Raw genomic sequence first — 115,343 nt, 5'->3', positions numbered from 1 at the left:
CGATGAAGTCCTTGCGGATTTCGCCAGTTGCGGCGATCTGGCTGGCCTTGCCGGCATCCATGATCGACTTCCAGGCGCCTGCTGCCATGCCGTCCTGCACGACGACACCGTTGACGTCAGGATAGGTCGCGAGGATGTTCTGCATGGCCTGCTGGCCCTGCGCCTGGTCCCAGTTGGCGTTGACCTCGTTGACCACCTGGATATCCGGATAGTCCTTGAAGACGCTCTTGTATCCGGCAACGCGCATCTCGTTTGCCGGATGGCCCGCAACACCGTTGATGGCAACGACCTTGCCCTTGCCGCCGAGCGTTTCGGCCAGCCACTTGGCACCGGAAGCACCCCAGGCCGTCTGGTCGATGCCGACATAGGTGGCATCCGGCGACGAAACTTCGGCGTCGGTGGCGATCACCAGGATGCCCGCTTCCTTCGCCTGCGCGAAGATCGGGTCGAAGGCCGTCGGGCTGTTCGGGTTGATGATAATGGCGTTGACGCCCTCGGCAATGAAGTTGCGCACATGGGCGATCTGCCCGGGCACGTCGACATTGGCGCTCTGGACGGTGACTTCGACGTCAACGCCCTTTTCCTTCCATTTTTCCGCAGCCGCCTTGGCCTCGTCGATCATTTGCGTGCGCCACTCGCTGCCGACCCAACCATTGGACAAGCCAATCTTGAAGGTCTCGGCATTGGCGAGCGAAGCGGAGATGGCGATGGATGCGACGGTGCCGAGTGCTACGGCGATAAGCTTCTTCATAAGATCCTCCCAAAATCTTGCGAGGACCATCAAGCCAGAAAATGTAATCGATTTCAATGGGGGTTTTCAGCGATTTTCGGTGAGTTTTCCAGGATTCTGGCCCTGAAACCGCAGGTGAGCGGATTTGGCTTCGCCGATCGGCCCGATTGCTGGGGAAAGCGGTTGTGTTTCAGGCTTCTGGTCCGGGCTTGGTCGAATGCGCCCTTGGCCACGGCGGCGGCGCATGCCAAAGCCAGAGCAGGCGAAAACCCGATTCGCATCCGCACGGCGCCAATGCAGGACTGCAACCATGAAATGACAGACAGGACGCGCGGCTTTTTCAAAGGCCGCCTTCAGCTCAGCGGCTGTTGCTGGAACTGCAACACTTCGTTGCTCGCCGACCGGCTAGCCGGAATTTGTCCTCAGCCCATAGTGTGAAATCTGGGCAAAGAACAACAACTGGTCCCCAACCAGAGGAGAACATCATGACCGGAAAACCCGGAGCCGCCACGGGCGGGCTCTATCTGCACGTCCTTGTGCTTGCGATCGTCATCGTCTGCGAGCTGATCGGCATTCAACGCCTGTCGATCGGCCTCGGAACCGTGATCTTCCTGCCGATCCTTTACGCCTTCGCGCTCGGCATCCTGCTCAATCCCGCCATTTTCAAGGCCAGCGCCAAATTCCTTTCCAAGGATGCGGTCAAGCTTTCCGGCGCCATGATCACCGTTGCGATCATGCCGTTCATCGCCAAGTTCGGCACGACGGTCGGGCCGCAGATCTCCAAGATCATCGAGGCCGGGCCGGCACTCGTCCTGCAGGAGCTGGGCAATCTCGGCACCATTCTCGTCGCTTTCCCGGTCGCCGTCTTCCTGCTCAAGATGGGCCGCGAAGCGGTCGGCGCCACCTACTCGATCGACCGCGAGCCCAACCTGGCGCTGATCGCCGATAAATACGGCCTCAACTCGCCGGAAGGTGCTGGCGCCATGGGCGTCTATGCCACCGGAACGCTGATCGGCACCTTCGTCTTCGCCATCATGCCGCCGCTCGTGCACGGCCTCGGCATTTTCGACGTGCGGGCGCTTGCCATGTCCTGCGGCGTCGGCTCCGGCTCGATGCTGGCTGCCTGCACCGGCGGTCTCGTCGCCGTCGTTCCCGACCAGAAGGACATCATCCTGGCGCTCGCCGCAGCCAGCAACATCCTGACCTACGCGACCGGCCTTTACGTCGGCATGTTCGTCGCCCTGCCGCTGACGGAATGGCTTTACAACAAGGCCCGTCCGTCCGACCGCAAAACAGCCTGATCGGGGAGACAGGAACAATGGCCAATCAAACCAACACCACCGCAAATCTTGCAGACGACCTGCCGCTTAACGCAGAAGACGAGCGCAAGATCGATGTCGTCAAGCATTCCGGGCTGCTGCTGATCGCCTGTGCCATCGGCCTCATCGCCAACTGGGTCGGCACCGGCACGTCGCCACTCGTCGCCCTGCCCGGCATGGCGGTCCTTTACGTCGCCTGCATCATCGGCCTCGGCTTCGCGCGCTTCGTGCCCTTCTACCTGCCGAGCGTCGCCTGGGTCTCGCTGATCGCGATCCTGATCACCATCCCGGGCGTGCCGGGTGCTGCCTGGGTCAGCGAGCAGGTCGAGCACCTGAACTTCCTGGCGCTCGCCACGCCTGCGCTCGCCTATGGCGGTCTTGCGCTGACAGCCAGCGAATTTGCGATCGCCCGCCGATCCGGCTGGAAGATCGTCATTGTCGCGATCTGCGTGATGATCGGCACCTATATGGGCTCCGTCGTCGTCGCCGACCTGTTCCTGCGGCTCGGCCAGTAGGATAGAAACGAGGCCGGCTGCCTTGGCGGCCGGCCTTCCATTTGCAAAAACAGGATGAACGAGATGAGCCGCCACGACATCAGCCCCGACCGTATCGCGGAAACGATCGCCTGGCGCCATCACCTGCACGCCCATCCGGAACTCGCTTTCGAGGAACGCGAAACCTCGGCCTTCATCGCCGCCAAGCTTGCCGAATGGGGCGTTAACGTCAAAGGCGGCTATGGCGGCACGGGCCTCGTCGGCACGCTGTCGCGCGGCACCTCCCCCCGCACCATCGCCATCCGCGCCGACATGGATGCACTGCCGATCGTCGAGGCCAGCGGCGTTGCCTACGCGTCGAAAACTGCGGGCAAGATGCATGCCTGCGGTCATGACGGCCATGTCTCGATGCTGCTCGCCGCTGCGCGACAGGCGTCAGAGATGGAATTCGACGGCACCGTCCACTTCCTTTTCCAGCCGGCCGAAGAAGCCGAAGGCGGCGCCCGCGCCATGGTCGCCGACGGCCTATTCCGGGATTTTCCGACTGACGCCGTCTACGCGCTGCATAACTGGCCGGCGCTGGACGTCGGCACCTGCGTTGCCCGCGACGACGCGATGATGGCCGCATTCGGCGTGTTCGAGATCCGCGTCACCGGCCGGGGCGCCCACGGCGCCATGCCGCATGAGGGCGCCGATCCCCTGGTTGCCGCAGCCCAGATCGTCACTGCGCTGCAGACGATTGCCAGCCGCAACGTCTCGCCGCTCGATGCCGCCGTGCTCTCCGTGACCCAGATCCATGGCGGCGACGCCTGGAACGTCATCCCGCAGGAGGCCATCATCCGCGGCACAACCCGTTGGTTCGCAAAGGACGTGGGCGACATTCTTGAAAAGCGCATGCGGACGCTGGTCGAAGCCGTTGCAGAAGGCCTCGGCTGTTCGGCCGATCTCGACTATCAACGCCGTTATCCCGCGACGATCAACGATGCCGCGTCCGCCGCCTTCGCGCGTTCCGTCGCAGCACAGGACGGCGCCCTTGTCGTCGTCGATGCCGCTCCGAGCATGGCCGCGGAGGATTTCGCCTTCATGCTGGAGGAACGTCCCGGTTGCTACATCTGGCTCGGTGCGCGCCGCGACGGCAGCAATCCCGGCCTTCATTCGCCGCACTACGATTTCAACGACGCGATCATTGCGCAAGGCGTTGACCTCTGGACAAGGCTGATCGCCTCGTCTCTTGGTCGTTGACCTCAAGCGGTTTCCGTCGCATCCATGACCACCATGGACGTGCTCGACGCGAAAGCGCTCAAGATTTTTATGGCGGTCGCCCGCATCGGCTCGATCCGGGGTGCTGCGGAACATATGGGGCTGGCGCCTTCGGTCGTCAGCCGCCAGATCGCCGACACCGAACGCGAGATCGGCCTTGCCCTGTTCGAACGCACTGCGCGCGGCACCGTCTTGACCGATGCCGGCGAACTGGTCCTCGAACATGGCAAACGTGTCCTTGAGGACAACGGCCTGTTGGCCGAGCAACTCGATCAGATCCGCGGCGTGCAGCAGACCCGCATCCGCATTCGTTGCGGAGAAGGGTTCATGGCAGACCTCGTCGAGCACGGGCTGTCGTCGTTCTCGAAGGCGCATTCCTACGTGCGCTACATCGTCGAACTCGGCAGCACCGAGGATGTGGTCGATGCCATCGCCAACAGCGACGCCGATATCGGCATCGCCTACACGCCGTTGACCGATCCGCGCATCCGGGCGCTGGCAATCGCGCGCCAGCCGCTCTGCGTCATCGTTCCGAACGGGCATGCGCTTTCCACCCGCACCGAGCTGAAGCTGGCAGACTGTCTGGCCTCGCCCTGCGCCCTGCTCGGCAAGGGCAATGGCGTCACCCAGCTCGTCGCCCGTGTGGCGGCCGATGCCGGCATGGCGCTGGCGCCGCTGCTCGAAACACACTCGATCGAAGTGCTACGCCGCTTCGTCGCCTCGGGTCTCGGCATCACCTTCCTGCCGCGTGCCGCCGTCTCCGGCGAAATTGCCCGTGGCGCCATGCAGGCGGTCGATCTTGAAGATCCACTGCTGCGCGAGGCAAGCGCCCATCTGATGGTGCGCGCCCATCGGCGCCTACCGCTGTCGGTGGAAAAACTCGGCCAGCACCTGGCGCTGGAGATGCAGTCTTTTCGGGCCTAACATCGACCAGGCAACCCCGTTCAGATCATTGCCTTGGGCAGGGCCGCTGCCAGAGCATCGACTGCCAGGCGAACCTTCAGCGGCAGATGCGGTGTTCGCAGCCACAGGGCATAGTTGTCGAACACGTATCCCTGCTCATCCTGCAACACTTCGACAAGAACACCGGCCCTGATGCGCTGACGAACGAGCCACGACGGTAGCCACGCCAGTCCCATTCCAGCAGATGCGGCATCGGCCACTGCCTCGAGATCGTCGAGCCGCAACCGATTGGCGGGCGTCACCTCCAGCGCCGAGCGACCATCACGCGGGAACAGCCAGGGATGCACCCATCCCGGGCGGTTGTAGATGACGGCATGGTGGCCGCTGAGGTCGTCGATCTGTCGCGGGGCGCCGTGGCGCTCGACGTAAGACGGCGAAGCGCAAACGATCATGCCGTGGCTGGCAAGCCGGCGGGAGATCAGGCCTGCCCTGTCCTCCAGAGCGCCGGTGCGGATGGCGAGATCGTAGCGATCCTCGACAAGATCGACGATGCGATCGCCAAACGACAGCTCCAGTTCGAGCCCCGGATATTTGCGGGCAAATTCCATGAGGATCGGTGCGACGCACCGCCGGCCGAGCAGCGCAGGCATGGTGACCCGCAGCCGGCCGCGCGGCTCGCCAAGCTGGTCGGCCGCAAGCGCGTCCGCGGCTTCCGCCTCCGCAAGGATGACGCGGCAGCGATCATAATAGGCGCGGCCGAATTCAGTCAGGCTCTGCCGGCGCGTGGTTCTGTTGATCAGCCGCACGCCGAGCCGTTCCTCGAGAAATCGAACATGCTTGCCGACCATCGGCCCGGAGAGATCGAGGTCCTCCGCGGCGGCTGCAAACGAGCCGAGATCCACCGCTTTGACAAACACCGTCATGCTTGTGAGGCGATCCATAATTCGAAACTCCTGGTTTCTACTGTTCTGCGTAACCGATGATTTATCCAAATCAAACGGAAAGGCATAGCTTATTCAGTTCAGTCATTATGGAGTTAGAGCATGGCTCGCGTCGTTCGTTTTCATGAGCATGGTGGTCCCGAAGTCCTGCGCATCGAGAGTCACGATGTCGCCTTGCCCGCTGTCGGCGAGGTCCGCATCTGCGTCAAGGCCCTGGGGCTCAATCGCGCCGAGGCGCTGTTGCGCTCGGGCCGGTATATAGAAACGCCGATGCTGCCGTCCGGTCTCGGCCTCGAGGCCGCCGGCGTGATCGAGGCCATCGGCGACAAGGTAGAAGGATTTGTGCCGGGCGATGCCGTCAGTGTCATTCCGCCGATATCGATGGTCCGTTGGCCCGCCTATGGCGAGCTTGTCACCTTCCCCGCCTCGCAAGTCGTCAAGCACCCTTCGTCGCTCAGCTGGGAAGCGGCCGCATCCGTGTGGATGCAATATCTGACCGCCTATGGCTCGTTGCTCGACATCGCCAGGTTGGGCAAAGACGATACGGTGGTGATCACCGCTGCCTCAAGCAGTGTCGGGTTGGCAGCGATCCAGATCGCCAACCTCGTCGGCGCAACGCCAATTGCCGTCACGCGGACCTCCGCCAAGAGACAGGCTCTGCTTAACGCGGGCGCCGCGCATGTCATTGCCTCCGCGGAGGAAGACCTCGGGGGCCGGCTGAAGGAGATCAACGGGGTTGAGGGCATCCGGGTGGTGTTCGACCCGATCGGCGGACCGATCTTCGAACCGCTGACGGCAGCGATGGCGCGCGGCGGCATTCTCATCGAATATGGCGGCCTCAGCCCCGAGCCGACACCTTTTCCGCTGTTTCCCGTCCTCAGCAAATCGCTGACCCTGCGCGGCTACCTCGTCCACGAAATTATCGGCGATCGCCGGCGACTGGAAGCGGCCAAGGCCTTCATCCTCGACGGCCTGGCATCGGGTTCGCTCAAGCCGGTAATCGCGAAAACCTTTCCGTTCGAAGAGATCGTCGAGGCGCATCGCTATCTGGAGGCGAACGAGCAGTTCGGCAAGATCGTCGTCACCGTCTGACGATCGGAGGCAGGCCCTCAGCAGTCGCCTGCCCCTTCGCATGCCGACGTTGCAGGGTCAGCAACGCAGTGTACCGGCAGCGCCGTCTACCGGCCCCAGAGACCCCGTGCCACCTTCTCAGCACCAAAACAAACGCTGAGGGTGAAACCGGATATGACGACGAAAGACACAGCCATAGGCGTGGTCGGGCTTGGAGCCATGGGGCTCGGGATGGCGACCACGCTCGCAAGCAACGGCTTTGCAGTAAAGGGTTTCGACCTTTCCGACAGCAGGCGGAATCTCGCCGCCGAAGGCGGGGTGACGCCGTGCGAAACGCTGGCCGACGTCTTTGCCGGCACTGAATTCATCGTCTTCTCACTGCCGACCGCCAAGGATGTCGCGGCTGTCGTCGAAGCTAATCTCGACGCCCTCAAGGCTGCCAGCGGTCGTGTCGTCATCATCGACACATCCACGTCGGAGCCGGACGTTTCGCGCGATCTTGCCGCCGGCCTGAACGCGCTCGGCCACGGCTTCCTCGACGCGCCCGTCTCCGGTGGCCCGGCGGGCGCGGCAAGCGGCAAGCTGACGATGATGATCGGCGGCAGTGACGCCGATGTTGCCCGCGCAGCGCCCGCTATCGACGCGATGGCGGCGAAGGCGCTGCATGTCGGCCCAAGCGGTGCGGGCAACGTCGCCAAGCTCGTCAACAACCTGCTCGCCGCCGCCCATATGGTGACGACGGGCGAAGGGCTGAAGCTGGCGCTTTCCGCTGGGCTCGAGCCCGAACAGGCGTTGAAGGTGCTGAACGCTGCTTCCGGAAAATCGATGATCAGCGACGTGCATTTCCCGACCTGGGTGATGAACGATCGCTTCGACAGCGGCTTCACCATGGGCCTGATGCGCAAGGACGTCAGGCTTGCAAGCGAACTCGCCGGCCGCACCGGTGCCGCGCTGCCGCTCTCAGTGGAAGTTGCCCGGCTCTGGGCTGAAAGTCCGCTCGACAATGCCGATGATTTCACCCGCATGGGCGCTTTCCGCGCTGCGGCCAACGACAACCGATAAGACCAGGGGAAGACGATGAACGACATGACCATGCCGGCCGCAAAGGCCGAGCGTATCGGCGAACTCTTCCACGGCTTCCTGCCCGGAGCCGAGATCGGCAGCTATGTCGACGGTACGCTGGTGACAGGCTCAGGGCCTGAACAGGACCTGACCGACCCGGCAACCGGCGCCGTTTTCGCGACGTTCAAGGACGCCGATGCCGCCGTCATCGATGCGGCGATGGACGCGGCCTCGCGCGCCCAGCGCGAATGGATGGCCTTGACGGCATCCGCCCGCGGCCGGGTGATGAACGAGATCGGACGCAAGATCCGCGAGCGCGCACCGGAACTCGCCGAGCTTGAAAGCCGGTCCGCCGGCCGGCCGATCCGCGACATCCGCGGCGAAGCGCTGCGTGTCGCCGAAATGTTCGAATACTATGCCGGCTGGTGCGACAAGCTGCATGGCGAGGTCATCCCGGTGCCAACGTCGCACCTGAACTATGTCAGGCACGAACCGGTCGGCGTCGTCGCCCAGATCACGCCGTGGAACGCGCCGCTCTTTACCGGCGGCTGGCAGATCGCCCCGGCGATCTGCGCCGGCAACGGCGTCGTCATCAAACCGTCGGAACTGACGCCGCTCAGCACGCTCGTGCTCGGCGCGCTTTGCGAGGCAGGCGGCGCGCCGCGCGGCCTCGTCAACGTCATCGCCGGGGCGGGCCTGACGGCCGGCGCCGCCATGGTCGCCCACCCGAAGACCGCGCTCGTCGTCTTCGTCGGCTCGGCTCAGGCCGGATCTGCCATTGCGGCTGCGGCTGCGAAAAACGTCGTGCCGTGCATTCTCGAGCTCGGCGGCAAATCCGGCAACATCGTCTTTGCCGATGCCGATCTCGACCGCGCCATCGTCGGCGCACAGTCGGCGATCTTCTCCGGTGCGGGCCAGAGCTGCGTTGCCGGCTCTCGTCTCCTGATCCACCGCTCGGTGCATCAACAGTTCGTCGAGCGGTACGCCCGCGCCGCCGAGCGCATTCCCGTCGGCGATCCCTATCTCGACGCCACCCAGATCGGCCCGATCAACAATGCCCGCCAATGGGCAAAGATCGACGAAATGGTGCGGCAGGGCGTGGCCGAGGGTGCTACCCTTGCGACCGGCGGCAGCAAGCCGGCGGCACTCTCGTCCTCCGGCGGTTTCTTCTTCGCCCCGACCATCCTCGACAACGTCAAGCCCGACATGACGATAGCGCGTGAGGAAGTCTTCGGCCCGGTGGTCGCCGTCACCGTCTTCGACGATGAAGACGAGGCCGTCGCGCTTGCCAACGACAATCCCTACGGCCTTGCCGGCGCGGTCTGGACAAAAGACGTCGGTCGCGCCCACCGCATGGCCGCACGTGTGCGGGCCGGCACGTTCTGGATCAATGGCTACAAGACGATCAGCGTCATGTCGCCCTTCGGCGGTTTCGGCCGCTCGGGCTATGGCCGCTCCAGCGGCCGCGACGCGCTGCTTGCCTATACCCAGACCAAGAGCGTCTGGGTCGAGACCGCCGAGAATCCCGCGGTGGTCTTCGGCTATTCGCCGGAAGCGTAACGCAGCCGGACGACGAAATGACAGAAGGGCCGGCAATTGATTGCCGGCCCTTCTCTTTTGCTTTCGCTCGCCTTGCGTCAGGCAGCGCGGCTCCAGCTCTCGCGTGTTGCCGCACCTTCGAGCTTGAACTTCGCCAGCATCGTGCGCAGTTGACGGCTTTCCTCAGCAAGCGTTCCGCTCGCCGCAGTCGTTTCCTCGACCATCGCCGCGTTCTGCTGGGTCATCTGGTCCATGTGGTTGACCGAAGTGTTGATCTCCTGCAGCGCAGTTGCCTGTTCGCGTGCGGCCGTGGCGATCGTGTTGACGTGGCCGCTGACATTGTTGACCAGGGTCTCGATCTCCAGCAGCGCCTCGCCAGTCGAACGCACCAGCGACACGCCGTTTTCGACTTCGCTTGCCGAGCTGTTGATCAAGGTCTTGATCTCCTTGGCGGCGTTGGCCGAACGCTGCGCCAGTTCGCGCACCTCCTGGGCAACAACGGCAAAGCCTCGTCCCGCCTCGCCGGCACGCGCCGCCTCGACGCCAGCATTCAGCGCCAGCAGGTTGGTCTGGAACGCGATCTCGTCGATCACCGAAATGATCTGGTTGATCCGGTTGGACGAATCCTCGATCCGACCCATCGCGTCGATCGCGCTGCGCACGATCGCGCCGGAACGGCCGGCACTGTCCTTGGTGGCGCGCACCATCTCATGGGCCTCGTTGGCGCGCTGCGAAGCGGTGCGGACCGTCGAGGTGATTTCGTCGAGCGCCGCCGCCGTCTCTTCAAGAGCCGCCGCCTGCTGCTCGGTGCGCTTGGACAGATCGTTGGCCGCCGAGCTCAGTTCGACGGAGTTGTCGTTGATCGTTCCGGCCGCCGTGCGCACGTTCTGCATGGTCGAGCGCAGCGTCACCATCGTCGCGTTGACATTGGTCTGAAGCTCGGCGAAGGCGCCGTGGAATTCGCCGCGCATGTTCTGCGTCAGGTCGGCGTCGGCAAGCGCCGCCACCACACGGCGGACTTCGTTGACCGTCAGATCGACACTCGACACCAGCTCGTTGACGCTGGCGGCGAAGCGATTGAGATCTTCGTTATCGTAGTCCTTGGTGATGCGGCCGGTGAAATCGCCGGCAACGGCGGAGGCGACCACGATGCTGATGTTGGACTGGAGATCGCTGCTGCGGGCGTGCAGCACCGCCTCCTGGGCCTTCATGTCGCGCATGCTGATGGCGTTCCTGCGGAAGACCTCGACCGCACGGGCCATCTCGCCGATCTCGTCACGGCGCTGCACGTCAGCGCCATCGCCATCCAGCTTGCCGTCGGCAAGTTCGCTCATGATCGCGGTTAACGACTGCACCGGAACCACAATGCCGCGGCGGGCGACGACGAGGCTGGCCCCCATACCGAACACGATACAGGCGCCAGCCGCCGCCAGAAGGATCGTCATCGCAACGGAGGAGGAAGACAGCGCCTCGGCACGGGCCGTTGCAAGCGCCTCGCCGGAATAGGTGGTATAGGCCTTGACCGTGGAGGTGACTATCTTCTGAGCGTCGAGCGCCTTGTCGAGTGCTGCCTTGACGGCGGCGGCGTCCGCGCCATTGGAGCCGGCAACGGCGACCATCGCCCGGATTTCGTCGAAGTAACTGTTGAGCGTCGTGCGGATGTCGTTGAGGAGCTTGTCCTCGGCATCGTCGGCAACCGCCTCGATCTTGGTGACGCGAGCGAGCATTTCGGTGGCGCGCGTTTCGGTCTCGGCGCCGAACTCGGAAGCCTTCGCGGGCGTTGCTGCCAGCTGATAGGTCATGCGGCTGATGGCGATGATGTCGACCCTGAGGTCCATCGCCTCGCGGGCGGCTTCCTCGCGGGCGCCGACTTCGACGATCGTCGTTCCGAGCGAAGACAGCCCGCGGGCGCCGGCAAGCGCGATCAGGGTTGAGGATAGGCCCATGACCACGACCACGAGGCCGACCTTGGTCAATATCGATAAATTCTTGAACGCCACTGCCGTGACTCCTGTGATGTCGCGATCGCGCTGGTTTGCTGGACATGGTCGGCCAAACCGGTGGGAGGAGACCCGGAATGTTGCGCGCGCTCCGTGGGAGGAGGCGGAGATCATTGGCGCACCGACCAAGCTATCCTTAGTAATTGCGAATTTAAATTAACGTTAAAACAGCAATACCAGGATCGGCTCGACCGGCACGGGCATGCGCCGAGCGCCGTCGCCAACGCAAAGCGGGCGGGCGATCGCTCGCCCGCCCGCAGACCACCGCAGCAGTCTTGGGAGATCAGTTCTTGCCGTAGCCGCCGCCCGTCGGCGTAACCACGGTAAAGGCCTCGCCGGCTTCCAGAACGGTGTGGGCGCAGCCCGACAGCTCCTCGGTACGGCCGTCGTTGCGGCGCACGAGGTTCTGGCCGAGATTACCCGCCTCACCGCCCTTGATGCCGAAGGGGGCAACGCGGCGGTGACCCGAGAGGATGGCGAAATCGAGCTTTTCCCGCGCACGGATCGTGCGCTTGGTGCCGTCGCCGGCCGACCATTTGCCCTTGCCGCCGGAGCCGCGGCGAATGTGGAAATCCTCCAGTACGACAGGGAAACGGGTCTCGAGGATCTCGGGATCGGTGAGGCGCGAGTTGGTCATGTGGGTGTGGACCGCATCGGCACCGTTGTAGCCTGGCCCGGCGGACGCACCCGAGCAGATGGTCTCATAATACTGGTAATGCGCGTTGCCGAAGGTCAGGTTGTTCATCGTGCCTTGGGCACCCGCCTGACTCTGAACCGCACCGAACAGGCAGTTGGTGACGGCCTGGCTGACCTCGACGTTGCCGGCAACGACGGCGGCCGGATAGCTCGGGGTCAGCATCGTGCCTTCCGGGATGACAATGCGGATCGGCCTGAGGCAGCCGGCATTCATCGGGATGTCGGCTTCGACGAGCACGCGGAAAACATAGAGAACGGCCGCACGGGTGACCGGTGCCGGCGCGTTGAAGTTGTCGCCGCGCTGCTCCGACGTGCCGGTGAAGTCGACGGTCGCCTCGCGCTTGTCGCGATCGACGGTGATCTTCACGAAGATCTTGCAACCCTGGTCCATCTCATAGGAGAACTCGCCGTCGGGCAGCTGGTCGAGCACGCGGCGCACGCTTTCGGCGGCATTGTCCTGGACGTGGCCCATATAGGCCTCCACGACATCTTCGCCGAACTGCGCGATCATCTTCTTCAGTTCCGCCACGCCCTTTTCGTTGGCGGCGACCTGGGCCTTCAGGTCGTTGACGTTCTGGACGATGTTGCGCACGGGATAACGCGCACCGTTGAGCAGCGTCTCAAGCTCGGCTTCGCAGAACCGGCCGGCATCGATGAGCTTGAAGTTGTCGATATAGACGCCTTCCTCCTCGATGTTGGTCGCAAGCGGCGACATCGATCCTGGGGAAATACCACCGATATCGGCATGGTGGCCGCGGCTGGCGACCCAGAAACGGATCTCTCTGCCCTCATCGTCGAAGACGGGCGTGCAGACCGTCAGGTCGGGCAGATGCGTGCCGCCGTTATAGGGCGCATTGATCAGGAAGACGTCGCCGGGATGAATGACCGGGTTCTCGCGGATCGCGGTTGCGACCGAGGCGTCCATGGAGCCGAGATGAACCGGCATGTGCGGCGCGTTGGCAACCAGATTGCCCTTGGTGTCGAAGACCGCGCAGGAGAAGTCGAGCCGCTCCTTGATGTTGACGGAATAGGCGGTGTTCTGCAACGTCACGCCCATCTGCTCGGCGATCGACATGAAGAGATTGTTGAAGATCTCGAGCATGACCGGATCGGCCTTGGTGCCGATCGCGCTGCGTTCGGGCAGCGCCTTGACGCGGCGAAGCACGATATGGTCCTTGGCGGTCAGTTCGGCCTGCCAGCCGTCCTCGACGATGACAGTTTGGTTCGGTTCGATGATGATCGCCGGGCCGTCGAGGCGCTGGCCGGGCTTGATGTCGGAGCGAAGCGCCACCGGCGCCTCGTGGAACTGGCCCTGGGAATAGAAGCGGGTGCTGCGGCTGAGCATTGGCGCGCCATCCGTCGTCGCCATGCCTTCGCCTTCCATCTGGGCAGCGCCGCCGCCGACGGTTTCGACTTCGACCGCGTCGATCACCAGCGCCTTGTTGTCGGCGACGAAGCCGAAGCGGCGCTTGTGCAAGGTTTCGAATTCGGCACGCAGGCGGGCGATATCGTCATGCTCAGGGAAGGTCGCATCGACAGCCAGAACCGTATCGGTACCGGCGTAACGGATATGGGCGCGAAGATGGGTGCGGATCTCATCGCGGGCGATCCCCTGCGCTTCGAGTTCACCCAGGCATTCGACCTGCAGGTCTGCGCCAAGCGTTGCAAGCGCTGCCGGCGCGTTGTCGTCGAGCGCGACGCCGAGCGCCTTCTGGCGGGTGGCGCGGATATCGGCAAGGCCCATGCCATAGGCAGACAGCAAGCCCGACATCGGATGCACCAGAATGCTCTTCATCCCAAGCGAATCGGCAACGAGGCAGGCGTGCTGGCCGCCGGCGCCGCCGAAGCAGCTAAGTGCGTAGCGCGTCACGTCGTAACCGCGCTGGACGGAAATCTTCTTGATCGCTTCGACCATGTTGGCGACCGCGATGCGGATGAAGCCGTCGGCCACGTCCTCAGGGGTGCGGCCATCGCCGATCTCGGCGGCCATCGCTGCGAAACGCTGGCGCACCGTCTCGACGTCGAGCCGTTCGTTCTGCTCCGGGCCGAACAGCGCCGGGAAGAACTCCGGCATCAGCTTGCCGAGCATGACGTTGGCGTCGGTGACCGCCAGCGGCCCGCCGTTGCGATAGCAGGCGGGGCCGGGATTGGCGCCGGCCGAATCCGGGCCAACGCGGAAGCGCTCGCCGTCGAAGTGCAGGATCGAGCCGCCACCGGCGGCAACAGTGTGGATCAGCATCATCGGCGCACGCACGCGCACGCCGGCGACTTCGGTCTCGAAGGCGCGTTCATACTCGCCATCGAAATGCGCGACGTCGGTGGAGGTGCCGCCCATGTCAAAGCCGATGACGCGGTCGAAACCGGCAGCTTCCCCTGTCTTGGCGAGGCCGACGACGCCGCCTGCCGGGCCGGAGAGGATCGCGTCCTTGCCCTGGAACATGTCGGCGGCCGTGAGGCCCCCCGACGACATCATGAACATGACGCGGGCGCCGGAGCGCGCGACGTCGAGCTCGCTCGACACCTGTGCCACGTAGCGGCGCAGGACCGGCGAGAGATAGGCGTCGATGACCGTGGTGTCGCCGCGGCCGACATATTTGATCAGCGGCGAGACTTCGTGGCTGACCGAGACCTGTTCGAAGCCCATTTCGCGGGCGAGCCGGGCGACGAGCGCCTCGTGTTCCGGGTACTTGTAGGCATGCATGAAGACGATCGCGACGGTGTTGTAGCCCTGCTCGCGCAATGCGGTCAGGGCCTGGCGCGCCTCGGCCTCGTCGAGCGCCTGCTCCACCGTACCGTCGGCGAGCACCCGTTCGCCGAGTTCGACGATGTCCTTATAGAGCGCTTCCGGCTTGATGATCTCGGTCGCAAAGATGTTCTTGCGTTCCTGGTAACCGATGCGAAGCGCATCGCGGAAGCCGCGCGTCGTCACCAGCGCCAGCGGTTCGCCCTTGCGCTCGAGCAGCGCATTGGTCGCAACCGTCGTGCCCATGCGCACTTCGCTGATGAGGCCAGCCGGGATAGGCGCACCGGTCGGCAGGCCCAGATGCAGGCGGATGCCTTGCACGGCCGCATCGCGGTAAGCTTCCGGATTCTCCGACAGCACCTTGCGCGCATGCAGCACGCCTTGCGGGTCCCTGCCGATCACGTCGGTGAAGGTGCCGCCACGGTCGATCCAGAAGTCCCAGCTGCCGGTTTCGCGTGCGCTCATCGTCCATCCCTCTCACTCGTATGCCGCCAGCTCGGGTCGGCTCCGAAATTCATCAAAGCAGTTCGTTGACAAAATGTCGATAAAATGATGACATAAAATCGTCAAGATGAGGAAGTGCTGAATGACGAAGAAGTCTGAGGAGAGCTTTGACGGCAGGGAGTGGGCGCAGGACGCTCTGCCCGGCCATATGAAGCCCGTGGCGGCCATCGGGCCGATCGTCTCCTCTGCACATCTGGCCGAAGGGGGGTCCCCTGGTCTCTCGGAAGTCGAGTACGGTCTGATTCTCGCCTCGCACGCGTTTCACCGCTGGATGGTGCGCTGCATGGCGGCCGCCGGCGTGCCCGGCCTTTCATCCACAGAAATCTTGATCCTGCATACGATCCGCCACCGCGACCGCGGCAAGAAGCTCGCCGATATCTGCCTCGTGCTCGATATCGAAGACACGCATGTGGCGACCTACGCCATCCGCAAGCTGGAGGCGGCCGGCCTTGTCACGACAGGCAAGGAAGGCAAGGAAAAGACCATTCAGATCTCCGACAAGGGTGCGGAGGCCTGCACCCGTTATGCACAGATCCGCGAGCGCCTGCTCGTGACGTCGACGGCCAATGCACGGCCCTCTGAGGACACGCTCTCGGAAATCGCCGCCGTGCTGCGCTTCATGTCGGGTGCCTATGAACAGTCCGCGCGCGCCGCGACCACATTGTGACAAGGAAGATCGCGTGACTGCTGATACGACACCCCCGCTGCTGGCGGTCGAGAACCTATCCGTCGCCTTCAATGGCAATGCCGTCGTCGAAGACCTGAGCTTTTCGGTCACCGCCGGACGCACGCTCGCAATCGTGGGCGAATCCGGCTCCGGAAAATCGGTGACGTCGCTGTCAATCATGCGGCTTGCCGACATGATGGGCGGAAAGTTCCCGACCGGAAAGATCCTGTTCCAGGGCAAGAACGGCGCGGTGAACCTGACGGTCGAACCGCAGAAGGCGATGCGCAGCATTCGCGGCAAGGAGATCGCCATGATCTTCCAGGAGCCGATGACGTCGCTCAATCCGGTGTTCACGATCGGCGACCAGATCGCCGAAGTGCTGATGCTGCACGAGAAGATGACGAAGCAGCAGGCGCTCACCGAGACATGCCGGCTGCTCGACATGGTGCGCCTGCCCGATTCGGCCGAACTCGTCGGCCGTTATCCGCACCAGCTGTCCGGCGGCATGCGCCAGCGCGTGATGATCGCCATGGCGCTTGCCTGTCGCCCCAAGCTGCTGATCGCCGACGAGCCGACGACGGCGCTCGATGTGACCATCCAGGCGCAGATCCTCACCATCATCCGCGACCTCCAGAAGGAGCTCGGCATGGCGGTGATCTTCATCACCCATGACATGGGCGTCGTGGCCGAAATGGCCGACGACGTCGTCGTCATGTGGAAGGGCCGCAAGGTCGAGGAAGGCCCGGTCGCCGAGATCTTCGCCAACCCGAAGCACCCCTATACCCAGACGCTTTTGTCCGCCGTGCCGAAGCTCGGCAGCATGACCGGCGAGGACTTTCCCAAGCGCATGCCGCTGACGATGATGATCGACGGCGCGCCGACGCTGGTCGGCGAAGAGCATATCCAGCGCACCGCGCGCTATGACGCAGCACCGATCCTGTCGGTGCGCGATCTCGTCACCCGCTTCGACGTCAAGAAGAACCTGTTTGGCAAGACAACGCACCGCGTGCACGCCATCGAAAATGTCAGCTTCGACATATTCCCGGGCGAAACGCTGGCGCTCGTCGGCGAGAGCGGTTCCGGCAAATCGACGATCGGCCGCACGATCCAGCAACTTCAGAACGCCACGTCAGGCGAAATCCTCTTTGGCGGACGCCCGGTGTCCTCCATGAGCTTTGCCGAGCGCCAGCGGCTGAAGCAGGAAATCCAGTACATCTTCCAGGATCCGTTCGCCTCGCTCGACCCGCGCAAAACCGTCGGCTTCTCGATTGCCGAACCGATCCGCACCCATGGACTGATCCTCGGCGAAAAGGCGATTGCAAAGCGTGTCGACGAGCTGCTCGAGCGTGTGGGGCTGACCTCCGCCCATGCCCAGCGTTACCCGCACGAGTTCTCCGGCGGCCAGCGTCAGCGCGTCTGCATCGCCCGCGCGCTCGCGTCCCGGCCGAAACTGATCATCGCCGACGAAGCGCTGTCGGCGCTCGACGTATCGATCCAGGCCCAGATCATCAACCTGTTCATGGAACTGCAGGAGCAGGAAGGCCTCGCCTATCTCTTCATCAGCCATGACATGGCCGTGGTCGAGCGCATGAGCCACCGCGTCGCCGTGCTCTATCTCGGCCAGGTGATGGAGTTCGGCAGCCGCCGCCAGGTGTTCGAGACCCCAGGTCATCCCTATACCCGCCGGCTGCTTTCGGCCGTCCCGGTCGCCGATCCCGGCAAGGGTCGTGACCGCGGCATGATCGAGGGCGAGATCCCGAGCCCGATCCGGCGTGTCGGACAAGAACCCGCGGTGCTACCGCGCAAGGAGATCGCGCCAGGCCATTTCGTGGCCCTGGACGCGTAAAGCCGCTTTCTCTCTTCCAAGGGAAGGCAGTCGAAACAGGAGTGAGTAAAAAATGATCAACAAAAAGGGGATCCACGCCGCCTTCATCGCGCTTGCGCTGACTGGCAGCCTTCTGACGACCGGGCCGGCCTTTGCCGCTGGCACATTGACGGTTTCGTCGCCGCAGGATCCGGGCAGCTGGGATCCGGTCGACACCTTCCTCGTCAACTGGGCGTCCGTCTCCACCAACATTTTCGACGGCCTGACCTATCGCGGCCCTGACCGCAAGCTGGTCCCCGGCCTTGCAACCGCCTGGGAAGAGCTCGATGGCGGCAAGCGCCTGCGCTTCACGCTGCGCGAAGGCGTCAAGTTCCACAACGGCGAACCCTTCAACGCCGAAGCCGTGAAGTACACCTTTGACCGCCTGCTCGGCGAAGAGGGCTCCAAGGGCCCGCAGAAGTCGAACTATGCCGCGATCGAAAAAGTCGAGATCATCGATGAGAAGACCGTCGATCTGCACCTGAAGGCGCCGGATCCGGTCCTGCTGACCAAGCTCGCCGGCTACGGCGCGATGATCGTTCCGCCGAAGTACATCCAGGAAAAGGGCGAGGATTACTTCAACACCCATCCGGTCGGCACCGGCCCGTTCAAGTTCGTCTCCTATGAGCCGAAGGTCGCGATCAAGCTCGAAGCCTTCGCCGACCATTGGGGCGGCGCGCCGAAGCTGTCCAACCTCGATTTCCGCTTCATCGCCGAACCGGCGACCGCAGTTGCCGAACTGCAGGCGGGCCGCGTCGACCTCGTCATCCCGCCGACCATTCCGATCGGCATGATCCCGACGATCCAGGGTGACGACAAGCTCGAGATCGTCTCGACCCCCGGCCCGACGGTCTATGCGCTGCGCTTCAACACCCGCGACGGCATCACCAAGGATCCGAAGGTTCGCAAGGCGCTGATCCTCGGCGTCGACCGCGACACCATCATCCAGTCGATCCTCGGCGGCCAGGCTGCTCCGATCGCCAGTTTCCAGGGTGAACTGTCGTTCGGCTTCGACGCCACGATGAAGCCGCTGCCCTACGATCCCGAACAGGCGAAGGCTCTGCTGAAGGAAGCTGGCGTCGCACCGGGCGCCTCCGTCCAGATCGACGTGCGCGGCAACGACGCGACGTTCAACGAAGTGGTGCAGGCCGTCGCCAGCTATCTGCAGCTCGTCGGCATCAACGCGACGATCAAGCCCTACGAGACCAACGTTCTGCTGAACGACATCATCCCCGCCGGCAAGACCGGTGCGATGTTCCAGCAGGCCTGGGGCGGCTGGACGCTCGACTACGACAACACTGCCTACTCGATGTACCACTCGGGCGAAAAGTGGAACCCCTACGACAAAGACGCCGATCTCGACAAGCTGCTGGAATCCCAGCGCTCGATCATCGATCAGCCCAAGCGTGAGGAAATCCTCAAGCAGATCGCCAACTACGCCGCCGACCGCGCGCTGGAAATGCCGCTCTACAACCTCAACGCCATCTACGGCGTGAGCAAGCGCGTCAAGAACTTCACGCCCGTTCCCGACAGCCGCCTGCGGCTGACGGACGTCACGGTAGAATAACAATCAGATCCGCCGCCCGCTTTGGCGGGCGGCGGATCGTCTTCATGAAGGGCGGGTAAGTTGGCCGGATTTTTGATCAAACGTGTTCTGCAGGCGGTGTTCGTCGTTTTCGTCGTGACGCTCACCGTCTCCTTTGCCATCCGCCTGACCGGCGACCCGGCACTGATGCTCGCTCAAGGCGCTGGCAGCATCACCGAAGAAGACCTTGCGCGCATCCGCGAGGCGCTCGGGCTCAACCAGCCGTTCCTGGCGCAGTATTTCGCCTTCATCAAAGGCCTCTTCGTCTTCGATTTCGGGCGCTCTTTCATGGGCGGGACCCCTGTTTCGCAGCTGATTGCCGCCGCCCTGCCCGCCACGATGATGCTCGCCTTCGCATCGCTCATCGTTTCGATCATCATTTCGATCCCGCTCGGCATCAAGGCAGCGGTTGCCCGCGGCAAATGGGCCGACCAGGCAATCCGCATCCTCTCGCTCGTCGGCCTGTCGTTCCCGAACTTCTGGCTGGCGATCATGCTGGTGCTGCTGTTTTCGATCACGCTGAAATGGCTGCCGCCGAGCGGCATGGACGGCTTTGCAAGCTTCATCATGCCTGCTGTCACCATGGGCATCATCCTGACGGCGACCAATGTGCGCCTGGTGCGCACGGCGATGCTCGAAACGCTGCAGTCGCAATACATCATGGTCGCGCGCGCCAAGGGCCTCAGCGAAAGCAAGGTGCTCTACAAGCACGCCCTTCGTAACTGCGCCATCCCGCTCATCACCTATTTCGGCCTCCAGTTCGGCGGCCTGCTCGGCGGCATCGTCGTGGTCGAGCGCGTGTTCAATTGGCCGGGCATGGGCACGCTCGCCTTCGACGCCGTCGGCGCGCGTGACTATCCCGTGCTGCAGGCCGTCATCACCGTGCTCTCGCTGATGATCGTCGGCGTCAACCTCATCGTCGACATCGCCTATGGCCTCGTTGACCCGCGCATCCGGACGGAGTGAGCCGATGACCACCAAGGCCGCAAACAGCCGATTCGCCCGTTTCCGCAACCTCGAATTCATCCTCGGCGCGCTGCTTGCCGGCGGCATGTGCCTTGCCGTCTTGTTCTCCGGCGTGCTCTTCCCTGGTGGCGCCGACAAGATCGATCTGATGGCGCGGCTGACACCGCCCTTCGTCAACTGGGCGCACCCGTTCGGAACCGACCCGCTCGGCCGTGACGTGCTGGCGCGCGTTGTCGCTGGCGGCAAGATTTCACTGCTGGTCGGCTTCACCTCCGTTGCCGGCGCCGTCATCGTCGGCGTGGTGATGGGCCTGGTGTCCGGCTACTACCGTGGCTTCTGGGACATGGTGGTCATGCGTTTTGCCGACGTGCAGCTGGCGCTGCCCTTCATCTTGCTTGCCATCACCTTCATCGCCATTGTCGGTGGCGGATTGACCAACACCATCATCCTCCTGATCGTGTCACAGTGGGTGCAGTATGCCCGCCTGGTGCGTGGCTCGGTGCTGTCGCTGCGCGAGCGCGAGTTCATCCAGTCGGCCCGCGCCATCGGCGTGCGCGACTACAAGATCTTGTTCCAGCACCTGCTGCCGAACCTGATCGGCCCGGTCATCGTGTTGATGACGCTGAACGTCGCCAACAACATCCTGCTCGAAAGCAGCCTGACCTTCCTCGGCCTCGGCGTCGACCCGCTGATCCCGAGCTGGGGTGGCATGCTGGCCGACGGCCGCACCTACCTGCAGAATGCCTGGTGGGTCAGTGTCTTCCCGGGCCTTGCAATCCTTCTCACCGTCCTTGGCCTCAACCTTCTCGGCGACTGGCTGCGCGACAGTCTCGACCCAACAGGCAGAACTTCACGATGACCACGATATTCGAAGGGACCTTCGAGCGCACGCTCGATACCATGCTCGCAACCTACGGCAAGGAGGCTGCCCGCGGCACCCGGCTGGAGGCATGGCTCTTCGATGACCGCAAAAGCCGAGAGGCGGCCGAGCAGAAGCTCGCCGTCTTCGGGGTCGAGGCGAAGTTCAGGAGTGCCTACAAACCGCTCCTGCATTTCTTCCTCGAGGAAGTCGACCTCAAGGCGCTGAAGTGCGTCGATATCCGATATCCGCAGCCGGAAGGTTGCCCCGCGAACCGCTTCCTGCTCGAGGCCTATCCGCTGGCAGCGCTGGTCGGCGATGCCGAGATCACCTTCGTCGGCGGTAGCGACCAGGCGCTGACCTACGACGTCGCGCTGACTTTTGCTGACGGCCGCCTGGAAACCCACGCGGTGTTTGCACCCAACCGCCAGCACACCGATTTCATCGGCGAAACGCTGCTTTCCCCGACAGGCTGGGTGCGTCTTGACGACACCAGCAGCAAGCGGCGCGAATGCCATCTCGAAACCGACTATGAGCGGCTGTTTACAGGCGCGATGCGGGCGATCGCCGAACATGGTTGGGGCGACAGCGAACCCTATTTCGACGAACTCAACATCCGCGCGACGCTGCCGATCAACGACCTGCGGCTGCCTGTTGGCGAAGAGGTCGTCAGCCTGCGCGAGGCGCTGCACGAGGATTTCTATTTCTCGCTGCTCGAAGTCTTCCAGAAGAAGTCCGGCCGCCCACTCGGCGATCGTGGGCTGAAGCCCGGCCAGATCGTGCCGGAAATCGTGTTTGCCGACGGCAAGCCCACGATCCGCGTCGAGACCAGAGTGCTCGCTACGGCAGACGCCGAGGGCGAGGTCCAGCCTCTCGACACCGCGGAGGCACCGCTCGCCGTCGCGCAGATCCATGCCGAGTTGGAAAAGATCGACGGCCAGCCTTTCGAGGCGGTTTCGCGTGCCGGTCGCCCGGTCAAGGCGCGTTATCACAAGGGCACCGATGCTGCTGTGATGATCAGCGGCGGCCAGCATCCCAACGAGACCACCGGTATCGTCGGTGCGCTCAGGGCCGCCCAGACGCTCGCTGAGCTCCCCGGCACGCACTTCACGATCTCGCCGCTCGAAAACCCCGACGGTTACGCCGTTCACCAGCGCCTGCGCGCTGACAACCCGCTGCACATGCATCACGCCGCCCGCTACACGGCGCTTGGCGACGATCTCGAATACCGCACCGGCACGGCCCTCAACGAGCGGGCGATCCGCAACGAGGCGGATGCGCTCTCGGGTGCCGAACTCCACGTCAACCTGCACGGCTACCCCTCGCACGAGTGGACGCGGCCGCTGTCGGGATACGTGCCGCGCGGCTTTGCCATGTGGACCTTGCCGAAGGGCTTCTTCCTGATCATGCGCCATCATGCCGATTGGGAGGCGCGCGCCGAACAGCTGATTGAGGCGGTGACGGCCAGGCTCGCCGCCGTCCCCGGTCTTCTCGCGTACAATGACCGGCAGATCGCGCTTTACGAAACTCATGCGGGGGAAACCGGCTTCCGCATCATCAACGGCTTCCCCTGCATGATCTCCGTCGACGATCGCCACAAGGCGCCGCTGACGCTGATCACGGAATATCCAGACGAAACCATCTATGGCGACGCCTTCGTGGCCGGCCATGACGCGCAACGCGAGACGGTTCTGGCTGCCTATGAGGCGTTCCAATCGATGATGGCAATCGCCTAGGCTTTCGCTCGGCGCGACCTTCGCCGATGAGACGACGGCCCTTCGAGGCCGTCGCATCTGCCTGGATCAGCGGCACTCTCAACCGCTACCGTCATGGCCAACGGTGGACGTTCGGCACCGCACCGTTCCACGTACGGCAGCGCGCAAAGGCTGTGCGACCCGCTGAAGGGTTGGACGCGGCTCCAGGCCCCGCCCCATTCTCCGGCGGTGAACGTGTTGGGGTCGAGGGTCGCGTTCGAGTTCGAGTTCGATCGGCGGCAAAAGCCACCGCGGGAAGATCAAATCTGTTTGCGTCGATTGGGAATGGGGAACCTTTCGCAACGTGCAAAGTTGAATCCAAAAGTGCATGTGATCTCGCAGCGATACGGAGATGCAGATGAAACTGGAGAAGATTGGCCGAGCGAGGTTGAAGCTGCGCCTGCCTCTCTATCGGCATGTTCTGTCTGACTTGAAAAGCCCTTCTTTGAGCGAGATTTTCGTCGCCTATGCCGAAGCCTCGATGCAACTTGATGCCCTGCGGTCGAGTGATCACCCCGATCAGTCTTTGATTGAGGAATACGAGCGAGCTTGCAGGGAGATCGAAAACAGCATCGAGCCGTACCTGCGCATGTTTCGGCCACCCCTGACAATGGGTGGTCGCTAAGGAGAGCGCGGAGAAGGACGACACTCCTGTGCGACCGTTCCGGCGGCCCTGCCGGACCGTTATCATGTCCCAGCTTGGCCAGAGCGAACCTGAAGCGGGACAAGAAAGTGCCTAACCGATGGAACTCGAACGCCTCATGGGCGTTACTCCACCGGAGGTGCAGTCATGTCCAAACATACCCCTGAGCAACGGCTGAATACGCAACCGCCCAAACCGGTGTTCGATGTCGTAGAACACTGCGTCCGGCACAGCATAAACAGCAAGGAACAGGGAAAACTCCTTTCCCTGTTGGGAAGGTTCGCGAGCAGACATGAACTCGAAACCAACGCCCCGCTAAAACCCCCGCGCTTCCGCTGAGCGATGCGCTGAAACGGTCAGGAAGTACACGTGAGCCAAAGAGGCTGCGTTGTACCGGCTGATGCGCGGATGTGCGTCCCGGGGCGACCGGAGTTGCGCTAATTCACTGACGATCAGGCGTTCGCCGCTTTTAGCACCGCCACGCCACCGGCGCCGCGTCGCTTCACGGCTTCGATATCACGATATCCATCTGCAGGGTGAGTGATCGGCAGATAGGGACCTTCGCCGAAGAGTTTCTCGCGCAACGTGCCCGGCCTGTAGGTCGTGGGATAGGCTCCGCGCTTTTGCAGTTCTGGCACGATATGCGCGACGACATCCTCGAAACTGTCTGGCGTCACCGCATAGGCAATGTTGAAGCCGTCAACATCCGTGTCGTCCACCCACTCCTGCAGGATATCGGAGATACGTGTCGGCGAACCGACGAAGACCGGCCCCATACCGCCGATGCCCCCGAACTGGGCAAGCTCGTCGATGGTCCAGGATTTGTCGCCACCAGCGATATGCTCGACGAACGAGTGGATCGCATTCGTCTCGATCTTTTCGACGACGTCGGTCGGGGCATACTGGCCGAAATCGATCCCGCTCCAGCCCGACATGAACGTCAGTGAACCGTCGTAGGAAACGTAGCTCTTGTAATCCTCGAACTTGCGCTGCGCCTTCTCTTCTGTCTCGTCGGTGATGATCGTGATCAACGTGTAGATATAGACCTTCTTCGGGTCGCGGCCGGCGTCGGCGATGCGTTGTCGGATATCGGCGACATAGGCCTTCAGCACGGACTTCGTCGGCGCCGCCACGAAGATGCATTCCGCATGGGCTGCGGCAAAGGTCTTTCCGGGGCCAGATGCACCAGCCTGGTAGAGGACTGGCGTGCGTTGCGGCGACGGCTCCGTCAGGCCGTAGCCCGGAACCTCGAAGAACTTGCCCTTGTGGGCGATTTCATGGACCTTTTCCGGATGGGTGAAAATGCGCTTGTTGCCGTCGCGCACCACAGCACCCTCTTCCCACGATCCTTCGAGCAGTTTGTAGAGCACCTCGACATACTCGGCGGCGACCTCGTAGCGGTTGTCGTGCTTGCGCAAGCCACCCTGCCCGACATTCTTCGCACCGCTTTCCAGATAGGACGTGACGATGTTCCAGCCCAGGCGGCCCTTGGAGTGGTGATCGGCCGTGGCCAGGCGCCGGGCGAACGTATAGGGGTGCTCGAACGAGGTGGACGCGGTGAGGCCGATGCCGAGATGCTCGGTGGCAAGGGCGATGGGCGCGACAAGCTGCAGCGGATCATTGACCGGGATCTGCGCCGCCTGGTGAATGGCATGGTAGTTCGAGCCCTTGTAGACGTCGTAGTAGCCGATGACGTCAGCGATGAAGATGCCGTCGAAAACGCCGCGCTCCAGTGTACGGGCAAGATCCTGCCAGTAATCAAGATCCTTGTATTTCGAGGACTTGTCGCGCGGATGCGCCCAGAGGCCGGGCGACTGATGGCCGACACAGTTCATATCGAAGGCGTTGAAACGGATGTGGCGTGCCATGGCAATCTCCAGCTCATTGACGGGATGCCAGCTGGCATCATTTCTACAACGGTAACGCGCTTAACAGCCTGATCCTTTTACGCTTTCTCGTTGGCGCATACGGGTTCCGGCTCTTTGGCGTGGTCGAACACTGCCAGCACACTGCCACCGAGAGACCGGTGATCGATGCCGACGTTCAAGGCAAAATCGCGCAGCAAGACCCTAAGTCCTTGCAGCCGCCTTGCGGTTGGCAAAGCCAATCGCAAGAACCGAGAAAATGAGAAGCCCCGTGCCGACCTGCTGCCAGTAGAAGTTCAGGCCGGAGAGAAGCAAACCATTGGCGACGATGCTGAGCAAAAGCACGCCGAGCACCGTGCCGGGAATGTTCGGCCGGCCATGCGGGCTCAGCGTCGTGCCGATGAAGGTGGCGCCAATGGCGTTGAGCAGGAAGGCGTTGCCCGACGATGGAATATAGACGGTCACCGTCGAGGTGAGGATCAAGCCGACAATGGCCGCGATGCCCGACACGAGGATGTAGGTCGCGGCCGTGTAGCGCCGCAGCGCAATGCCCGAATAGCGCACAACGCTGGCCTGAATGCCGCTTGCAAGCACCACGCGACCGAACCTTGTGCGCGAAAGGACAAGCCAGGCGCCCGCGACCACCAGGGCAGCAACGACGAGCGGAACCGGAATGCCCACGATGGTTCCGTGGCCGAGAAATCGGAAGGCGTCCGGTACGCCCGTTGGCGGCAGATAGACCGGATTGCCGCCATTGGTCAGCAACTGTTGCACACTGCGACCGACGAAGAGCGTGCCAAGCGTGGCAAGAAACGGTGAAATGCCGATACCCGCAATCAGCACCGCATTGAAAAGGCCGACGACAACACCGCCGACAAGTCCGCCAAGTGCGGCAATCGGGATAGGCTGCCCAGCGAGGACGAGGGAGACAAAGGCAAAGCTCGCGAAATCGATGGCGGTGCCGACCGAGAGGTCAATGCCGCCGGCGGAGACGGCGAATGTCATGGCAATCGCGACAATGGCGAGAAGCGCGAAATTGTTGACCAGAACGCTGAGCAAGTTGGCCCCGGAAAGGAATGCAGGCGCAAGCCATGCGAAGAGAACGAAGACCGCTGCAAGTGCTGCAATGAGCGCGTGGCGCCCGATGCTGCGGGCGACTGTCGGGATGGAAACGGAAAGCTGTCGAGCCGACATGTTAGACATTCTCCTGGCGACGCAGCAGCGTCGTTGCGGACACCACAAGCAGGATGAGCAGGCCCTGAACACCGCTAACCAGCGTGCTCGAGATGTTGAGAAGCTGGAAACCGTTGATCAGGAAACCGACGAACAGCGTCGAGAGCAGCGTTCCCGTGATCGTCGGCACCAGCCGGCGCGAAAACACCGAGCCGAGCAACGCCGTGACGACGACCGGGAGCAGCATATCGCCCGCCCCCGTCGTGCTGCCGCTCAGAAAGGACACGGAGAGGATCCCGGCAAACCCGCCACACAGCCCACTTGCGAGGAAGGACCCGGCGACGAAAGACTTGACGGGCAGCCCGGCGGCACGCGCAGCCTCGGGAAACTCGCCGACCGCATAGAGCCTCAGCCCCAATGGCGTAAACTGCACGACGGCGGCAACGAGCAGTGTGAAGCCAAGCAGAACATAGGCGAGCACGGGGATGCCGAACGGCCCGCTTGCCGACAGGGCGAGAAGAAGTTCCGTCGAAGCCGGTACCACCGTATTGTTCGTCAGTACCAACTCAAGGCCGGCGACAACGTTCATCACCGCCAGTGTCGCCAGTAGCGGCACGATGCCGGCGAGTGTGATCGCAGCCGCGTTGACGGCACCAATGGCGAGCCCCGTCCCCAGCGCGGCGATGACTGCCACGGGGTCTCCGTACCCCGCCTGCACGAGCGTCGCATAGACGGCCGCACTCAGCCCCATGTTTGCGGCAAGCGAAAGATCGATGCCACCCGTCACGACGTTGGAACCGCCGCCGATCACGACGATCGTCAGGCCGATCGCAAGAACGCCGGCGATGGCGGATTGTCCAAGCACGTTACCGACATTGCCGATCGTCAGGAAGAACGGCGCTGTCACGGAGAAGAACACGAGGACGCCGATAAAGACGGCCAGCGAGCCGCCGCGCAGCGCAAGTGCCGCCACCCGCTGCCCGTATGCGGGTCCGCTAGCTTGCGGATCCTGCGGATTGCTTGGAGCCGGTTCGGCCAAGGAGCCGGGAATATAGTATGGGGCGTCAACCAACATTGCTCAGCGTCTCGTAGGCACCGGTCACTTCCGAAAGGATCTGATCGGGGCTCGTTTGGGAGGAGATGAATTCCCGCGTGACCTGGCCGCGGAAGAATACGAGGATGCGGTCGGTAACCCCGAGCAATTCCTCAATATCGGACGAAAGCACGATCACGCCCGCGCCGCGTTGGGCAAGCTCGCCGATCAGCGTGTAGATCTCGACCTTAGCTGCGATATCGACGCCGACTGTCGGCTCGTCGAGCAGGTAGATCTCGGACTGGCGGCTGAGCCATTTGGCGATCGCCACCTTCTGCTGGTTGCCACCGGACAGCGTCTTGACCAGCGCGTCGATGCCATCAGTCTTGACCTGCAGCCGTTTGACGAGCTCTTCGGTCGCACGCCTTTCGGCGCCAAGATCGAGCACGCCCTTGGAAAAACGGTCGAGGCTGGCAAGCGTCGTGTTTTCCGTGACGGAAAGATCGAGCGCCACGCCGTCCCGCCGGCGGTCTTCCGGCACAAGTGCGAGACTTTTGGCGGTAGCCTTCGCCGGACTTGCGGTGAAGATCGTCTCGCCCTTGACCGCCACCGAACCGGCGGTGGCTGTTTCCAGACCGAAGAGCGTGCGGAGGGTTTCCTTTGCACCCGAACCCAAGAGCCCCGTCAGCCCCAGTACTTCCCCCTTGTGCAGGGTGAAGGATACGTTGGCGTAGCGGTTGGACAGGCTGAGGTCATCCACCGCAAGCAGCGCCTCGCCGGCAACGACCTGCGGCTTCGGATACAGATCGCCAATCTCGCGATTGACCATCAGCGCGCCGATTTCGGCAGCCGAGGTCTCCTTGAGCGGTAGCGTGGCGACATCGCGGCCGTTGCGCAGAACCGTCACCGTGTCGCAAAGTGCTGCGATTTCGCCGAGGTAATGCGAGATGTAGATAATCGTGACGCCATCGTCCCGAAGGCGCCGGATGAGCTGGAACAGCAGATCCGCCTCACGCCGGACGAGCGCTGCCGTCGGCTCGTCAAAGACGAGGACGTTCGGATTATTGAGCAGCGCCCGCGTGATCTGGACGATCTGCTTTTCGGCAGCCGAAAGATCCGCAATCAGCGCCGAATGCGGCAGCCTAAGGCCGAAGTAGCGATCAAGGATTTCCGCAGACCGGCGACGCATCAGTGCACGGTCAAGGAAGGGTGTGCCTGCAATGCGCGGCTCGCGGCCGAGGAACAGCGCTTCACCGACGGTAAAGGTTGGAACCAGCAACCGATCCTGATGGATGAAGTGGATGCCGAGGTCCTCGACCAGATGCGGCGTCAGCCGGTCGTAGACCTTGCCATTGATCTCGATCCTGCCCTCGTCTGCTTCATGAAGACCGGCGAGCAGCTTGATCAACGTCGACTTTCCAGCGCCGTTCTGGCCGACGAGGCCGTGCACCGTACCGCGCCTGACGACGAGCGATGCTCCGGAGAGCGCCTGCGCGCCTCCGAACCGCTTCACGATGGCATCAAGGCGAATGATATCGCCGCCGTCGCCCCTCACTGCCTCGACCATTGCTGTTCGCTCCTTGCCTCGTCAAAACGGATGGATCGCAGCCATCCGTCGCTGTCCGTTGTCGACGTGGTGTCAGCCGATGCCGAGCTTCCTGGAGATTTCGCCGACATTCTGCTTGTTGGCGAGCAGAGCGGGCACATAGGTTTCCCGCGCCAGCGCCTCGCCGGCGAGGTATCTCGCAACGTTCTGGATCGCGACGCGACCAAGCTCCGCCGGCTGTTGGGCGACGTCGGCAGCAGCCGGCGAATTCGCGTCGGCAACGAGCTGGAGCACTTCCGGGCTACCGTCGACGCCATAGGTCTTGATCTCGGTGCGGCCAGCTGCGGTCAGGGCCTGCGTCGCCCCGAGCTGCGGGATGTCCCAGGCAGACCAGATCGCCTTGATCGAGCCCTTCTCCGGGTACTTGTTTAGGATTGCGGTAATCTGGGTGAAGGCGTCCTGCACCGTGTTCGGGATCACGTCACGCAGCTCCGGCTGCACGATCTGCACCTTCGGGAAGTACTTGATGACGTTGACGAGCTGGTCGTAGCGGATCGCGCATGGCGTAACGCCGTAAAATCCGTTGAAGACGACGATATTGCCCTCTCCCCCGATATCGGAAACGAGCTGGAGAGCGAGGTCCTTGCCGATACCCCAGTTGTCCGATGTGGAGTTGTTGATCGAATTCACCGAACCGACATCGATCGTGAAGACCGGAATATCCGCATCGCGCGCCTTCTTCAGCCACGGATCGATCACGCTCAGCGTGCCGAGAAGCTGGACGATCGCATCCGGCTTCTGCGCAATGAGGGTTTGAAGCTGGGAGACGAGCTTGCCGTCGTTGCGCCCGGCATCGACAGCGATCGGTTCGCCGCCGAGGCGCTTCACCTCTTCGACCTGGGCATTGTAGGCCTGCAGATCGAAGAAATGGTCCGTGCCGGCGGTGCTGATGCCGATGCGCTTGCCCTTGAGCGAGAGCTTGCCTTGAGCGAAGGCGGCACGACTTGTCAGAAGCCCCGACCCCGCGACGATGCCGGCTGCGGCCGTAAGCTTCAGAATGTTGCGGCGGTTGACGCCGGTGCGGGTCTCTTCCGTCATGCTGGTTCTCATCCTCTGGATTAAAGATATAATCCATAAATTAAGTGAACTATTGTTGCGAAACAGAGAGAATTTTCCAATTCCCGACCGGAGACGGAAATATTAGCGCTGTCGCCGGCGCCTCTCGCGCCGCCGGCCCGACCTTCAACCGCGACGATCGAGGCGGGAGACGAGCCGATCGCCGAGCCACTGGATGCCGCAGACGAGCACGATAAGAACGGCGACGACGGCAACCATGACGGCGGTTTCGAAGCGCTGGTAGCCGTAGCGGATGGCAAGGTCGCCGAGCCCGCCGGCGCCGATCGCACCGGCCATGGCGGAGGCGCCGATGAGAGTGACCAACGTGACGGTGAAACCGGCGACGATGCCCGGCATTGCTTCCGGGATCAGCACTTCGCGAATGATTGTCCAGCGATTGCCGCCCATGGCACGCACGGCCTCGATCAACCCGCGCTCGACCTCGCGCAGCGATACTTCGGCGATGCGGGCGTAATAGGGCGTCGCGGCGATCGCCAGGGGCACGATGGCCGCCCAGGTGCCGATCGACGTGCCGACGATCAGGCGCGTCACGGGAATAAGCGCGACCAGCAGGATGATGAAAGGCACGGAGCGAAAGCCGTTGATCACCGCACCGAGCGCGCGGTTGACTGCGAGATTTTCCGCAATCCCTCCGCGCGCGGTCGCCACCAGTGCAAGCCCGAGCGGCAGACCGAAGACGAGCGAGATGAAGCCGGAGGCGGCCGTCATCACGATGGTTTCCCAGAGCGAGCGGAAGAGCAGTTCAAGCATGATCGGCGACATGGCCGAGGACCTCCACCTGTGCGCCAAGGCGCTCGACAAAAGAAACAAGGCCGGCCGTCGAGGCTGCCGGCAGGGCGATGAAAAAGCGCCCTACGGGCTGTTTCTGGATATGGTCGACGCCGCCATGGATCAGGCGGTAGCCAACCGGGAATGCCTTCGAAAGATCCTGGAACAGCGGGCCGGTGGCGGCTGGACCGGCGATGTCGATGCTGAGCACCACGTCACCCGACCCCTCCGAGGAAAGCGTCCGGGCGATATGGTCGGGGAGTTGGGGGCGTATGCCGCTCAGCAGGCTCCTGGTCGTTTCCGTCTGCGGCGTTGCAAACACCTGCCAGACCGGCCCTTCCTCGACGATGCGACCCGCATCGATGACGGTCACGCGGTCTGCGATGTTGCGCACCACCTCCATCTCATGGGTGATGAGGAGGATCGTCAGGCCGAGCTTGATGTTGATGTCCTTGAGAAGCGCCAGGATCGAACGTGTCGTCTCGGGGTCGAGCGCCGACGTTGCCTCATCGGACAACAGCAGAGCGGGGCTTGCGGCCAGCGCCCGGGCGATGCCAACGCGCTGCTTCTGGCCGCCGGAAAGGGCCGACGGATAGGCCTTCGCCTTGTCGGACAGACCGACCAGCTCCAGAAGTTCCGCCGCCCGCGCCAGCCGCTTTGCCTTCGGCCACCCCTCGATTTTCAGCGGCAGCGCCACGTTTTCCTCGACCGTCTTGGCCGACAGCAGGTTGAAGTGCTGGAAAATCATGCCGATGCGGCGCCGGAGCGGCTGCAACTCGGCCTCGCCAAGGCCGGTAATCTCTCGACCCTCGATCTTGATACTGCCGCGATCTGGTCGCTCGAGACCGTTGAGGCAGCGGATGAGCGTGGATTTGCCCGCACCGCTTCGCCCGATGATGCCAAGGATTTCGCCGCGTCTGACGCCGAGCGAGACCCCGTCGAGGGCAGCCGTCTCGCCAAAGCGACGGCGAACGTCGGCAAGCCGGATGACGTCGCCGCTATCGGCGGCCGTTTCGGCCGGCGTCCAGGACACATGTCTGTTCATTCTGGTTCCCTTCCGGAAACGGCGAGACAGCCCGCGATGGACCAGGGCCATGGCGGGCTGTCTCGGCTGATCTTCACATGCCTCAGTAGGCGCTGATGCCCGTGCCCTTGTAGACACGCTCGAACTCGGCCTTCACGACGTCGTTCTGATAGGATTCGACCAGTGGCTTCACCCAGGGCTGGTCCTTCGATTCCTCGCGCACGGCGATGAAATTGCGGTAAGGATTGTCAGCGACCGGCTCCTGCGCGATGCGGTTGTCCGGCGTCAGGCCGCTTTTCAGCGCCCAGTCGGTGTTGACAACGGCGGCATCGAGGTCATCGACCGAGCGGCCGACGATACCGGCGTCAAGTTCCTTGATCGCGACATTCTTCGGGTTCTCGACGATATCGGCGATCGTCGCGAGGATGCCTGTGCCCTCCTTGAGCTTGATCACGCCCTCGTTCTGCAGGACGCGAAGGGCGCGGCCCTCGTTGGACGGATCGTTCGGCACGCCGATGACGGCGCCTTCCGGCAGATCGGCGATCTTGGTGTGCTTCTTCGAATAGAGGCCGATCGGCCAGACGCCGGTGTAGCCCACCGGGACGATCTTGTAGCCGTGCGCCTTGATCTGGTTTTCGAGGTATGGAAGGTGCTGAAAGGCGTTGGCATCGACCTCGCCACGGGCGAGCGCCTCGTTCGGCTGGGTGTAATCGTTGAAGACGACGGTTTCGATGGTCAGGCCCTTCTTGGCGGCTTCCGCCGTCACGGCGCGCCAGACGTCCTCGTCTTCGCCCGAGATGATACCGACCTTGAGTTCCTTCTTGTCTTCAGCGACCGCCGGTGCAGGCGCGGCCAGGCTGACGGCAGTGACCGCCGCCACTGCGAAAGCGGCAAATGCGGCGCGCCGTGAGAGGAGAATGGTTTCCAGGAGGTTTGTGCGGATCTTCGACATGGTGATCTTGCTTTCGCGATTGGGAGGATCAACTTCGAAACACGATTGTTTCTGCCTCAAAAATCGCAAATGCCGCTTTTGTGAACAACGAATGGCGATTTATGGAAGCTCGGGAACGGGAACTTTCCCTATCGCAATCACACACGTCGGAAGAATATATTTTCTACTGAATTTATCGACTAATGAGATTTTTGGCGAGGTCGAACCGAGTTGCGTGCTTCTGCAGTTGGATTTTCGGAATGACCGACACAGTCCCGCGATCGATGAGAAAGGCGCTGAGGGCGTTGCGTCATAGGCCGCGCGTCGGCAGCGAATGAGCGCGCGGACGGCAATCATGCCAGCAGGCTTGCGGAAACGGAACCACAGGGCGCGGACACCGGGCTTACTTCAAGCGCGATGGGAAGGTCGCGACCTTCGGCAACCGCATGGATTTTTTCGATCTGCCGCTGCCAAACGTCACTAATGCATATTATCCATATACTATAGTCTTTTAGTGGATTGTAGATTCACCCTTTGAGCGCCTCACCCCGCAGTCGCTATCCCAATGATCAACTGTTCATCTTTTGCTGCCGTGGAATATTGGCATTCGACGTCGCCGCAGCGCTCAGGCCGCCCTCGAGAGGCGAAAGACGCTCCAGGAACATTTCCGGCAAATTCGAGACGAACAGGAGACGACGATGAACGAGGTCCGAGTTCCCAGGCCCGGCCATCAGGCCGAAGCATCGGAAGGCAAGGTGCGCCGTTCCCAGGCAAAGCTCCACTACGATCGGGACCGGCCCCTTCAGGACTACGTCCGCCAGCATGCACGCGCCGCGCCCGCGGCAACGGCCATCGTCTTCGATGATCGGTCGGTGAGCTATGGGGAGCTTGACCGGCTGTCCGATGCTCTTGCTGCCTACCTCGCGGCAGAAGGCGTCGGTAAGGGCGATATCGTCTGCCTCTTCGTGCCCCGCTCGCTCGACAGCGTAATAGCGATGCTTGCCATATTGAAAACGGGTGGCGCTTATCTGCCGCTCGATACGACGTTTCCCGTCGAACACCTGAACTATGTCATCGGCGAATGCGCGCCGACGATGATATTCGTCGACAGGTGCACGTCGGGAACAATGCAGCTGGTGGCGGGCACGCACGGCAGGACCGCCGATCTCAAGGCCGCGATCGAAGGTCTTGCAGTTTCGGAGACCGGACAAGCGCCCACCGTCGACGTCGGCGGAGACGATCTCGCCTATGTCATGTACACCTCAGGCTCGACGGGCCGACCCAAGGGCGTCGCGATACCGCATCGCGGCATTGCCCGTCTGGCGCTCGACCAGAGCTATGTGGAAATCAGCAGCGCTGACGTCGTGCTGCACGCAGCAACCATCGCTTTCGATGCCTCTACCTTCGAAATCTGGACCGCACTGACCAATGGCGCTTCGATCGCGGGCTTGCCGGACGGCACGTTTTCGATTGGTCGTCTGCGCGACCTTATCCGCGACAGTGCCGTCACGGTGTCGCTGATCACGACGGGTCTGTTCAATCTGCTGGCCGATTTCGCATCCGGCCCGCTGCCGTCGCTGCGGCATATGCTGTTTGGTGGAGAGGTCGCTTCGGCTGAACATGTCAAACGGTTCCAAACCGCCCACCCCCATTGCCGATTGACCAACTGCTATGGCCCGACGGAAATTACGGTTCTTGCAAGTACCTTCGACATACCAGCCGGATTCGACGGCAAGGACGTGGCGATCGGCGGTGCCGTGAACCACACCGGCATCCTGATCGTCGACGACGATCACAAGCCTGTGGTCAAGGGCGTCGAGGGAGAGCTGTTGCTGATCGGCGATGGCGTCGCAATCGGCTATTTCAAGCGCCCGGAACTGACGGCGGAACGCTTCGTCACTGTCGAGACGGAGGGCGGCACTGCGCGCGGTTATCTCACCGGCGACCTGGCCGTCCTCGACGAGCACGGTGTCGTGATTTTCAAGGGGCGCAGGGACAGGCAGATCAAACTCAACGGCAAGAGGATAGAGCTCGACGAGATCGAGGCTGCACTGCGGCGCGATCCGCGCCTCGCCGATGGCGTGGTGATCTGCCAGGATCTCAGCCCTCAGAACAAGCGTATTGTCGGCTATCTGTGCCCATGCGAAGGCATCACCATTGCCCGTTCCGAGCTCAAACGCGGCGTCATGGAAAGGCTGCGCAGCACCTTGCCGGCCTACATGATCCCAAGCGTGGTGATGGTTCTTGATCAGCTTCCGCTGCATCAGTCCGGCAAGGTCGATCGGAGCAGGCTGCCCTTGCCCGCGGATACGGCTGCGGTCGATCACATACCGGTCGCGAACCGGACCGAAGGGCTGCTTGCCGAATTGTGGCGTAACATCTTGGGCATCCAGGCGGTGGAACCGGATCGCAATTTCTTTGATCTCGGCGGGACATCGCTTCAGCTCATGCGGGTGCAGGCGGCGTTGGAGATGAGCCTCGGCCGCACGATCGACGTGATCGCGCTGTTCCAGTATCCGACGATCCGGGACCTCGCGCGCTACATCGACGGCAAAGCAATGATAGGCGCCCGGGCGATAGCGGCAGCCGAGCGGGCAGCCTTGCGGCGCAGGACATTGTGGCACCTTCGCAGGGCCGAACCATGAGGGAAGCCAAGTCGCCTGCCACCGGTCCTCTCAGTCCCTTGCCACCACGGACATTCTTCGTCGGATACACTGAGCGACCGGGTTTTCCCGTCCCAACTGACCGCATACTCAATCCCGGCGCCGACGCCGATTGATATCAAACACCGATACAGACTTGCCGGCGGCCGCACGATCCTGTCCCGACGTGGCGTCGCATCAAATCCATTTCTGTTCATGGAAAGCAAAATTTAACCATACTTGTTCATTCTTTGTCGATCGGTCGTCAAGAAGGGACAATCCGGGAAATCGCGCAGCGTGTTCGCTCGGGGGCCTAAAGGCCTTTTGCGGGATCTACTGGCTTGAATTGCGTTGTGAGTAAGGTCGTTCGTCCAAAGCCTTTGCACCGTTTGCTACGTCCACTGCTGTTCACCTGCTGCGGCCTCGCCTTGGCCGGCGTGGCCGTGGGGTCGGTGGCTGGCATGGTCGCGATGGGCAGCGTTTTTGCCTTCGGTTCGGGCCAGATCCTGCCGAAGCCGCAGCTCTATGTGGTCCATCGAAAAGAAGAGCGCTCTTGGGTCAAGCAGGCACGGGTCGAACAGACGCCGAGGCTGATCGCTGCCGTCGCCAAGCCGGCCCCCCTGGCAAGCATCGCCGGCGCCGAAGGGAAACTCCCCCGCAGTGCCGATATCTTTGGAGATGCGGCGACCAGTGGCAAGGCTGCGCGCCTTGCCACCGACGTGGAACAGGCCGCATTGACATCCGAGCAGATCGTCCGCCACTTCAAGGCTTCTCATTCCATCACGCCGCGCAGCGCGGTTGCCAGCATTGACTTGCCCGCATCGGAACGGTTTGGGCCGCCGTTCAATGGCGTAACCGACACCCCCCTCGTCTCGCTGGCCTATGCGCCCCCCTCACAGAGCGCATCGGAAAACACTGTGTTCTCGGCGTTGCTGACGGTCCCATTGGAGGACGACATCGCCGCCTCGCAGGACCCGAACGCCGAAGATGAAGCCGTTGCTCTGCCAGACTATGAGGATACGCCGTCCTCGGGACCGATGCCGCAATTCCGTCCCGGCGGCGACCGAGCCCAAAAGCCTGTCTCTGAAACGGAAAAACCGGAAACCCGGCGGGCCATAGCCGACGCAGAACCGAAGGCCAATGAGCGCGAAACGCCCAAGCAGCAAGAGCTTGCCTTTGTGCGACCGAACAATCCGGCAGACAATAAGTCGGGTGGCGGCCTCAGGGCGCTGCGGGACCTGTTCGGTGGTGGGACCCGGGCCGGAAATGGCGTCGCCGTCTACGACATCAGCGCCGCCAAGGTCTACATGCCGGACGGCAGCGTCCTCGAGGCCCATTCCGGCATCGGCAAGATGGCCGACAACCCGCGTTATGTGACTGTCAAGATGACCGGACCGACCCCACCGCACACCTACAATCTCAAGATGCGCGAGACGCGCTTCCACGGCGTCGAAGCAATCCGCATGTTGCCGATCGACGGCAGAAACAAGCACGGCCGCGACGGCTTCCTGACCCACAGTTACCTGCTGCGCGGCAACCGGGCGGAATCGCATGGCTGCGTCGCCTTCAAGGACTATCCGCGTTTCCTCACCGCCTTCAAACAGGGCAAGGTCAGGCAGATCGTCGTGGTGCCGAGCGGCGGACGTGCAGCCGGAATGCAGATGGCATCAAACGGAAAGAACACCTGACAGGCAGTGTCCGCCAGTCGATTGGGTGAAGGAAGGCACGACGATCGGCCCTTCCGCGGGCGAAGCGTGGGCATTAAGATCTCGACTTCCAGAGGAGCGAGAATTAGAGGCGCGGGAGCCAGTCATGTGCCGAAACATAAAACCCCTGTTCAATTTCGATCCGCCTGCGACTGACGAGGAGATCCACGACGCCGCGGTGCAGTTCGTGCGCAAGCTGAGCGGAACGACCAAACCGTCCAAACGCAATCAAGCGGCCTTCGAGCAAGCGGTCATTTCGATCGCAGCCTGCGCCCGGAAATTGCTCGTCACGCTTGAGACGTCCCACCCCCCGCGCAACCGCGAAGAAGAAGCAAGCAAGGCACGCACCCGAATGGCAGCCCGGTTCGCCTGACAGGCGGCCATTGCTCAATGGTGGTGCACCAGTCTGCCTGAGGCAAATCTTTCTCCACGAGGTCCTCGTGCAGACGGGCGAAGCCGTAGCCGCTCACGCCGGCCCGAGCATGATAAAGGTTTCGCTTTTCGAGACGCCATCGATTGCCCGAACCGTTGAGATGAGCTCGTTCAGCTCCGACATCGTCGAAACCTCGATCTCCGCGATTATGTCCCAGACCCCGTTGGTGTTGGACACGGCAGCCACCCCTGGAAGGCGCTTTACGGCCGATACTGCGGGGCGTGGCGAGCCGTCTATCATGATCAGGATGAAGGCCCTGATCAGATCCTTGCTGATGTCATCCTTCAGGCGGACCGTGAAGCCCTTGATCACGCCTTCGGTGACAAGGCGATCAAGCCTCTTCTGTGCCGTTGCGCGCGCGACGCCGAGAAGTTGCGCCAGTTGCGGCACCGAAGCTCTGCCGTTGATGCGCAGCTCTGCAATGAGCCGTCTATCAAGATCGTCCACCGATTACTTCCTATTTCATCATTCCTGCTACTATTTCGGCAGAAATAGGAAAATTCAAGCACTTTGTCTTCTTTTTTGTTTCCCCCAACCGCAATACGAATCCCTCATCGAAACAGAACAGCCGGAATAAAGCGGGACCAGACAAGATAGCCCGGCCTGTCGATCGATCCATGCCTTTGGAATTGGCGTCGTAAACCACGCGATGATCCGTGATGTCGGGTCGAATTGGGAGATGATACAGATGAAATTGCACCGCGTTCTTTCTGCCGTGATGGTCGCTGCCGCGATCTGCATGCCGCTCACCTCTGCACAGGCTGATGATCTCCAGAAGATCGAGGAGACCGGCAAGTTGTCGGTTGCTCTCTCAGGCGTGTTCCCACCCTTCAGCTTCGTGGACGAAAGCAACAAGGTCGTCGGCTTCGACGCCGATATAGGCTCCGAGATCGCCCGCCGGCTGAAGGTCGAGCCGAACATCGTGACAACGGCGTGGGACGGCATCATCGCCGGGCTCGTCACCGGTCGCTATGACACGATCATTGGTTCCATGAGCATCACCGAAGAGCGCAAGAAGGCCGTCGACTTCGTCGGCCCCTACTACCGTTCCGGCCTTGCCGTCTTCGTTCGCAAGGGCGCCGGCGTCGCCAGCGTTGACGAACTGAAGGGCAAGACGATCGGTGTCACACTCGGCGAAGCCGCTGAAAAATGGACGCGCGACCAGAACACATTCGAGATCCGCACCTACAAGGGTCTTCCCGAAATGCTTCTCGACCTTGGCGCAGGCCGCGTCGATGCCATCGTTGCCGACGACGTTCCCGTGTTCGTAGCGATCGCCAAGAGTGATGCGCCGATCGAACAGGTCAAGGACGACAAGCTTCCCCGCTACGACATCGGCATCGCAATCCGCAAAGACAATCCGGCGCTCGCCGCTGCCATGCAGAAGGCACTGGACGACATGATGGCCGACGGCACCTACGAAGCCATTTCGAAAAAGTGGATCGGCCAGGACATCCGCTGACGGGCTCGGCCGGGACACGAGATGTGTCCCGGCCCGCGATCCTTCATAGGGAATGACCGTGTTCGGCCTCTGGATGTCAGGCCGCCGGATCCGTCGAGATTGGCAGCTCCAGGGCAGGTCACCTCAGGGTGCCGTTTCGCGCGGCCCGAACAAGGCGACGCATCGCCCGCGAGCCTAGAGCGTCCTTAGAGGCTGGAATGGATATTCAACTGATCGGGCGATTGTTGCCCCATATAATGGAAGCGTCGCTGTTGACGATCGGCCTTACGGCCTGCTCGCTGGCGATCGGACTTGTCGTCGCCACGGCAGTGGCGGCAGGACGCTTCTCCAGAATGAGGCCGATACGCTGGCTTGCGACGGCCTATGTCAGCGTCATGCGTGGCACCCCCCTGTTGGTACAGCTCTTTATCGTCTTTTTCGGCGGTCCGCAGTTCAGACTGGATCTGACGCCGTTCATGGCCGGTGTGCTGACCATGGGACTCAACATCGGCGCCTACATGTCGGAGGGCATCAAGGGTGCCATCATCTCCGTCGACAAGGGACAGGGCGAAGCGTCGCGTTCGATCGGGTTCGGCCGCTTCGATACCATGCGGCTCTTCATTCTGCCGCAGGCAGCGCCGCTGATCATTCGGTCGCTGGGCGTCAACACGGTTATTCTGTCGAAGAGCACCGCGCTTGTGTCGACCATCGGCGTCGTCGAGCTGACCTACTCGGCACAGCGTTTCGTCACGTCCACCTACAAGCCGTTCGAGGTTTTTGCCGTTGCAGGCGCTGCCTACATTGCCATCGTCGCCGTGATTTCACTGATCGTGCGCGGCGCTGAAAAGCTTTTCGATGCCGACAGGAGGGTCGCAGCATGACACTCGATTTCGGCGTCGTTCCGTCCTACTCGCAGCTCCTGTTCACCGGTCTGCTCTGGACGATTTTCATCACCGTACTGGCTGGTTCCGTCAGCATCCTGCTCGGCATTGCCATCGCCACCACAACACTCTACGGGCCAAAGTTCGCAAGCCTGCCGGTGCGCGGCATCAGCTTCCTTTTCCTGGGCACGCCACTGCTGCTACAACTCTACCTGCTCTACTACGGCCTATCACAGGTGGGCGTCATGCTTCCTGCCTTCTGGACCGGGGTGGTTGGACTTGGCCTGCACTACGCCGCCTACAACGCGGATATCTTCCGCGCATCGCTGCAGGCGGTCGATCCCGGGCAGGCCGAAGCCGCCCGATCATTGGGATTCAGCCGCGGCGCCACCCAGCGCCTCTTCATCATGCCGCAGGCCATCGTGACGGCGCTGCCCCAAGTCGGCAACAACAGCATCATTCTCCTGAAGGACACGGCCGTCCTCTCGGTCCTTGGCATCGCCGAACTGGTCCTGAACGCGCAGCGTGCGATCAGCGAGACCTACCGCCCCTTTGAATTCTACTTCACCGCAGCGCTTCTCTATTACGTCGTCAATCTGGCGATGGAATTCCTGTTGGGCATTGCCGCCCGGAAAGCGGAGGAAATCCGATGACGACACAAACTCCCATGGTCGAACTGCGGCAAATCCGCAAATCCTACGGCAGTCACGAAGTGCTCAGAGGGATCGACCTCAGTGTCGCGCGTGGCAAGATCGTTTCCATCATCGGCCCGAGCGGTTCGGGCAAAAGCACGTTGCTGAGATCCATCAACATGCTGGAGGAAACATCCAGCGGCGAGATCTGGCTTGACGGCCATCAGGTCAACCGACCGTTGAAGGGGCGCGCTTTCGAGAACCACATCAACCATATCCGCCGGGAAATGGGCATGGTGTTCCAACAGTTCAATCTGTTTCCGCACCTGACCGTCCTGCAGAACATCACGATCGGGCCTATGCGGCTCAAGGGTCTGACCAAGGCCGAAGCCCTTGACCGGGCCAACGCACTCCTTGCCAAGGTCGGGCTGTCGGAAAAAGGAAATGCTTACCCCGCACGGCTCTCGGGTGGTCAGAAACAGCGTGTCGCCATCGCCCGCGCGCTCGCAATGCAGCCGAAGGTCATGCTGTTCGACGAGGCGACCTCGGCGCTCGACCCCGAACTGGTCGAGGAAGTGAACCAGGTCATGAAGCAGCTTGCCGCCGAACACATGACCATGCTGATCGTGACGCACGAGATGCGGTTTGCCGCCGAAGTGTCCGATCACGTGATGTTCATGGATGCTGGCGTGGTGATCGAACAGGGAGAACCCACGCAGGTTCTTTCCGACCCGCTGGAAGAGCGCACGCGCGCTTTCCTTCGCAAGCACCTTTCGAATTGAACGACGGAGAAACAGGATGACGAACCCACAACAACAACATGTTTCCCGAACAGGAACCCGGATCGACAGCAATCGCGCCCGGGAACTTGCCCTGCGCATTACCTCATGGCCGAGCGAAACCGGTACTCCCGGCGAAGCCGGATTTGCCGATCAGTTGCACGAGCTTCTGAGCGAGCTTGCCTATTTTCGCACGCACCCCGAAGATCTTCGCCTGGTGGAAAGCCATGGAGAGCCCCTCACCCGCAATGTCGTGGCGCTCGTTCGTGGCACCGGCAAGCGCACGCTGGTCATGGCGGGGCACTTCGATACGGTCTCGACCGATAACTATCACGAACTCAAGCCGCTGGCGTGCGATAGCCTTCGGCTGAAGGAAGCCTTGATCGACACCCTCTCGGCACGGGATGACCGTTCCGAACAGGAGGAACGGGCGTTGCAGGATCTGCTGAGCGGTGACTTCCTGCCCGGCCGCGGTCTGCTCGACATGAAGAGCGGCATCGCGGTTGCGATCGCCTGCCTTGAAAACTTCGCGGCGGACCCCGATCGGCAGGGCAATCTGATGCTGGTCGCCACGCCCGATGAAGAGCGTGAAAGTCGCGGCATGCGCTCGCTGCGCGACGCGTTGCCGAACCTCACGTCAACATTGGACATCGAGATTGCGGCCGGCATCAACCTGGATGTGACGTCGGATCAGGGCGACGGCAGCGAAGGCCGCGCCGTCTATGCCGGCACGATCGGCAAACTTCTGCCTTTCGCGCTGGTGATCGGCTGCAGCTCTCACGCAAGCTATCCGTTCGAAGGCGTCAGCGCGCAGGCCATGGCCGCCGGAATTCTGGCGCGTCTCGAAGGCAATGCCTCGCTGGCCGATCGCGACGAGAACGATATTTCACCCCCGCCGATCTGCCTGGAGGCCAAGGATCTGCGCGATGGCTATGAGGTCACAACACCGGAGCGCTTCTGGATCGCGTTCAATTGGCTGTATCACGCCATGCCAGCGGACGACTTGTTCACCCGATTCAGACAGGAAGTGCTAACCGGCGCAACCGAAGCGGTGGATCGCTTCGCTTCGCAATCCGCGGAATATGGCAGGCTCGCCGGCAGAAGCGCAGGCGCCACGCCGGGCAGGCCGCGTCTTTTGACCTTCAAGGAATTGCGCGCCTTGGCTAAACAAGTTCGCGGCGAGGGCTTCGACGCTCTTTACGCGGCCCAGGAAACGTCGCTCGGCGCTATCGACAATCCGCTGGTCTTCACGCGGCAACTGACGGAGTGGCTGGTCGGGATCGCCCGATTGTCCGGCCCTGCCATTGTCATCGGCTTCGCCGGGCTTCACTATCCCTCCAGCCACCTGCGGCTCGACGAACCGAATGACCGCGCCCTGCATCAGGCCATCGAAAAGGCGCGTGTGGGTCTCGGCAACGATCCGGACCGCAGCCTGGTCTGGAAGCCGCATTTCCAGGGTATCTCCGACATGAGTTTCCTGGGCTTGACGGCGAGCGGCAGTCAGGTGGTTTCGGACAACACGCCGATCTCGCGGTTGATCGATCGACCGCCGGAGAATGCGCTGCGCTTCCCGGCGGTCAATCTCGGTCCCTGGGGCCGCGAGTTCCACCAGAAGTTCGAGCGCGTGCATGAACCCTATGCCTTCGAGGTCCTGCCGGATCTCGTTTCCGAAATCGCCAGAACATTCCTCGCCGACAACAGCCAAGGGAATTGATGCCGCCAATGGGTGCGCGTGGGACCCATTCCTCGTATCCTCAAGCCGAGTGTCTGAACCAAAAGGATTGAACACCGTGACTGCTCATTCAAATCTGAACATCGTACCGTTCGTCAGTGTGGACCATATGATGAGACTGGTGCTGAAGGTCGGGATCGAGACCTTTCTCACAGAACTCGCCGCAGTGATCGAGGACGATTTCCGCCGGTGGGAACAGTTCGACAAGACGCCGCGTATCGCGTCGCACTCCAAGGAGGGCGTCATCGAGCTGATGCCGACAAGTGACGGCACGCTCTACGGCTTCAAATATGTCAACGGTCACCCGAAAAACACGAAGGAAGGGCGCCAGACAGTCACCGCCTTCGGCGTGCTCTCGGATGTTGGCAATGGCTACCCCATGCTTCTCTCGGAAATGACCATCCTGACAGCACTTCGCACGGCAGCGATGTCGGCAGTCGCCGCCAAACACCTTGCTCGCGCGAACGCAAAGACCATGGCGATCATCGGCAACGGCGCTCAGAGCGAGTTCCAGGCGCTTGCCTTCAAGGCGATTGTCGGCGTCAGCGAGCTTCGGCTCTTCGATATCGACCCGAGCGCAACCGAGCGCTGCGCCCGAAATCTCGCCGGCAATGGCTTTGCGATCAAGTCGTGCAGCTCTTCCCAGGAAGCGGTCGAAGGAGCCGACATCATCACGACAGTCACGGCTGACAAGCAGTATGCCACGATCCTGTCCGACAACATGGTGGGTCCGGGCGTGCATATCAACGCCGTCGGCGGGGATTGCCCCGGCAAGACCGAGCTGCACAAGGATATCCTGCTGCGCTCAGATATCTTCGTCGAATATCCGCCGCAAACCCGCATCGAGGGCGAAATCCAGCAGCTCGACGCAGACTATCCGGTGAAGGAACTCTGGGAAGTGATCGCCGGCAAGCGTGAAGGCCGTCAGTCCGAGCGGACGATTACGCTGTTCGATAGCGTCGGTTTTGCCATCGAGGATTTTTCGGCGCTGCGCTACGTGCGCAGCAAGCTTCAGGAGACCGGGCTTTATGTCGATCTCGATCTGCTCGCCGATCCGGACGAGCCTCGTGATCTCTACGGCATGCTGCTGCGTTGTGAGGCGAAGCTGGGCGAGGCGTAGCATCGTCTTTCACATCCCTGCTCGCGGAGGCCAGACAGCAGAGCCAGCCGCGCTGTGGCGTGATACGGGGGCGATCTCCCACTCTGCCACGACACCGCTGGAAGTCCCCCGGCGGCGATCCGGGGAAGACGAGGAATTCCATCGCCGCAGTGGACTAGGATTGGGACCGAACCCGTTGGCACCAGAACAAGAGGAGCGGGTTTCCGGTACAGCGCATGGCGAGGTCGTTGCCCTCGTCGCTGAAGAATATGCCACCCGGCGAGCGAACGGACCAATCGTCGTCGTTGAGGCGCACTTCGGCGCGTGACAATGCGAGAAAGACGGTCGGATGTTTCTTGCGGTGATCCGGAAAGCGGCTATAGGGCGCCATGATCGTCGCGCCGATATGGACGTCGTCACGCTCCTCCATGCCGCCAGGTCCCACCATCAGCGCATGTGCATGACCCCGTACGAAATTGATGCTTGCGAAAGGCCCCGTTCTCGATCGGTACCAGCGAAGGTCTGGCGCGATTTCCGCGATGGCTTTTCCAAGGTCTGCGATAGGTCCGCCCGCCTTGACTGCCACAGCCAGGGCTTCCGTCAGATATCCCGAGGCTGGCAAGGTGTTGCGGGCGACGCCGAACATTGACGACGGCTTGGAAAGATCGTGGAAGATCTTGCCTGCGGTGTAGCGCGCCATGGACGGGACATCGTGAGCAAACAGAAGGTTGCCCGCTGCATTGATCAGTCGCTGCAATGCGATGGGCCGATGTCCCCAAACCGAGATCGGCCCGTGTCCTTCCGGTGAAGGATCGCAGTCGACCGCGGGAAGGGTCGCACGTGTCGTCATGTTGTGTTCCCTATGAACGGTGCGAACTCCATAGCTGCTACCAAAATGTGTCGCAACACACTTCGTTCATTGCACATTTTCCCTGCCCGCCAGAAGTCCTTCGGCAGGCTCTCCGGCGCCAAGACGATAGTTTCACACAGAGCGCTCGAACTCTTCGTCCGATGGCTCCCGCGCCTTTGGCCAAGTCACGTCTAGACCAATGCATCGTGCTCGGTTCGGCTGTTTGCCACAACCTGATGTTCACTGCCAGACGGGCATTCTCCTGCACAAATCAAGCGGTGGCGACCGTGGAATACCGTCGTCGCCCACAGTCAATCCGCCATGCGCAATTATTCAGAATTTTCACGCTTTATTTTAATAGTTCCGCAAAATCACAATTTTTGACCAATCATTGGCAAACAATTTGACGATTATTTCAATAGGCTTCCGTCAACTGGGAGACGGAAATGGACATTACAATTTTGGATCGGCAGCCCTGTCACCGATCGCCGGGTACTGAAGGCATGCCAGGTTATCTGACCGTGGATCTTGCCGCTCTCGCCCGCAACTATGAGAAGCTGGCGACCGCCGCGGCACCGGCCCGCACTGCGGCGGTCGTCAAGGCCGATGCCTATGGCCTTGGCGCCGAGCAGGTGGCCATGAAGCTTTATGCGCATGGCTGCCGCCACTTCTTCGTTGCCCAGTTTGGCGAGGCTCTCCGCCTTAGACCTTGCTTGCCGCTGGACGCGGACATCTTCGTGCTGAACGGCCTGCAGCCCGGTAACGAGCGCGCCTGCGCCCAAGCCGGCATCGTTCCGGTGGTCAATTCGCTGGAACAGCTCCAGCACTGGTCCAGGGCTGGTCAAAGCCTCAACAGCCGTCTGAGAACCGTGGTGCAATTCGACACCGGCATGTCTCGCCTCGGCGTTCCGCCGAACGAACGGTTGGCCCTTGCCGAAGCACTGCAGGATGCCGGCTTCATTGAACTCCTCTTCATCATGAGCCACCTTGCCTGCGCCGACGACGTCGAAAGCGCCCAGAACAATGCCCAGCTTGCCGAGATGAGCCGCATCGCGGCGGAGTTCCCCGGCTTCGACATCTGCGTAGCCAACTCTGGCGGCATCTTCCTCGGCGACGCCTATCACTGCGCGCTCGTCCGCCCCGGCATCGCGCTGTACGGTGGCGCGCCGACGGCCGGCATACAAAACCCCATGGAAGCAGTTGTGCGGCTCGACGTCGCGGTGGTGCAGACACGCAACGTCCCCGCCGGCGCAAGCGTCGGCTACAGCGGCGGCCATGTGACGACGGCGGAAACCCGCCTTGCCACCATTGCCGCAGGCTACGCCGATGGCCTTCCGCGCAGCCTGAGCGGCAAGGGCGCGGTCTATTGCGACGGAAATCGGCTTCCGATCGTGGGACGCGTGTCGATGGACAGCATCACGGTTGACATCTCCGCATTGCCGGAAGGCCAGCTAAGGCTTGGCACGCTGGTGGAAATCCTCGGCCCGAACCAGACGCTCGAAGACGTGGCGCGCGATGCCGGCACCATTTCCTATGAGATCCTGACCGGTCTCGGAAGCCGCTATGGCCGGAGATACGTCTGACCATTGCGTCCCCAGCCGGCCCATCGAGAGGCTTGTGGTGATCGGCATCATCGGATTACAGCAGGCGTGCCGAAGACGTGCCATCGCTGAAAACGCGGTTGCCGAATTGGCGAAGCGCCAAGGAAGAATGCGTCGTTGCTTCGCAGCGACGCAAAGGTCCCCTTTCCATCGTGTTTTACTTTGGCGCGTGGTCGCCCCGTTCAACGCACGTTGATGACGATCCGGAGTTCGCACCTCCTGGAACAGGGTCCTAGCGAAACTGGCCAACGGTCAGTTCAACTATGGAGCTGGTGGGGCATGGAGACCGATCTCCCCTTTCGTAATATTTTTTGCTTTGACGGCAACGGGAAAACCCCGCCCGATGGCGGGTTAGTCTATGGCTTTCACCGCGTTACCTGCCGGAACACACGTTCGTGTGACGCCTGTCACGATGCCCCGGCAAGCACGCCTGAAAATCCGTCGGGGAGCCCCGCCTCTGTTGCACGAAGAGGCATCTCTCGTGCGCGTTCCAGCAACGACAATCGGCACCGATCTCTGCATCGGGCATGAGCCCATGCTGCGGCATGAGCCTTTGCCCCGATGGCTATGTCGAAGTGTCTGATTGAAATGGGGTTCAACTCGAAGCGCAACGTCAGCAAAGGTATGGAGGAGTTTACCTTGGCAATTATAAAAGAGGGAAGTGCATCAAGCAGGCGCCCGGAAGACGAAAAACTCAGCATCGGCGCCAATATCGCATATGGACTGCAGCACGTTCTGACGATGTATGGCGGCATCGTCGCCGTGCCCCTTATTGTCGGTCAGGCAGCGGGGCTTAGCCCAGGTGACGTCGGCCTTCTGGTGACTGCCTCGCTTTTTGCCGGCGGTCTCGCCACGATCCTGCAAACACTGGGATTGCCATTCTTCGGGAGCCGGCTGCCTCTTGTGCAGGGCGTTTCGTTCTCAGGAGTTGCGACAATGGTCGCAATTTCCGGCAACGGAGGAATCCCCTCCATTCTGGGCGCAGTTATCGCAGCTTCCTTGATCGGGCTATTGATTACGCCTGTGTTCTCAAGGATTACCCGGTTTTTCCCTCCCCTTGTCACCGGGATCGTCATCACCACCATTGGGCTGACGCTGATGCCGGTCGCGGCATTCTGGGCGATGGGTGGCAACAACACCTCACCCGATTTCGGAAGCCCGGCGAACATTCAGCTGGCCGCCACGACGCTCGCCATCGTTCTGTTGCTCAGCAAGCTCGGAAGCGCATCCGTCTCGAGGCTCTCCATCCTGCTTGCGCTCGTGATCGGCACAGGCATCGCCTATGCCGCTGGCATGACCGACTTTTCGCAAGTGGCAAACGGCCCCCTCTTCGCCTTGCCAGCGATATTTCATTTCGGCTATCCGACCTTTGAGATCGCCGCCATCGTCTCCATGCTGATCGTCATCATCGTGACGCTCGTCGAGACATCGGCCGACATTCTCGCCGTTGGCGAAATCGTCGAAACCAAGGTCGATTCGCGCCGCCTGGGCGATGGCCTTCGAGCCGATATGCTGTCGAGCATTCTCGCGCCGGTGTTCGGGTCGTTCACGCAGAGCGCCTTTGCCCAGAACGTCGGGCTTGTCGCCGTAACCGGCGTCAAGAGCCGCTACGTGGTCGCGACAGGCGGTGTTTTCCTCGTCGTCCTCGGCCTTCTCCCGGTGATGGGACGCGTTGTTGCAGCGGTGCCAAGTTCCGTTCTCGGTGGAGCCGGCATCGTCCTTTTCGGCACGGTCGCAGCAAGCGGCATCCGCACGCTCTCCAAGGTCGACTACCACAACAACATGAATTTGATCATCGTCGCGACGTCGATCGGCTTCGGCATGATCCCCATCGCGTCACCGGGATTTTACGAACATTTCCCCACCTGGGTTGCAACGATCTTTCATTCCGGGATCAGTTCCGCTGCCTTGATGGCGATCGTTCTCAACTTGCTGTTCAACCATTTCAAAACGGGCAATGCCGACCAGCAGTCAGTGTTCGTGGCGGGCACGGAACGAACGATCCGCTACAAGGACATCGTCCGGCTTCGCGACGGCGACTACTTCCTCAACGGCAAGCTTTACGACGAAAAAGGCATCGAAATACCGATGATTCCTGAAGGCGCTCACTGAGCAGCGCTTTGAAAACACCTTCCGGACCGAGCTCCAAGCTTTGGTCCGGATCAGTTTCATTCCCGACATTTCAAGGAGAAGAAGAATGTCAGAACAAATCGAACCCGCACGTCTGCTCGACGCCCTGCTCACCGCCATGGAGGAGGGTATCATTCCCGCCACGGAGGCCGGCGTTGCCGCCGGCAACAAGATCTTCGGAGCGGCACTCCTGCGCAAATCGGACCTTTCCACGGTCCTTGTCGAAACCAACAACGAGACTGAAAATCCCCTGTGGCACGGCGAAGTTCACACCCTGAAGCGCTTTTATGAGATGACAGGTTCCGAGCGACCGGACTCAAAAGACCTCATTTTCCTGTCGACCCATGAGCCGTGCTCAATGTGCCTTTCGGCGATCACCTGGGCAGGGTTCGACAACTTCTTCTATTTCTTCAGCCACGAGGATTCCCGGGATGCGTTTTCCATTCCGCACGATCTGAAGATCCTGAAGGAGGTCTTCACCTTGGAGCCAGGGGGGTACAATCGGTCGAACTCGTTCTGGAATGGCCAGTCGATCGGGGGCCTGATCGATCAATTGCCCGAGCCGCAGCGCTCCGATCTGAAAGAAAGAGCCTCCGCAATCGGCCGGAAGTACGACGACCTCTCTGCTGTCTATCAAGCCGGCAAGGGCGAAAATGCAATCCCCCTGAACTAAGGCCCCGCCCTCCCCGTTTTGCGTCGGTTTTGATGGAAACCGCTGCTGACGGGCTGACGGAAGCGTTCGGTGTAGCTCTTGGTGGGCTACACCGAATTCCATGACACGCAACCCTTGCGCTGCGGCCGGTTGGTCGTACGGTCGCGGGCCAGGCAGCCCTCGCAATCATTGCGGCCAGACCTTGCATGCTCCCGCAGAAAGTTGCGGATATCAACCAATACGAGCATTTCTTCTGCAAAGCCACATTGACGCAACCTACAAAATCGGCACAACGCGTCGAAGCTACAATCGGCTGGAATCACTCAACTCTTTTGGGGACATCTCGCAAGGGCATCCTAGACAGACTGCATCGTGGGGGCGATGGCTAGATGAAGATACTGAAACGCGTGCGTCAATCTATGATTGAGGGCCTGCCAAACCGGCAGTTTGTCCAATTTACAAACGGCACCAGCGTATTGAAGGGCTACCGCCATCGCATCGCGATGCATAGCAACGACAATACGATGACGGTCATGGACGGAAACGACAAGCTGCGTATTTGCCGCCGCGACCGGCTCTGGCTCTATAAGCGCGGTATCAGCGCCCGCGTGAACCAACTGGCGGAATCCTATCTGCTTCATCACATATCGGAACCACTCCAAGGCGCTTTTATCGATTGCGGCGCCAATGTCGGCGAACTGGGTGCATACAGTCGTTCGAAGGGCCTGGAGTACCACGCCTTTGAGCCGGAGGGCCTGGAAGCGGACTGCTGCGACCGTAACAATTTCGGCGGCAAGCCCCAGACAAACCGGTTCGGGCTCTGGTCGAGTGACGGAGAACTGACATTTTACTCCAAGCCCGGGACTGCAGACGGTTCGCTTTTCGAGACCGAGCAATATGCCGACCGCTTCCAGGTCAAGGTCAGGAGCCTCGATGTCCTACTGGACGCCGGCTTTGAAGCGATCGACTGGAACCCGCGACGAGTGACGGCTCTTTTCAAGAACCGAGCCACGTAGGTTCGAGGATCGCATGACCGTATAACTGATCCTCTCTGTCGGCGCATTCTCCAGGGATGTGCGCCGAAGAGCCTGTTGGAGCGCGTGGCAAAAAACATCGCGGCGAATTCGTTCAGTGCTGCGACCAAACAAAACTCGTCGCCGACGTTGCGATGGCCGCGATATACCGCCGCCTTTTGGTCTCATTTTATCCATGCCACGTCCACCGGCCATCGAATATCGCAACCGCCAATGACGACGGCTGCGATTGCATTGCGTTTCCATTGGGGAGTGTGCACTCGATCTGCGCACCAGCCGCAACCTTGCGGCAATGCTCCTCAATCAAATGTGCCGCCGTCGCACAGACACATTGGAGAATCGATGCATGCGCCTACTCCTTGTAGAGGACGAGCCCGAGATGGCTGCCGCGCTCGGCGTCGCCCTTGGTCGGTATGACATGATCCTTGACCACGCGCCGTCGCTCGATCACGCCATCGCCGCGATGGCCAATCAGGTCCACGACGCGATCATTCTCGATCGGCAACTGCCCGACGGCGACGGATTGACGCTCATTCCGCGTGTTCGTGCGCTGAAGTCGGGCATTCCGGTGATCGTGCTGACGGCACGTGGCAGCGTCGACGAGCGGATCAGGGGACTGGACATGGGCGCTGACGATTATCTCGCCAAACCCTTCGCCGTCGAGGAGTTGCTGGCAAGGCTTCGCGCGTTGATGCGCCGTGCGCCCGATATCGCACCGATGACTGCACGCATCGGCAACCTTGTCTTCGATTTCGATGGTCGGGAAGCCCGCATCGACGGCCGCGTCCTGGAGCTTCCCCGCCGCGAACTGCTTGTGCTGGAGGCGTTGGTGCGGCGGCAGGGCAGAACCGTGCAACGTTCGACACTGGAGGAGTCGGTCTACGGATACGACGACGAGATCCAGTCCAATTCGCTCGACGCACATGTTTCGCGGCTGCGCAGGAAGCTGCTGGAATCGGGTTCCGGCGTTGAAATCCACGGCATTCGCGGGGTTGGATATCTGCTGAGGACATTGTCGTGACCACGAGCACCAACCACTCGCTGAAGAAGCGGCTGATCTGGCATATCCTGACATTTCAGGTGCTTCTGCTCGTGGCCGTCATTGCCGGCTTCATGGCCCTTTTGATCAGGGCCGATCTCGGCGGCATGATCCTCGACGCCGGTTCGGCATCGCTCGCCGCCAGCTCAGTCGAGGTTGGCCCGGACCAGAAGCTTAAACTGAAAGACACGCCCGAGTTGCGCGCCATGCGCGCCGAGACGCCGGGCTTCTGGTTCGTCGTGCGCAACGATCGCGGCGAGACGGTTCAAAGCGGACCGGTGCCCGACGCCTATCGCAGCATCGGCGAACATCTCGATCGCGTGACATTTGCCGATGTCCGGGACGGTATGGCGCCTTACATGCTCTCGGCCATCGCCCGGGTGGTTCAGACCGAGAGCGGTACGTATACCGTCCTGACCGGTGGCGGACGCCTGTGGAGCGCCTCGTTCGCCGTGTTTTTCCTGACGAACCTGCTGCTGCTGCCGATCGTTCTGATCCTCGTTCTCATCCCTGCCTTCGCCATTCCGATCATCGTGCGCCGTGCCTTTGCGAGCCTTGCCGAGGTCGCCGACCATGCCAAGAGCATCGATGTCGACCGTCGCGGCGCCCGCCTACCCGATGGTCGCGTTCCCGGTGAAGTGCGCCCGCTCGTGGAAGCGGTCAACGGCGCGCTGCAGCGATTGGACGAAGGTTACGAACGACGCCAGCGCTTCATCATGGATGCCGCCCACGAGCTCAGGACACCGGTCGCAATTCTGCAGACGCGTCTTGAGGGCATGGACTTCGGCCCGCTGCGCAGCCGCCTGCTGGTTGACACCGCCCGTATTGCCGGGCTCGCCGAGCAATTGCTCGACCTGGAGCGCATCGATCGCGACAGCGCTCACTTCGCCCCAATCGACCTAGTCACACTCTGCCGCGATGTGGCTGCCGACCTCGCCCCTCTCGCACTGTCGGCCGGCTGCGACATCTCCTTTACCCACGGACCCGAACAGGTCAGCACGCGCGGAGACGCCGGCGCTTTGGAGCGTGCCGTCACCAATCTGGTGCGCAACGCGATCGAGCATGCGGGCGGGCTGATTTCCATTCACGTCGAACGTGGCGGTATCATCGAGGTTAGCGACGCAGGTCCCGGCATTCCCGAAAGCGAGAGGGAACAGATCTTCGAGCCATTTCACCGGCTGCAACCCCGCGACCACGGCGCGGGCCTTGGGCTCCATCTCGTCAGCGAGATCGTCAGCCGCCACAAGGGGCACATATCGGTGGTCTGCGCGCAGACTGGTGGCGCCTGCTTCCGGATGATCCTACCGGCCGCGTGAGACGGGCGCGAGCGTCGGCTTGCCTTGGCTTCGCCACAGAGGATAACAGGTTATTAATAATGAAATCAGCACTTTACTCGATATTTGCAATGTTGATGCAATCCGCGCGGCGCACAAATGCGCACATCTTCCAGCATCGATGATCGCGCCAGACCGGCGCGAAACAGCGAGCGGAGATGAGAGCGCCATTCCGGCGCCATGTCCAATCCACGGAGCAACGCCATGCAGCAGCATTACAAACTTTCCCTCTGGCTCGGTATCGCCTTCCTGGCAACAGCCGGTATGCAACAGGCACGGGCCGCCGACCCCTATTCGCCGGAACCGGCGTCCTCCTACCAGGATCCGCCCGCCTTCAACTGGAGTGGTGCCTATGTCGGCGCACATGGCGGTCTCGGCTTTACCGGCAGCCCCAATCCTTTTGCCGACCGCAACGGCGTCGCCTTCGGTGCTCAGGCTGGCTACAACATGCAGATGGGTCCGGGCATCGTCGGCGCTGAAATCGAAGGCTCCTATCTCGGCGATACGGAACACAATGTCAGCGGCGGCAAACTCAAGGAGAAATGGCGCGGCGCGATCAAGGCGAAGGCCGGCCTGTCGTTCGATCAGACGCTTGTTTACGGCACCGCCGGTTATGCCATGACCAGCTACAAGAAGGATGGCGGCGTTCAGAACGATGTCGGTTTCAAGGGCGGCTATCTGCTCGGCGCCGGCGTCGAACAGGCCTTTGCCGGCGGCCTGTCGGCAAAAATCGAATACAACTACATCACCACCCCTGATGTGCGCACCAACACGGCCTTCGGATCGAGCGAGAAGGACATCAACAGCCATGTCATCAAGGCCGGCGTAAACATGCGCTTCTGATGTTTCTCACGTGATCCCTGCGCCGTTGCCCATTCCTCCCAAGGCGGCGGCGCTCAGATCGAAATGGAACGACCAAGGCGACGGCCGGCGCGGCCCTCGCCTTCACGTTTCGACCTTCCGCGCGAACGGCGGCAAGGTTGCCCGCCCGTCCCTCCGTGCCTAAGCCGCAGCCTCCGAGACCTCGACTTCGGCGTTCGAAAGCCGCCGCCAGATTGGCGCCATTGCGTCGGCAATATCCCGATAAAGCTCGTAGCGTCGCGTGTAATGCCGCGCCATGGCGGCGTTCGGGCGGTAGTGACGTTCCGTCTTCACCATCGCTGCGGCACCTTCCGAGAAATCAGCAAAGATGCCTGCCCCCGTGCCGGCGGCGATTGCGGCCCCCAGCGCGCCGGTCTCGCGCGAGCGGGCGACCGACACCGGAACCCCGAGCACGTCGGCAAAGATCTGCGGCCAGATCAGGCTGCGCGACCCACCGCCCGAAAGCACCGCTTCGTCGAAGGTCGCGCCTGCCGAACGCATGGTGGCGATATGCTGGCGATGGCCGAAGGCCACACCTTCGAGAACCGCGCGAACGAGATGGCCTTTCGTGTGCCAACCGGCGACGCCGTAGAACCCGGCACGGGCATTGCCGTCCTGCTGCGCGCCATACAGGAAAGGATGATAGATCGGGTCGTTGGCGGCCGGCTCGATATCGGCTGCAAGCGCGCAGCAGACATCGTATGGCGATCGCCCGTCTTCGATGCCGCTTTCTGCGAAGAACTCGCGCACCAGCCATTCGAGATTGGCCGCCGAGGTCGCGCTCGATTCGATCGCCATATAGCGGCTGCGATCGAAGGTGGAGGACATGAAGACCGGACCGGAAAGGTCGGGGCCGTCGATGATGACCTGATTGATGCTCCATGTCCCCGCGATGATCGAGGCAGCGCCAGTGCGGGTAACGCCTGAGCCGACGGCCGAAGCGATGACATCGAAGAGACCGCCGACCACCGGCGTGCCAGCGGCCAGCCCTGTCTGCGCCGCCGCCTCCGGCGTCACGGTGCCGACAACATCGGCACTTTCGGCAAGATCCGGCAACAGGCCGGTTGCCTCGCCGAGATCGAAGGCGGCCATCAGATCACGATCGTAGCGCCGGTTGACGACATTCAGGAGACCGCAACCGGTCATATCAGAGACATCGCTGACCCGTTTGCCGGTCAGGCGGTTGACGATGAAATCCTTGCACAGGAACACCGTACCTATCCTGCCGAAGGTCTCCGGTTGGTAGCGCTTGAGCCAGGCGAGCAGGGTTGGCGTCTGTGACGGCCAGGGGCGTTGCCGGCCGATGGCGTAGGTCCGGTCGCCGACCCCTTGAGCCTTCCATTCCTCGACCAGCCCACCGGCGCGGGTGTCGAGCGACTGGATGCCGAGAAGCGGTTCGCCGCCTTGATCGAGCGCGTAAAGGCCGTTGCCATGGCCCGCACAACCGATCGTGACGATTTCCTCGGCGCTGATGCCGGCCCGCTCGACGCATTGGCGGATGACTGCCCGGGCATGGGTCCACAGTTCCTCGAGCCCCCGCTCGACATGCCCGGGCCGCGGCACCCGGCTGTGCCCCTCCTGCGCAGCCGCCGCGATCTCATTGCCCTCAAGGTCGAAGATCACCGCCTTGATCACGGTGTTTCCGGCGTCGAGTCCCAGAAGATAGTCTGCCATTGAAGAACCCCTCCCAAGGTTCGGATCGTCGTCCTTATACCAGCCTGGCCGAGATCAACCCTGCTGATACAATGCGAAGGCGGCTTCGCCATCGGCGTCGTCGTGCACGATCGCCATCAAGCCCCGGACGACGGCGCTCGGGTTTGCATGCTGGTAGATGTTTCGCCCGTAGACCATGCCGACAGCGCCCTGTCGCATCAAGGCCGCGGACTTGTCGAACACGGCGCGCAGGTCTTCCTTGCCGCCGCCACGCACCAGAACCGGGCAGCGCGCCGCCTCGACCACCCGGTGGAAATCTTCCGCGTTGGTTGTCGGATCGGCCTTGACGATGTCGGCACCCATTTCGCGGGCAAGCCTTGTCAGCGTGACGATTTTCTCCGCATCGCCATCGACCATGTAGCCGCCGCGCTCGGTCACCGGCTGCATCACAAGCGGCTCGATCATCAGCGGCATGCCGTATTTTTCGCAATCGGCGCGCACGCGGGAAATGTTGGCGACGCACTGGCGGAAGAGGTCCGGCTCGTCCGGAAGCATGAACAGGTTGACGACCACGCAGGCCGCATCCATCTCCAGCGCGCCGATCAGCGGTTCGGCCTCGTTCTGCAACACCGCCCACATGTCGCGGTGGCGAATGCGGTTGTAGGGATTGCCCATGTCGATGCGCATGACCAAGGCAGGCTTGTCCTTGCCGGGAATATCCTGAAGCAGATCAGCCTGGCCGTAATTCATCTGGATTGCGTCGGGCCTGGCATCGACCAGCGCCTTGACGACGGCCTCCATATTCTCAAGGCCGTCGAGGAAGGACGGTTCGTTGCAGACGCCATGGTCGATGGCCACGTCCAGGCAGCGTCCTGCGCCAAAGAGACGGTTCATCCGGACCTTGCGGTTGTTTCGCATAATGCACTCCTTTGTTCGTTCCGTGCGGAAAGCATGTCTTCGTCGACGCCATGGCGTTCGAGGAGAAGGGTGAGAAAACGGGTGCGCTCCTGCGCTTGGCGGGCCACGGGCCAGTGCTTTTCGGCGGCCAGCAGTGCGAGCACGGCGTCCGCCATCTCGAGAGAGAGTTCGCCAGTGATTGCCAGCGTCGTGCGACGTAGCAGCAAGTCGTCGAGATGCTCGACCTTTTCACTGCGCATCAGCAGCTGGATTTCGCGGTCCGAGTAACCGGGGTGCGGAAGCGGCGCATCAGGACCTGCCGCAATGAAGTCCGCGACGCGCTCGGCGTCCGTGCCGTAGCGTTCGAACAGCGTTTCGACACGCGCTGGCGAAAGCGCCGTTGCCGCGGCGACCCGCGCAATCCAGGCCTCGCGATCGGCTGGAAAATTTCGGCCGCCGCCGATTGCCCGATCGGCCGTTGTGATCTGCCGAGGTCTGGCCAATCGCTCCAGCACCAGATCGGCCGCCAGTTCGCCGAATGAGCGGAAGGTCGTCCATTTGCCACCGATCATGCACAAGACCGGCGGCCCGGCATCGGCGGTCCCGACGAAGGTGCAATAGTGATCGCGCGGAATGCGGCCGGTAAAATTGTCCTTGCTCGCCGGCAGCGGCCGCACACCTGAGAACTGGAAAACAATATCTTCGGTTCTAACCTTGATCGTCGGCAGCACGAAGGCGAGCGACTGCAGGATATAGTCCCGTTCCGCCGTCTCGCAGCGCACGGTTTCGGGATCGTCGACGCGAATGTCGGTGGAGCCGACCAGGACCTTGCCGAGATAGGGAAATAGGATGCAGATGCGCCCGTCCTCGTTCTCGTAGTAGATCATGTGACCATCGAGCGCGCGCGTCAGATCGTCGTTGTCGATGATCAGGTGCGAGCCCTTGGTGCCGCCCATCAGGGGTGCCGGACGGGCAGCCTCGGAAAACAGGCCCTGATTGGCGATGTCGATCCAGCCGCCTGTCGCGTTGACGATCAGGCCCGGATCGATCGAAATCTCCGTGCCGCCGACCGTGTCCTTAATCACGTAGCGTCCCGGGGTGGTCAGTTCGAGTTTGGCATAATTGACGGCCCGTGCGTGAATGCCGGCAGACAGTCCGTCCTCGAGCAGTTCGATGCCGAGGCGCTCGGGCTGGCTGACCCAGGCGTCGTAGTAAGTGGCGGAATTCTTGATTGCAGGATTGAGCGCCGGCCACCTCGTCAGCGTCGAGCGCCGTCCGCGAAATTCGTGGCGGGGCATCAAGGCGCGCTTGCGCGTCAGGAAATCGTAGATCGCGAGCCCCGCCTTGATGACGATAGCACCGCGGCGGCTCGGCCGACGGGACAGTCCGAGAAACCGGACGGCGCCGTTGGCAAGGCCGGAGAACACATCAAAGACGGGAACCGTCGTCGGCAACGGACCGACATAATGCGGCGCGTTGCGCAGCAGCCGGTCGCGCTCGACGAGCGATTCCCGCACCAGGCTGAATTCACCGTTTTCGAGATAGCGCAATCCGCCATGAACCATGCGCGAGAGTGCGGCGCTGGCACCGGAACAGAAATCGTGTTTCTCGACGAGCACGACATTGACGCCCTGCAGCGCCAGCTCGCGAAAGACGCTGAGGCCGTTGATGCCGCCGCCCAGCACGCAGACGTCCACCTTCGGGCTCTGGCGGAGCCCGTCAAAGATCTCTTCTCGGTTCATGATGGCGGTCCGTTACCTATCCATGTGGGCGAGTTTCGCCGCTATCGCTTCGTCGATCGCCGCGAGATCCGGGCCGTCGAGCCGGATCGTGCCGGCCCGGGCATTGTCGAGCGCCTGCGCCGGATTGCGTGCGCCGCAGAGCGCAAACGTGACGCCGGGCTGGGCGAGCGTCCAGGCAATGACCGTCTGCGCGATGCTGGCTCCATGCTTTTCGGCAATCGGGCGGATCGCACCGGCAAAGGCCGTCGCCTTTTCGCGGTTGCCGACCGAGAAGCGCGGATTGTCGCGGCGCTGATCGTCGCCTGAAAACATCCGGTCCGGACCGACGGTGCCGGACAGGAGACCCAGGGCGAGCGAGGAATAGCTGAGGGTCGCGACGCCGTTTTTCGTGGTCAGCGGCAGGAGCTCCGCCTCGATCTCGCGGTCCATCATGCTGAAGCGCTCCTGGATCGCATCGAGGCGGCCGGTGGCGATGTAGGCCTCCAGCTCGGACCGGTCGACATTGCTGGCGCCGATCGCGCGGATCTTGCCAGCATTTTTCAGGTCCTCGAGTGCGCGCACTGTCTCTTCGATCGGCGTCGTCGGGTCCTGCCAATGGGTGATGTAGAGATCGATATAGTCGGTCCCGAGCCGCTTCAGGCTCTGTTCCACCTCGTGCATGATGGCGTCGCGGCCGAGGTAGCGATGAACCGGCTTGCCGTCCTGGTCGAAGAAATGCTTACCTTTCGTCGTGTGCCAGACGAGGCCGCATTTGGTGGCGATGACAGCCTTGTCGCGGCGGCCGGCGAGCGCCTTGCCGACGATTTCCTCGGAGCGCCCGAGGCCATAGGCGGGCGCCGTATCGATCAGGGTCACGCCGGCATCGAGCGAGGCCTGGATGGCGGCAATAGACTCGGCCTCATCCGTTCCGCCCCACATCCAGCCACCGATCGCCCAGGTGCCGAGCCCGACGGCGGATGCCTTGACACCGGAGCGGCCGATCTCGCGCGTCAACTGTTCACTGCTCATGCCGAAAGTCCCTTTTCGCTTGCCATGGCAAGGATGCGCTCGCCGGTCGCCTCGTCGGTCACGAGTGTATCGAGATGCCTGCCGCGCAGGACGCTGAGAATGGGACCGGCCTTGTTCGGCCCGCTCGCAACCCCGATCTTCGTCGGTATCGAAGCGAACTCGTCGAGGGTGAGCGAAACCAGCGAGCGGTTGAGGCTGTAGTCGCAGACCCGGCCCTGGTCATCGAGCAGGTGCGCCAGCAGTTCGCAGCTTGCGCCCGAGCGCTGGATCGCGGCGCGGTCGGTGCTCGAGGACGGGTGCAGGTCGTAGTAGCTCGAATCGTCGGAAAGGATCGAACCGATGCCGACGATCGCGACCTTGGCTTCCCTCGCCCGTTTGAAGACATCCGCCACGGAGCGCATGTTGATAAGCATGGCGCGCTCGGCCGCGCTATCGGCAAAGAGCGGCGCATGGATCTGGTAGGACCTGCCGCCGAGCCGGTCCGCCATCAGCGTCGAGACGTGGTTGACGTCGGTATAGTGCTTGCCCTGGACACAGCCCGTCGCCGGGATCACCTCGACGTCGAGACGCCGCGACGGATGCAGGCCCGCAACGACGGCGCTGACGCCCTTGCCGCCGGTGATGCAGATGGTGTCGCCGTCGGCGATCTCTTCCATCAGCAGACGGGCGGCGGCTTCACCCACAGCCTGCAGCGCCGTCTGCTGATTGTCCGACACGGTCGGGACGACGACGGCGCGGCTGATACCGCCGAGCGCCAGCAATTGCTCTTCCATGTCGACGAGCGGCTCGATCGGCGACTTGATCTTGATTTCGACGAGGCCGAGCTGGCGGCCGCGCTTGATCAGACGGTTGACCGTCGGCTGGGAAATGCCGAGCCGTTCGGCAATCTGCGACTGGGTCAGGCCTTCGAGGAAGTGCAGCACCAGCGCCTGGTGCATCTGCCGGGCGACGACGAGTTCCTCGCGGGCGCTGGAGATGATGTTCTGATTGGAATTGGCGATCGGCATGGTCAGCTGGCCTTCCGCTTATGCAGGAAATGGTCGATGGAAACGGCGGCGAGCAGAATGCAGCCCTTGATCATATCCTGCCAATAGACCGAGACGTCGAGCAGGATCAGCGAACTGGTGACGACGGACAACAGAGCCATACCGAGAATTGCGCCGAAGATCGTACCCGATCCGCCGTTGAGCGACGCCCCGCCGATGACGGCTGCAGCGATGATGTTGAGTTCCATGCCGACGCCGAAGGTTGGCGTGGCCGCGCCGAAGCGCGACATGTAGATGACGCCGGCGACACCGGCGAGCGTCGAGCAGAGCACGGTCACCCAGAACTTCACATGCTTGGTCTTGATGCCGGAATAGAGCGCCGCCTTCTCGTTGCTGCCGGTATAGAACACCTTGCGAAAGGCGGTCGCCCGGCGCAGCAGGAAGTCGAACAGGACGACGACGGCGACGAAGATCAGAATGACATAGGGGATGCCGTTGAAGGTGCCCTGGCCGACCGCCTTGAAAGATGCCGGCAGAGTGAACAGCGACAGCGGAGTGCCCTTGGTGATGACAAGGCAAAGGCCGCGCACGATCACCATTGCCGCAAGCGAAGTGATGAAATGGTTGAGCCCGACCACGGTGACGAAGAAGCCCATGATGGCGCCGATGAGGCTGCTTGCGAGGATCCCGCAGAGCGAAGCGGTCCATGGGTCGACGCCGGCAAGGAACAGCGAGCCGGCAAGCACCATGGCAAAGCAGACGACCGATCCGACAGCAAGGTCGATGCCGCCGACGATCAACAGGATCGTCATGCCGACAACGACGATACCCTCGACCGAGAAGCTCATCAGCATCGCGCGCATGTTGCCGAAGGTGAGGAAGTGCGGCGAGGCGAAGCTCATGATGATGCCGAGCGCGAGAATGATGGCGATCAGCCCTGCCTCGCGCATCGTGCCGATGCGCCGCCAGGCCGGAACCCGCACCTGCGTTGCAACCACCGTATCGACTGCCATTTCCACCTCCCCATTCACTCTGCTTGTCTCAGGCAACATGCTCGGCCGCCCTGCTTTTTTCTGGTTTGTTGTGTTGCCCGACCCCGGATGCGAGACGGATCACCGCCTCTTCCGACATCTCGGCCTCGCCGAGTTCGCCGGCAATGCCGCCTTCGCGCACGACCAGCACTCGATCGCAAAGCCCGAGAAGCTCGGGCAGTTCCGACGAGATGACGACGATGCCGATGCCTGAGCGCGCGAGATCGCGCAGCAGCCGATGAATTTCCGATTTGGCACCGACGTCGATGCCGCGCGTCGGTTCGTCCATGAGAATGACTTTCGGCCGCACCGCAAGTTGCTTGGCGATGGCCACCTTTTGCTGGTTGCCGCCCGAGAGCGACGACACCAGCATGCCGATACCGCCCATGCGCACGCCGAGCCGCCGGGTGAAATCGTTGGCGAGGTCCGCTTCCGCCTTCGCATTCATCAAGCCAAGCGGCCCGGTCAGCGTCTTCAGGTCCAGCACCGAAATGTTCTGGGCGATCGACATGTCGACGAACACGCCGGAGCCCTTGCGGTCCTCCGAGAGATAGACGATGCCGGCATCGACCGCATTCCGGTAGTTGCCGATCGCCTGGGCCTTGCCATGCAGCAGCACCTCGCCGCGCACCTTCCGGCGCAGGCCGCAGATCGTTTCGGCGATCTCCGTGCGGCCGGAGCCGATCAGTCCGCCGATCCCGAGGATTTCGCCCTTGCGCAGCTCGAAGCCGACACCATCGATGCAGTCGCCGTCGCCAATGCCGCGGACCGACAGGATGACCTCGTCGGACTGTTCGCCCGCTGCCTGTTTCGGCGGATAGAGCTGGGTGATCTCGCGGCCGACCATGCGGCGAACGACGTCATCGGGCGTCACATCGACGATGCGCTCCGTCGAGACATGGCGGCCGTCGCGAAAGACGGTGACGCGGTCGCACAGGCTGAAAATCTCGGCCATGCGATGGCTGATATAGATGATGGAAATGCCAGCGGCCTTCAGGTCGCGGATGATGCCGAACAGCGCCTGCGCCTCGGCTTCCGTCAGCGCCGCCGTCGGCTCGTCGAGGATCAGCACCCGGCAGTCGAGCGTCAGCGCCTTGGCGATCTCGACCAGTTGCTGGCTGGAAATGGAGAGGTCGGCGACCTTGCGGCGGACGTCGATCGGCGCCAGCCGGTTCATCACGTCTTGCGCGTCGCGGGCAAGCGAGGCGTAGTTCATCAGCGGCGAACGCCGCCGGTTGGTGGCGGCCATGAACATGTTTTCGGCCACCGTCGCATCCGGGCAGAGCGCGATCTCCTGGTGCACGAGACCGATGCCGAGCGACTGGGCTGCGGCCGGCGAGGCGATCTTCGTCGGCGTGCCGTCGACGAGGATTTCGCCCTCGTTCGGCTGCAGCACGCCGGCGATGATGTTCATGAGCGTGGATTTGCCGGCGCCATTCTCGCCGCAAAGCGCATGGATCTCGCCCTTTTCCAGGTTGAAATCCACATTGGTCAGCGCCTTCACAGCCCCGAAGTGCTTGGTGACGTTGCGGACCTGAAGGACCGGCTGCGATGTCATCGCCTTCTCCACTCTTATGCGTTCGACGGGCTATCCGGACATCCGGATAGCCATGTCAAAGACCCTTACTCGTCAATGCCCTTGGTGCCGCGGCGCTTCAGGTATTTGTCCCAGTAGAAGTCGTCCGCATTGGCGGCGGTGACGATCGACAGACCGTTGTCGACGAAGGGAATGCTCATCGGGTTGAAGCCGGACCGCTTGGCGTCGTTCATCGGGTCGATAAGCTCAGGGTGCTTTGCGAGCCACAGCAGCATGAACCCCATGTAGCCCTGCATGCCCTGGTTCGGGTTGATCGAGCCGAACACTTCGCCGGCCTTGATCATGTCGAGGATGTTGGCGTTGACGTCGGCGCACATGACGAGAACCTTGCCGCCGCTTTCCTTGCTCGCCTGTGCGGCACCGATCGCGGAGTTCGCTTCCGGCATGAACACCGCGCCGAGGTTCGGGTTGGCCTGGATCAGGCTCATCAGGCCCTGATAGGCCTTGTTCGGGTCCTGGTTGGAGGCAGCGCGGCCGACGAGCTTCATGTCGGGCCACTTTTCAGCCATGCGGCCGACAAAGGCCGTGATGCGCTTGTCGTGGTTGTCCTGGCCGGGGTTTTCCAGAACCGCGTATTCGCCCTTTCCGCCCATCTTCTCGGCGATCGCATCAGCGGCGTAGACGCCTTCGCGGTTATTGTCCGAGGTGATGAACGAGATGCGTTTGGAGAGCGGCGAGTCCGCAGCAAACGTAACGACCGCCGTGCCCTGGTCGATGGCGCGGTTGATCGGCTCGATGAACGGATCCGAGTTCATCGGGTGAACGAGGATGCCGGCCGGGTTCTGCGCCAGTGCCTGATCGAATGTGGCGATCTGCTTGTTGACGTCATATTCCGGCGTGCCGGTGTACTCCGTCTCGCAGCCGAACTGCTGGCCGGCCTGCTTGAACATTTCATAGACCGGGAACCAGTATTCGACCCCCGATACCATGACGTTCATGACGTATTTTTCGCCGGGTTCGCAGCGAAACGGGTTGGCCGTCTCCGCGCTGGCGGGGCCAGCCAGAAACGTCGTTGCAATGACCGCCAGTGCGGTCGTGCTCAAAAAAGTGCGCACGCGTCCTCCTCGAGGCCGAAGCCCCTCCCAAAACCAATGGTGCCGTCAGAAATGACCGCTGATGTGTGAGTTTGCCGGAACTCCTCCTCGACTTCCGACTGTCGCGATTAAAACCGCGCCCAAGGCTCCCGTCAATATAATTCATGCCATGAATAATAATTCATGGCTGCAGGTATTTTGCTGTCGTCGGACGGCCTCACTCTCCCATCGCCGCTGCCAGCTGCGCGTTCGACACGGCGGCCTCGGCGATGATCCACTCGCGGAATGCCTGGATCTTCTTCTGCCGGCGATGGCTCTGTGGATAGACCAGCCAATAGGCGCGGCCGTCTCTGACCACATGGTTGAACGGCCGGATGAGTTTTCCGCTCCGAAGCTCCTCGATCAGGAAGGTCGAGACCGCCATGGCGATGCCGTGGTCGAGCAAGGTCGTTGCCACATCCATCGCCTGCACATCGAAGATCAGCTCGGTGCCGTTGCTGGCCGGCGGCTCGACGCCGGTCTCGACCATCCAGCGCCGCCACCAGCTGGCATTGCCGAAGCGCCTGACCTTGAGAACGTCCGCAGGATGTTTGAGCTGGTGTTTTTCCAGGAATGACGGCGTACAGACCGGCAGGTACTCGATCGGGAACAGCGGAAAGACGTCATGACCCGGCCAGTCACCGTTACCGCTGCGCACCACGAGGTCGATCGCATCGCGCTTGAAGTCGATCAGCTCGGTCGACATGTGCACGCGAATGCTGATGTTCGGATGCGCTGATTGGAACGAGGCCAGCCGCGAGCCGAGCCAGCTCGAAACCACCGTCGGAAGCACAGAGATGTGCAGGTGATGCTCGGTCTTATCGGCAATCTCCGAGAAAGCCGAGCCCAGGAGATCGATCGCTTCCGTCACCTTCGGCGCGAGCTGCCGGCCGGCGGCCGTCAGCCGAACTTCCCGCGGCAGGCGGACAAAGAGAGCCGTGCCGGTGCGGTCCTCGAGCAGCCGGATCTGATAGCTGACGGCTGCCTGCGTCATGCCAAGCTCTTGCGCCGCACGCGTGAAACTCAGGTGCCGGGCCGCCGCTTCGAAGGCACGCACCGCACTCATGGGGGGTAATTTGCTCATGCGCTGAGATAAGCATTCTTTATGCCAGCATGCGAGAAACCGCTTTGCGCGAAACCGGCAAAATCCTCAATTTTCTCGCGAACACATCACCGCAGAACTGAAGGGGTTAGCAATGCTTAGGGCAATGCGATCGATCATCCGCCATGTCTGGACTTTCGCCAAGAGAGCCGCGGACGCCACCACGACAGTAGATTCCTTCAGCGAATTCCAGCTCCGAGACATCGGTCTGACGCGCGACAATGACAGCATTCGCGCGCGTGCGGGCGAGATTGCCGTACCGTGGCAGCCCGTAGCAGATCCCGGCAACGCGCCTTCGCCGCCGGTAACCGATGACGGCGTGGTGTCCGCGCAAACCGCCCGTCGTGATGCCGTGCCGCGCCCCGTTGCCGCAAAATCCCCCTGCCCGGCGAAGATTGAAAATAAAGACATAAACATTTCTTTATGCGATTGACCTGCCGGTCTTGGCAGGGCATTGTCGTGCAATCGTGGTTCTGCGGCTCGCCTCACGGCGGGTCGGAGCTAAGAGGGAATTCGGTGCGGCGCCGCAAGGCGCCCATGCCGGAGCTGCCCCCGCAACTGTAAGCGGCGAGCGGCCGTCCAATGATGTCACTGAGGAAGACGCCTCGGGAAGACGGGACGGTTCGTGTTGACCCGCAAGCCAGGAGACCTGCCGCGATCGATAACGTCCACGGGCGGGGTGTCCGATGTGCCGCCTTGACGAGCGAGCCTGCCTCGGTCGTGGATGCGTCGCGTTCAATGCCTTGCCCACAACCTTCGGGGTAAGGAAATGACCATCAAGACAGCCAATCTCGGCTTTCCACGTATCGGCAGCCATCGTGAACTGAAGTTCGCGCTGGAGTGCTACTGGGCCGGCAAGATCGACAGGCAGGACCTGCTCGCCGTCGCCGCCAGGCTTCGGGCGGAAAACTGGGCCGCGCAAAAAGCGCGGGGAATCCAGATCATTCCATCGAACGACTTCTCGCTTTACGACCAGGTTCTCGACACATCCGTGCTCGTTGGCGCGGTGCCGCCTGCCTATGGCTGGAAAGGCGGCCCGGTCGATCTCGACACTTACTTCGCCATGGCACGTGGCTCGACGACATCGACCTGCGCGTCCGGCTGCTCCCATGGCGGCCCTGACAGCGGCAACCAGGCGCAGGAGATGACCAAGTGGTTCGACACGAACTACCACTACATGGTTCCCGAATTTGCGGACGACCAGCGCTTCGAGCTGACGCGCAACGCACCGCTTGAAACCTTCCTCGAAGCGAAGGCGCTCGGGCATGTCACCCGCCCTGTCGTGCTCGGCCCCGTCACCTTCCTGAAACTGGGCAAGGCCCTTTCCGGTGGGTTCGAACCGATCGATCTGATCGAGCGGCTGCTGCCCGTCTATGTCAAGCTTCTCGCAGAGCTTGCCAATGCCGGCGTCAAATGGGTGCAGATCGACGAGCCCTGCCTGGTGCTCGACCTCGATGAGCGGGAACGCCAGGCTCTGGCGCTGACCTACGAGACGTTTGTTGCGGAAATCCCGCAGCTGAAGATCATGCTTGCGACCTATTTCGGCGCGATCGGCGACAACCTGCCGACAGCCCTTTCGCTACCAGTTTCCGGGCTGCATGTCGATCTGGTGCGGGCGCCGCAACAGCTGGAAGCCCTGCTCCAAACGGCACCGGCACATCTCGTTCTGTCGCTCGGCGTCGTCGATGGCCGCAATGTGTGGCGAACCGATCTTGCCGGTCTCTTCCGCCGGCTGCAGCCGCTGGTCGAGGCACATGGCCGCGACCGTATCGAGTTTGCTCCTTCCTGCTCGCTGATGCACGTGCCTATCGACCTCGAACTCGAACGGGCGCTCGATCCGGAGCTCGTCTCCTGGCTTGCCTTCGCCCTGCAGAAACTGGACGAACTCAGCCTGCTTGCCCGCGCCTTCGAGCCTGGCCTGGCCAATCCCGAACAGGTCTTTGCACAATCGATCGCGGCCGCCGAGGCACGGCTCACCTCGCTCAAGGTGCACGACCCGCTGGTTGCTGGACGCCTGAAGAACCTGACGGCGGCCGACAGCCGCCGCCAATCCGGCTTTGCAACCCGCCGGCGGCTGCAGGAAGACAGGCTGGCCCTACCGCTCTTCCCGACGACGACGATCGGCTCCTTCCCGCAGACGCCGGAGGTGCGCCAGGCGCGATCGCTGCATGCCAAGGGCGAACTCAGCTATGTCGACTACCTTGCTTACCTGCGCCAGGAGACGGAGAAGGCCGTGCGCTGGCAGGAGGAAATCGGCATCGAGGTGCTGGTGCATGGCGAGTTCGAGCGCAACGACATGGTGCAGTATTTCGGCGAGCAACTCTCCGGCTACGCCTTCACGCAGAGCGGCTGGGTGCAAAGCTACGGTTCGCGTTATGTGCGCCCACCGATCATCTTCGGCGATGTCTCGCGGCCGAACCCGATGACGGTGGATTGGGCAACCTATGCGCAGTCGCTGACGTCAAGGCCTGTGAAGGGCATGCTCACCGGCCCGGTGACGATGCTGCAATGGTCGTTCGTGCGCGACGACCTGCCCCGATCGATCGTATGCCGGCAGATCGCGCTGGCGCTGCGTGACGAGGTCACCGATCTCGAAACGGCCGGTATCGCCGTGATCCAGATCGACGAACCGGCGTTGCGCGAGGGGCTCCCGCTCAGGCAAGCCGATCGAAAGGCCTATCTCGACTGGGCCGTCGAGTGCTTCCGCATCAGCGCCTCCGGTGTGGGTGACGAAACGCAGATCCACACCCACATGTGTTACTCGGAGTTCAACGACATCATGGCGGCGATCGCGGCGATGGATGCCGACGTCATCTCCATCGAAACCTCACGCTCGAAAATGGAACTGCTCGGCGCCTTCACTGATCAGGCCTATCCGAACGAGATTGGCCCCGGCGTCTACGACATCCACTCGCCACGGGTGCCGACCGTGGACGAGATCGTGCACCTGATCGAAAAGGCGACCGACGGGCTGACGCCGGCGCAGATCTGGGTCAACCCGGATTGCGGCCTCAAGACCCGCCGCTGGGATGAAGTGCGCCCGGCGCTCGTCAACATGGTTGAGGCGGCCCAGGCGCTGAGGCAATCTTTCGCCGCCTCCCGCCGGGATGCAGCAAGCGCATGAAGCGTAACAGCGATATCGAGATGGCGCCGGGGGAAACCCCGGCGCCTGCCACCCTGATCGACATCGTCTTTCCCGGTGACACCAACCACCACGGCACGCTCTTCGGCGGCGCCGGTCTGGCGTTTATGGACCGGATTGCCTTCATCGTCGCCACGCGCCACGGCCGCGTTCCCTTCGTGACCGCCTCCTGCGACCGTGTCGATTTCCGCGCCCCTGCCCGCATTGGCCAGATCGTCAGTTTCACCGGTCGCCCGATCAAGGTCGGGCGGAGGTCGGTAGCGGTCGAAGTCGACATGATCGCCGAAGACCTGATCGAGGGCACAAGTGATCTGTGTTCCCGCGGCCAGTTCACCATGGTGGCGATGCCCGAAGGCAAGCACGCCGGATGGTCGCTGCCTCCGCTCGACAGCACTACGATCGAGCCGGCAGACGATGCCGTCCGTATGGTCGATATCGTCTTCCCCGATCAGGCCAACAGCTTCGGCGCCATGTTCGGCGGCGATGCGTTGGCGCAGATGACCAAGGCCGCCTTCGTCGCAGCGACACGGGCGAGCCGCAAGAACACGGTGCTCGCCTCCTGTCAGCGCATCGATTTCAGGCACCGCATCACCGTCGGCTCGATCATCGAGCTTGTCGCGAGGATCGTGAAAACCGGGCGGAGCTCAACGACGGTCGAGGTCGAACTCTGGTCGGAAGATCTTTTGGGCGCGGAACGGACGCTGACGGCCCGCGGCGTCTTCGTCATGGTGGCCGTCGACCGCGACAACCGCCCGGTGCCAGCCTTCGCGGCTTGACGCGTTCGACGAGGGAAGCCGTCAACGGCGGCTCTTCATCCACAGGCTTTGTTGGAACCGCGTATTTACTCCCCGTTATCCACACCCGGGAAAATATTGTCCGCTCCGTCCGGCATCGGTGACATCGAACCTATTGACGCAATTTCCCGACCATATACTATATCTAGTGTTCGAGGTTCTTCCGATTCGCAAGGATTGGGAGCGAAGATGGGAATACGGTGCGCTGTGGCGATTTCGCTTGGCTAAGCCGTGGCTGCCCCCGCAACTGTAAACGGCGAGCGACTGTCCAGCATTCGGCCACTGAAGCATGAGGCTTCGGGAAGGTCCGGACAGAAGCACCGACCCGTGAGCCAGGAGACCTGCCTCGATCGATAAACGTCCACGGGCGGGGTGTCCGGAGAGGTCAGAGGTGTGCTTGCGGCAGGATGAAACCTGCCTGTTCGTCTCGACGTCTCCCCGGAAGCGCCGTCTTCAACTTCGGGGTGAAGTCATGTCCGCGTCATCGATTTTCTATCATTCGCCAATGAAGAGGCGCGGGAACCCGCGCATCTGACGAAGACGTGCGCTCGGTCGTTTCGGCCAGAGCAAGCCGTCATCCTGCCAGCCCTGCCTTTCGCCGGATCGCGTTTGTGCGTCCGTATGCCTCTCCATGCCCAGATCCAGCCGACCCAACGAGGAAGACATGAACGTCACCGTCTACAGCAAGCCCGCCTGCGTCCAATGCACCGCCACCTACCGCGCACTCGACCGCAAGGGCGTCAACTATGAGGTGATCGACATCTCAATCGACGAGGATGCGCTCCAGATGGTCAAGGGGCTCGGCTACATGCAGCTTCCCGTCGTCGTTGCCGGTCCGGAACACTGGGCAGGCTTCCGCCCCGACAAGATCAGCGCCCTCTCCTAAAGAGAGGTGCGGCGCGATGGGGCTGCTCGTCTATTTTTCCACCCGCTCGGAAAACACCCATCGCTTCGTCGGCAAGCTAGGCCTTCGCGCCATCCGCATTCCGATGAGCGCGGCCGACGGGCCGCTTGAGATCAAGGAACCCTATGTGCTGGTCGTGCCGACCTACTGCGGCGACGACGGCCGGGGCGCCGTGCCCAAACAGGTAATCCGCTTCCTGAACGATGCGGACAACCGCTCCCACATCCGCGGCGTGATTGCAGCGGGCAACAGCAATTTCGGCGCGACCTACGGGATCGCCGGCGACGCGATCTCGGCCAAGTGCCAGGTGCCCTATCTCTACCGGTTCGAGCTTCTGGGCACCGACGAGGACGTCGCCAATGTCAAAAACGGGATGGAACGATTTTGGACGTCTCAACACTCGAACGCCCCTTGAAGGCGACGGAAGCGGCGCTTGATTACCACGCGCTGAACGCGATGCTGAACCTCTATGACGAGGACGGCCGGATCCAGCTCGACAAGGATCGGCTGGCGGCGAAGCAGTACTTCCTGCAGCACGTCAACCAAAACACCGTGTTCTTCCATAACCTGCGCGAAAAGCTCGATTACCTCGTGACCGAGGGCTATTACGAGCAGGAGGTCCTCGACCAGTATTCGTTCAACTTCGTGCGCGACCTGTTCGACCACGCCTATGACAAGAAGTTCCGCTTCCCGACCTTCCTCGGCGCGTTCAAGTATTACACCAGCTACACGCTGAAGACCTTCGACGGGAAGCGTTACCTCGAGCGCTACGAGGACCGCGTCTGCATGGTGGCGCTGGCGCTTTCGCGCGGCGACGAAGCGCTCGCGCGCGACATGGTCGACGAGATCATCTCCGGCCGCTTCCAGCCGGCAACGCCAACCTTCCTCAACGCCGGCAAGAAGCAGCGCGGCGAGCTTGTCTCCTGCTTTCTGCTGAGGGTCGAGGACAACATGGAGAGCATCGCGCGCGGCATCAATTCGGCGCTGCAGTTGTCGAAGCGCGGCGGCGGCGTTGCGCTCTCGCTCACCAACATCCGCGAGGCCGGCGCGCCGATCAAGCAGATCGAAAACCAGTCCTCGGGCATCATCCCCGTGATGAAGCTCCTGGAGGATTCGTTCTCCTACGCCAACCAGCTCGGCGCGCGCCAGGGCGCAGGTGCGGTCTACCTCAACGCGCACCACCCCGACATCATGCGCTTCCTCGACACCAAGCGCGAAAACGCCGACGAGAAGATCCGCATCAAGACGCTGTCGCTCGGCGTCGTCGTCCCGGACATCACCTTCGAACTCGCCAAGAACAACGAGGACATGTACCTGTTTTCGCCCTATGACGTGGAGCGCGTCTACGGCGTTGCCTTCACCGACATCTCGGTCACGGAAAAATACCGGGAAATGGTCGCCGACAGCCGGATCCGCAAAAAGAAGATCAAGGCGCGCGAATTCTTCCAGGTCCTGGCCGAAATCCAGTTCGAAAGCGGTTACCCCTACATCATGTTCGAAGACACGGTGAACCGCGCCAACCCAATCGCCGGCCGGATCACCATGAGCAACCTGTGCTCGGAAATCCTGCAGGTCAGCGAAGCCAGCGAATACAATGACGACCTGTCCTACAAGCACATGGGCAAGGACATTTCCTGCAACCTCGGCTCGCTGAACATCGCAGCCGCCATGGACAGCACGGATTTCGGCAAGACGATCGAGACCTCGATCCGGGCGCTGACGGCGGTGTCGGACATGAGCCACATCTCGTCGGTTCCCTCCGTCGAGAAGGGCAACGACGACAGCCATGCGATCGGCCTCGGCCAGATGAACCTGCACGGCTATCTCGCCCACGAACGGGTCTATTACGGCTCGGACGAAGGCATCGATTTCACCAATATCTACTTCTACACGGTTACTTACCACGCCATCCGCGCCTCAAACCGCATTGCGGTCGAACGCGGCACGAGCTTCAAAGGCTTCGAGAACTCGAAATACGCCTCCGGCGAGTATTTCGACAAATACACCGAACAGGAATGGAAGCCGGCGACGGAGCGGGTGCGCGAGCTGTTCGAAACCGCGGGCATCGATATCCCGACGCAGGAAGACTGGCTGGCGCTGAAGCAGGCCGTGATGACCTCCGGCCTCTATAACCAGAACCTGCAGGCGGTACCGCCGACCGGGTCGATCTCCTACATCAACCACTCGACCTCCTCGATCCACCCGATCGTGTCGAAGATCGAAATCCGCAAGGAAGGCAAGATCGGCCGCGTCTACTACCCGGCCGCCTTCATGACCAACGACAATCTCGACTACTACCAGGATGCCTACGAGATCGGCCCGGAAAAGATCATCGACACCTATGCGGCGGCGACCCAGCATGTCGACCAGGGCCTGTCATTGACCCTGTTCTTCAAGGACACGGCGACGACCCGCGACATCAACCGGGCGCAGATCCATGCCTGGAAGAAGGGCATCAAGACGATCTACTACATCCGCCTTCGTCAGATGGCGCTGTCCGGCACGGAAGTGCAGGGCTGCGTCTCCTGCGCTCTTTGATATCCCGGGGAACACAATGAACATCCAAGTGAAGACCAAGGCGCCCAAGGGTCCGCAGGCCGTGCGCGCCATCAACTGGAACCGTATCGAGGACGACAAGGACCTCGAAGTCTGGAACCGGCTCACCGGCAATTTCTGGTTGCCGGAAAAGGTGCCGCTGTCGAACGACATCCCCTCCTGGGCAGCACTTCGCCCGGAAGAGCAACAACTGACGATCCGAGTGTTCACCGGCCTGACCCTGCTCGACACGATCCAAACGAGCATCGGCGCCCCGACGCTGATGGCGGACTCGATCACGCCGCATGAGGAAGCTGTCTATTCCAACATCTCCTTCATGGAAGCGGTGCACGCCCGCTCCTATTCCTCGATCTTCTCGACGCTTTGCTCGACGCCTGACGTCGATGATGCCTATCGCTGGTCGGAGGAGAACGAGCATCTGCAGAAGAAGTCGGCGCTCATTCTCGAGCACTATCGCACGGCCGATCCGCTGAAGCGCAAGATCGCCAGCGTCTTCCTCGAGAGCTTCCTCTTCTACTCCGGTTTCTACCTGCCGATGTACTGGTCGAGCCGCGCCAAGCTGACCAACACCGCCGACATGATCCGCCTCATCATCCGCGACGAAGCGGTGCACGGCTATTACATCGGCTACAAGTTCCAGAAGGGCCTCGAGCGCCTGAGCGAAGAGCGCCGGCAGGAGATCAAGGATTTCGCCTTCGACCTGCTGCTCGAACTCTACGACAACGAGGCGAAATACACGGAATCGCTCTACGACAGCGTCGGGCTGACCGAGGACGTGAAGAAGTTCCTGCACTACAACGCCAACAAGGCGCTGATGAACCTCGGCTACGAGGCGCTGTTCCCGGCCGATGCCTGCAAGGTCAACCCGGCGATCCTGTCGGCCCTGTCGCCGAACGCAGACGAGAACCACGACTTCTTCTCCGGATCCGGCTCGTCCTACGTCATCGGCAAGGCGGTCGCCACCGAAGACGAAGACTGGGATTTCTAGACCGGCGATCGCTTTGCTGTCTCGAGAATGTGCAGCCAAGCCGGCCGCACGGTTGACTACCGGCCCGCTTTCAACTAGAGAGCGCGCCAATCCGTATTGCCGCGGCTGCTGAACCCAAGGCAACGGAGAAATCAAAATGTCCACCCGACATACCCCCATCGTCCGGAACGATATCGTTTCCGGGCATGCAATCAGGTCCGTCGTCGCGATCGACGAGCCTGAGCATCAACGCGCGCGCGCACTTAACGATCTCGCCTCGGCCCTTCCATCGCCGGAAGCACTGGCGATCCGTGGTGCGGTCGCCGGACGCATCGTCACGACCCCGGATTTCCATCCGGGCAAGCCGGTTCCGGTCGGGCTGGTCGCCGACATCGACAATGCCGTCATTCCGCATCTGATCGGCAACGATATCGGCTGCGGCATGCGCATGATCGTGCTCGACGACATCCGCGAGGACGAGCTCGCGCCTGGCCTGGAGGGACAGCTGCGGCATGTCTTCTTCCAGGGAGGGCGCGATATCGCCCTGACCGGCAGGGATCGTCACGCAGCCCTCAGGGACGGCGTACCGGGCCTGCTCGAAAGCCTGGCCGGCAAGCGTCAGGGGCTGCTCGCCCGCCTCGATCTGGCATCAGCCTGGGCGGATGTCGCGCGCATGTCCGACGACGGCTGCTTCCGCTCGGATGGCATCGATCCGGACTTCGCCGACTATGCGGCACCCGATGACCGGCACCGGCATGACGCCATTCTCGGCACCATCGGCGGCGGCAATCACTTCGTCGAGTTCGGCGTGGTCGAGCGCATCGTCGACGGCGGTTTTGCCCGTATCGCCGGGGTGAAGCCGGAAAGCTTGGTCATCGTCGTGCATTCGGGCTCGCTCGACTTCGGCCAGCGGATCGGGACGGCGGCGAGAGAGCGGGCACGTCAAAACGGTGCGGCGGAGCTTGACGACCGGATCGTTTCCGAGGCCCGTCACGCCGACCACTATCGGCGGTACATGAACGGCCATGCCAATGCGGCGAATGCCGCCTTCGTCAATCGCTTCCTGATTGGCCTGGCGGCGGTAGAAGCGCTCACGCGAACGATCGGCCGGCCGGTTGCACACCGGTTGGTCTACGACGCGCCGCACAACACCGTGTGGCAGACCGGCAATACCGTTCGACACCGCAAGGGCGCCTGCCCGGCTCGCGGTCCGGGCACTCTCAAGGGTTCACCCTACGAGTGGACAGGAGAACCGGTGATCCTGCCGGGATCGATGGGTGACGGCACCTGGTTGTTGCGCGGGCTGGGCGCGGCCGACGGCATGGAGTCCTCGGCCCATGGCGCCGGGCGACGGCTGTCCCGCCAGGAGGCCCGTGGAGCGACAACGACGCTTGGCGGCCTGCGCGTCATCGGCCCGGTCGACACCGCGAGCCCGGCTATCCGCAGCCGGCCGGACATCCTCGCCGAGCTCCAGGGCCGGCTCAAGGAAGAAGCCCCGGCCGCCTACCGGCCGATCGACCAGGTTGTCGATCCAATGGTGGCAACCGGCCTTGTCGGCCGCGTTGCCCGCATCAGGCCGGTCCTGACCGTCAAAGGCTAGGCTTGCCCGAGAACCGAAACGCCGGAGGAGCGAAATGCTTCCCCGGCGTTTTCACACGTCTCTCCTGGATTTTCTGGGCTACTTCGCCGGCACCATACGACGGCGGCCGATGGCAACCTGCGCCGGCATCAATGTGGTGACGCCTTGAACAAGACCGACGGCGTCTGGCGATCCGGCAGCTATAAGCCCATTTGCGAATGTCGCCGGATAGCCGCGATTTGGTTCGTGCGTGCGTCGCTTCAACCGAGAGGGGCGGCGCACGTACCCTAGCCAGTAATCTGGAACCCCTGAACCGGATCGGGCAGGGCCACCGGCTCGGTTTCGACACTGACGACGGAGGCTGCTGCCGGCCCGATCCAGAGCCGTTCGACCATGTTTGCAAGGGCAGCGTCGGAACCGACGATCATCGCTGCCACCGACCCGTCGCGCTCGTTACGCACCCAGCCGGTCACACCAAGGCGTTCGGCTTCCCGGCGGGTCCAGATGCGGAAGCTGACGCCCTGCACCCTTCCGCTGACACGGACCAACATCGCCTTGCGCTCTCTGATCATGATCGCACCTGCTTTCGCTACAGAAGAGAACTGGTGCGAAGACGAACAAAGGCAAGACACAAGGCACCATGCACGTCGGCGCTAGAGCGTTTCCCCCGGACGGGCTTCGGCGCATTTCCGAACGGCCAGCGGACTTCGCATTTTTGCAGGGCATTGCCTATGGCGCTGCCACCGACAGGCGGCCCTTCATGTTGGGATGAAAGCGGCAATAATAATCCACCTGCCCTGCCTCCGGCATGGCGAGGCTTGCCGTGCCTTTCGCCGGGATCAAGACCTCCCAACCTCCCTTCACGGTCACGGTATGGACGAGGATGTCCTTGTTGACCCACTCGATCGTGTCGCCCACCCGGGCCTCGATTTCCGCCGGGACGAACGCCATCTTTTCGATGGTCACGCGGATTGTTCTGGCCTCTGCATCCGCGACGCAATTGCCGAGCACGAGCCCGGCAATGGCGATGAGATAAAGGACGGATCGCATGGCCGCGTCCTACTTCAGCGTGGCGGCGACATGTTCGGCATGCTGCTGATGGCCCTGAAAAATCTTCAGGCCGGTTTCAAGCAGCGCCTTGAGCTCGGCATTGCTGGCCGAGGGAATGAGCAGGGTCGTAAGCGCGCCGTTCACCTGCTTGTGGTAGGCGACTTCGTTGTCGACATAGGCCTTGTCGAAACTGGCGCCATCGAGCTTGGCGAGCTTGGCGCGCTCGTCGTCGGCCGCCTTTGAGAGCGCCTTGCTGGTGTCGTTGTCTTCAGGCGTCACCTTGAGCTTCTTGACGAGGTCGAGCGCCTGCGTGTTCACTGCCTCATGGTCGCGGACCATGTCCTCGGCGAAGGCGACGACCTCCTTGTTGCCGGACTTCGAGATCGCGAGCTTGGCATTTTCCACGTCGATCACCCCGGCCGTATAGGCGATGTGGGCGATCTGCGGATCGCTCGGCTTGTCCGCCGCCGTTGCTGGATGCGCAAGGGCGAGCAGGCAAAGCGTGGCAAGCGCAGTCATGGGCCGAATGTTCATGGTAACCTCCTCATTCCACGCAGGGCGCGGAAGCTGTTTGCATTTGACACCCATTGGATGTCGCCTGCCCGCAAAGGTTCCCGCAGCTCAGATGGCCCGAAGATCAAATGGAAAGGCCGAGGCGCTCCATGACGGCAGCGGTCAATCGCGCGCAGCGGCGGCCAGCGAAGGGGAAGGCATCGAGCAGAACCGGGCCGATCTGTTCATGCAACTGCTTGCGTACGAGGTGCCTTGCCCGATGCAGCCGGGTCTTGACCGTTTCGGGACGCAAACCAAGAAGATCGGCCGTCTCCTCCATGCTCAATCCCTCGATCACCCGCGCAACGAAAACGGTCCTGTAGATGTCGGGCAGGTTGTCGGTTGCGCGCTCGACCAGATGCAGGATCTGTCGCTGCGCCATCGTACGCTCGGGGTCGTCGACGCCCGCCGGCATGGGGAACTGGATAATCGTCGCGTCTTGCCCGCTGCCGATTGACCCCAGCATCTCGGCCTTGCGGCGCCCTCGCCGCAGCCGGCCAAGCGCTTCGTTGATGACGATGCGTGACAACCAGGTGCCAAGCGACGAGCCGCCGCGAAAACTGCCGAGATGCGCATAGGCACGCACATAAGCCTCCTGCACGACATCTTCCGCCTCACTGTCGTTTCGCACGACACCCCTGGCAATACGATAAAGGCGTTGGTTGTGAGCCTGCATGATCGACAGGAACGCCTGCCCGTCCCCGGAATGCGCCCTTTGTGCCAGTTCCACATCCGCAGCCGGATCCGTGATCGCAAGCGTGTGTGTTCGAGTGCGTGCCATGAACGAGCCTCCCGCAGCATTCGATGCACGGTTCCGCCAAAGGTTCCCGCATTTTTCAGCGGCAGGCAACGCCCCTCGCCTTGGAACGTTCAGCGGGAGAGCGTTTGCGCCATTCCGGCCGGTTCCAGTTCCACTGTCTGACCACTGAACTCGGTGTCGACCACTCACGCGGGAGGCGGCATACTTTCTCGCGCTACCCTGTTAATAATTACATCGCGTATTTTTATAAATTGACGCGCGCAAAGTTTTATGGTTTTTACACCATCGCCAAGACGGTGATGGGAGGGCCCTCCTGCTTGGCCGCCAAGACCAAAGGCCCACGTCGTTTCCAGGGAGGAAACCCATGAACATGCCTCGTATTCTGAAGGCGCTTGTCGCCGGCACGGCACTGACCCTGATTGCATCGGCCGCATCGGCCGAAGGCATCGGCGCCTCGCTTCTGACCCAGCAGCACCCGTTCTACATCGAGCTTGCCGACGCGATGAAAGCCGAAGCCAAGGAAAAGAACGTCGCGCTCGAAGTTGCGATCGCCAACCAGGATCTCAACAAGCAGCTCGCCGACGTCGAAGACTTCATCGTCAAGGGTGTCGACGTCATCGTCATCTCGCCGGTCGATAGCCAGGGCGTGCGGGCCGCGATTGAAAAGGCCGAGAAGGCCGGCATCAAGGTGATCACCGTCGACGTTCCGGCAAACGGAGCGACCGTCACCTCGCATATCGGCACCGACAACTTCACCGGCGGCGTCAAGGCCGGAGAACTGATGGCAAAGGTCCTCGACAACAAGGGCAAGGTCGCCGTCATCGATTACCCGACGGTCCAGTCGGTGGTGAACCGCGTCAACGGCTTCAAGGAAGCGATCGCCAAGCATCCCGACATGGAAATCGTCGCCATCCAGACCGGCATCACCCGCGCCGAGGCGCTGGCCGCAGCACAGAACATGCTGCAGGCGAACCCCGACATCACCGGCATCTTCGGCTTTGGCGATGACGCAGCGCTCGCCGCTGCCGTCGCCGTCAAGGCGGCGGGCCTGGAAACCCAGGTCAAGGTCATCGGTTTCGACGGCATGAAGGAAGCCCGCGACGCGGTTGATACCAACCCGGTCATGGTCGGCGTGATCCAGCAGTTCCCGGACCAGATGGGCAAGCAGGCGGTCGATACCGCCGTCAAGGTTGCCGCCGGCGAACAGGTTCCGGCCGAACAGCCGATCGTGCCTGGCGTCTACACCGCGAAGTAAGTCCTCCCAAGGACAGCCGCCGCCCCATGGGCGGCGGCACCGATACGACGAACGTTTCCGGCTTTCTGCACAAAAACATGCAGCAATTCAGAGTGTTACAGCGTGCATGTCTGCGCCGTGACGCCGGAAACGCTTCTCGGCGCGATCCAAGGAGGCCGCCATGCATGGTTCGACCACGGACACCGTTCTCAAGATCAGCAACGTCACGAAATCCTTCGGGCAGGTTGCGGCGCTGAAAAGCATGCGGCTCGATGTCCGCCGCGGCCGCGTGCACACGCTGCTCGGCGAAAACGGCGCGGGCAAATCGACACTGATGAAAATCCTTGCCGGCGTGCATAGCGCGACCTCGGGCGAGATTTTTCTCGACGACCAGCCCTATCGCCCCGCCAGCCCGCAGCAGGCCTCGGCCCTCGGCCTTGCGATCGTCTTTCAGGAACTGAGTCTCTGCAACAACCTGACGGTGGCGGAGAACATCCTTGCGACCCGCGAGCCGCGCAAATTTGGCTTCATCAACGACAAGGCGCTTGTCGCCAGGGCCAAGGCGATCGTCGCAGAGCTCGGCCTGCCCATCGATGTTGCCGAGAAGGTCGGCAATCTTTCGATTGCCCAGCGGCAACTGGTCGAGATCGCCAAGGGCCTCAGCCACGACGCAAAGGTCGTCATTCTCGACGAGCCGACCTCGTCGCTCAGCGACAGCGAAGCCGAGATCCTTTTCGAGATCATCGGCCGACTGAAAAGCCGTGGCGTCGCCGTCATCTACATTTCCCACCGCATGGAAGAAATCATGCGGCTCAGCGACGACATCACGGTCATCCGCGATGGCGAGTATGTCTCCACCCATGATCGCAACGACGTCACCATCGAGGCGCTGATCGCGCTGATGGTCGGACGGCGAATGGAGGAGATCTATCCGCCGCCGACCCATGATCACTCGACGCCTGGCGCGCCCGTGCTTGCCGTCGAACGGCTGACGCGCGACGGTGAATTCGCGGACATTTCCTTTGAGGTCGGCGCCGGCGAAATCCTCGGCTTTTTCGGCCTCGTCGGCTCCGGCCGGTCCGAAGTCATGAATGCGCTGTTCGGCATGAAGACTGCTGACGGCGCCGTGCGGCTCGATGGCAAGGACGTCCGCTTCCGTTCACCGGCCGAAGCGATCGCCCGCGGCATCGGTTTCGTCACCGAGAACCGCAAGGAAGAGGGCCTGGTGCTCGCCCACAGCGTCGGGTGGAACATCTCCATGGCCGCCCTTCCCGATTTCACCGGCCCTTTCGGCTTTACCCGCGGCGGTGCCGAGCGCAAGGCGGCGGCCGCCGAAGTCGGCCGGCTTGCGATCAAGACCCACTCGCTCGATACGCCAGCGGGCGCGCTGAGCGGCGGCAACCAGCAGAAGATCGTGCTCGCCAAATGGCTCCTGACCCGGCCGAAGGTGCTCATCCTCGACGAGCCGACCCGCGGCGTCGATGTCGGCGCGAAATTCGAAATCTACAAGATCATCCGCCAGTTGGCGGCCGAAGGGACGGCGATCCTGCTGATCTCCTCCGAGCTGCCGGAAGTGCTTGGAATGAGCGATCGCGTCGTCGTCATGCATGAGGGCGTGCTCGGCGCGACCCTCGCCGGCACCGACCTCAATCCCGAAACGATCATGGCGCACGCAACAGGTTTCCAATCATGACCCAGCAAACTGCAGCCCAGGCCGCCTTCGTCAGGGCGTTGAAGCAATATGGCGGCATCCTTCTCTCGCTGGTGATGCTCTGCGTCATCTTCTCCTTCCTCAATCCGCGGTTCATGTCGGTCGTCAACTTCATGAACATCCTGCAGCAGGTGGCCGTGATCGCGATCGCCGCCTTCGGCATGACCTGGGTGATCCTGCTCGGCGAGATCGACCTGTCGGTCGGCTCGATCATCGCGGTTGCCGGCATGGTCGGGGCGCAATGTTTCGCCTTCGGCCTCGGCTTCGGCACGGCGCTCGCCGTGACGATCGTAGCCGGCGCGCTGATGGGCATGCTGAACGGCGTGTTGACCGCAAAACTGCTGCTGCCGTCCTTCATCGTCACCGTCGCCACCATGGGCATCTATCGCGGCCTCGTCAGCCTGCCGACCAACGGCGCGCCGGCGATGATCGACAATTCGACGTGGACGTCGATCGGCACCGAAAGCTTCCTCGGATTGCCGATCATCATCTGGGTCGTTGCCGTGCTCTTCGTCATCAACCAGATCGTGCTCAGCAAGACGAGCTTCGGGCGCCGTGCCTATCTCACCGGTGGCAACCGTGAAGCGGCCATCTATTCAGGCATCAAGGTCGATCGCCTCAAGATCATCATCTTCATGATCTCGGGCGTGATGGCGGCGATCAGCGGCGTGCTGCTCTCCTCTCGCCTTTTCTCCGCCCAGACCAATGCGGGCATGAGCTACGAGCTCGACGCCATCGCTGCGGCCGTTCTCGGCGGCACGTCGCTTGCCGGCGGCGTCGGCACCATGGTCGGCACGCTCATCGGCGCCTTGATCATCGGCGTGATGAACAACGGCATGAACATGCTGTCCGTTCCCTATTTCTACCAGCTCATCGTCAAGGGCCTGGTGATCCTGATCGCGGTTTGGCTCGACGTGCGCGCCAAGCAGGCAAAGCGCTGACCCGACACGAGTGACACACATGCACAAGATACTGACGATCGGCGAGATCCTCGTCGAGATCATCGCCACCGAAAAGGGCGACGGCTTCCGCCAGGCAACTCCGCTTGTCGGCCCCTTCCCCTCCGGCGCGCCTGCCATCTTCATCGACCAGGTCGGCAAGCTCGGCCAGGCAAGCGCGATCATTTCGCGTGTCGGCGGCGACGATTTCGGCCACGTCAACCTGGCGCGACTTGAGGCGGACGGCGTCGATATCTCCGGCATTGCCGTCGATCCGCTCGCCACCACCGGCAGCGCCTTCGTTCGCTATCGCGACGACGGCAGCCGCGCCTTCGTCTTCAACATCCGCGACAGCGCCTGCGGCAGCATTCGCCTCGATGACAAGGCGATCGCACTCGTTCAAAGCTGCAGCCACATGCACGTCATGGGGTCGTCGCTCTACGCGCCGAGCGTGGTCGACAGCATCCTGGCGGCGATCGACATCGTCAAGGCCGGCGGCGGCACCGTGTCCTTCGACCCCAATCTGCGGGCCGAAATCCTCGAAAGCCCAGGCATGCGCGAGGCGTTGCGGACGGTGCTTGCGAAGACCGACGTCTTCCTGCCGAGCGGCGCCGAACTCTTCCTGTTCACCGAGGCGAAAACCGAGGCGGACGCCATCGCTGAACTCCTTGGCTCCGGCATCAAGGTCGTCGTCGTCAAGCGCGGCGCCGAGGGCGCCAGCTACTTCGATGCGGAAACGACGCTGACTTTGCCCGGCTTTGCCGTCGAGGAGGTGGACCCGACCGGAGCGGGTGACTGCTTCGGCGCCACCTTCGTCAGCTTCTGGCTGAACGGTGCGGCCCCTCACGAAGCGCTCGAATTCGCCAACGCCTCCGGCGCCCGCGCCGTGATGATCTCAGGCCCGATGGAAGGCGCATCGACGAGGGCGGAACTCGAAGCCTTCATCAGCGCGCGAAAGGATTGAAGCCCATGAAACCGAATTATCTGATCGACATCGCCAAGTGGCGCGACCGGCCGGGCCTTCGCGGCATTCCCTCGATCTGCTCCGCACATCCGCTGGTCATCGAGGCGGCGATGCTGCGCGCCCTGAAGGAAGGCACCCATCTCCTGATCGAGGCGACCTGCAACCAGGTCAATCAGGACGGCGGCTACACCGGCATGACGCCGGCCGGTTTCACCGGCTTCGTCGGGGATATCGCCGCAAAGACCGGCTTTCCGGTCGACAACATCATCCTCGGCGGCGACCATCTCGGCCCCAACCCGTGGAAAAATCTGCCCGCCGACGAGGCGATGGCGAAAGCCGAAGCGATGATCCGCGCCTATGCCGAGGCCGGCTTCACCAAGCTGCATCTCGACACCAGCATGGGCTGCGCCGGCGAGCCTGTCGCCCTTCCCGATGCGACGACGGCGTCCCGCGCGGCACGGCTTGCAGCGGCCGCCGAAGATGCGATCCGCGGACGCGACGGCATCGCGCCGGTCTACATCATCGGCACCGAAGTCCCGGTACCAGGCGGCGCGCTCGAGGAACTGGACACGCTGGAAGTCACCGCACCCGAAGCAGCCGTCGAGACCGTCGACATTCACCGCCAGGCCTTCAGCGACGCAGGTGCCGGCGAGGCATTTTCGCGGGTCGTCGGCGCCGTCGTCCAACCGGGCGTGGAATTCGGCAACGAGAACGTCATTCCTTACGACCGGCCGAAGGCCGCGGCCTTGAGCGAGAGCCTGACGAAGCTCGATGGCCTCGTGTTCGAAGCGCACTCCACCGATTACCAGACGCAGGATGCGCTTCGCGATCTGGTCGCCGATGGCTTTGCCATCCTCAAGGTCGGCCCCGGCCTGACCTTTGCCTTGCGAGAAGCGCTCTACGGCCTCGACCAGGTCGCCGCCTTCCTGTTTCCCGATGCGCGGTCAAAAACCCTGGCAGAAATCACCGAGGAGGTGATGCGCGAGGAGCCGGCGAACTGGGGCAAGTATTATCACGGCTCGCCCGAAGCGCTGCGGCTTCAGCGCCATTTCTCCTACAGCGACCGCATCCGCTACTACTGGCCGCATCCGAAGGTCGCCGCAGCGGTCGACGAGCTTCTCCGCCTGCTCGACGGCGTCACCATCCCCGAGACGCTGATCAGCCAGTATTTAGCAGGCAGTTACGAGCGCGTGCGAGACGGACAGGTGGCACCACAAGCAAAGGCATTGGCGATTGCCGCCGTCGACGCGGTTCTGGATGATTATTTTTCGGCCTGCAAAGGATAGAGCCGGCCGTTCATTCCGTGAATATTTCGCAGTCGACACTGCCTATCCCTCGGAAATAAATCTATAAACGAAACCCAAAAGAAGAATGGGGGCGCTTCGACCGTGGACAGACAAATCAAGACGATGGAGGATTTTTCGGAGTTCGTCGGTTTGTCGCGCCCCACAGTCTCCAAATACTTCAACGATCCATCTTCGGTTCGCAAGAAGACCCGCGACGCCATCGAGGCCGCGATCAAGCAATCGGGCTTCCGGCCCAACATCTTCGCCGTCAATCTCAACCGGCGGCGAACCAATATTCTTGGCGTCATCGTTCCCAATTCCACCGACCCGTTCTACATGGCGCTGACGCGGCGGATCGAGCATATCGCCAACCAGGCCGGCTTTCTCGCCTTCGTCCTGTCTTCCGACGGCAAGCCGGAGATGGAAGAGCGCGCCATCGAGACCTTCAAGTCGATGAACGTCGCCGGCGCGATCATCGCCCCGCTCGGCGTCCAGTCTCATCACCAGAAGCTCACCTCGCTCGGCGAGAGCATCCCGCTTGTCTATGTCGACTCGCCGCTCGACGGCAGTTCGTCCTTCGTCGGCACCGACAACCGGCAGAGCTTCAAGCTGATGGTCGACTATCTCTGCCGGTCCGGGGAACCGCCCTGCTACTTCGGCATGCCGCCGGTCAACAACAACGCGCTCGCCCGCCAACACGCCTATCAGGAGGCGATGCAGCAGCTGAAGATGGATGCGGCCATCGTGCCGACAGCGCCGAATGCCTCCTGGGACTTCGAAAAATTCGGCTATGACGAAACGCTGCGCATTCTGGGCGAAGGCGGTTTTCCGACGAAGACGGTGCTGTGCGCCAACGACCGCGTCGCCTTCGGTGTCATTGCGGCCGCCTTCCAGTCGGGCGTCAAGGTCGGCCGGGAAGCCGACAGCGACCTGCGCGTCGCCGGCCACGACGACCACCCGTTGTCGCGCTATACCTGTCCACCGCTGACGACGGTGGCGCAGAACTACAACGAGATCGGCCGGCTGGCGATCGAGCTTCTGCTCTACAAGCTCGGCGAAACGGAAAATGCCGACCAGGCCTTCCCCGCGGACGAGCGCATCTTGCTCAGCGCCGAGATCATGCTGCGCGGCTCAGCCTAGAGCCCCGTTCGATTAAACTGACTTGTCTATCGGAGTCCGTTTGTTTCGATTTGTGCTTCACTTCAGATGGAGGTGAATCATGGGTAAGTTTCATTCTTTGGATATTCGCGGGCGTGTTGTGTCGATGGTGGACAGCGGCGGGTAGCGGCAAGCTTCGGCCTATCTGCCTTCAATAGAGCCGAATGCCGGAACCATTAAACGCACGACGCTCTAGCGCAAGCCAGCCTCTCGACATCGGCGACTGATCCAAAGCATCGAACTGTTTGGACTTGGAAATACAATTTGGGACGCAGCCCCCGCAGCTCAGGCAGGGATCGGGTCCGACTGTCGCCGTGTCCTCTATCAATCGCGTGACAGCTCCCCCTGAAGGGTGCCTCAAGGGGGATTGGCCATTGACCTGGGCGTCCCCAAAATCGATCGATCGCGGTTTGAGGAGTTATGCAGCAGCACCGAGCGACCGTTGCCCCGCTGAGCAATCCCCATCCTCGGTGTCGAGCGTTAAGGCTCACGGATGAAAGCCGCTTGCAAGTCCAGTGGCAGGCCGGTTAAATCGACCCGCGCCAGCAATCGCTCAAGCCCCTTCAGGCTCTCCCTGTCGCGCATGCTGAACAGGATGTGTGAATGTCGTCTTTTGAATCAGCCCTCCTGAACGAGCTGTCGATCACGCCCAATCTCGCCATCGCGGCCTTCCTTGGAATGGTGATCGGGCTGGAGCGTCAGTGGCGACAGCGGTACACGGGCCTCACCACTCATGCGCTGGTTTCGCTGGGTGCTGCGGCCTTCACCTCGCTTGGCATGCTGATTGACGGCGGCACGGATGTGCGCATGGGCGGGCAGGTCGTCACCGGGATCGGCTTTCTCGGGGCCGGCCTGATCATGCGTGATGGGCTGAGCGTTCGGGGCTTGAGCGGAGCGGCGACGGTCTGGTCTACCGGCGCCGTCGGGGTGCTGGCCGGCTATGGCTATTTGCTTGCGGCGTCGGAGGCCTGCGCGTTCGTTCTCCTGATCAACCTCACCATGCCCCGCATCGGCGCGCTGATCGAGCGGCACGCGCCGGAGAAGGAAGCCGTCGAGCGTTATTACATGATCGAGCTGAAATGCCTGGCCAAGGAAGAGGCCGTCGTGCGCTCAGCCCTGCTGCAGGCGATGGAGGCGCGAAAGCTGCGTCTCCGGGGACTTGAAAGTCACTCTGCGAGCGAGGGCGGCATTATCGCAGTCGAAGCCGTCGTCTACACCGCGAGGGAGCAGAACCAACTGGTCGAGCAGGTCGTCGGCGATCTCAGCCTGTCGCCGCTCGTCCTGTCCGGCAAGTGGACATCGACGACCGCGCCCGAATAGCATCTGCAGGCCGTTTACTCGCCGGAGTAAAGCTTGCCGAGGACCGGCGTGACGACCAAACCCGCTGTTGTCTAATTGGTTCTCGATGGCAGCGACAACGATCCACGTGATTGGCTGCTCACCGTGCTGATCATCGTCCGGCGCTTCGGCAACAACCTCTTTCACGGCGAGAAATGGGCATACCACCTCCAGAATCAGCGCGCTAATTTCACCCATGCCAACGGGGTCTTGATGCGTCTCCTCGAACGACACGGGCAATTAGCTCCGTAGTATCATCAAGTCTCAGTACTGCAGCTTTCAACACCAGCTATGCGCCATCTTTCTCTCTGAGTTGCCCGTCCGCTCGGCCGCAGAGCCGACTATCAATCTCTCGCCGTGATGGGATACGAACACAGAACCCGTTTGCAAAACGACGCCGCGAAAACAGCGAGCAACAACGCGCTCGGCGATGCGCTGTCGATATCCCGATCAGGACGTGCAATGACGCCGGTCTGTCCCAGATTTCGTGTGCTGTCTGGAGACACGACTCTCACGCAGCCTATCCGTCTTCAGGGGTCTCATCTGGCAGGTGAGACCACCCTGAGGCCCAGCGGGCATCCCTTAGTCGATGCGCAGGAGATATCGACTTCCTAATATTCCTGTGCGCAACTCGATTTCTTCAAGCAAAGTCGATAGCCAATACGTCAGGACACACTATTACCGAGTATTATGTTTGGGGTTGTTTACAAATGCGCAGTTATCGGAATGCTGCGCCCAAAAGTGGCGACGAATTACTAGATACGTCGACCACTGATTTAGCACGATATTATGCGAGCGAAATTGCCTTTGACGTACCGTCAGATATACTCTGACGATCTAGTGGTCGATCAACGTGAGACCCAAATCGATGTGAGCCGTGATCCCGATAGATGGATAAGCGACCGGTCCCGGCCTTACTGCATCACTGGCACGTCCGTGGACGTTGAGATCCCCTTTACCGGCAACAGGCTTGGATTTGATATCCAGCCGACGACGCGCAATTTCAACAATCCACGAGCGGCCATTGGAGATGGCATTGTTTCATTCTCCATCAAGGGAGTTGATCTTAGTCCTGAACGGGTGAGGCAAGAAATCGACTGAGTCGTGAGATCACAGACGCCGACTATGAGGCGCTTGCCAACCTGCGCTACATCCTGCGCCCCTTCTCAGATTTTTCGACGTCGGCGGCCCAACACGAAGGGCTGCTCAGTCAGCAACACCAGGCGCTTCTGGCAATCAAAGGCTATCGCGGCGACGCTGCCATGACAGTAGGGCTTCTGGCGGAGCGCTTGTTCATCGCACCGCACACCGCACCCGAACTTGTCGAGCGGCTGGTGGCAGCAGCTATGTCACACGCCAACCCGACCCTTTCGACAGGCGCCGCCAGACGCTCGCGCTCACCAGCCAGCTGCGAATGTGCTCAAGCGATTGAGCACCATTCACCTGACCGAGATCCGTGACATGGCGCCGCGCCTTATAGAGCTTCTCATCAACCTCCAGAAACGAAGATCCCTCCCTCGGACCTTGAGCAAGGCAACTCCCGGCGTCGCCGCGCGGACACACATGGCAGGAATGCCGAGCGCACGCAGGTCGGCCCCTGAAGGAGAGCCCTGCCCTATGTGTCGTGAGCAGCATGCAACTGGCTGGCGCCAACCGTCGGTCGCATTGCGGAACCCAACGTCCGAAAGCGCGCTTCATCGACGTTCATACGCCGCCAACGGTCTGCGGCCACGGCGGCCCTGCTTGGCTTCGCGGCAAGCGCCCTTCGCCGGCAGTGTCTGCAATCATCATATTTGCAAGATCGCGCTTCACGACCTCAACCATGCCCTGCGCTATTGCGAAAACACCATTGTCATTGCCAACGGCACCATGGTTGCAAGCGTCATCGCGGCCCCGATGCTGCGGGACATCTACCAGCTCAACGCCCGCATCGAGACTTGCTCGCAGGGCCGCGCTTTGGTCATCGTCGACGGTCCGATCTGACGGGATCGCACGTCTGCCCTACGATATGGATGCACATCATTCGAGCGGAATGACACACGTTCGCGGGAAGGAGCCCCTGCAAGCACCAGCGTCCAAGCTGCGGAAAACCGCTTCACACACTTCCTGGAGATTCTTCAGGACGCTGCCATCAGGCTTTCGGCATAGGCCATCATCAGCGGACCAACACCTTTGGCGTCATCGGCAACGACAGGCTCAGTGAGATAGTAACCCGGGGAACCGTCGCGATAGTTGCCCTCGAAACCGCCAAGACCGGCAACGTGGACGATGGTTGTGAAACGAGTGATGCCTTCAACATCCGCAACGATCCGGGTATTCTGAAGGGCATCGAGCGCTTGTCTGCCCGCCGCGGCCGAGGCTTCAGTCCGATCCGGCTCGAGCAGACCATGGCGGGCAGCGCGCATGAGCGCATAGGCGAACATCGCCGAAGCTGAACTCTCCTCGTAATTACCCTCGAGATCCGGCGCGTCGAGCACCTGCGGCCAGAGACCGGTGGAAGTCACCTGTCGGCTCTTGATCTCCGTTAGAAGACGGCCGGTGCGCTGGCGCAGGGAAGCGGTGGCCTCGTCGGCCGGCAGCATGACCAATGAATCGACCAGTGCCATCGCCAGCCAGCCGACCGCGCGCGCCCAGACGGCGGGAGACTGACCGGTCGCCGGGTCCGCCCAGCGCTGTTGACGGCTGTCGTCATAGCCATGGACGTAGAGGCCGCCCGAGGTGGCCGTTAATGCCAGAGCTGTCGAGAACTGCTGCAGCGCGTCGGCGATCAGGCCGGCGCGGCCCGTCGATTTGCCGTACTCGATCTGGAACGGCAGCCCCATGTAGAGCCCGTCCAGCCAGACCTGATGCGGATAACGCTTCTTGTGCCAGTAGTTGCCGGCAGCGATGCGGGGATGGCTTTGCAATTGCCCGGCCAGACGGTCCGCGGCCAAACGATAGCGCGGATCGTCAGCCTCTTTGGCGAGCGCGAACAGCGAGCGTCCGGCAAGAATGTGGTCGATGTTGTATTCATGAGGATCGTAGCCCGAAAGTGCACCGTCGGCTGCGATCTGCGGATCTGCAAGGCGGTGCAGATGCGCTTTCCAGCGCGCATCGCCTGTCGCCTCGAAGAGGTGAATGAGGCCGCGATAGACGCATCCATCCTCGTAACACCAGCTACCCCCCTTGTAGCGGGTGTAGCGCTTGGCGAATTCATCGAAATAGTCTGTCGGGTTCACGGGCGGATCTCATTCAAAGGAAAGGGAGATTGAGGCGGCACTGAGCAAGGCAGGATCGTCGCAGTCGATCTCGGCTCGCTCGGCGACGATCGCCTCGTGACGCATGGGCCTGATGCGATCGGCCATGATCGGCGGCGTCGCGATTGCATCGGGGTCATGCGAGACGATCTGCAGGCGGCGGATGCTGATGTTGCGGATCGGGGCTTCGGGTAGACCGAGAAACACGCCTGCCGCGTGAGCGAGGCCACGGATTTCGATGTCCTCGATGGTGACGCCATCGATGACCGGTGTCGCGGAACTGACGGCTGCCGGCTCACGGCTCTGCACCCAGGGATCGTGGCCGTCGGCATCGCAATGGTAGTGGGCGTTGGCCGAGAGCGCGGTTTCGACGCCATCCAGACGCACACGGCACATGGCGATATTGGTGATCGACCCGCCGCGACCGCGACGGGTCTTCAGCCGCAGGCCGCGATCCGTGCCGATCATCTCGCAATCCTCGACGCAGACGTCATGCACGCCACCGGACATCTCCGAGCCGATCACCAGCCCGCCATGGCCGCGTTCCATCAGGCAATGGCTGACGCGAACGTTGCGTGTTTCCATCAGGTGATCATCCTCGCCGTTCGGACCACGCTTGCCGGCCTTGACCGCGATGCAATCGTCGCCGACCGAGAAACGCACACCTGTAATCGTGACATCGCGGCAGCTTTCAGGGTTGAAACCATCGGTGTTCGGGCTGTCTGGTGGCGCGATTATCGTCAGTCCGGCAGCCGTCAGACGCTCGCAACCCTGCGGATGGATGGTCCAGGACGGCGCGTTGCGGATGGTGAATCCGAGCAGGGTTACGTCACGGCAGGAAATCAGATGCAGGCCGCGTGGGCGCCGTGCGCTGTCTCGCGTTTCTTTCGGCCAGCTCCACCAGTCGCCCCTGTCACCGGAGCCATCGAGGGCACCACGGCCCTCGATCACCAGATTTTCCGCCGAGGCGGCATGCACGGGCGCGGCAAAACAGGCAGCAGGCAACCCTTCCCAGCTGCCGAGCATGCGGCCGCAATGATCGCGCGATGCCAGGATGGGCCAACCGGTACGCCCGGATGGCGCTCGCAAGGTCGCTCCTTCAGCGAGATGCAGGGTCATCTGCCCCTTGAGCGTAATCGGGAACGCCGTCCATAGGCCCCGCCCGAGATAAAGCGTACCGCCGCTCGGGACTGTTGCGATCGCATCCGCAAGTGCTTTGGCATTGGCGACGGCGCCATCGAGATCGTCGGACGCGATATCAGGCACGAGATCGAAATCGCCAGCATCGACGAGACCTGCGCAGGGCGCGGTTTGGAAGGACACCGGCAGAAACCCTTCGGCCTCGAAGACGTAGCGGCGCGCGGGGTGAAGTCTGTGCAGCAGGGTGACGACCGTGTCAGCCACTCCCTGCTGCAAGTCCCGGGCGTCATCCGGCGACGACAGCCGCCAGGCCGTCTTTTCGCCAAGCCAGTAAAGCGCACCGGGCGTCGGCAGGCATAGCGCCGCCGTTCGCGCCGAGCGCGCGATGATGGAAGGTCTGATCATGTCTTGCCTCGTGTTCCGTGCCCGTCAGACGGGCGCAAGTCCCGCCGCGGTCACCCGCGGCGGGGCAGTGTTGGCGGTCAGTCGAACTCGGCGAGAACGTCGTTCACAGTGTCGATGATCTGCTGGGCACCCTCTTCTGCAGTGATCTGCCCGTAAGCATATTCTTCGAGCGTATCGATGAAGGCGGCCCGGATTTCCGGATGCTCGTTGAAGGGCGAGACCGACGGCCCGGTCGAGGCCATGACGATGGCGTTGGCAGCACGAACCTCAGCCTCACCCTTGTCGCCAAGCCGGGCTGCGGCGGCCTTCGACGCGGGAAGCCCGCGCGATGTGCCAAGAGCGTCGATGCCTTCCGGCTCGTTCAGCAGGCAGTTGACGATCTCAGCGGCGGCCTCCGGGTTCTTCGAGTTCCTGGAGATGGAGAACACCATGGACGGTTTGCGATAGACGCCTTCGGTCACGGCGTCCGCTAGCTTCAGCATCGGCACGGGTTTCAGCACCTGGCCGTCTTTCAGCGGATCGGCGTATTTGGAATAGGTGGAATCCCATTCATAGGAACCAGCGACCTTGCCTTCAGCCCAGGCGGGCTTTTCGAACAGGTTGACGTTGCCGTCGGCTGCCTCTTCCTTTTGAGAGCGGATTGCGCCGGTCTCCACCAGCTTGCCGAGGAAGGAAATGCCTTCGGCGAGTTCCTCGGGCGTCCAGGCGACGCGATTGTTCGTCTGATCGACAAGATCCTTGCCGGTCTTCTGCACGACGGCAAGGGTTACCAGCAGCTGCGCGGTCTCCTTGACAGCATTGAAGGTGTAATGGTCCTTGCCGAGCTTCTCCTTGATGGTCGCGGTCGCGGCGAAGAACTCGTCCCAATTCTTGGGGATACTGACACCGGCCTTCTCGAACGTGGTTGCGTTGAAGAAGAACACACGTCCCGTCGTCGAGACCGAAAGCCCCTGCAGGACCCCATTCATAGAGCCGGCGGCGAGATCTCCCTCCGTCCAGTTCGACAGATCGATCGCCTTCAACTGGCGCAGATCAGCGAAACCTTCGCCGTTCTTGGAAAACAAAGGCAACCAGGGCCAGTTGACCTGGATAATGTCGGCCTCGGTCCTGCCAGCCATCTGGGTCGTCAGTTTTTCGAGATAGCCGTCGAAGCCGGTAAATTCGCCCTTGACCGTATGGCCGTATTTCTGGCCGCAGGCGGCGGTCGCCTTTTGGGTGGCCACGTGACGGCTGTCGCCGCCCCACCAGGCCATGCGCAGTTCGGCCGCTCCAGCAGCCGGTGCACAGAGCGAAAGCGCGCCGTAGGCGACGCCGGTCAGTGCAGCCAAGGTTCTCGCAGTCTTCATGGTTCTCCTCCTTCTTGATACAGGGCTCAACGCCGCCTCCTCACAGCGAGACGTTGCGGCCGTCGGTCTTGTCGAAAATGTGCAATCGGTCCAGGTCGGGACGCAGGCGGATCTTCTCCGAGCGCCCCAGCGTCTCGAAATCGGCTGCGCCAACGACGCTCACAACCCTGTGACCTTCCAGGTCGGCATGGAGATAGACTTCGTGGCCCATGAACTCCGCGTTGGCGAGTTTCGCCGTGAACGCAGCGGGACCGTCGGCGACGAGCGAAAGGTGTTGCGGGCGCATGCCGACCACGGCCTCTACCGGGCGGGCCGAAAGCCGGCCCTCCAGCTGCGTTCCGAGCGGCAAGCTCTGGCTGCCGATCGAGAAGGACGAACCGTCAAGCTTAGCATCGATGAGGTTCATCTCCGGACTGCCGATGAAACCGGCGACGAACAGGTTCGCCGGACGTTCATAGAGTTCCTTCGGCGTCGCAACCTGCATGATGTGTCCTGCCTGCATGACGCAGATGCGGTCGCCCATCGTCATGGCTTCGGTCTGGTCATGCGTCACGTAGATGACCGTCGACGATAGGCCATCAGCCTTCAGCTTGCGATGCAGGTCGGTGATGCGCACCCGCATCGAAGCGCGCAATTTTGCGTCGAGGTTGGACAGCGGCTCGTCGAACAGAAACACGCCCGGCTTCTTGATCAGTGCGCGCCCGAGTGCCACGCGCTGGGCCTGACCGCCCGAGAGCTGCTTGGGCAGCCGGTCGAGCAATGGCTCGATCTCGAGAATCCTGGCGACCTGTTCAATGGCGGCGTCGATCTCCGCCTTCGGTTTTCCGGCGATCTTCAGCCCGAAGGCGAGGTTGCCCCTCACCTTCATGTGCGGATAGAGCGCGTAGTTCTGGAACACCATGGCGATCGAGCGCTTGCCGGGCGGCAGATCGTTGACGCGTCGATCGCCAATGACGACCTCCCCGCCGGAAATCTCCTCCAGACCCGCCACCATGCGCAGTGTGGTCGACTTGGCGCAGCCGGACGGGCCGACAAAAACCATGAACTCGCCGTCGTCGATATCGAGGTTGATGCCATGGACCGCCTTGAAGGCGTTGCCATAGACCTTTTCGAGATTTTTCAGTTGAACCTTAGCCATGTTCAGCCCTTGATCCCCCCGGAGGAGATCCCTTCGATGAAGTAGCGTTGTGCAGCGAAGAAGACGATCAACGCGGGGGCGATCGTCAGCACCGACATCGCGAGGATGCGGTTCCATTCGAAAGCCTCCGTCGTGTCGATGGAAAGCTTGAGAGCGAGACTGACCGGATACTTGTCCACCGAGGACAGGTAGATCAGCGGCCCGAGGAAATCGTTCATGGTCCACATGAACTGGAACAGGCACACCGAGATCAGTGCCGGAGCGAGCATCGGCACAACGATGTAGACCAGCGTCTGGAGACTGTTGGCCCCATCGACCCGTGCTGCCTCCTCCATGTCTGTCGGCAACGAGCGCAGGAACTGCACCAGCATGAAGACGAAGAAGGCGTCGCCGGCGAGTGCCGAGGGCACCCAGAGCGGCAGGAAGCTGTCGAGCCAGCCGAGGTCGCGGAACAGGATATACTGCGGAATGCGGGTGACGACATTGGGCAACAGCAGTATCGCGATCACCGAACCGAACAGGATCTTCTTCAGGGGGAAATCGAACCGCGCGAAAGCATAGGCCGCCAGCGTGCAGGAGATGGCGGTGCCGATCACCTTTGGCAGAATGATCAGGAACGAATTCCAGAAGAAGCGGCCGAACGTGTAGGGCGTCGATGTCTGCCAGCCCTTGATGTAGCCATCGGCAGTCGGGTTCTTCGGCAGAAAGCCCGCTCCTGCGAAGATTTCCGAGTTCGTCTTGAAGCTCGCGCCGACCAGCCAGATCAGCGGATAGAGCATCACGAAGCCGACCGCGAAGAGCAGGATGTAGCGGATCGCCGTCGAGATCAGGTTGAGCCTTGCGCGGCGTGCGGCCTGGCGGTCGTTGAAGGTAAGATCGGTCATATCAGATCAGCTCCGCTTGTCGCCGGCGTAGAAAACCCACTTCTTGGAAGACCAGAAGGCAACGAGGGTGAGCACGGTTATGATGGTGAAGAGCACCCAGGCGATGGACGAGGCATAGCCCATGTTGAACTTCTTGAAGGCCTCGTCATAGATGTAGAGCGGCAGGAGATAGGTCGACTTCAGGGGGCCGCCCTGCGTGATGATGTAAGGACCGTTGAACTCCTGGAACGCCTGAACCATCTGCATGATCAGATTGAAGAAGATGACCGGCGTCAGCAGCGGCAGGGTGATGAAGAAGAAGGTCCGCACCTTGCCGGCGCCGTCGATGGCCGCCGCCTCGTAGAGCGACTTGTCGATCGACTGCAAGGCCGCGAGGAAGATCACCATGGCCGAACCGAACTGCCAGCAGCGCAGAAGCGTGATGGTGAAAAGCGCGTTGGTCGGATCACCAAACCAGTCGACCGGGGAAAGCCCGAGCGTCGCCAATGCCATGTTGGCAAGGCCTTCCGTGGCGAAGATGTAGCGCCAGAGAACGGCAATCGCGATCGAGCCGCCGAGGATCGAAGGCACGTAGAACGCGGTCCGGAACAGCCCGATGAACATCAGCTTGTAGTTCAGGATCGCCGCGATGAAGAGCGCGAAGGCGAGCTTCAGGGGCACCGTCAGGAAGACGTAAAGCAGCGTGACGTTCAGCGACTTGATGAAGGTTCGGTCGCGTGTGAACAGCCGCTCGTAGTTGGCAAGCCCTGTCCATCGCGGTTCGCTCATCAGGTCATAGTTGGTGAAGCTCAGATAAAGCGAGCCGATGAACGGGATCGCCGTAAAGACCAGAAGTCCGACGATGTAGGGAGTGAGATAGCCCAGCCCCAAAAGACGCTGCATCTTCATGGCCTCCCTCCCGGGCAACACCTGAGCGCAGTGAATGTAGATGCAATTTTGTACAAATCAGGCTCCCAATTCGGTGCAGGAAACGCGAGAGGCAACGCCTCAACCTATCCCGTGAACCGATCTCCTCCCCAGAAGAAGCGGTTTATGCGGTGACATTCTCGTATTTTCAGATCAGAATGAATTCACAAAGAGAAGGAAAAAGATGGACGAAATCGAAGGTGGCATTCTTTCAGCGATCCCGCCCGCGGCGTTGACGCTCAACCTCACGCGCGCGGCGATCCGCATGGAGCATTCGCAAACCTGGAGGATCGACAAATCCAACCCGGTCGACGATCTCGTCATCTGCCTCGATGGCCGCGGCCACTATCTGATCGACGGCGTGCCATGCGTCATGGAACCGGGCGATGCGATGCTGATCAGCGGCGGCCAACGCTTCGTCGGCTGGAACGAGGGGCGTGAAACATACATCGGCGTGGCGCAGCATTTCACCCTCGACATCTACGGTCGTCATAACCTGATCGCGCAGATGAACCTGAGACCGAAACTGCAACTGAGCCGTTGGTCGTTTCTCGAGCCGATCGCGCGCCATTATCGCCAGAGCGCGCCGCCCTCGTCCGTCTCGCTCGGCCAGCATTACCTTTTCATGGTTCTGCTCATCGCCTTCATCGAGGATGCCTTTCTCGGCTGGCGCGACCATGCCACCTACCAGCCGGAGGGAGCAGACGCGATCGATCTCGCGGTGATGAAGGCAGCAACGATGATCTCGGCCCATCCGCTCGATCCGGAGATTGCCGCAAAGGCCGTCGACACCTCACCCTACAACGCCGATTATTTCCTGCGCGAGTTCCAGAAGCGGGTGGGCCGCACGCCGCGCAAGTACCAGGAGCTCAAGCGCATGGAGCGCGCCATGCATTTTCTCGAAGGTGGGCTTTCCGTTGCCGCAGCGGCGGCGGAAGTCGGCTATGCCGACCCCTATTACTTCTCGCGCATGTTCAAGCGCACGCTTGGCCTCAGCCCCCGAGGCCATATGAACAAGGTTCACCAGAGCCGACACGGTGGCTTGCTGCAATTGGACGAGCCGGAACAGGAAACCCGCCTTGCCACGACCCGCGCAATGGAGAAGCGCCGGTCGTAGGCCGTTCTACGACTGGATCGACTTTACATTCTGAAGACAACAAGTGCGGCTGCGGAGATGGCAAACTTTCCCAGAGGTGTGTAGCGGGCATTCTCTGGACGGCGAAAGCGATGAACGCGGCCTTCGTCAGGTTCCCGGCATCTTGAATTCGACGAGCGCACTGCGATTGACCTCGATCCCGAGGCCTGGCCCGTCTGGAATGGCAACCACCCCGTTGACGGCTTCGAGCGGCGTCTTCAACACTGCCTGACGGAACGGGTTTTCCGTGCGGTCGAATTCCATGATCGGCTCAACCGGATTGACGCGGACCGGGTCAGGCACCATCGCCGCCATGAATTGCAGCGCGGCGGCGATCTGCACGCCCGTTCCCCAGACATGCGGCACGATGCGAATGCCATAAAGCGTCGCTAGGCTCGCGATCTTCTGGGCTTCGGAAAAGCCGCCGCAGCCGCAAAGGTCGGGCTGGAGAATATCGACCGCGCGGCTCTCGAGCGCGGACCACATGCCGAAGCGCGTATGCCAGGTCTCGCCGCCGGCAATCGCGATCGGCTGGGATGTGCGGACATCCCGATAGGCCGAGAGTTGCTCGGGCACGACCGGTTCCTCGAACCAGTCGATGCCATATTCCGCTGCCGCCTTGCCCAGCCGAACGGCTTCGGTGACCGTGTAGCCATGGTTGGCGTCGATCATCAGCCGCATGTCGGCGCCAATCGCCTCGCGCACTGCGCGGATGACCTCCAGATCCTCGTCAACGCCGAAACCGATCTTGATCTTGCACGCATGGAACCCCTGCGAGCGTCGCTCCGCCATTTCACTGGCATTATCGGATACCCGGTCGACGCCGTCGCGCTTGAAGCTGCCCGTCGCATAGGCGCACACGCTTTCGCGCCAGCGCCCGCCGAGCAGCATGGAGATCGAGGCGCCGTAGTGCTTGCCCTTGATATCCCATAACGCGATATCGACGCCCGACAGCGCAGTGATCGTCAGACCGCGCTGTCCCTGATCGCGCAGTGCATTGTAGAGCACCGCCCAGATCTTCTCGGTCTGGCGCGGATCCTGACCAATCAGCCAGTTGGAATAGGCTGCGACCACCGCCGCATTGGGCCGGGCCGGGCCGAGACATTCGCCCCAGCCCGTCGTTCCGTCATCGCATTCGATCTCCACCAGCACATGGGCGCGCCGGTCAAAGCGCATCGAGGCGCTTTCGAACGGCGTGCCAAGCCGATGTTCCAGGAGATGGGTGCGAACGGCGGTGATCTTCATCGAGTTCCTCCTGCTATCGCCGTGTCAGGCCTTGCGCTTGTGCGAACCGATGAGGGTATCGAGCATCGTGAGCTCCTCATCCGTCAGATCCACGAGCGGCGCGCGCACCGGACCGGCGTCGAAGCCCTGCAGCCGCACACCCGCCTTGATTGCCGAGACGGCGTAGCCCTTGACCCGATTGCGGATCGCCATGAACGGATAGAAGAAATCCGTCAGGATGCGGGCGCAGGTGGCGCGGTCGCCGGCGCGAAGTGCAACGTAGAACTCGTTGGCAAGACCCGGCACGAAGTTGAACACCGCTGACGAATAGGTGGTGACACCGGCACCGAGATAGGCTTCGGCGAAGATCTCGGCCGTCGGCATGCCGCCCAGATACATCAGGCGATCGCCCATCTTGGCGGTGACCTGGCGCAGAAGGCCGATGTCGCCCGTGCCGTCCTTGAAGCCGATCAGGTTCGGGCATTCGTCGCAAAGACGGGCAAGCGTATCAGCCTGCAGTACCGAGTTGTCACGGTTGTAGACCATGACGCCGATACCGACCGATTGGCAGACCTTCTTGATATGCGCATAGAGACCTTCCTGAGGCGCATCGATCAGGTAGTGCGGCAAAAGCAGGATACCGTCAGCGCCAACCTTTTCGACCGAACGGGCGATATCCACGGCGATATCGGTTCCGTAGCCGCAACCCGACACGATAGCGGTGTCGCCTGCCGCTTCCTTGGCCGCCGCGACCACACCAGGAATCTCGTCCGGCTTCAGCGAGAAGAATTCCCCGGTACCGCCGGCTGCGAAAAGCACCGGAGCGTCATAGCCGGCAAGCCATTCGACATGCGCCTTGTAGCTTTCCGGCGCGAAACGCCCTTGCGCGTCGAAATGCGTGACCGGGAAGGAGAGAAGGCCGGAGCCGAGGGCAGCTTTGATGTGTTCAGGGTTCATTTGTGTTTTCCTCTGTGCGTGCTTCAGATGTAAACCTAGCCATACATACTACATCTGTCAATAAGTTATCATACAAGTTACATGACAACCTCTTCGCCTGGAGGATCACCGCGCCAACCAGCCACCGTCCACGTTGAGAATGGCGCCGTGCACGTAGTCAGCCGCAGCCGAAGACAGAAAGACTGCCGCACCCGCAATGTCTTCCGGTCGGCCCCAACGATTGGCCGGAATGCGATCGAGGATCGCTCTGTTTCGGTCCGCGTCGGCGCGAAGCGCCTCGGTATTGTTGGTTTCGATGTAACCGGGCGCAACGGCATTGACATTGATGCCCTTGGCTGCCCATTCGTTTGCAAGCAGCTTGGTGAGCCCGGCGACGCCGTGTTTTGAAGCCGTATAGGAAGGCACGCGAATCCCGCCCTGGAACGAAAGCAGCGACGCGATGTTGACCACCTTTCCGCGTCGCCCTTTGGCCAGCAATTCCTTTGCGAAGGCCTGCGTGGTGAAGAAGAGCGCCTTCAGGTTTACATCGATCACCGCATCCCAGTCGTCTTCGGTAAAATCGACCGCGTCGGCGCGACGAATGATGCCGGCGTTGTTGACCAGGATGTCGATGCCCTGATCCTGAAATACGTCGCGCGCGGCCATGGGATCGGCAAAATCGAGGGAAAGGCCACTCGCCTTGCCGCCCGCCTTCGCGACCAGACCCAATGTCTCTTCGGGCGCCCGACGGGCAGCGCAGATGACCTCCGCTCCTGCAGTGGCAAGCCCAACCGCAATCGCTTGGCCAAGGCCGGTGTTGGAGCCAGTGACCAGAGCTTTACGTCCTTGAAGCGAAAAGGAATTTATCATTTTAGATCCTTCGGCTGAATGAAGTCCATGTCGGTGTAGTCGACATTGTCCCCGGCCATGGCCCAGATAAAGGTGTAGGAGCCGATACCGGCGCCGGAATGGATGGACCAGGGCGGAGAGAGAGCACCCTCCTCATTCGCAATGAACAGGTGACGGGTCTCCTGGGGCTCGCCCATCAAATGCAGAACCCGGGACTTTTCATCCATGCCGAAGTAGAGATAGGCTTCCATGCGACGGTCATGGATATGCGAGGGGATGGTGTTCCAGACGGAACCGTCCTCCAGGGTCGTGTAGCCAAGAACCAACTGGCAGCTCTCCATCACGAGCGGGTGGATGAACTGATTGATGGTGCGCTTGTTCGAGGTTTCCGACGCGCCCATTTTCACTTCCTTGCTTTCGGAAGCAGTGACGAGACGCGCCGGCAGGCTACGGTGCGCGGGGCACGACGTGATGTAGAAACGACCTTCGCCCGCAAAGGTCACGGCCCCCGTGCCGGCACCGAGATAGAGCACATCGCCGCGGCTCAACGCGTAGACCTGTCCGCCGGCGGTCACCGTTCCGGCATCGCCGATATTGACGATGCCCATTTCACGGCGATCGAGGAATGACGAGGTCTTTGTCTCCTCCACCTTGTCGAGCGTCAGTGGCTTGCCGCCAGGCACGGCGCCCCCGATCACGAAACGGTCATAGTGGGTGTAGATCAGCCGGATCTCTCCGGTTTTGAACATCTCCTGCGCTAAGAAATGCTTGCGAAGCCCCGACGTATCGAGCGTATTGGCGTATTCCGGATTGACGGCCTGCCTTGTTTCAACGGTCAGCATAAATTTCCTCCATCACGTTGTAGACTACATATCATATATGTTACCGTTATTGTATGATATGTTTGTCGAGGTCAAGACGCCAGCCGGAGCGATGCGAAAATGACGGTGGTCCGCGGCCGGCGTTTCGCCAGGGTCAACCGCTCTTAGCCACGGCCAGCTCGAAGCACGCAGCAGCGTCGCTCCTGCCGAAGGCGTCGTCTGACATCGGCGTATGCCTGCACTGGGCAGTGCCGCGATTTGTAAAAGGAAAACGGAATTGAGACGCCTTCTGATCACCGGCGCCGCAGGCCAGCTCGGCCAGGTCATGCGCAAACGCCTTGCGCCACTCGCAAAGACCATTCGCCTCGCAGATCTCGCACCTCTCGATCGTCCTGAGGAAAATGAGGAGTGCATGACCTGCGATCTTTCCGATGCCGCCGCAGTGCATGAGATGGTCTCGGGCTGCGACGGCATCGTCCATCTCGGCGGCATTTCTGTCGAACGGCCGTTCGATCAGATCATTGGCGGCAATATTGTCGGTCTCTACAATCTCTATGAGGCCGCCCGCGCACACGGCCGACCGCGGATCGTCTTTGCCAGCTCCAACCACACCGTCGGCTACTATTCACAGACCGAGCGCCTCGGGCCGGACGCACCCTTTCGCGCCGATGGGCTCTATGGGGTTTCGAAATGTTTCGGCGAGGCGCTGGCCCGCATGTATTTCGACAAGTTCGGGCAAGAGACTGCACTTGTGCGTATCGGCTCCTGCACGCCGGAACCCACCAACTACCGCATGCTGTCGACCTGGTTTTCCCACGACGATTTCACCTCGATGATCGAGGCCATCTTCCGCGTGCCGGTGCTCGGTTGCCCGGTCATCTGGGGCAGTTCGGCCAACGACGCCGGCTGGTGGGACAATTCGCATGTCGGCTGGCTGGGCTGGAAACCAAAGGACAATGCCGAGATCCATCGGGCGAACATTGCCACACACACGCAGAAGCCCGACCCGAGCGACCCGATGGTCCGCTTCCAGGGCGGCGGCTTCGTCAACAATCCGATCTTCAAGGAGTAGAGAAATGACATATGTGCCGCATGGCAAGCATCTGGTTGCGGGCGAATGGCTTGCAACGCAGCCTACGTTCCGCAGCGAGCCTTCCCACGGCGACGCCTTCGAATTCTCCGTCGGCACGGTCGAGTTGGTGAACAGGGCGGCGGACGCCGCCGAAGAGGCTTTCTCGTCCTATGGTTACTCCTCCCGAGAGACGCGCGCCGCGTTCCTCGACACCATCGCCGACGAGATCGAAGCCCGCGGTGCCGAAATTACCGAAATCGGCACCTCCGAGACCGGTCTGCCTGCCGCCCGGCTGAACGGCGAACGCGGCCGCACGACGGGGCAATTGCGCCTGTTTGCGTCCCACATCCGCAAAGGCGAGTATCTCGACCGGCGCCGTGACGAGGCTTTGCCGAACCGCGCGCCCCTGCCCCGCCCCGATATCCGCCTCACGCAGCGTCCGATCGGCCCCGTCGCCGTCTTCGGCGCGTCCAATTTTCCGCTCGCCTTCTCGACCATGGGCGGCGACACTGCCTCGGCGCTCGCCGCCGGCTGCCCAGTCGTCGTCAAGGGGCACTCGGCCCATCCCGGCACAAGCGAGATCGTGGCAGAGGCCGCCGATGCCGCCATCCGGAAAAGCGGGCTGCACCCGGGCGTATTCTCGCTGATCCAGGGGGGCCGCCGAGATGTCGGCACTGCGCTCGTCACGCACCCGCTCATCAAAGCGGTCGGCTTTACCGGTTCTCTGGCCGGTGGCCGTGCGCTCTTCGATCTTTGCGTCTCCCGCCCCGAACCCATTCCCTTCTTCGGCGAACTCGGCTCGGTGAACCCGATGTTCATCCTGCCGGAAGCCGCGAAGGCCCGAGGCGCCGAGATCGCACGGGGTTGGGCAGGTTCGCTGACGATGGGTGCCGGCCAGTTCTGCACCAATCCAGGCATCGCAGTGATCCTTGCCGACCACGCCGACGCATTCGCAGAAGCGGCCCGCGCCGCACTTGGCGAAGTCGGTCCGCAGGTCATGCTGACTGAAGGCATGGCCAAGGCCTATCGCGAGGGAAGCGTGCGCATCGCCGCAGGTGCCGGCGTGCGCGAGCTGCTTGCCACCGCCTGCGATCTTCGCAACGCCACGCCCTGCCTTTTCAGGGTTTGCGCCACGGAGTGGCTCGCAAACCACGTGCTTGCCGAAGAAGTGTTCGGTCCGCTCGGTCTTATCGTGACCGTCGAGACGATCGAAGAGATGCTGGCGGTCGCAAAAAGCTTTGTCGGTCAACTCACTGCCACGCTGCATCTCGATGAAGCCGATACGTCACTGGGGCGCAGTCTGCTTCCAATCCTTGAACGCAAGGCGGGTCGCGTGCTGGCCAATGGCTACCCGACCGGGGTCGAAGTCTGCGACGCCATGGTGCACGGCGGCCCTTACCCCGCATCCACCAACTTCGGCGCCACATCCGTCGGAACCCTCTCTATCCGAAGGTTCCTGAGGCCGGTCTCCTACCAGAACATTCCGGAGGCACTGCAGTTCGAGGATCTCAAATCGAGCTAGCAACGGATTGCGCCATTGCCCGGCAATGGCGTATCCACAACCAACTGCGGATTACCGCCTCTCGCATCGAATGGCCAAGTGTATGACGAAAGCGACAGCCCAAGATACTGCTCCCCCGCAAGCCACGACGCTGGTGGTCAAGGTTGCAGATGCGCTTCGCGGGCGCATTTCCAAGGGGCATCACAGACCGGGCGACCGGCTTCCCTCCGAAGCCCAACTGACGCAGGAATTCGGCGTGAGCCGCACGGTCGTGCGCGAGGCGATCGCAGCACTTCGTTCCGATGGCCTAGTAGAACCCCGCCAGGGCGCTGGCGTCTTCGTTCTCGATCCAACCCTTTCCGAACGTCGTCCATTCCAGAATGTCGACCTCGCGCGCGTTTCGTCGCTGATCGAGATGCTCGAACTTCGCACGGCCGTGGAAGGCGATGCCGCAGGGCTTGCCGCGCTGCGGCGCTCCCCGGGGCAGGAAGAAAAGATCGTAGAGGCCCTCGACGCCTTCCGCACGAGTTCGGCCGAGGGCCGACCGAGCGCCGAGGCCGATTTCGCCTTTCACCTCGCAATCGCCCAGGCGACCAACAATCCCCGCTTCGGCGAATTCCTGCAGATGCTCGGCCCGACGCTTATCCCCCGACGGGCGGTGACCGAGAGCGGTGAGGAGACGGCTCTGCCCCCGGCCGACATCGAGCGACTCGTGGAGGAGCACGAAGCGATCCTCATCGCCATTCAGAATGGCGACGAGACGGCGGCTCGCGCCGCCATGCGCGCTCACCTGAAAAACAGCCAGATGCGCTACCGCTCCATGCTGCGAACGCCTCGCTGAGCATCGCCGAAAACAGCCTGCACTTGCATTCGGACAGATAACCGATAACATGCCAGACAGGTTCAATGCAGGTGAAGCAGACATGGAAGCCGAGAACAATTATGCCAGAGGCACGTCTCTGGCTGCAAAGATCAGCACCGACCTGCGTCGCGAGCTGACCGATGGCGTCTTCAAGCCCGGTGACCGGCTTCCGAGCGAAAGTGCGCTGACCCGCGAGTACTCCGTCAGCCGCACCGTGGTGCGCGAGGCGATCGCCATCCTTCGCGCCGACGGCCTGGTGGAGGCACGCAAGGGTGCGGGCATCTTCGCGCTCCAGACCTCAGAGGGAAAGAAGCAGCCGTTCAAGGATCTGACCACCGAACGGATTTCTTCGGTGATCGAGCTTCTGGAACTCAGGACGGTCTTCGAGGTGGAATCGGCGGGACTTGCGGCGTCACGCCGTTCCGCCGCGCAGATTGAAGCGATCCTCGAGGCCCATCATCACGTTGGCGAATGCCTGGCGACAGGAAGCCCTACCAGAGACGCGGATTTCGAGCTGCATCTCGCCATCGCCGAGGCCACGCAAAATCGCCGCTTCCCGGAATTTCTCCAGCTGATCCGATCCGGCATCATCCCGCGCGGCGAACTGCAGGGCTCCGCCCCCGGCTCGCGCCCGAAAGACTACAACCTCCATCTTCAGGAAGAACACGGCCTGATCGTCGATGCCATCATCGAAGGCAACGCCGAGACCGCGCGCGAGCGCATGCGCGCCCATCTCCGCGGCAGTCTCGATCGCTACAAGGTCTTGCTGCGCTCACGCACATTGTCGCCGGAAGATATAAACCTGTCTTAGCTTGTCATACAGATATAAGTACATGTATGTTGATGATGTCATACACCATCAACGAGGCCTTCATGTCCCTTCCTGTCTTTCCCGCCACCCCGACCGACACCGGCATCACCCGGCAGGTGTTGTCTCATTCACCAGAAATCATGGTCGTGTCCTTCCGCTTCGAAAGCGGCGCCGAAGGCCGGCTGCATAGCCATGCGCACGTGCAATCCACCTATGTCGCACGCGGCCGCTTCCGCTTTTTTCGCGATGGCGTCGCCTATGAGCTCAATCCCGGCGACAGCCTCGTCATCCCGGGAAACACCGAGCACGGCTGCCAATGCCTGGAGGCAGGAGAGCTTATCGACTGCTTCACGCCCCGTCGCGACGACTTCCTCTGATCGATTGGCTTGACAGCATCGACAACCTGTGACAGGTTTCATTAAGTTGTCATACAGGATAGGAGCCTGTACCGCCGCACCGTCTGGCGAATGACAAACGGAGGAATCATGTCACACCGTCGCATACGCTTCTATGGCGCGGCCGGGCAGATCGGGACCATTGCGGTCACGCTGCTCGGCCTGCTTCTCCTGACCTTCTTCATCGGCCGGTTGATGCCGGCCGACCCCGTGCGCGCCATCGTCGGCGAAGATGCGACCCGCGAGACCTACGAGCAGGTGTACCGTTCGCTCGGCCTTGATCGTCCGCTCTGGGAACAGTTCTTCTATTATCTCGGCGATGTCTTCACCGGCAATTTCGGCACGTCCATCCGCACCGGCCAACCCGTCATCCAGGATATCCTGCATGTCATGCCGGCGACGATCGAGCTCGCCACGTTCGCTATTCTCATTGGCGCGGGGCTCGGCGTGCCGCTCGGCGTCTTCGCCGCCGTCAACAAGGACCGCTGGCCGGACCATGTCGTGCGCGTTTTCAGCCTTTTCGGCCATTCGATGCCGATCTTCTGGACGGGTATGATTGCTCTCATCGTCTTCTACGCCCATTTCGGGCTGGTCGGAGGCAGCGGGCGGATGGACCAGTTCTACATCGGCCTTGTCGACGAGCGCACCGGATTCCTGTTGATCGACAGCCTGATCGCCGGCGAAATGGATGTGTTCTGGTCGGCGGTGAACCACATCATCCTGCCTGCAACCCTGCTCGGCTACTCCTCCTCTGCCTACATCACCCGTATGACCCGCAGCTTCATGCTCGACCAGCTCGGCCAGGAGTATGTGACGACGGCCAGAGTGAAGGGGCTTTCGCGCAACCAGACGATCTGGCAGCACGCCTTCATCAACATCCGGGTCCAGCTCGTCACGATCATCGCGCTTGCCTACGGCTCATTGCTCGAAGGCGCGGTGCTGATCGAAACCGTCTTCGCCTGGCCGGGTTTTGGCCAATATCTCACCAACAACCTCATCACCGGCGACATGAACGCCGTCATGACCTGCGTGCTGATCGTGGGCGTCATCTTCATCGGGCTCAATCTTCTCTCCGATGTTCTCTACCGCATCTTCGACCCGAGGACACGCTGATGTCGACCCGCACCGAAACCGCTCGCCGCCTGCCGGCACCGCTGCTTGCACTGAAGAACATCGTGCTGTTCCTGTTGAAGAGCCCGACATCAGCCTTCGGCCTTGCCGTGCTGACGCTCCTGATCCTGGTTGCCGCCTTCGCGCCGCTGATCGCCACGTACGACCCTTATGCGCAGGATCTTGCCCTGACGCTGCAGGCGCCGGGCAACGGGCATCTCTTCGGCACCGACGAGCTTGGCCGCGATATCTTCAGCCGCCTCGTCTGGGGCGCCCGCATCACGCTGACGATCATCTTCCTCGTGTCGATTGTCGTCGGCCCAATCGGCCTCATCATCGGCACCACCGCCGGCTATCTCGGCGGCAAGGTTGATACGGTGATGATGCGTATCACCGACATATTCCTGTCGTTTCCGAGCCTCATCCTCTCGCTCGCCTTCGTCGCAGCATTGGGCCCAAGCCTCAACAACGCCATTATCGCCATTGCGCTCACCTCCTGGCCGCCGATCGCGCGGCTTGCACGGGCAGAAGCAATGACCTTCCGCAAGGCGGACTATATCTCCGCCGCCAGGCTGCAGGGGGCCTCACCAGCGCGCATTATCGTCAAGTCGATCATGCCCATGTGCCTGCCTTCGGTCCTGATCCGCCTGACGCTCAACATGGCGACCGTCATCCTCACGGCCGCCGGCCTCGGCTTCCTGGGCCTCGGCGCCCAGCCACCGCTGCCCGAATGGGGCGCAATGATCGCGACTGGCCGCCGCTACATGCTCGACAGCTGGTGGCTCGTCACCTTCCCGGGCATCTCGATCCTCTCCGTCAGCCTCGCGTTCAACCTGCTCGGCGACGGTTTGCGCGATGCGCTCGATCCCAAGCAGATGAACCGGAGGTAAGCCGATGGAAAAGCCCATTCTCGAGGTAGACAATCTCCGTATCCGCTATGGTGGCGCTTCGGTCGAAGCCGTGCGTGGCGTCTCTTTCACGCTGGGCCGCGAACGGCTGGGTATCGTCGGCGAATCCGGTTCCGGAAAATCGACCGTCGGGCGTGCGCTGCTGCGCCTTCTGCCCGGCGCGACGATCACCGCGGACAAATTGCGGTTTGGAGACCTCGATCTCCTGACGCTCTCCGAAAGGGAGATGCTGAAGGTCCGCGGCCGGCGCATGTCGATGATCCTTCAAGATCCAAAATTCTCGCTCAACCCGATCCGCCGGGTCGGCGACCAGGTGGCGGAGACCTATCTGCGCCACTTCAAGTGCTCGAAGGCAGAGGCTCGCGACAAGGCGCTCGCCATGCTGGAGGCGGTCAAGATCCGTGACCCGAAGCGGGTCTACGAGCAGTATCCGCATGAAATATCCGGTGGCATGGGCCAGCGGGTGATGATCGCCATGATGCTTTTGGCCGACCCGGACCTCGTCATCGCCGACGAACCCACCTCGGCGCTCGACGTTACCGTCCGGCTTCAAGTGCTGAACATCCTCGACGGCCTCGTGCGCGACCGCGGCATTGGCCTCATCATGATCAGTCACGACCTAAACCTCGTGCGCAATTTCTGCGACCGCGTTCTCATCATGTATGCCGGTCGCGTCGTCGAAACGCTCGCCGCCCAAGACCTCGACAGGGCCGAACACCCCTATACGCGCGGCCTGCTGGCGGCCCAACCGCGGATCGGTGGAGGGCGTGCGCCCCTCGCCGTGCTCGACCGCCAACCCGAATGGCTGGAGGAGAAAGCCTGATGTCCGTATCCGTCGAAACGCGCGACGTATCGATCACCTTCGGCGCCGGCCCTGCCGCGGTCAGGGTCCTGCCGAGTGTCAGCTTCTCGGTCAGCCCAGGCGAATGTTTCGGGCTTGTCGGCGAAAGCGGCTCGGGCAAATCCACAGTGCTGCGATGCATCTCGATGCTGACCGACATCTGGACGGGCGACATTCTCCTCGACGGCAAGTCGGTACGCGACATGCCGCTTATCGAGCGCTGCCGCACGCTGCAGATGGTGTTCCAGGATCCGTACGGCTCGCTGCATCCGCGCCAGTCGGTGCGCACCGTGCTCAACGAGCCACTGGTGATCCACAAGCTCGGCGACCGCGAGGAACGCATGCGCAAGGCGATCACCGATGTCGGCCTGCCCGTTTCCTTCCTCGATCGCTTTCCCCACCAGCTTTCCGGCGGCCAGCGGCAGCGGGTGGCGATTGCCCGTGCGCTCATCCTGGAGCCTTCGCTTCTGCTTCTGGACGAACCGACGTCGGCGCTCGATGTCTCGGTGCAGGCTGAGATCCTGAACCTGCTCCAGCGCCTGCGCGAAGAGAGAGGCTTCACCTACATCATGGTCACGCACGATCTGGCAGTGGTCGACCATATGTGCGACCGCTTTGCCGTGATGCTGCACGGAGAAATCACCGAAGTGCTGCCGCGCGAAGCGATCCCCGCAAACGGCGCCACGCATCCTTACGCTCGAGAACTCATCGGCGCCTCTCTTGATTACGAAAGGGCGCATTGATCGCCCTCACCAGGTTAGGTCCGGTAATCCCAACAAGGCGCCTCTGAATCACGGGGGCGCCTTTTAACATCAGGGCGATCCAACGGACCTGTCACCGATGTGTGAAATGACCAGAAAATAGCGGCAACGTCCGCGGCAACTTTGTCGCCAACTGTAAGGCAGGGATCGCGGCGGGCTTTCCGGATCACCCAGCCCTACCCGAACAACGAACAAAGTCCATCGCGGGCGTCTGCGTCGAAACGCCATGCGACGAGGTCTTCCGAAAACGGCTGCCTTCCACGCGGCGCCGTTCGACACCGATCCCTTTGACTGGAATTCTCGACTGCACCGAGGCTGTGCAATGGTATCTGACGCGCCGTCCTGGCCAACATCCGCTCGGCATTGCGGAACGCGCTCCAAGGGCCCCACCTTGTGCGTCTGTCCTTCAGAGGTCGACTTGTAGTAAGTGCGTAGAGTAACGCCAGACGTGAATTGGGCGCGTCGTTCGTTTCCCTTGGGAACTGCGATGTGAAGCCAGAGACCAGCTTGCAACAGCACTCTTCGCAGATCTCCGCTCTCGCTCACGTAGGCAGCGATCCATGTTTTCGCGTGTGCCGACGAGGTACCGGTTCGGATGGCTGTCGCAGCTTTTGTCTGGCGAACGTGAAAAAGGCGCGTGTTGCCACGCGCCTTGTCCGAACTCGCTACGAAGACCTGAAGGATCAGCGCTCCTTGGCGACACCCTCGAAGCGGGAGAGCCAGGGGCTGACGATCATGCCCTTCACATCGCTTCGAAACGCAGCCGTATCGACCACTTCCGAGAACGGCTGGATCGACATGACGATCTCGTCCATGTAGGCCTGCACGCCTTCATAGAGTTTGGCCTGCTTGGCCGGATCGCGCTCAACCAGTGCTTCCTCGATCAGCTTGTTCAATTTTTCGTCGTAGAAGCTGGTGCGCCAGCTCTGGTAGTTGGTGAGCTTCGCATCGTCCGAATTGTCAGGATTGTAGGCGATGGAGCGCAGGTTGTTGTCCGGATGCGGCTGCTGACCGCCGCCGCCGCGACCAAGCAGCAGTTCGAAGTTTCGTTCGCGCATCGCACCGTAGATCTGATCACCCGAACCGCTGATGAGTTCCGCCTGGATCCCCGCCTGGGCGAGCGTGTTCTGGATGGCGGTCGCCGCCTTCATGAAGGGGTCTTCGGAAAGGACCCGCAGCGTGGTCTTGAAACCGTCGGGGTAGCCCGCTTCGGCCAGCAGCGCCTTGGCCTTTTCCACGTCCAGCTTGTAGCCCTCATCCGGCAGCGCGCCGATAACGCCTGTTGACAGCGGCCGCTGATGCAGCTTGCCGTAGTAGGGCATGACGGCCTTGTCGAGGCCTTCGTAGTCGATGAGGTATCGCAGCGCCTCGCGTACCTTCTTGTTGGCAAAGCGCTCGTCTTTCATCGAGACGCTGAGATAATAAAAGCCCGAACCCGGCGTTGATGCGATGGTAATCGCCTTGTCGGCCTCAAGCGACTTGAGATCCGGCGCCTGGAGGGAATAGGCAACGTCTATGTCGCCTTTCTCCAGCAGCAGACGCTGCGACTGGGATTCCGGCAGATGGCGCATCAGAACGCGCTTCATCGCCGCCTTTTCACCCCAATATTCGTCGTTGCGGGTCAGGATGATGTATTCGTTCGACTTCCACTGGGTGAGCGTGAAAGGACCCGAGCCAGCCGAATTCAGCGTCAGCCAGGCGGCACCAAGGTCGCCGTCCTTCTCGTTCTCGAGCGCCGTCTTGCTGTCGAGTATGGAGCCGGGGCCATTCTGTGCCAGGATCATCAGCAACAGGTTCGGGTCATCGGGCTTCGCCAGATTGATCACGAAGGTATGGTCGTCTTCGGCGACAAAGGCCTTGTCGGCATTCTCGAGCGTGAACCCACGCGTCTTGAGGAAGGACGACTGCGCCAGGTTGCGGGCGAGCAGACGCTTCAGGCTCCAGGCCACGTCGCCGGCCGTAACGGGATTGCCGGAAGCAAATTTCGCATCGGCACGCAGGTGAAAGCGGATCGACTTGCGATCCTCGGCGATCTCCCAGCGCTCGGCAAGACGCGGCTGGACGCTACGGTCCTGCGGCGAAAGGATGACCAGCGTGTCGTAGATGTTATTGAGCACCTGCACGGTCTCGCGGCCGGTGATGGCAGCGGGATCGAGCGTCAGAATGTTGCTCATGGTCGTGGCGACGACCAGTTGGTCGGCCGGTGTCTCGGCCAGCACGCCGATCGGTGCGGCCGTGGCGAGAAGCACGCCGAGCGCGGCTTTTATGAAAAAGTGTCTCATGTTTCCTCCTTTTGCGGCCATCCTTGCGGATTTCGGCCTACCAGTTTGACAACCCGCCCGCCTGCTCCTCCGCAGGCGTTGAAACGGATCAGGCTAGAATTGCGCCGACGGGGACCGCGAGTGCACGGCCGATGGCGGCGGTCGCGGCCGCTTCCAAATGCACGCCATCGATCTCGGATCCACGCGCGACTGCACCTGCATCGAAGAACGCGTGGCCGAGTTCGCCGGCGAGCTTGCGGTAGAGCGGTGAGAGCCGCTCGGATTCCGCCACGCTCCGGCCGGCTGCCGGGTGCCCGCCTGGACCGGCGGAGCAAGGCGGCGGTGCGACGATCAAAAACTTCGGCTTCGGCCCGCTCGGTTTGTAAGGAAAGGTGTCCACGATCTGCGCCAGGCGGCGCATGCCGGAAACGGCCCCTTCTGCGCGCCCGCCATGCACAGGCTTGATGTCGTTCGTGCCGAGCATGACGATCACCAGATCGAGCGGCATATGGCTGGCAAGCGCCACCTCCAACGCCTTGGCGCCATTGCGGCAAGCGGGTCCGGCATGGTCGTCGTAGCAGGTGGTGCGCCCGCCGAGCCCTTCCGATATGATCTTTGCCACGCCGCCAAGTTCCCGACCGAGAACGTCCGGCCAGCGGCTCTCGGGCGGATGGCGCAGACCCGTCGCTGGATCCGCACCCCAGGTCAGACTGTCGCCGAAGGCGAGAACGGTCTTCATTGCCCAATCACCTCACTCGTCACCGTACGCGGTTGTTCTCGATGAAGTCGAAATCGATGTCCTCGCCGAGCCCTGGCCTATTCGGCACGTGGACATACCCGTCCCGATCCATCGGATCGGAAAGCGACTTCAGATAGTCGTGGCCGTCGTCATATTCGAGGAACGGGTGCAACAGGCCGCGTTCGTACCAGCGGCAGTTCTTGGTGGCGGCCACCACATGCAGGTTCATCGCGGTGTTGCCATGCACTTCGCATTCCATGCCGAAGGCTTCGGCCAGATGCATGGTCTTCAGCGCGGGGGTAATGCCGCCGACGTCGTTGACGCCGGTGCGCAGTATGTCGCAGGCGCCCGCCTTGATCCACTCGGCGCGGTGCCAATGCTTGCCTGCAGCGCTTTCCGGACCAACGACGGGAATGTCGAGATTGTCCGCAAGCCACTTGTAGGAAGAAAGCGATTGTTCATCCATCGGCTCCTCGATCCAGTCGAAGCCGAGCTTCTCAAGGCCACGCCCGAGTTCGAGCGCATCGGTGCGGGAATACCAGTGGAAGGCGTCGATCATCAGGCGGATATCCGGACCCACGGCCTCGCGGACGGCCGCGCAGGCCTTGAGATCCATTTTCACGTCAGGCGCCCAGCTGACCGGCGGCATCCAGGTGTGCAGCTTGATGCCCTTGTAGCCGCGCTTGACCAGCGTCTCGGCGAACCGACCGTAATCCTCCGGTGTTGCCAGGCCATTCTCCAGCTCGTCACCGCACATGATGGAGCCATAGGCCAGCACCTTGTCGCGATAGCCGCCGATCAACTTGTATACGGGTTGATCGAGTGTTCTGCCTGCCAGATCCCACAAAGCGCAATCGACGACGGCAAGCGTACGGTCGGTCAATTGCGCCGCCGATCCGCGCTGCCAGTGGGCGAGATCCTGCCACAGCCTTTCGCGATCGCGGTGATCCTGGCCGATAAGGACCTTCTTCACGAATTTCTCGATCAGATGCGGGCGAACGATTTCGGGCGCTGTGAAGGAGTGCCCTTCCTGCCCATCCTCCGTGCGCACGGTGAGCATTGCCTGCTCAACCTGGTGCGGCGGGCCTGGATGCGCGTGACCAGCACTATCGGAATGGCGGCGTGTGGTCGTGCGGAAGACCCGCACCTCGACGTCGGTGATGATCATTGTTCCTCCGGTATGCTGATATGGCCGGCTTCCCGCGCCACCCTGTATAACACATACTTAGACAGATCATCATCAACTTGTCAAATCTGTATAACAAGTTTCTTAAAATGACTGACAAGCTCTGCTCTCGGGATATGCCTTGCGAATACCGCGCCCGCGACATTTACCGCTCTCCGTTCGGCCAAGGGGTTACAGCTTGGCTGCAGTGCCAGCGCCAGCCGGTCGATATGCGCCGTGGGTTCGATGGTCTGTCGGCGGAGGTCGTCAACACGTTGAATGCCGATCCCTATAGTGGCCATCTCTTCCTCTTTCGGGGGAAAAGAGGCGGCTATTTAAAGGCTCTGTATTGGGACGGAACTGGGATGTGCCATTTTGCCGAGCAACTGAAGCACGGCCGGTTCATTTGGCCGTCGATCATCGATGGTGTTCCGCAGATGTCGGCGGCCCAACTTGCGCTGCTCGTTGAAGGGATGGACTGGCGGCGAACGCGGATGCCTGACACTCTGCCGAAGCCGGCGACGGCGTAGTAATGAATTGTTTTTGCGGATAAAATCGTAACAGGACAAGGCTCCTTGTGCTACGGATGAGCGCGAAGTGCTGGAATATTTGCCTTCGCTCTTCAAGCGGGTCGTGCATCTTCGACCGAAGATGATTGCCGGGCCTGCGAGATGATCGTGCAGGTGCCAATGCCGTCGCTGCCGATCGAGCGCGGCCGTCCTGGCCCCAACCTGCTTGCCCATGTCCTGGTCTCCAAATACTGCGACCATCTTCCCTTGCATCGCCAGAGCGACATCTATGCTCGAGAAGGCATCGACCTTGATCGTTTGACGCTTGCCGGATGGGTCGGGGTGATGGTGGTGCTGCTGAAGATCCTGAGTGAAAGGATCGGTGCCCACTCGCGGCATTCTGCCGTATAGAGCGGAATGACATGATCGCCGGGCGCGACGCTCGTTACCCCCTCCCCCACCTCGATGACGACACCCGCACCTTCTTGACCGAGGACGACGGGAAAAATGCCCTCCGGATCCGCACCTGACAACGTGAAGGCATCGGTGTGGCAGAACCCCCGCATGCGAGATCCGCACCAGGACTTCGCCTTTCTGAGGCGGAGCGACATCAAGCTCCACAATTTCCAGTGGTTCGCCAGGCGCAAATGCGACAGCGGCACGTGATTTCATAATGATCCTCGTTTCCTGTTTTGGTCTCACTATCGAGATTGGTGTTCCGGGATATCCAGTGCCGACATGCCGCGATCGAAAAGCAGAGCATGACGGAGGAGTGATGGCAGAGGGTCGAGAGCGCACGTTCGCTGTTGATTTGCCCGACGCGGATACGACAGACTCCGGTATCTAAACCTGGGGCATCGTCCAGGACCTTGTTTATGGGGATGCCCCCTAGCCGAGCTTTTCGGCCTGTCTCAGGAGGAAACCATTTGCGGACTGCCCCTCAAATCGTATCTCGATCGCGTTCATCCGGCAGACCAGCCACGTTGGCCAAGGAGATCACCGAGACAATCGTTGGCGGACTGGCGGACAATCTGCCTATCGCGTCAGGACACGTGGTAGTCGCTATATCTCGGTCGTTGCCTTTGGACGATGTTTCCGCAATCGCAAAGGCACGCCGGTGCTCTACTCAGGTGTAGTTGTCCTGGAAAGTGCGACTTCCACCAATGACAACCGACCACACTGAGTTGTTCGCTTCAGCCCTCCGAGCGCGGTTCAAAGTCGCCTCTCAGGAGCGCGTCGCGAACACGGCCACCGGCCTATCGCGCGAAGCGTTGGTTGCAGCGTGTTCTCAAAACCGAACTGCCTTTCACCTGCGTCATCGAGCACGTAACGGCGTCCCCTCGCGACGACATTGACGCCAAGCGGCGAGCTTCATCAAAGCTGCTCCGCCAGGTAGAGAGATCTGAAGCTGCGCTCTGCTTTTTTTACTGGGTGGACGACATCCAGACCCACCGTGCCATAGGCGTTAACCCCTTTTGTTTTCAGGGAAACATGCGATAGTTGAGATGCGGCAAGGCTAGGTCAGGAGGGGCCATTATGAACCTTGAAAGGATCGGTAGATCCCGCTTGAAATTGAGGCTTCCTGCGTTACGAGCGATGATTGACGCGCAGCAGACGCCCGCTTTTTGCGCCTTGTGTGAAGAGTATGCGATTGTCGGCATGGCCCGTGGCCAATTGGGCGCTACAGTCGAATACAAGCCCGCCGAACTCTCCGATCTGGAGATCGTCAGCGTCGAAATCGAGCGAGATGTCGACCGTCTGCTCCATACACCGAACGTAAAGCAGCTACGGAGCTAGAACGTTAGGCGCAGACGCATGCATGTTCTGTCGATAGGCCGCCATGTTGCTGATTTCACGGTGTCAGGAGCTATCTTCCCGGTTGGCAGCCCTAGGAGCAAGGCGATGGATTTCGAAAAGATTGGGCGAGCGCGCATGATGATGCGGCTGCCACGACACCGCAAACAGATTTCAGATGCCAACTTTCTTGCCATCAACGATTTGCTGGAAGCCTACGGCCTTGCCGCAATGAAGCGCGATGAGTTGCGTGAGCAACTGATGCCAGAACCCGCATCGGTGGATGAGTATGACGAACTCTGCCAGAAGTTGGAGGACGACCTTATCCGGATGCTGGCGAGCGTCAGCCCGCGAATGGTGCGCTAGGCATTCTGCGACTAAGGGCAACAGGAAAATGTATCGGGGGCATCGCTAGGCGAGCCCGAACATCACAAAGTATTCGCGTTCATCATGGGAGAGTCTGTGGTGTCCTGTTTTGAGAGGTCATGCTCGCGATGCCGCCTCAAAACACCTTGCCTTCTTTCAGATGCGTGGTCGTGCCGTTCAGCAGGTAGTCGCCCAGCACCCGTGACTTGTGCAGCAGCGGATTGTGATTGAGCACGGTGCGGATGTTGCGCCAGTGTCGGTCGAAATTGTTGTTGCGGGACGT

General features: G+C 61.9%; 100 protein-coding genes, 4 pseudogenes and 2 riboswitches (2 of these 106 running past the window's edge). Of the genes and pseudogenes, 62 read left to right on the top strand and 42 right to left on the bottom strand.

All coding sequences use genetic code 11. The features are described from left to right. Positions 1-751, bottom strand: partial view of an ABC transporter substrate-binding protein gene (locus LPJGGPFB_RS20340; RefSeq protein WP_173421732.1) — the 5' portion only. It extends 275 nt beyond the left edge of the window; the window shows 751 of its 1,026 coding nt (coding positions 1-751); it begins with the start codon at positions 749-751; its stop codon lies off the left edge, out of view. Between the two features lie 464 nt (positions 752-1,215). Between LPJGGPFB_RS20340 and LPJGGPFB_RS20335 the strand changes: the two genes are divergently transcribed. The 4 genes from LPJGGPFB_RS20335 (at position 1,216) to LPJGGPFB_RS20320 (ending at position 4,727) form a co-directional block, all read left to right on the top strand. Beyond that, entirely contained in the window at positions 1,216-2,031 is an 816-nt protein-coding gene (locus LPJGGPFB_RS20335; RefSeq protein WP_173421731.1) for a DUF3100 domain-containing protein, read from the top strand. A gap of 17 nt (positions 2,032-2,048) precedes the next feature. Beyond that, entirely contained in the window at positions 2,049-2,564 is a 516-nt protein-coding gene (locus LPJGGPFB_RS20330) for a hypothetical protein (protein WP_173421730.1), read from the top strand. 63 nt (positions 2,565-2,627) lie between these two features. Further along, the gene (locus tag LPJGGPFB_RS20325) at positions 2,628-3,785 is read left to right on the top strand and encodes a M20 aminoacylase family protein (protein ID WP_173421729.1); all 1,158 of its coding nucleotides are present in this window, start codon (positions 2,628-2,630) and stop codon (positions 3,783-3,785) included. A 24-nt stretch (positions 3,786-3,809) separates the two neighbouring features. After that, the gene (locus tag LPJGGPFB_RS20320; RefSeq protein ID WP_234902943.1) at positions 3,810-4,727 is read left to right on the top strand and encodes a LysR family transcriptional regulator; all 918 of its coding nucleotides are present in this window, start codon (positions 3,810-3,812) and stop codon (positions 4,725-4,727) included. Positions 4,728-4,747: 20 nt separating this feature from the next. On the opposite strand, the gene LPJGGPFB_RS20315 is transcribed toward LPJGGPFB_RS20320, so the two are convergent. Then, complete coding sequence (locus LPJGGPFB_RS20315) at positions 4,748-5,647, bottom strand: LysR family transcriptional regulator (protein WP_173421728.1); 900 nt, start codon at positions 5,645-5,647, stop codon at positions 4,748-4,750. A gap of 102 nt (positions 5,648-5,749) precedes the next feature. On the opposite strand from LPJGGPFB_RS20315, the gene LPJGGPFB_RS20310 reads away from it, so the two are divergent. The 3 genes from LPJGGPFB_RS20310 to LPJGGPFB_RS20300 all read left to right on the top strand — a co-directional run bounded on the left by LPJGGPFB_RS20310 (position 5,750) and on the right by LPJGGPFB_RS20300 (position 9,340). After that, positions 5,750-6,739 carry a zinc-dependent alcohol dehydrogenase family protein gene (locus tag LPJGGPFB_RS20310; RefSeq protein WP_173421727.1) on the top strand — a complete coding sequence of 330 codons (990 nt, stop codon included), beginning with the start codon at positions 5,750-5,752 and terminating at the stop codon, positions 6,737-6,739. 153 nt (positions 6,740-6,892) lie between these two features. Then, positions 6,893-7,780 (top strand): NAD(P)-dependent oxidoreductase, encoded by an 888-nt coding sequence (locus LPJGGPFB_RS20305; protein WP_173421726.1) that lies wholly within the window; start codon positions 6,893-6,895, stop codon positions 7,778-7,780. 15 nt (positions 7,781-7,795) lie between these two features. After that, a complete protein-coding gene (locus LPJGGPFB_RS20300; RefSeq protein WP_210264528.1) occupies positions 7,796-9,340 on the top strand; it encodes an aldehyde dehydrogenase family protein in 1,545 nt (514 codons plus the stop codon). 77 nt (positions 9,341-9,417) lie between these two features. Here the strand turns inward: LPJGGPFB_RS20300 and LPJGGPFB_RS20295 are convergent, their stop codons facing one another. Beyond that, positions 9,418-11,319 carry a methyl-accepting chemotaxis protein gene (locus tag LPJGGPFB_RS20295; protein ID WP_345791055.1) on the bottom strand — a complete coding sequence of 634 codons (1,902 nt, stop codon included), beginning with the start codon at positions 11,317-11,319 and terminating at the stop codon, positions 9,418-9,420. A gap of 283 nt (positions 11,320-11,602) precedes the next feature. After that, entirely contained in the window at positions 11,603-15,223 is a 3,621-nt protein-coding gene (locus LPJGGPFB_RS20290) for a hydantoinase B/oxoprolinase family protein (RefSeq protein WP_173421725.1), read from the bottom strand. 121 nt (positions 15,224-15,344) lie between these two features. On the opposite strand from LPJGGPFB_RS20290, the gene LPJGGPFB_RS20285 reads away from it, so the two are divergent. The 7 genes from LPJGGPFB_RS20285 (at position 15,345) to LPJGGPFB_RS20255 (ending at position 23,582) form a co-directional block, all read left to right on the top strand. After that, positions 15,345-15,929, top strand: coding sequence for a winged helix DNA-binding protein (locus tag LPJGGPFB_RS20285; protein ID WP_173421724.1), 585 nt, complete (start codon positions 15,345-15,347; stop codon positions 15,927-15,929). A 13-nt stretch (positions 15,930-15,942) separates the two neighbouring features. Beyond that, entirely contained in the window at positions 15,943-17,775 is a 1,833-nt protein-coding gene (locus tag LPJGGPFB_RS20280; RefSeq protein WP_345791054.1) for an ABC transporter ATP-binding protein, read from the top strand. Between the two features lie 52 nt (positions 17,776-17,827). Then, positions 17,828-19,360: an ABC transporter substrate-binding protein gene (locus LPJGGPFB_RS20275; RefSeq protein ID WP_173421722.1), complete on the top strand. Its 1,533-nt coding sequence runs from the start codon at positions 17,828-17,830 to the stop codon at positions 19,358-19,360. Between the two features lie 60 nt (positions 19,361-19,420). Further along, positions 19,421-20,344: an ABC transporter permease gene (locus LPJGGPFB_RS20270; protein ID WP_173421721.1), complete on the top strand. Its 924-nt coding sequence runs from the start codon at positions 19,421-19,423 to the stop codon at positions 20,342-20,344. A gap of 4 nt (positions 20,345-20,348) precedes the next feature. After that, entirely contained in the window at positions 20,349-21,203 is an 855-nt protein-coding gene (locus LPJGGPFB_RS20265) for an ABC transporter permease (RefSeq protein WP_173421720.1), read from the top strand. Next, complete coding sequence (locus tag LPJGGPFB_RS20260) at positions 21,200-22,939, top strand: M14 family metallopeptidase (RefSeq protein WP_173421719.1); 1,740 nt, start codon at positions 21,200-21,202, stop codon at positions 22,937-22,939. The genes LPJGGPFB_RS20265 and LPJGGPFB_RS20260 overlap by 4 nt, the downstream gene beginning before the upstream one ends. Positions 22,940-23,315: 376 nt before the next feature. Continuing rightward, positions 23,316-23,582, top strand: a complete 267-nt coding sequence (locus LPJGGPFB_RS20255) for a hypothetical protein (protein WP_173421718.1) — start codon at positions 23,316-23,318, stop codon at positions 23,580-23,582. 470 nt (positions 23,583-24,052) lie between these two features. On the opposite strand, the gene LPJGGPFB_RS20250 is transcribed toward LPJGGPFB_RS20255, so the two are convergent. From LPJGGPFB_RS20250 to LPJGGPFB_RS20215, 8 genes are all read right to left on the bottom strand, one after another. Then, positions 24,053-25,468, bottom strand: a complete 1,416-nt coding sequence (locus LPJGGPFB_RS20250) for an LLM class flavin-dependent oxidoreductase (RefSeq protein ID WP_173421717.1) — start codon at positions 25,466-25,468, stop codon at positions 24,053-24,055. Positions 25,469-25,669: 201 nt separating this feature from the next. Next, positions 25,670-26,659, bottom strand: coding sequence for an ABC transporter permease (locus LPJGGPFB_RS20245; RefSeq protein WP_234902942.1), 990 nt, complete (start codon positions 26,657-26,659; stop codon positions 25,670-25,672). 1 nt (position 26,660) lies between these two features. Then, a complete protein-coding gene (locus LPJGGPFB_RS20240) occupies positions 26,661-27,713 on the bottom strand; it encodes an ABC transporter permease (protein ID WP_173421715.1) in 1,053 nt (350 codons plus the stop codon). After that, positions 27,703-29,238: a sugar ABC transporter ATP-binding protein gene (locus LPJGGPFB_RS20235; protein WP_173421714.1), complete on the bottom strand. Its 1,536-nt coding sequence runs from the start codon at positions 29,236-29,238 to the stop codon at positions 27,703-27,705. Before LPJGGPFB_RS20235 ends, LPJGGPFB_RS20240 begins: the two co-directional genes overlap by 11 nt. A 72-nt stretch (positions 29,239-29,310) precedes the next feature. Further along, positions 29,311-30,315, bottom strand: a complete 1,005-nt coding sequence (locus LPJGGPFB_RS20230; RefSeq protein WP_173421713.1) for a sugar ABC transporter substrate-binding protein — start codon at positions 30,313-30,315, stop codon at positions 29,311-29,313. A gap of 144 nt (positions 30,316-30,459) precedes the next feature. Next, on the bottom strand, positions 30,460-31,116 hold the full coding sequence (locus LPJGGPFB_RS20225; protein ID WP_173421712.1) for a methionine ABC transporter permease: 657 nt from the start codon (positions 31,114-31,116) through the stop codon (positions 30,460-30,462). After that, positions 31,097-32,167 carry a methionine ABC transporter ATP-binding protein gene (locus LPJGGPFB_RS20220; protein WP_173421711.1) on the bottom strand — a complete coding sequence of 357 codons (1,071 nt, stop codon included), beginning with the start codon at positions 32,165-32,167 and terminating at the stop codon, positions 31,097-31,099. The genes LPJGGPFB_RS20225 and LPJGGPFB_RS20220 overlap by 20 nt, the downstream gene beginning before the upstream one ends. Positions 32,168-32,249: 82 nt before the next feature. Beyond that, positions 32,250-33,098 (bottom strand): MetQ/NlpA family lipoprotein, encoded by an 849-nt coding sequence (locus LPJGGPFB_RS20215; protein WP_173421710.1) that lies wholly within the window; start codon positions 33,096-33,098, stop codon positions 32,250-32,252. A gap of 677 nt (positions 33,099-33,775) precedes the next feature. On the opposite strand from LPJGGPFB_RS20215, the gene LPJGGPFB_RS20210 reads away from it, so the two are divergent. From LPJGGPFB_RS20210 to LPJGGPFB_RS20200, 3 genes are all read left to right on the top strand, one after another. Continuing rightward, positions 33,776-35,722, top strand: a complete 1,947-nt coding sequence (locus LPJGGPFB_RS20210; protein WP_173421709.1) for a non-ribosomal peptide synthetase — start codon at positions 33,776-33,778, stop codon at positions 35,720-35,722. Positions 35,723-36,180: 458 nt separating this feature from the next. Then, entirely contained in the window at positions 36,181-37,407 is a 1,227-nt protein-coding gene (locus tag LPJGGPFB_RS20205; protein WP_173421708.1) for a DUF2778 domain-containing protein, read from the top strand. A gap of 124 nt (positions 37,408-37,531) precedes the next feature. After that, positions 37,532-37,798, top strand: a complete 267-nt coding sequence (locus LPJGGPFB_RS20200; RefSeq protein WP_173421707.1) for a DUF2277 domain-containing protein — start codon at positions 37,532-37,534, stop codon at positions 37,796-37,798. Positions 37,799-37,891: 93 nt separating this feature from the next. Here LPJGGPFB_RS20200 and LPJGGPFB_RS33615 read toward each other — a convergent pair whose 3' ends face one another. Then, positions 37,892-38,305: an AsnC family transcriptional regulator gene (locus LPJGGPFB_RS33615; protein ID WP_173421706.1), complete on the bottom strand. Its 414-nt coding sequence runs from the start codon at positions 38,303-38,305 to the stop codon at positions 37,892-37,894. Positions 38,306-38,546: 241 nt separating this feature from the next. Here LPJGGPFB_RS33615 and LPJGGPFB_RS20190 point away from each other — a divergent pair, with 241 nt between their 5' ends. The 6 genes from LPJGGPFB_RS20190 to LPJGGPFB_RS20165 all read left to right on the top strand — a co-directional run bounded on the left by LPJGGPFB_RS20190 (position 38,547) and on the right by LPJGGPFB_RS20165 (position 44,443). Further along, positions 38,547-39,320 (top strand): transporter substrate-binding domain-containing protein, encoded by a 774-nt coding sequence (locus LPJGGPFB_RS20190; RefSeq protein WP_173421705.1) that lies wholly within the window; start codon positions 38,547-38,549, stop codon positions 39,318-39,320. Between the two features lie 197 nt (positions 39,321-39,517). Continuing rightward, a complete protein-coding gene (locus LPJGGPFB_RS20185) occupies positions 39,518-40,180 on the top strand; it encodes an amino acid ABC transporter permease (RefSeq protein WP_173421704.1) in 663 nt (220 codons plus the stop codon). Continuing rightward, positions 40,177-40,833: an amino acid ABC transporter permease gene (locus LPJGGPFB_RS20180; protein ID WP_173421703.1), complete on the top strand. Its 657-nt coding sequence runs from the start codon at positions 40,177-40,179 to the stop codon at positions 40,831-40,833. The genes LPJGGPFB_RS20185 and LPJGGPFB_RS20180 overlap by 4 nt, the downstream gene beginning before the upstream one ends. Then, complete coding sequence (locus LPJGGPFB_RS20175) at positions 40,830-41,594, top strand: amino acid ABC transporter ATP-binding protein (RefSeq protein ID WP_282438137.1); 765 nt, start codon at positions 40,830-40,832, stop codon at positions 41,592-41,594. Before LPJGGPFB_RS20180 ends, LPJGGPFB_RS20175 begins: the two co-directional genes overlap by 4 nt. Before the next feature lie 16 nt (positions 41,595-41,610). Next, a complete protein-coding gene (locus LPJGGPFB_RS20170) occupies positions 41,611-43,305 on the top strand; it encodes a M20/M25/M40 family metallo-hydrolase (RefSeq protein ID WP_173421702.1) in 1,695 nt (564 codons plus the stop codon). A gap of 76 nt (positions 43,306-43,381) precedes the next feature. Then, positions 43,382-44,443, top strand: coding sequence for an ornithine cyclodeaminase (locus tag LPJGGPFB_RS20165; RefSeq protein WP_345791053.1), 1,062 nt, complete (start codon positions 43,382-43,384; stop codon positions 44,441-44,443). A gap of 154 nt (positions 44,444-44,597) precedes the next feature. On the opposite strand, the gene LPJGGPFB_RS20160 is transcribed toward LPJGGPFB_RS20165, so the two are convergent. Next, positions 44,598-45,272, bottom strand: a complete 675-nt coding sequence (locus LPJGGPFB_RS20160; protein WP_173421701.1) for a dimethylsulfonioproprionate lyase family protein — start codon at positions 45,270-45,272, stop codon at positions 44,598-44,600. A 446-nt stretch (positions 45,273-45,718) separates the two neighbouring features. On the opposite strand from LPJGGPFB_RS20160, the gene alr reads away from it, so the two are divergent. The 7 genes from alr (at position 45,719) to LPJGGPFB_RS20125 (ending at position 53,905) form a co-directional block, all read left to right on the top strand. Continuing rightward, complete coding sequence (alr, locus tag LPJGGPFB_RS20155; RefSeq protein WP_173421700.1) at positions 45,719-46,855, top strand: alanine racemase; 1,137 nt, start codon at positions 45,719-45,721, stop codon at positions 46,853-46,855. 642 nt (positions 46,856-47,497) lie between these two features. Further along, a complete protein-coding gene (locus LPJGGPFB_RS20150) occupies positions 47,498-48,985 on the top strand; it encodes a nucleobase:cation symporter-2 family protein (protein ID WP_173422253.1) in 1,488 nt (495 codons plus the stop codon). Between the two features lie 85 nt (positions 48,986-49,070). Then, the gene (locus tag LPJGGPFB_RS20145; RefSeq protein WP_173421699.1) at positions 49,071-49,676 is read left to right on the top strand and encodes a nucleoside deaminase; all 606 of its coding nucleotides are present in this window, start codon (positions 49,071-49,073) and stop codon (positions 49,674-49,676) included. A gap of 368 nt (positions 49,677-50,044) precedes the next feature. Continuing rightward, positions 50,045-50,671: a class I SAM-dependent methyltransferase gene (locus LPJGGPFB_RS20140; RefSeq protein WP_173421698.1), complete on the top strand. Its 627-nt coding sequence runs from the start codon at positions 50,045-50,047 to the stop codon at positions 50,669-50,671. Between the two features lie 364 nt (positions 50,672-51,035). Next, positions 51,036-51,710 carry a response regulator transcription factor gene (locus LPJGGPFB_RS20135; protein WP_173421697.1) on the top strand — a complete coding sequence of 225 codons (675 nt, stop codon included), beginning with the start codon at positions 51,036-51,038 and terminating at the stop codon, positions 51,708-51,710. After that, positions 51,707-53,044 carry an ATP-binding protein gene (locus LPJGGPFB_RS20130; protein ID WP_173421696.1) on the top strand — a complete coding sequence of 446 codons (1,338 nt, stop codon included), beginning with the start codon at positions 51,707-51,709 and terminating at the stop codon, positions 53,042-53,044. Before LPJGGPFB_RS20135 ends, LPJGGPFB_RS20130 begins: the two co-directional genes overlap by 4 nt. 222 nt (positions 53,045-53,266) lie before the next feature. After that, positions 53,267-53,905, top strand: a complete 639-nt coding sequence (locus tag LPJGGPFB_RS20125) for an outer membrane protein (RefSeq protein ID WP_173421695.1) — start codon at positions 53,267-53,269, stop codon at positions 53,903-53,905. A gap of 159 nt (positions 53,906-54,064) precedes the next feature. On the opposite strand, the gene LPJGGPFB_RS20120 is transcribed toward LPJGGPFB_RS20125, so the two are convergent. From LPJGGPFB_RS20120 to LPJGGPFB_RS20080, 9 genes are all read right to left on the bottom strand, one after another. Continuing rightward, positions 54,065-55,597, bottom strand: a complete 1,533-nt coding sequence (locus tag LPJGGPFB_RS20120) for an FGGY-family carbohydrate kinase (RefSeq protein ID WP_173421694.1) — start codon at positions 55,595-55,597, stop codon at positions 54,065-54,067. Between the two features lie 54 nt (positions 55,598-55,651). Further along, complete coding sequence (locus LPJGGPFB_RS20115) at positions 55,652-56,494, bottom strand: class I fructose-bisphosphate aldolase (RefSeq protein ID WP_427858278.1); 843 nt, start codon at positions 56,492-56,494, stop codon at positions 55,652-55,654. After that, positions 56,467-58,215 carry a glycerol-3-phosphate dehydrogenase/oxidase gene (locus tag LPJGGPFB_RS20110; protein ID WP_173421693.1) on the bottom strand — a complete coding sequence of 583 codons (1,749 nt, stop codon included), beginning with the start codon at positions 58,213-58,215 and terminating at the stop codon, positions 56,467-56,469. Before LPJGGPFB_RS20110 ends, LPJGGPFB_RS20115 begins: the two co-directional genes overlap by 28 nt. Positions 58,216-58,227: 12 nt before the next feature. Next, positions 58,228-59,223, bottom strand: a complete 996-nt coding sequence (locus tag LPJGGPFB_RS20105; protein WP_173421692.1) for an aldo/keto reductase — start codon at positions 59,221-59,223, stop codon at positions 58,228-58,230. Further along, a complete protein-coding gene (locus LPJGGPFB_RS20100) occupies positions 59,220-60,230 on the bottom strand; it encodes a sugar-binding transcriptional regulator (RefSeq protein ID WP_173421691.1) in 1,011 nt (336 codons plus the stop codon). Before LPJGGPFB_RS20100 ends, LPJGGPFB_RS20105 begins: the two co-directional genes overlap by 4 nt. 2 nt (positions 60,231-60,232) lie before the next feature. Continuing rightward, positions 60,233-61,222, bottom strand: coding sequence for an ABC transporter permease (locus LPJGGPFB_RS20095; protein ID WP_173421690.1), 990 nt, complete (start codon positions 61,220-61,222; stop codon positions 60,233-60,235). A gap of 28 nt (positions 61,223-61,250) precedes the next feature. Continuing rightward, on the bottom strand, positions 61,251-62,798 hold the full coding sequence (locus LPJGGPFB_RS20090; protein ID WP_173421689.1) for a sugar ABC transporter ATP-binding protein: 1,548 nt from the start codon (positions 62,796-62,798) through the stop codon (positions 61,251-61,253). 65 nt (positions 62,799-62,863) lie between these two features. Continuing rightward, positions 62,864-63,892: a substrate-binding domain-containing protein gene (locus LPJGGPFB_RS20085; protein WP_173421688.1), complete on the bottom strand. Its 1,029-nt coding sequence runs from the start codon at positions 63,890-63,892 to the stop codon at positions 62,864-62,866. 196 nt (positions 63,893-64,088) lie between these two features. Further along, on the bottom strand, positions 64,089-64,976 hold the full coding sequence (locus LPJGGPFB_RS20080) for a LysR substrate-binding domain-containing protein (protein ID WP_173421687.1): 888 nt from the start codon (positions 64,974-64,976) through the stop codon (positions 64,089-64,091). 130 nt (positions 64,977-65,106) lie between these two features. Between LPJGGPFB_RS20080 and LPJGGPFB_RS20075 the strand changes: the two genes are divergently transcribed. The 8 genes from LPJGGPFB_RS20075 (at position 65,107) to LPJGGPFB_RS20040 (ending at position 74,975) form a co-directional block, all read left to right on the top strand. After that, positions 65,107-65,445, top strand: a complete 339-nt coding sequence (locus LPJGGPFB_RS20075; protein WP_173421686.1) for a hypothetical protein — start codon at positions 65,107-65,109, stop codon at positions 65,443-65,445. Positions 65,446-65,463: 18 nt separating this feature from the next. Next, positions 65,464-65,683, top strand: a riboswitch (cobalamin riboswitch). A 98-nt stretch (positions 65,684-65,781) separates the two neighbouring features. Beyond that, positions 65,782-68,136, top strand: a complete 2,355-nt coding sequence (gene metE, locus LPJGGPFB_RS20070) for a 5-methyltetrahydropteroyltriglutamate--homocysteine S-methyltransferase (RefSeq protein ID WP_173421685.1) — start codon at positions 65,782-65,784, stop codon at positions 68,134-68,136. Further along, the gene (locus LPJGGPFB_RS20065; protein ID WP_234902941.1) at positions 68,133-68,930 is read left to right on the top strand and encodes an acyl-CoA thioesterase; all 798 of its coding nucleotides are present in this window, start codon (positions 68,133-68,135) and stop codon (positions 68,928-68,930) included. Before metE ends, LPJGGPFB_RS20065 begins: the two co-directional genes overlap by 4 nt. A 156-nt stretch (positions 68,931-69,086) precedes the next feature. Further along, a riboswitch (cobalamin riboswitch) is annotated at positions 69,087-69,311 on the top strand. Between the two features lie 301 nt (positions 69,312-69,612). Further along, on the top strand, positions 69,613-69,834 hold the full coding sequence (gene nrdH / locus LPJGGPFB_RS20060; RefSeq protein ID WP_173421684.1) for a glutaredoxin-like protein NrdH: 222 nt from the start codon (positions 69,613-69,615) through the stop codon (positions 69,832-69,834). Positions 69,835-69,850: 16 nt separating this feature from the next. Further along, positions 69,851-70,267, top strand: coding sequence for a class Ib ribonucleoside-diphosphate reductase assembly flavoprotein NrdI (gene nrdI / locus LPJGGPFB_RS20055; protein WP_173421683.1), 417 nt, complete (start codon positions 69,851-69,853; stop codon positions 70,265-70,267). Continuing rightward, positions 70,237-72,390, top strand: coding sequence for a class 1b ribonucleoside-diphosphate reductase subunit alpha (gene nrdE, locus LPJGGPFB_RS20050; RefSeq protein ID WP_173421682.1), 2,154 nt, complete (start codon positions 70,237-70,239; stop codon positions 72,388-72,390). Before nrdI ends, nrdE begins: the two co-directional genes overlap by 31 nt. A gap of 16 nt (positions 72,391-72,406) precedes the next feature. Continuing rightward, positions 72,407-73,396: a class 1b ribonucleoside-diphosphate reductase subunit beta gene (gene nrdF / locus LPJGGPFB_RS20045; RefSeq protein WP_173421681.1), complete on the top strand. Its 990-nt coding sequence runs from the start codon at positions 72,407-72,409 to the stop codon at positions 73,394-73,396. 136 nt (positions 73,397-73,532) lie between these two features. Next, on the top strand, positions 73,533-74,975 hold the full coding sequence (locus tag LPJGGPFB_RS20040; RefSeq protein WP_173421680.1) for an RtcB family protein: 1,443 nt from the start codon (positions 73,533-73,535) through the stop codon (positions 74,973-74,975). A gap of 266 nt (positions 74,976-75,241) precedes the next feature. Here LPJGGPFB_RS20040 and LPJGGPFB_RS20035 read toward each other — a convergent pair whose 3' ends face one another. From LPJGGPFB_RS20035 to LPJGGPFB_RS20020, 4 genes are all read right to left on the bottom strand, one after another. Next, positions 75,242-75,526 (bottom strand): acylphosphatase, encoded by a 285-nt coding sequence (locus LPJGGPFB_RS20035; RefSeq protein WP_173421679.1) that lies wholly within the window; start codon positions 75,524-75,526, stop codon positions 75,242-75,244. A gap of 157 nt (positions 75,527-75,683) precedes the next feature. Then, on the bottom strand, positions 75,684-76,004 hold the full coding sequence (locus tag LPJGGPFB_RS20030; protein ID WP_173421678.1) for a cupredoxin domain-containing protein: 321 nt from the start codon (positions 76,002-76,004) through the stop codon (positions 75,684-75,686). A gap of 9 nt (positions 76,005-76,013) precedes the next feature. Beyond that, positions 76,014-76,538: a DUF4142 domain-containing protein gene (locus LPJGGPFB_RS20025; RefSeq protein ID WP_173421677.1), complete on the bottom strand. Its 525-nt coding sequence runs from the start codon at positions 76,536-76,538 to the stop codon at positions 76,014-76,016. Between the two features lie 103 nt (positions 76,539-76,641). Next, positions 76,642-77,337 carry an RNA polymerase sigma factor gene (locus LPJGGPFB_RS20020; RefSeq protein ID WP_173421676.1) on the bottom strand — a complete coding sequence of 232 codons (696 nt, stop codon included), beginning with the start codon at positions 77,335-77,337 and terminating at the stop codon, positions 76,642-76,644. 343 nt (positions 77,338-77,680) lie between these two features. Between LPJGGPFB_RS20020 and LPJGGPFB_RS20015 the strand changes: the two genes are divergently transcribed. The 10 genes and pseudogenes from LPJGGPFB_RS20015 to LPJGGPFB_RS19975 all read left to right on the top strand — a co-directional run. After that, complete coding sequence (locus tag LPJGGPFB_RS20015) at positions 77,681-78,571, top strand: substrate-binding domain-containing protein (protein WP_173421675.1); 891 nt, start codon at positions 77,681-77,683, stop codon at positions 78,569-78,571. 160 nt (positions 78,572-78,731) lie between these two features. Beyond that, positions 78,732-80,243 (top strand): sugar ABC transporter ATP-binding protein, encoded by a 1,512-nt coding sequence (locus LPJGGPFB_RS20010; RefSeq protein WP_173421674.1) that lies wholly within the window; start codon positions 78,732-78,734, stop codon positions 80,241-80,243. Beyond that, the gene (locus LPJGGPFB_RS20005) at positions 80,240-81,202 is read left to right on the top strand and encodes an ABC transporter permease (protein WP_173421673.1); all 963 of its coding nucleotides are present in this window, start codon (positions 80,240-80,242) and stop codon (positions 81,200-81,202) included. The genes LPJGGPFB_RS20010 and LPJGGPFB_RS20005 overlap by 4 nt, the downstream gene beginning before the upstream one ends. 19 nt (positions 81,203-81,221) lie before the next feature. Beyond that, positions 81,222-82,163 carry a tagatose kinase gene (locus LPJGGPFB_RS20000; RefSeq protein WP_173421672.1) on the top strand — a complete coding sequence of 314 codons (942 nt, stop codon included), beginning with the start codon at positions 81,222-81,224 and terminating at the stop codon, positions 82,161-82,163. A gap of 5 nt (positions 82,164-82,168) precedes the next feature. Then, on the top strand, positions 82,169-83,449 hold the full coding sequence (locus tag LPJGGPFB_RS19995) for a D-tagatose-bisphosphate aldolase, class II, non-catalytic subunit (RefSeq protein ID WP_173421671.1): 1,281 nt from the start codon (positions 82,169-82,171) through the stop codon (positions 83,447-83,449). Between the two features lie 123 nt (positions 83,450-83,572). Then, entirely contained in the window at positions 83,573-84,589 is a 1,017-nt protein-coding gene (locus tag LPJGGPFB_RS19990) for a LacI family DNA-binding transcriptional regulator (protein ID WP_173422250.1), read from the top strand. Positions 84,590-85,210: 621 nt separating this feature from the next. Further along, positions 85,211-85,927, top strand: a complete 717-nt coding sequence (locus LPJGGPFB_RS19985; RefSeq protein ID WP_173421670.1) for an MgtC/SapB family protein — start codon at positions 85,211-85,213, stop codon at positions 85,925-85,927. 954 nt (positions 85,928-86,881) lie between these two features. Then, positions 86,882-87,046 carry a hypothetical protein gene (locus LPJGGPFB_RS19980; RefSeq protein ID WP_173421669.1) on the top strand — a complete coding sequence of 55 codons (165 nt, stop codon included), beginning with the start codon at positions 86,882-86,884 and terminating at the stop codon, positions 87,044-87,046. Then, positions 87,043-87,463, top strand: a pseudogene (locus LPJGGPFB_RS33125) (MarR family winged helix-turn-helix transcriptional regulator); the annotation flags it as partial. The gene LPJGGPFB_RS19980 and the pseudogene LPJGGPFB_RS33125, both read left to right, overlap by 4 nt. Before the next feature lie 273 nt (positions 87,464-87,736). Next, positions 87,737-87,928: pseudogene (locus tag LPJGGPFB_RS19975) on the top strand (ABC transporter ATP-binding protein); the annotation flags it as partial. A 134-nt stretch (positions 87,929-88,062) separates the two neighbouring features. Here LPJGGPFB_RS19975 and LPJGGPFB_RS19970 read toward each other — a convergent pair. From LPJGGPFB_RS19970 to LPJGGPFB_RS19945, 6 genes are all read right to left on the bottom strand, one after another. Continuing rightward, the gene (locus LPJGGPFB_RS19970; protein WP_173421668.1) at positions 88,063-89,163 is read right to left on the bottom strand and encodes a glycoside hydrolase family 88 protein; all 1,101 of its coding nucleotides are present in this window, start codon (positions 89,161-89,163) and stop codon (positions 88,063-88,065) included. Between the two features lie 9 nt (positions 89,164-89,172). Then, entirely contained in the window at positions 89,173-90,726 is a 1,554-nt protein-coding gene (gene pglA / locus LPJGGPFB_RS19965; RefSeq protein ID WP_173421667.1) for a polygalacturonase PglA, read from the bottom strand. A 77-nt stretch (positions 90,727-90,803) separates the two neighbouring features. Further along, entirely contained in the window at positions 90,804-92,072 is a 1,269-nt protein-coding gene (locus tag LPJGGPFB_RS19960) for an ABC transporter substrate-binding protein (protein WP_173421666.1), read from the bottom strand. A gap of 40 nt (positions 92,073-92,112) precedes the next feature. Then, a complete protein-coding gene (locus LPJGGPFB_RS19955; protein WP_173421665.1) occupies positions 92,113-93,210 on the bottom strand; it encodes an ABC transporter ATP-binding protein in 1,098 nt (365 codons plus the stop codon). Between the two features lie 2 nt (positions 93,211-93,212). Then, on the bottom strand, positions 93,213-94,094 hold the full coding sequence (locus LPJGGPFB_RS19950; RefSeq protein WP_173421664.1) for a carbohydrate ABC transporter permease: 882 nt from the start codon (positions 94,092-94,094) through the stop codon (positions 93,213-93,215). Between the two features lie 6 nt (positions 94,095-94,100). Beyond that, positions 94,101-94,982: a carbohydrate ABC transporter permease gene (locus tag LPJGGPFB_RS19945; RefSeq protein ID WP_173421663.1), complete on the bottom strand. Its 882-nt coding sequence runs from the start codon at positions 94,980-94,982 to the stop codon at positions 94,101-94,103. 202 nt (positions 94,983-95,184) lie between these two features. Here LPJGGPFB_RS19945 and LPJGGPFB_RS19940 point away from each other — a divergent pair, with 202 nt between their 5' ends. After that, entirely contained in the window at positions 95,185-96,117 is a 933-nt protein-coding gene (locus tag LPJGGPFB_RS19940; protein ID WP_173421662.1) for a helix-turn-helix transcriptional regulator, read from the top strand. Between the two features lie 126 nt (positions 96,118-96,243). Here LPJGGPFB_RS19940 and LPJGGPFB_RS19935 read toward each other — a convergent pair whose 3' ends face one another. The 4 genes from LPJGGPFB_RS19935 to kduI form a co-directional block, all read right to left on the bottom strand. Beyond that, positions 96,244-97,380 (bottom strand): mandelate racemase/muconate lactonizing enzyme family protein, encoded by a 1,137-nt coding sequence (locus tag LPJGGPFB_RS19935; RefSeq protein ID WP_173421661.1) that lies wholly within the window; start codon positions 97,378-97,380, stop codon positions 96,244-96,246. A 24-nt stretch (positions 97,381-97,404) separates the two neighbouring features. Then, positions 97,405-98,316 carry a 5-dehydro-4-deoxyglucarate dehydratase gene (kdgD, locus tag LPJGGPFB_RS19930; protein WP_173421660.1) on the bottom strand — a complete coding sequence of 304 codons (912 nt, stop codon included), beginning with the start codon at positions 98,314-98,316 and terminating at the stop codon, positions 97,405-97,407. Between the two features lie 105 nt (positions 98,317-98,421). After that, positions 98,422-99,165, bottom strand: coding sequence for a 2-dehydro-3-deoxy-D-gluconate 5-dehydrogenase KduD (gene kduD / locus LPJGGPFB_RS19925; RefSeq protein WP_173421659.1), 744 nt, complete (start codon positions 99,163-99,165; stop codon positions 98,422-98,424). Next, complete coding sequence (gene kduI, locus LPJGGPFB_RS19920) at positions 99,162-99,986, bottom strand: 5-dehydro-4-deoxy-D-glucuronate isomerase (protein WP_173421658.1); 825 nt, start codon at positions 99,984-99,986, stop codon at positions 99,162-99,164. The genes kduD and kduI overlap by 4 nt, the downstream gene beginning before the upstream one ends. 256 nt (positions 99,987-100,242) lie before the next feature. Between kduI and LPJGGPFB_RS19915 the strand changes: the two genes are divergently transcribed. From LPJGGPFB_RS19915 to LPJGGPFB_RS19875, 9 genes are all read left to right on the top strand, one after another. Next, the gene (locus tag LPJGGPFB_RS19915) at positions 100,243-101,037 is read left to right on the top strand and encodes an NAD-dependent epimerase/dehydratase family protein (protein ID WP_173421657.1); all 795 of its coding nucleotides are present in this window, start codon (positions 100,243-100,245) and stop codon (positions 101,035-101,037) included. A 4-nt stretch (positions 101,038-101,041) separates the two neighbouring features. Continuing rightward, the gene (locus LPJGGPFB_RS19910; RefSeq protein WP_173421656.1) at positions 101,042-102,559 is read left to right on the top strand and encodes an aldehyde dehydrogenase (NADP(+)); all 1,518 of its coding nucleotides are present in this window, start codon (positions 101,042-101,044) and stop codon (positions 102,557-102,559) included. An 82-nt stretch (positions 102,560-102,641) separates the two neighbouring features. Continuing rightward, positions 102,642-103,379 carry a FadR/GntR family transcriptional regulator gene (locus tag LPJGGPFB_RS19905; protein ID WP_173421655.1) on the top strand — a complete coding sequence of 246 codons (738 nt, stop codon included), beginning with the start codon at positions 102,642-102,644 and terminating at the stop codon, positions 103,377-103,379. 82 nt (positions 103,380-103,461) lie between these two features. Continuing rightward, complete coding sequence (locus LPJGGPFB_RS19900; protein ID WP_173421654.1) at positions 103,462-104,211, top strand: FadR/GntR family transcriptional regulator; 750 nt, start codon at positions 103,462-103,464, stop codon at positions 104,209-104,211. Between the two features lie 62 nt (positions 104,212-104,273). Then, on the top strand, positions 104,274-104,588 hold the full coding sequence (locus LPJGGPFB_RS19895; protein WP_173421653.1) for a cupin domain-containing protein: 315 nt from the start codon (positions 104,274-104,276) through the stop codon (positions 104,586-104,588). Between the two features lie 108 nt (positions 104,589-104,696). After that, positions 104,697-105,719: an ABC transporter permease gene (locus LPJGGPFB_RS19890; protein ID WP_173421652.1), complete on the top strand. Its 1,023-nt coding sequence runs from the start codon at positions 104,697-104,699 to the stop codon at positions 105,717-105,719. Further along, positions 105,719-106,606 carry an ABC transporter permease gene (locus LPJGGPFB_RS19885; protein WP_173421651.1) on the top strand — a complete coding sequence of 296 codons (888 nt, stop codon included), beginning with the start codon at positions 105,719-105,721 and terminating at the stop codon, positions 106,604-106,606. Before LPJGGPFB_RS19890 ends, LPJGGPFB_RS19885 begins: the two co-directional genes overlap by 1 nt. A 4-nt stretch (positions 106,607-106,610) precedes the next feature. Then, on the top strand, positions 106,611-107,447 hold the full coding sequence (locus LPJGGPFB_RS19880; RefSeq protein ID WP_173421650.1) for an ABC transporter ATP-binding protein: 837 nt from the start codon (positions 106,611-106,613) through the stop codon (positions 107,445-107,447). Next, on the top strand, positions 107,447-108,208 hold the full coding sequence (locus LPJGGPFB_RS19875) for an ABC transporter ATP-binding protein (protein WP_173421649.1): 762 nt from the start codon (positions 107,447-107,449) through the stop codon (positions 108,206-108,208). The genes LPJGGPFB_RS19880 and LPJGGPFB_RS19875 overlap by 1 nt, the downstream gene beginning before the upstream one ends. A gap of 701 nt (positions 108,209-108,909) precedes the next feature. Here LPJGGPFB_RS19875 and LPJGGPFB_RS19870 read toward each other — a convergent pair. The 3 genes from LPJGGPFB_RS19870 to LPJGGPFB_RS19860 form a co-directional block, all read right to left on the bottom strand. Further along, complete coding sequence (locus tag LPJGGPFB_RS19870; RefSeq protein ID WP_173421648.1) at positions 108,910-110,508, bottom strand: ABC transporter substrate-binding protein; 1,599 nt, start codon at positions 110,506-110,508, stop codon at positions 108,910-108,912. Positions 110,509-110,596: 88 nt separating this feature from the next. Further along, positions 110,597-111,226, bottom strand: coding sequence for an SGNH/GDSL hydrolase family protein (locus tag LPJGGPFB_RS19865; RefSeq protein WP_173421647.1), 630 nt, complete (start codon positions 111,224-111,226; stop codon positions 110,597-110,599). Positions 111,227-111,245: 19 nt separating this feature from the next. Beyond that, positions 111,246-112,394, bottom strand: a complete 1,149-nt coding sequence (locus LPJGGPFB_RS19860; protein ID WP_173421646.1) for a mandelate racemase family protein — start codon at positions 112,392-112,394, stop codon at positions 111,246-111,248. Between the two features lie 107 nt (positions 112,395-112,501). Between LPJGGPFB_RS19860 and tnpB the strand changes: the two genes are divergently transcribed. Beyond that, positions 112,502-112,921: an IS66 family insertion sequence element accessory protein TnpB gene (gene tnpB, locus LPJGGPFB_RS19855; protein ID WP_234902940.1), complete on the top strand. Its 420-nt coding sequence runs from the start codon at positions 112,502-112,504 to the stop codon at positions 112,919-112,921. Positions 112,922-112,976: 55 nt separating this feature from the next. Next, positions 112,977-113,290 (top strand): annotated as a pseudogene (locus tag LPJGGPFB_RS33725) (IS66 family transposase); the annotation flags it as partial. On the opposite strand, the pseudogene LPJGGPFB_RS19845 reads toward LPJGGPFB_RS33725, so the two are convergent. Further along, positions 113,290-113,572: pseudogene (locus tag LPJGGPFB_RS19845) on the bottom strand (alcohol dehydrogenase catalytic domain-containing protein); the annotation flags it as partial. The pseudogenes LPJGGPFB_RS33725 and LPJGGPFB_RS19845 overlap by 1 nt on opposite strands. An 864-nt stretch (positions 113,573-114,436) precedes the next feature. On the opposite strand from LPJGGPFB_RS19845, the gene LPJGGPFB_RS19840 reads away from it, so the two are divergent. After that, positions 114,437-114,697 (top strand): hypothetical protein, encoded by a 261-nt coding sequence (locus tag LPJGGPFB_RS19840; protein WP_173421645.1) that lies wholly within the window; start codon positions 114,437-114,439, stop codon positions 114,695-114,697. Positions 114,698-114,802: 105 nt separating this feature from the next. After that, positions 114,803-115,060, top strand: a complete 258-nt coding sequence (locus LPJGGPFB_RS19835; protein WP_173421644.1) for a hypothetical protein — start codon at positions 114,803-114,805, stop codon at positions 115,058-115,060. A 136-nt stretch (positions 115,061-115,196) separates the two neighbouring features. On the opposite strand, the gene LPJGGPFB_RS19830 is transcribed toward LPJGGPFB_RS19835, so the two are convergent. Then, on the bottom strand, positions 115,197-115,343 hold the final stretch of the coding sequence (locus tag LPJGGPFB_RS19830; RefSeq protein WP_173421643.1) for an acyl-CoA dehydrogenase family protein. 1,077 nt of this gene lie beyond the right edge of the window; the window shows 147 of its 1,224 coding nt (coding positions 1,078-1,224); the start codon falls outside the window, past its right edge; the stop codon is at positions 115,197-115,199.

It is taken from the genome of Ensifer adhaerens, assembly GCF_013283195.1.
Taxonomy (GTDB): domain Bacteria; phylum Pseudomonadota; class Alphaproteobacteria; order Rhizobiales; family Rhizobiaceae; genus Ensifer; species Ensifer adhaerens_G.
This window is presented reverse-complemented; position numbering and strand designations above follow the sequence as displayed.

Coding starts and splice junctions, on each gene's coding strand:
- LPJGGPFB_RS20335 (WP_173421731.1), top strand. CDS start 1,216: ATGACCGGAAAACCCGGAGCCGCCACGGGCGGGCTCTATCTGCACGTC.
- LPJGGPFB_RS20330 (WP_173421730.1), top strand. CDS start 2,049: ATGGCCAATCAAACCAACACCACCGCAAATCTTGCAGACGACCTGCCG.
- LPJGGPFB_RS20325 (WP_173421729.1), top strand. CDS start 2,628: ATGAGCCGCCACGACATCAGCCCCGACCGTATCGCGGAAACGATCGCC.
- LPJGGPFB_RS20320 (WP_234902943.1), top strand. CDS start 3,810: ATGACCACCATGGACGTGCTCGACGCGAAAGCGCTCAAGATTTTTATG.
- LPJGGPFB_RS20315 (WP_173421728.1), bottom strand. CDS start 5,647: ATGGATCGCCTCACAAGCATGACGGTGTTTGTCAAAGCGGTGGATCTC.
- LPJGGPFB_RS20310 (WP_173421727.1), top strand. CDS start 5,750: ATGGCTCGCGTCGTTCGTTTTCATGAGCATGGTGGTCCCGAAGTCCTG.
- LPJGGPFB_RS20305 (WP_173421726.1), top strand. CDS start 6,893: ATGACGACGAAAGACACAGCCATAGGCGTGGTCGGGCTTGGAGCCATG.
- LPJGGPFB_RS20300 (WP_210264528.1), top strand. CDS start 7,796: ATGAACGACATGACCATGCCGGCCGCAAAGGCCGAGCGTATCGGCGAA.
- LPJGGPFB_RS20290 (WP_173421725.1), bottom strand. CDS start 15,223: ATGAGCGCACGCGAAACCGGCAGCTGGGACTTCTGGATCGACCGTGGC.
- LPJGGPFB_RS20285 (WP_173421724.1), top strand. CDS start 15,345: ATGACGAAGAAGTCTGAGGAGAGCTTTGACGGCAGGGAGTGGGCGCAG.
- LPJGGPFB_RS20275 (WP_173421722.1), top strand. CDS start 17,828: ATGATCAACAAAAAGGGGATCCACGCCGCCTTCATCGCGCTTGCGCTG.
- LPJGGPFB_RS20265 (WP_173421720.1), top strand. CDS start 20,349: ATGACCACCAAGGCCGCAAACAGCCGATTCGCCCGTTTCCGCAACCTC.
- LPJGGPFB_RS20260 (WP_173421719.1), top strand. CDS start 21,200: ATGACCACGATATTCGAAGGGACCTTCGAGCGCACGCTCGATACCATG.
- LPJGGPFB_RS20255 (WP_173421718.1), top strand. CDS start 23,316: ATGAAACTGGAGAAGATTGGCCGAGCGAGGTTGAAGCTGCGCCTGCCT.
- LPJGGPFB_RS20250 (WP_173421717.1), bottom strand. CDS start 25,468: ATGGCACGCCACATCCGTTTCAACGCCTTCGATATGAACTGTGTCGGC.
- LPJGGPFB_RS20245 (WP_234902942.1), bottom strand. CDS start 26,659: ATGTCGGCTCGACAGCTTTCCGTTTCCATCCCGACAGTCGCCCGCAGC.
- LPJGGPFB_RS20240 (WP_173421715.1), bottom strand. CDS start 27,713: ATGTTGGTTGACGCCCCATACTATATTCCCGGCTCCTTGGCCGAACCG.
- LPJGGPFB_RS20235 (WP_173421714.1), bottom strand. CDS start 29,238: ATGGTCGAGGCAGTGAGGGGCGACGGCGGCGATATCATTCGCCTTGAT.
- LPJGGPFB_RS20230 (WP_173421713.1), bottom strand. CDS start 30,315: ATGACGGAAGAGACCCGCACCGGCGTCAACCGCCGCAACATTCTGAAG.
- LPJGGPFB_RS20225 (WP_173421712.1), bottom strand. CDS start 31,116: ATGTCGCCGATCATGCTTGAACTGCTCTTCCGCTCGCTCTGGGAAACC.
- LPJGGPFB_RS20220 (WP_173421711.1), bottom strand. CDS start 32,167: ATGAACAGACATGTGTCCTGGACGCCGGCCGAAACGGCCGCCGATAGC.
- LPJGGPFB_RS20215 (WP_173421710.1), bottom strand. CDS start 33,098: ATGTCGAAGATCCGCACAAACCTCCTGGAAACCATTCTCCTCTCACGG.
- LPJGGPFB_RS20210 (WP_173421709.1), top strand. CDS start 33,776: ATGAACGAGGTCCGAGTTCCCAGGCCCGGCCATCAGGCCGAAGCATCG.
- LPJGGPFB_RS20205 (WP_173421708.1), top strand. CDS start 36,181: ATGGTCGCGATGGGCAGCGTTTTTGCCTTCGGTTCGGGCCAGATCCTG.
- LPJGGPFB_RS20200 (WP_173421707.1), top strand. CDS start 37,532: ATGTGCCGAAACATAAAACCCCTGTTCAATTTCGATCCGCCTGCGACT.
- LPJGGPFB_RS20190 (WP_173421705.1), top strand. CDS start 38,547: ATGAAATTGCACCGCGTTCTTTCTGCCGTGATGGTCGCTGCCGCGATC.
- LPJGGPFB_RS20185 (WP_173421704.1), top strand. CDS start 39,518: ATGGATATTCAACTGATCGGGCGATTGTTGCCCCATATAATGGAAGCG.
- LPJGGPFB_RS20180 (WP_173421703.1), top strand. CDS start 40,177: ATGACACTCGATTTCGGCGTCGTTCCGTCCTACTCGCAGCTCCTGTTC.
- LPJGGPFB_RS20175 (WP_282438137.1), top strand. CDS start 40,830: ATGACGACACAAACTCCCATGGTCGAACTGCGGCAAATCCGCAAATCC.
- LPJGGPFB_RS20170 (WP_173421702.1), top strand. CDS start 41,611: ATGACGAACCCACAACAACAACATGTTTCCCGAACAGGAACCCGGATC.
- LPJGGPFB_RS20160 (WP_173421701.1), bottom strand. CDS start 45,272: ATGACGACACGTGCGACCCTTCCCGCGGTCGACTGCGATCCTTCACCG.
- alr (WP_173421700.1), top strand. CDS start 45,719: ATGGACATTACAATTTTGGATCGGCAGCCCTGTCACCGATCGCCGGGT.
- LPJGGPFB_RS20150 (WP_173422253.1), top strand. CDS start 47,498: ATGGAGGAGTTTACCTTGGCAATTATAAAAGAGGGAAGTGCATCAAGC.
- LPJGGPFB_RS20145 (WP_173421699.1), top strand. CDS start 49,071: ATGTCAGAACAAATCGAACCCGCACGTCTGCTCGACGCCCTGCTCACC.
- LPJGGPFB_RS20140 (WP_173421698.1), top strand. CDS start 50,045: ATGAAGATACTGAAACGCGTGCGTCAATCTATGATTGAGGGCCTGCCA.
- LPJGGPFB_RS20135 (WP_173421697.1), top strand. CDS start 51,036: ATGCGCCTACTCCTTGTAGAGGACGAGCCCGAGATGGCTGCCGCGCTC.
- LPJGGPFB_RS20125 (WP_173421695.1), top strand. CDS start 53,267: ATGCAGCAGCATTACAAACTTTCCCTCTGGCTCGGTATCGCCTTCCTG.
- LPJGGPFB_RS20120 (WP_173421694.1), bottom strand. CDS start 55,597: ATGGCAGACTATCTTCTGGGACTCGACGCCGGAAACACCGTGATCAAG.
- LPJGGPFB_RS20115 (WP_427858278.1), bottom strand. CDS start 56,494: ATGCGAAACAACCGCAAGGTCCGGATGAACCGTCTCTTTGGCGCAGGA.
- LPJGGPFB_RS20110 (WP_173421693.1), bottom strand. CDS start 58,215: ATGAACCGAGAAGAGATCTTTGACGGGCTCCGCCAGAGCCCGAAGGTG.
- LPJGGPFB_RS20105 (WP_173421692.1), bottom strand. CDS start 59,223: ATGAGCAGTGAACAGTTGACGCGCGAGATCGGCCGCTCCGGTGTCAAG.
- LPJGGPFB_RS20100 (WP_173421691.1), bottom strand. CDS start 60,230: ATGCCGATCGCCAATTCCAATCAGAACATCATCTCCAGCGCCCGCGAG.
- LPJGGPFB_RS20095 (WP_173421690.1), bottom strand. CDS start 61,222: ATGGCAGTCGATACGGTGGTTGCAACGCAGGTGCGGGTTCCGGCCTGG.
- LPJGGPFB_RS20090 (WP_173421689.1), bottom strand. CDS start 62,798: ATGACATCGCAGCCGGTCCTTCAGGTCCGCAACGTCACCAAGCACTTC.
- LPJGGPFB_RS20080 (WP_173421687.1), bottom strand. CDS start 64,976: ATGAGTGCGGTGCGTGCCTTCGAAGCGGCGGCCCGGCACCTGAGTTTC.
- LPJGGPFB_RS20075 (WP_173421686.1), top strand. CDS start 65,107: ATGCTTAGGGCAATGCGATCGATCATCCGCCATGTCTGGACTTTCGCC.
- metE (WP_173421685.1), top strand. CDS start 65,782: ATGACCATCAAGACAGCCAATCTCGGCTTTCCACGTATCGGCAGCCAT.
- LPJGGPFB_RS20065 (WP_234902941.1), top strand. CDS start 68,133: ATGAAGCGTAACAGCGATATCGAGATGGCGCCGGGGGAAACCCCGGCG.
- nrdH (WP_173421684.1), top strand. CDS start 69,613: ATGAACGTCACCGTCTACAGCAAGCCCGCCTGCGTCCAATGCACCGCC.
- nrdI (WP_173421683.1), top strand. CDS start 69,851: ATGGGGCTGCTCGTCTATTTTTCCACCCGCTCGGAAAACACCCATCGC.
- nrdF (WP_173421681.1), top strand. CDS start 72,407: ATGAACATCCAAGTGAAGACCAAGGCGCCCAAGGGTCCGCAGGCCGTG.
- LPJGGPFB_RS20040 (WP_173421680.1), top strand. CDS start 73,533: ATGTCCACCCGACATACCCCCATCGTCCGGAACGATATCGTTTCCGGG.
- LPJGGPFB_RS20035 (WP_173421679.1), bottom strand. CDS start 75,526: ATGATCAGAGAGCGCAAGGCGATGTTGGTCCGTGTCAGCGGAAGGGTG.
- LPJGGPFB_RS20030 (WP_173421678.1), bottom strand. CDS start 76,004: ATGCGATCCGTCCTTTATCTCATCGCCATTGCCGGGCTCGTGCTCGGC.
- LPJGGPFB_RS20025 (WP_173421677.1), bottom strand. CDS start 76,538: ATGAACATTCGGCCCATGACTGCGCTTGCCACGCTTTGCCTGCTCGCC.
- LPJGGPFB_RS20020 (WP_173421676.1), bottom strand. CDS start 77,337: ATGGCACGCACTCGAACACACACGCTTGCGATCACGGATCCGGCTGCG.
- LPJGGPFB_RS20015 (WP_173421675.1), top strand. CDS start 77,681: ATGAACATGCCTCGTATTCTGAAGGCGCTTGTCGCCGGCACGGCACTG.
- LPJGGPFB_RS20010 (WP_173421674.1), top strand. CDS start 78,732: ATGCATGGTTCGACCACGGACACCGTTCTCAAGATCAGCAACGTCACG.
- LPJGGPFB_RS20005 (WP_173421673.1), top strand. CDS start 80,240: ATGACCCAGCAAACTGCAGCCCAGGCCGCCTTCGTCAGGGCGTTGAAG.
- LPJGGPFB_RS20000 (WP_173421672.1), top strand. CDS start 81,222: ATGCACAAGATACTGACGATCGGCGAGATCCTCGTCGAGATCATCGCC.
- LPJGGPFB_RS19995 (WP_173421671.1), top strand. CDS start 82,169: ATGAAACCGAATTATCTGATCGACATCGCCAAGTGGCGCGACCGGCCG.
- LPJGGPFB_RS19990 (WP_173422250.1), top strand. CDS start 83,573: ATGGAGGATTTTTCGGAGTTCGTCGGTTTGTCGCGCCCCACAGTCTCC.
- LPJGGPFB_RS19985 (WP_173421670.1), top strand. CDS start 85,211: ATGTCGTCTTTTGAATCAGCCCTCCTGAACGAGCTGTCGATCACGCCC.
- pglA (WP_173421667.1), bottom strand. CDS start 90,726: ATGATCAGACCTTCCATCATCGCGCGCTCGGCGCGAACGGCGGCGCTA.
- LPJGGPFB_RS19960 (WP_173421666.1), bottom strand. CDS start 92,072: ATGAAGACTGCGAGAACCTTGGCTGCACTGACCGGCGTCGCCTACGGC.
- LPJGGPFB_RS19955 (WP_173421665.1), bottom strand. CDS start 93,210: ATGGCTAAGGTTCAACTGAAAAATCTCGAAAAGGTCTATGGCAACGCC.
- LPJGGPFB_RS19950 (WP_173421664.1), bottom strand. CDS start 94,094: ATGACCGATCTTACCTTCAACGACCGCCAGGCCGCACGCCGCGCAAGG.
- LPJGGPFB_RS19945 (WP_173421663.1), bottom strand. CDS start 94,982: ATGAAGATGCAGCGTCTTTTGGGGCTGGGCTATCTCACTCCCTACATC.
- LPJGGPFB_RS19940 (WP_173421662.1), top strand. CDS start 95,185: ATGGACGAAATCGAAGGTGGCATTCTTTCAGCGATCCCGCCCGCGGCG.
- LPJGGPFB_RS19935 (WP_173421661.1), bottom strand. CDS start 97,380: ATGAAGATCACCGCCGTTCGCACCCATCTCCTGGAACATCGGCTTGGC.
- kdgD (WP_173421660.1), bottom strand. CDS start 98,316: ATGAACCCTGAACACATCAAAGCTGCCCTCGGCTCCGGCCTTCTCTCC.
- kduD (WP_173421659.1), bottom strand. CDS start 99,165: ATGATAAATTCCTTTTCGCTTCAAGGACGTAAAGCTCTGGTCACTGGC.
- kduI (WP_173421658.1), bottom strand. CDS start 99,986: ATGCTGACCGTTGAAACAAGGCAGGCCGTCAATCCGGAATACGCCAAT.
- LPJGGPFB_RS19910 (WP_173421656.1), top strand. CDS start 101,042: ATGACATATGTGCCGCATGGCAAGCATCTGGTTGCGGGCGAATGGCTT.
- LPJGGPFB_RS19905 (WP_173421655.1), top strand. CDS start 102,642: ATGACGAAAGCGACAGCCCAAGATACTGCTCCCCCGCAAGCCACGACG.
- LPJGGPFB_RS19900 (WP_173421654.1), top strand. CDS start 103,462: ATGGAAGCCGAGAACAATTATGCCAGAGGCACGTCTCTGGCTGCAAAG.
- LPJGGPFB_RS19895 (WP_173421653.1), top strand. CDS start 104,274: ATGTCCCTTCCTGTCTTTCCCGCCACCCCGACCGACACCGGCATCACC.
- LPJGGPFB_RS19890 (WP_173421652.1), top strand. CDS start 104,697: ATGTCACACCGTCGCATACGCTTCTATGGCGCGGCCGGGCAGATCGGG.
- LPJGGPFB_RS19885 (WP_173421651.1), top strand. CDS start 105,719: ATGTCGACCCGCACCGAAACCGCTCGCCGCCTGCCGGCACCGCTGCTT.
- LPJGGPFB_RS19880 (WP_173421650.1), top strand. CDS start 106,611: ATGGAAAAGCCCATTCTCGAGGTAGACAATCTCCGTATCCGCTATGGT.
- LPJGGPFB_RS19875 (WP_173421649.1), top strand. CDS start 107,447: ATGTCCGTATCCGTCGAAACGCGCGACGTATCGATCACCTTCGGCGCC.
- LPJGGPFB_RS19870 (WP_173421648.1), bottom strand. CDS start 110,508: ATGAGACACTTTTTCATAAAAGCCGCGCTCGGCGTGCTTCTCGCCACG.
- LPJGGPFB_RS19865 (WP_173421647.1), bottom strand. CDS start 111,226: ATGAAGACCGTTCTCGCCTTCGGCGACAGTCTGACCTGGGGTGCGGAT.
- LPJGGPFB_RS19860 (WP_173421646.1), bottom strand. CDS start 112,394: ATGATCATCACCGACGTCGAGGTGCGGGTCTTCCGCACGACCACACGC.
- tnpB (WP_234902940.1), top strand. CDS start 112,502: ATGACTGACAAGCTCTGCTCTCGGGATATGCCTTGCGAATACCGCGCC.
- LPJGGPFB_RS19840 (WP_173421645.1), top strand. CDS start 114,437: ATGAACCTTGAAAGGATCGGTAGATCCCGCTTGAAATTGAGGCTTCCT.
- LPJGGPFB_RS19835 (WP_173421644.1), top strand. CDS start 114,803: ATGGATTTCGAAAAGATTGGGCGAGCGCGCATGATGATGCGGCTGCCA.